At 47.4% G+C, this 115,343-nt stretch carries 107 protein-coding genes and 1 pseudogene (2 of these 108 cut by a window edge); 28 read left to right on the forward strand and 80 right to left on the reverse strand.

What is annotated here, in order from left to right; translation table 11 throughout:
* The 5 genes from V1499_RS21700 to prfA all read right to left on the reverse strand — a co-directional run.
* A protein-coding gene (locus V1499_RS21700) for a KGG domain-containing protein (RefSeq protein WP_409272503.1) crosses the window boundary here: on the reverse strand, positions 1-30 show its 5' portion. Its footprint begins 357 nt before the window's first position; 30 of the gene's 387 nt are visible here — the first part of the coding sequence; it begins with the start codon at positions 28-30; its stop codon lies beyond the left edge, outside the window.
* A gap of 218 nt (positions 31-248) precedes the next feature.
* Positions 249-1,112 (reverse strand): stage II sporulation protein R, encoded by an 864-nt coding sequence (spoIIR, locus tag V1499_RS21705; protein WP_409272504.1) that lies wholly within the window; start codon positions 1,110-1,112, stop codon positions 249-251.
* Between the two features lie 179 nt (positions 1,113-1,291).
* Positions 1,292-1,609, reverse strand: coding sequence for a hypothetical protein (locus V1499_RS21710; protein ID WP_409272506.1), 318 nt, complete (start codon positions 1,607-1,609; stop codon positions 1,292-1,294).
* A gap of 92 nt (positions 1,610-1,701) precedes the next feature.
* Positions 1,702-2,562: a peptide chain release factor N(5)-glutamine methyltransferase gene (gene prmC, locus V1499_RS21715; RefSeq protein ID WP_409272508.1), complete on the reverse strand. Its 861-nt coding sequence runs from the start codon at positions 2,560-2,562 to the stop codon at positions 1,702-1,704.
* A complete protein-coding gene (gene prfA / locus V1499_RS21720) occupies positions 2,555-3,628 on the reverse strand; it encodes a peptide chain release factor 1 (protein ID WP_409272510.1) in 1,074 nt (357 codons plus the stop codon). The genes prmC and prfA overlap by 8 nt, the downstream gene beginning before the upstream one ends.
* Positions 3,629-3,924: 296 nt before the next feature.
* Between prfA and V1499_RS21725 the strand changes: the two genes are divergently transcribed.
* Complete coding sequence (locus V1499_RS21725; protein ID WP_409272512.1) at positions 3,925-4,899, forward strand: cation diffusion facilitator family transporter; 975 nt, start codon at positions 3,925-3,927, stop codon at positions 4,897-4,899.
* Between the two features lie 83 nt (positions 4,900-4,982).
* Here V1499_RS21725 and V1499_RS21730 read toward each other — a convergent pair whose 3' ends face one another.
* The 8 genes from V1499_RS21730 to V1499_RS21765 all read right to left on the reverse strand — a co-directional run bounded on the left by V1499_RS21730 (position 4,983) and on the right by V1499_RS21765 (position 12,745).
* On the reverse strand, positions 4,983-5,603 hold the full coding sequence (locus tag V1499_RS21730) for a thymidine kinase (RefSeq protein ID WP_409272514.1): 621 nt from the start codon (positions 5,601-5,603) through the stop codon (positions 4,983-4,985).
* 224 nt (positions 5,604-5,827) lie between these two features.
* On the reverse strand, positions 5,828-6,037 hold the full coding sequence (gene rpmE / locus V1499_RS21735) for a 50S ribosomal protein L31 (RefSeq protein ID WP_316570593.1): 210 nt from the start codon (positions 6,035-6,037) through the stop codon (positions 5,828-5,830).
* A 176-nt stretch (positions 6,038-6,213) separates the two neighbouring features.
* Positions 6,214-7,491 carry a transcription termination factor Rho gene (rho, locus tag V1499_RS21740; RefSeq protein WP_316570594.1) on the reverse strand — a complete coding sequence of 426 codons (1,278 nt, stop codon included), beginning with the start codon at positions 7,489-7,491 and terminating at the stop codon, positions 6,214-6,216.
* A 404-nt stretch (positions 7,492-7,895) separates the two neighbouring features.
* Positions 7,896-8,858, reverse strand: coding sequence for a class II fructose-bisphosphatase (gene glpX, locus V1499_RS21745; RefSeq protein ID WP_316570595.1), 963 nt, complete (start codon positions 8,856-8,858; stop codon positions 7,896-7,898).
* Between the two features lie 114 nt (positions 8,859-8,972).
* A complete protein-coding gene (locus V1499_RS21750) occupies positions 8,973-10,259 on the reverse strand; it encodes a UDP-N-acetylglucosamine 1-carboxyvinyltransferase (RefSeq protein WP_409272517.1) in 1,287 nt (428 codons plus the stop codon).
* Between the two features lie 214 nt (positions 10,260-10,473).
* Complete coding sequence (gene fsa / locus V1499_RS21755; protein ID WP_409272518.1) at positions 10,474-11,115, reverse strand: fructose-6-phosphate aldolase; 642 nt, start codon at positions 11,113-11,115, stop codon at positions 10,474-10,476.
* A 142-nt stretch (positions 11,116-11,257) separates the two neighbouring features.
* Positions 11,258-12,115, reverse strand: coding sequence for a class II fructose-bisphosphate aldolase (locus tag V1499_RS21760; protein WP_409272519.1), 858 nt, complete (start codon positions 12,113-12,115; stop codon positions 11,258-11,260).
* Positions 12,116-12,370: 255 nt separating this feature from the next.
* Positions 12,371-12,745 carry a response regulator gene (locus V1499_RS21765; protein WP_409272521.1) on the reverse strand — a complete coding sequence of 125 codons (375 nt, stop codon included), beginning with the start codon at positions 12,743-12,745 and terminating at the stop codon, positions 12,371-12,373.
* A gap of 188 nt (positions 12,746-12,933) precedes the next feature.
* On the opposite strand from V1499_RS21765, the gene V1499_RS21770 reads away from it, so the two are divergent.
* Positions 12,934-13,467 carry a DUF2529 family protein gene (locus tag V1499_RS21770; RefSeq protein ID WP_409272522.1) on the forward strand — a complete coding sequence of 178 codons (534 nt, stop codon included), beginning with the start codon at positions 12,934-12,936 and terminating at the stop codon, positions 13,465-13,467.
* A gap of 52 nt (positions 13,468-13,519) precedes the next feature.
* Here the strand turns inward: V1499_RS21770 and V1499_RS21775 are convergent, their stop codons facing one another.
* The 10 genes from V1499_RS21775 to V1499_RS21820 all read right to left on the reverse strand — a co-directional run bounded on the left by V1499_RS21775 (position 13,520) and on the right by V1499_RS21820 (position 28,153).
* A complete protein-coding gene (locus V1499_RS21775; protein ID WP_409272524.1) occupies positions 13,520-15,115 on the reverse strand; it encodes a CTP synthase in 1,596 nt (531 codons plus the stop codon).
* A 500-nt stretch (positions 15,116-15,615) separates the two neighbouring features.
* The gene (rpoE, locus tag V1499_RS21780) at positions 15,616-16,248 is read right to left on the reverse strand and encodes a DNA-directed RNA polymerase subunit delta (RefSeq protein ID WP_409272526.1); all 633 of its coding nucleotides are present in this window, start codon (positions 16,246-16,248) and stop codon (positions 15,616-15,618) included.
* A 115-nt stretch (positions 16,249-16,363) separates the two neighbouring features.
* Positions 16,364-16,573 (reverse strand): hypothetical protein, encoded by a 210-nt coding sequence (locus V1499_RS21785; RefSeq protein ID WP_409272528.1) that lies wholly within the window; start codon positions 16,571-16,573, stop codon positions 16,364-16,366.
* Positions 16,574-16,946: 373 nt separating this feature from the next.
* Complete coding sequence (icmF, locus tag V1499_RS21790; RefSeq protein WP_409272530.1) at positions 16,947-20,207, reverse strand: fused isobutyryl-CoA mutase/GTPase IcmF; 3,261 nt, start codon at positions 20,205-20,207, stop codon at positions 16,947-16,949.
* Positions 20,204-20,878: a TetR/AcrR family transcriptional regulator gene (locus V1499_RS21795; RefSeq protein ID WP_409272531.1), complete on the reverse strand. Its 675-nt coding sequence runs from the start codon at positions 20,876-20,878 to the stop codon at positions 20,204-20,206. The genes icmF and V1499_RS21795 overlap by 4 nt, the downstream gene beginning before the upstream one ends.
* A 113-nt stretch (positions 20,879-20,991) precedes the next feature.
* The gene (locus V1499_RS21800) at positions 20,992-22,131 is read right to left on the reverse strand and encodes an acyl-CoA dehydrogenase (protein WP_409272533.1); all 1,140 of its coding nucleotides are present in this window, start codon (positions 22,129-22,131) and stop codon (positions 20,992-20,994) included.
* A gap of 282 nt (positions 22,132-22,413) precedes the next feature.
* A complete protein-coding gene (locus V1499_RS21805; RefSeq protein WP_409272534.1) occupies positions 22,414-23,532 on the reverse strand; it encodes an acyl-CoA dehydrogenase in 1,119 nt (372 codons plus the stop codon).
* A 136-nt stretch (positions 23,533-23,668) separates the two neighbouring features.
* Positions 23,669-24,526, reverse strand: a complete 858-nt coding sequence (locus V1499_RS21810; RefSeq protein WP_409272536.1) for a 3-hydroxybutyryl-CoA dehydrogenase — start codon at positions 24,524-24,526, stop codon at positions 23,669-23,671.
* 59 nt (positions 24,527-24,585) lie between these two features.
* Positions 24,586-25,773, reverse strand: coding sequence for an acetyl-CoA C-acetyltransferase (locus tag V1499_RS21815; protein WP_409272538.1), 1,188 nt, complete (start codon positions 25,771-25,773; stop codon positions 24,586-24,588).
* A gap of 268 nt (positions 25,774-26,041) precedes the next feature.
* Complete coding sequence (locus tag V1499_RS21820; protein ID WP_409272539.1) at positions 26,042-28,153, reverse strand: (Fe-S)-binding protein; 2,112 nt, start codon at positions 28,151-28,153, stop codon at positions 26,042-26,044.
* A 277-nt stretch (positions 28,154-28,430) separates the two neighbouring features.
* On the opposite strand from V1499_RS21820, the gene V1499_RS21825 reads away from it, so the two are divergent.
* Positions 28,431-29,630 (forward strand): phospholipase D-like domain-containing protein, encoded by a 1,200-nt coding sequence (locus V1499_RS21825; RefSeq protein ID WP_409272541.1) that lies wholly within the window; start codon positions 28,431-28,433, stop codon positions 29,628-29,630.
* Between the two features lie 58 nt (positions 29,631-29,688).
* Entirely contained in the window at positions 29,689-30,645 is a 957-nt protein-coding gene (gene uvsE / locus V1499_RS21830) for a UV DNA damage repair endonuclease UvsE (RefSeq protein ID WP_409272542.1), read from the forward strand.
* A gap of 77 nt (positions 30,646-30,722) precedes the next feature.
* Here the strand turns inward: uvsE and V1499_RS21835 are convergent, their stop codons facing one another.
* The 5 genes from V1499_RS21835 to speE form a co-directional block, all read right to left on the reverse strand.
* Positions 30,723-30,908, reverse strand: a complete 186-nt coding sequence (locus V1499_RS21835) for an H-type small acid-soluble spore protein (protein WP_409272544.1) — start codon at positions 30,906-30,908, stop codon at positions 30,723-30,725.
* A gap of 163 nt (positions 30,909-31,071) precedes the next feature.
* A complete protein-coding gene (argS, locus tag V1499_RS21840) occupies positions 31,072-32,742 on the reverse strand; it encodes an arginine--tRNA ligase (RefSeq protein WP_409272546.1) in 1,671 nt (556 codons plus the stop codon).
* A complete protein-coding gene (locus tag V1499_RS21845) occupies positions 32,739-33,167 on the reverse strand; it encodes a DUF1934 domain-containing protein (protein ID WP_409272548.1) in 429 nt (142 codons plus the stop codon). Before V1499_RS21845 ends, argS begins: the two co-directional genes overlap by 4 nt.
* A 633-nt stretch (positions 33,168-33,800) precedes the next feature.
* Positions 33,801-34,673 (reverse strand): agmatinase, encoded by an 873-nt coding sequence (gene speB, locus V1499_RS21850; RefSeq protein ID WP_409272549.1) that lies wholly within the window; start codon positions 34,671-34,673, stop codon positions 33,801-33,803.
* A 104-nt stretch (positions 34,674-34,777) separates the two neighbouring features.
* Positions 34,778-35,608 carry a spermidine synthase gene (speE, locus tag V1499_RS21855; protein ID WP_409272551.1) on the reverse strand — a complete coding sequence of 277 codons (831 nt, stop codon included), beginning with the start codon at positions 35,606-35,608 and terminating at the stop codon, positions 34,778-34,780.
* A gap of 261 nt (positions 35,609-35,869) precedes the next feature.
* Between speE and V1499_RS21860 the strand changes: the two genes are divergently transcribed.
* Positions 35,870-37,936, forward strand: a complete 2,067-nt coding sequence (locus V1499_RS21860; protein WP_409272553.1) for a transglycosylase domain-containing protein — start codon at positions 35,870-35,872, stop codon at positions 37,934-37,936.
* A 146-nt stretch (positions 37,937-38,082) separates the two neighbouring features.
* On the opposite strand, the gene V1499_RS21865 is transcribed toward V1499_RS21860, so the two are convergent.
* On the reverse strand, positions 38,083-38,592 hold the full coding sequence (locus tag V1499_RS21865; protein ID WP_316572210.1) for a YwhD family protein: 510 nt from the start codon (positions 38,590-38,592) through the stop codon (positions 38,083-38,085).
* A gap of 39 nt (positions 38,593-38,631) precedes the next feature.
* On the reverse strand, positions 38,632-39,288 hold the full coding sequence (locus V1499_RS21870; protein ID WP_409272555.1) for a site-2 protease family protein: 657 nt from the start codon (positions 39,286-39,288) through the stop codon (positions 38,632-38,634).
* A 208-nt stretch (positions 39,289-39,496) separates the two neighbouring features.
* Here V1499_RS21870 and V1499_RS21875 point away from each other — a divergent pair, with 208 nt between their 5' ends.
* Positions 39,497-39,682 (forward strand): 2-hydroxymuconate tautomerase, encoded by a 186-nt coding sequence (locus V1499_RS21875; protein ID WP_409272557.1) that lies wholly within the window; start codon positions 39,497-39,499, stop codon positions 39,680-39,682.
* Between the two features lie 89 nt (positions 39,683-39,771).
* Here V1499_RS21875 and V1499_RS21880 read toward each other — a convergent pair whose 3' ends face one another.
* The 3 genes from V1499_RS21880 to V1499_RS21890 form a co-directional block, all read right to left on the reverse strand.
* The gene (locus V1499_RS21880) at positions 39,772-40,281 is read right to left on the reverse strand and encodes a YwgA family protein (RefSeq protein ID WP_409272558.1); all 510 of its coding nucleotides are present in this window, start codon (positions 40,279-40,281) and stop codon (positions 39,772-39,774) included.
* Positions 40,282-40,484: 203 nt separating this feature from the next.
* Entirely contained in the window at positions 40,485-41,783 is a 1,299-nt protein-coding gene (locus V1499_RS21885; RefSeq protein ID WP_409272560.1) for an HD domain-containing protein, read from the reverse strand.
* A 223-nt stretch (positions 41,784-42,006) separates the two neighbouring features.
* Positions 42,007-42,228 carry a DUF1450 domain-containing protein gene (locus V1499_RS21890; protein ID WP_409272561.1) on the reverse strand — a complete coding sequence of 74 codons (222 nt, stop codon included), beginning with the start codon at positions 42,226-42,228 and terminating at the stop codon, positions 42,007-42,009.
* A gap of 291 nt (positions 42,229-42,519) precedes the next feature.
* Between V1499_RS21890 and V1499_RS21895 the strand changes: the two genes are divergently transcribed.
* The gene (locus V1499_RS21895) at positions 42,520-43,320 is read left to right on the forward strand and encodes an RsfA family transcriptional regulator (protein WP_409276361.1); all 801 of its coding nucleotides are present in this window, start codon (positions 42,520-42,522) and stop codon (positions 43,318-43,320) included.
* A gap of 98 nt (positions 43,321-43,418) precedes the next feature.
* Here V1499_RS21895 and V1499_RS21900 read toward each other — a convergent pair whose 3' ends face one another.
* Positions 43,419-44,258 carry a biotin/lipoate A/B protein ligase family protein gene (locus V1499_RS21900; RefSeq protein WP_409272563.1) on the reverse strand — a complete coding sequence of 280 codons (840 nt, stop codon included), beginning with the start codon at positions 44,256-44,258 and terminating at the stop codon, positions 43,419-43,421.
* A 260-nt stretch (positions 44,259-44,518) separates the two neighbouring features.
* Here V1499_RS21900 and zupT point away from each other — a divergent pair, with 260 nt between their 5' ends.
* Entirely contained in the window at positions 44,519-45,325 is an 807-nt protein-coding gene (gene zupT / locus V1499_RS21905; protein ID WP_409272564.1) for a zinc transporter ZupT, read from the forward strand.
* Positions 45,326-45,711: 386 nt separating this feature from the next.
* On the opposite strand, the gene pta is transcribed toward zupT, so the two are convergent.
* The gene (gene pta / locus V1499_RS21910) at positions 45,712-46,689 is read right to left on the reverse strand and encodes a phosphate acetyltransferase (RefSeq protein WP_409272566.1); all 978 of its coding nucleotides are present in this window, start codon (positions 46,687-46,689) and stop codon (positions 45,712-45,714) included.
* A 376-nt stretch (positions 46,690-47,065) separates the two neighbouring features.
* Between pta and hemQ the strand changes: the two genes are divergently transcribed.
* Positions 47,066-47,809, forward strand: coding sequence for a hydrogen peroxide-dependent heme synthase (hemQ, locus tag V1499_RS21915; protein WP_409272567.1), 744 nt, complete (start codon positions 47,066-47,068; stop codon positions 47,807-47,809).
* A 219-nt stretch (positions 47,810-48,028) separates the two neighbouring features.
* Positions 48,029-48,565 carry a spore coat protein GerQ gene (gerQ, locus tag V1499_RS21920; RefSeq protein ID WP_409272569.1) on the forward strand — a complete coding sequence of 179 codons (537 nt, stop codon included), beginning with the start codon at positions 48,029-48,031 and terminating at the stop codon, positions 48,563-48,565.
* Between the two features lie 64 nt (positions 48,566-48,629).
* Here gerQ and V1499_RS21925 read toward each other — a convergent pair whose 3' ends face one another.
* The 4 genes from V1499_RS21925 to V1499_RS21940 form a co-directional block, all read right to left on the reverse strand.
* Positions 48,630-49,001, reverse strand: coding sequence for a DUF423 domain-containing protein (locus V1499_RS21925; protein ID WP_409272571.1), 372 nt, complete (start codon positions 48,999-49,001; stop codon positions 48,630-48,632).
* 15 nt (positions 49,002-49,016) lie between these two features.
* Complete coding sequence (locus tag V1499_RS21930; RefSeq protein WP_409272573.1) at positions 49,017-49,289, reverse strand: YwdI family protein; 273 nt, start codon at positions 49,287-49,289, stop codon at positions 49,017-49,019.
* Between the two features lie 155 nt (positions 49,290-49,444).
* A complete protein-coding gene (locus V1499_RS21935; protein WP_409272574.1) occupies positions 49,445-49,822 on the reverse strand; it encodes a DUF1259 domain-containing protein in 378 nt (125 codons plus the stop codon).
* A gap of 94 nt (positions 49,823-49,916) precedes the next feature.
* Positions 49,917-50,594: a uracil-DNA glycosylase gene (locus V1499_RS21940; RefSeq protein WP_409276362.1), complete on the reverse strand. Its 678-nt coding sequence runs from the start codon at positions 50,592-50,594 to the stop codon at positions 49,917-49,919.
* A gap of 165 nt (positions 50,595-50,759) precedes the next feature.
* On the opposite strand from V1499_RS21940, the gene V1499_RS21945 reads away from it, so the two are divergent.
* Entirely contained in the window at positions 50,760-51,083 is a 324-nt protein-coding gene (locus V1499_RS21945) for a general stress protein (RefSeq protein WP_409272575.1), read from the forward strand.
* A gap of 215 nt (positions 51,084-51,298) precedes the next feature.
* On the opposite strand, the gene V1499_RS21950 is transcribed toward V1499_RS21945, so the two are convergent.
* From V1499_RS21950 to fdhD, 11 genes are all read right to left on the reverse strand, one after another.
* A complete protein-coding gene (locus V1499_RS21950) occupies positions 51,299-52,318 on the reverse strand; it encodes a thiazole biosynthesis adenylyltransferase ThiF (protein ID WP_409272577.1) in 1,020 nt (339 codons plus the stop codon).
* Between the two features lie 136 nt (positions 52,319-52,454).
* Positions 52,455-52,688, reverse strand: coding sequence for a molybdopterin converting factor subunit 1 (moaD, locus tag V1499_RS21955; RefSeq protein WP_409272579.1), 234 nt, complete (start codon positions 52,686-52,688; stop codon positions 52,455-52,457).
* Positions 52,681-53,142, reverse strand: coding sequence for a molybdenum cofactor biosynthesis protein MoaE (locus V1499_RS21960; RefSeq protein WP_409272580.1), 462 nt, complete (start codon positions 53,140-53,142; stop codon positions 52,681-52,683). Before V1499_RS21960 ends, moaD begins: the two co-directional genes overlap by 8 nt.
* 72 nt (positions 53,143-53,214) lie before the next feature.
* On the reverse strand, positions 53,215-55,134 hold the full coding sequence (locus tag V1499_RS21965) for a molybdopterin biosynthesis protein (protein WP_409272582.1): 1,920 nt from the start codon (positions 55,132-55,134) through the stop codon (positions 53,215-53,217).
* Between the two features lie 12 nt (positions 55,135-55,146).
* Entirely contained in the window at positions 55,147-56,379 is a 1,233-nt protein-coding gene (gene glp / locus V1499_RS21970) for a gephyrin-like molybdotransferase Glp (RefSeq protein WP_409272583.1), read from the reverse strand.
* 31 nt (positions 56,380-56,410) lie between these two features.
* On the reverse strand, positions 56,411-57,016 hold the full coding sequence (locus V1499_RS21975; protein ID WP_409272584.1) for a molybdenum cofactor guanylyltransferase: 606 nt from the start codon (positions 57,014-57,016) through the stop codon (positions 56,411-56,413).
* 38 nt (positions 57,017-57,054) lie between these two features.
* Positions 57,055-57,864: a formate dehydrogenase accessory protein FdhE gene (locus V1499_RS21980; protein ID WP_409272586.1), complete on the reverse strand. Its 810-nt coding sequence runs from the start codon at positions 57,862-57,864 to the stop codon at positions 57,055-57,057.
* A 191-nt stretch (positions 57,865-58,055) separates the two neighbouring features.
* Positions 58,056-58,778, reverse strand: a complete 723-nt coding sequence (locus V1499_RS21985; protein ID WP_409272587.1) for a formate dehydrogenase subunit gamma — start codon at positions 58,776-58,778, stop codon at positions 58,056-58,058.
* The gene (locus V1499_RS21990) at positions 58,771-59,598 is read right to left on the reverse strand and encodes a 4Fe-4S dicluster domain-containing protein (RefSeq protein WP_409272588.1); all 828 of its coding nucleotides are present in this window, start codon (positions 59,596-59,598) and stop codon (positions 58,771-58,773) included. The genes V1499_RS21985 and V1499_RS21990 overlap by 8 nt, the downstream gene beginning before the upstream one ends.
* A complete protein-coding gene (fdnG, locus tag V1499_RS21995; RefSeq protein WP_409276363.1) occupies positions 59,598-62,570 on the reverse strand; it encodes a formate dehydrogenase-N subunit alpha in 2,973 nt (990 codons plus the stop codon). The genes V1499_RS21990 and fdnG overlap by 1 nt, the downstream gene beginning before the upstream one ends.
* Before the next feature lie 102 nt (positions 62,571-62,672).
* Positions 62,673-63,434: a formate dehydrogenase accessory sulfurtransferase FdhD gene (gene fdhD, locus V1499_RS22000; RefSeq protein WP_316572185.1), complete on the reverse strand. Its 762-nt coding sequence runs from the start codon at positions 63,432-63,434 to the stop codon at positions 62,673-62,675.
* 566 nt (positions 63,435-64,000) lie between these two features.
* On the opposite strand from fdhD, the gene pdxK reads away from it, so the two are divergent.
* From pdxK to bshB2, 3 genes are all read left to right on the forward strand, one after another.
* The gene (gene pdxK / locus V1499_RS22005) at positions 64,001-64,816 is read left to right on the forward strand and encodes a pyridoxine/pyridoxal/pyridoxamine kinase (protein WP_409272590.1); all 816 of its coding nucleotides are present in this window, start codon (positions 64,001-64,003) and stop codon (positions 64,814-64,816) included.
* Positions 64,817-65,063: 247 nt separating this feature from the next.
* A complete protein-coding gene (locus tag V1499_RS22010; protein WP_409272592.1) occupies positions 65,064-65,411 on the forward strand; it encodes a YojF family protein in 348 nt (115 codons plus the stop codon).
* A 40-nt stretch (positions 65,412-65,451) separates the two neighbouring features.
* Positions 65,452-66,117, forward strand: coding sequence for a bacillithiol biosynthesis deacetylase BshB2 (bshB2, locus tag V1499_RS22015; protein WP_409272593.1), 666 nt, complete (start codon positions 65,452-65,454; stop codon positions 66,115-66,117).
* A 488-nt stretch (positions 66,118-66,605) separates the two neighbouring features.
* Here bshB2 and V1499_RS22020 read toward each other — a convergent pair whose 3' ends face one another.
* A complete protein-coding gene (locus V1499_RS22020) occupies positions 66,606-67,046 on the reverse strand; it encodes an SRPBCC family protein (protein WP_409272595.1) in 441 nt (146 codons plus the stop codon).
* A 210-nt stretch (positions 67,047-67,256) separates the two neighbouring features.
* Here V1499_RS22020 and V1499_RS22025 point away from each other — a divergent pair, with 210 nt between their 5' ends.
* Genes V1499_RS22025 through V1499_RS22035 form a run of 3 tightly spaced genes read left to right on the forward strand, consistent with a single transcriptional unit; the run spans position 67,257 to position 69,682 of the window.
* The gene (locus V1499_RS22025) at positions 67,257-67,982 is read left to right on the forward strand and encodes an ABC transporter ATP-binding protein (RefSeq protein WP_409272596.1); all 726 of its coding nucleotides are present in this window, start codon (positions 67,257-67,259) and stop codon (positions 67,980-67,982) included.
* Positions 67,982-69,010 (forward strand): ABC transporter permease, encoded by a 1,029-nt coding sequence (locus tag V1499_RS22030; protein ID WP_409272598.1) that lies wholly within the window; start codon positions 67,982-67,984, stop codon positions 69,008-69,010. The genes V1499_RS22025 and V1499_RS22030 overlap by 1 nt, the downstream gene beginning before the upstream one ends.
* Before the next feature lie 21 nt (positions 69,011-69,031).
* Positions 69,032-69,682 (forward strand): TetR/AcrR family transcriptional regulator, encoded by a 651-nt coding sequence (locus tag V1499_RS22035; protein ID WP_409272600.1) that lies wholly within the window; start codon positions 69,032-69,034, stop codon positions 69,680-69,682.
* Between the two features lie 92 nt (positions 69,683-69,774).
* On the opposite strand, the gene V1499_RS22040 is transcribed toward V1499_RS22035, so the two are convergent.
* The 3 genes from V1499_RS22040 to V1499_RS22050 form a co-directional block, all read right to left on the reverse strand.
* A complete protein-coding gene (locus V1499_RS22040) occupies positions 69,775-70,845 on the reverse strand; it encodes a PQQ-dependent sugar dehydrogenase (protein WP_409272601.1) in 1,071 nt (356 codons plus the stop codon).
* A gap of 108 nt (positions 70,846-70,953) precedes the next feature.
* On the reverse strand, positions 70,954-71,622 hold the full coding sequence (locus V1499_RS22045; RefSeq protein WP_409272603.1) for a DNA alkylation repair protein: 669 nt from the start codon (positions 71,620-71,622) through the stop codon (positions 70,954-70,956).
* Between the two features lie 32 nt (positions 71,623-71,654).
* Positions 71,655-72,149 (reverse strand): GNAT family N-acetyltransferase, encoded by a 495-nt coding sequence (locus tag V1499_RS22050; protein WP_409272605.1) that lies wholly within the window; start codon positions 72,147-72,149, stop codon positions 71,655-71,657.
* Positions 72,150-72,271: 122 nt separating this feature from the next.
* On the opposite strand from V1499_RS22050, the gene V1499_RS22055 reads away from it, so the two are divergent.
* A complete protein-coding gene (locus V1499_RS22055; protein WP_409272607.1) occupies positions 72,272-72,415 on the forward strand; it encodes a hypothetical protein in 144 nt (47 codons plus the stop codon).
* Positions 72,416-72,816: 401 nt separating this feature from the next.
* On the opposite strand, the gene V1499_RS22060 is transcribed toward V1499_RS22055, so the two are convergent.
* The 3 genes from V1499_RS22060 to V1499_RS22070 all read right to left on the reverse strand — a co-directional run bounded on the left by V1499_RS22060 (position 72,817) and on the right by V1499_RS22070 (position 74,906).
* Positions 72,817-73,023, reverse strand: a complete 207-nt coding sequence (locus tag V1499_RS22060) for a hypothetical protein (protein ID WP_409272608.1) — start codon at positions 73,021-73,023, stop codon at positions 72,817-72,819.
* Between the two features lie 163 nt (positions 73,024-73,186).
* Complete coding sequence (locus V1499_RS22065) at positions 73,187-73,726, reverse strand: hypothetical protein (protein WP_409272610.1); 540 nt, start codon at positions 73,724-73,726, stop codon at positions 73,187-73,189.
* A gap of 28 nt (positions 73,727-73,754) precedes the next feature.
* Positions 73,755-74,906, reverse strand: a complete 1,152-nt coding sequence (locus tag V1499_RS22070) for a PRK06851 family protein (RefSeq protein WP_409272612.1) — start codon at positions 74,904-74,906, stop codon at positions 73,755-73,757.
* 376 nt (positions 74,907-75,282) lie between these two features.
* On the opposite strand from V1499_RS22070, the gene V1499_RS22075 reads away from it, so the two are divergent.
* On the forward strand, positions 75,283-75,819 hold the full coding sequence (locus tag V1499_RS22075; protein WP_409272613.1) for an HD domain-containing protein: 537 nt from the start codon (positions 75,283-75,285) through the stop codon (positions 75,817-75,819).
* A 64-nt stretch (positions 75,820-75,883) separates the two neighbouring features.
* Here V1499_RS22075 and ybaK read toward each other — a convergent pair.
* The 6 genes and pseudogenes from ybaK to V1499_RS22105 form a co-directional block, all read right to left on the reverse strand.
* Positions 75,884-76,366, reverse strand: a pseudogene (gene ybaK, locus V1499_RS22080) (Cys-tRNA(Pro) deacylase).
* Positions 76,367-76,428: 62 nt separating this feature from the next.
* The gene (locus tag V1499_RS22085; RefSeq protein WP_409272614.1) at positions 76,429-76,884 is read right to left on the reverse strand and encodes a hypothetical protein; all 456 of its coding nucleotides are present in this window, start codon (positions 76,882-76,884) and stop codon (positions 76,429-76,431) included.
* A 285-nt stretch (positions 76,885-77,169) separates the two neighbouring features.
* The gene (locus V1499_RS22090) at positions 77,170-79,623 is read right to left on the reverse strand and encodes a S8 family serine peptidase (RefSeq protein ID WP_409272616.1); all 2,454 of its coding nucleotides are present in this window, start codon (positions 79,621-79,623) and stop codon (positions 77,170-77,172) included.
* Positions 79,624-79,946: 323 nt separating this feature from the next.
* Positions 79,947-82,430 (reverse strand): S8 family serine peptidase, encoded by a 2,484-nt coding sequence (locus V1499_RS22095; protein ID WP_409272618.1) that lies wholly within the window; start codon positions 82,428-82,430, stop codon positions 79,947-79,949.
* Between the two features lie 189 nt (positions 82,431-82,619).
* On the reverse strand, positions 82,620-83,267 hold the full coding sequence (locus tag V1499_RS22100; RefSeq protein WP_409272620.1) for a response regulator: 648 nt from the start codon (positions 83,265-83,267) through the stop codon (positions 82,620-82,622).
* A complete protein-coding gene (locus V1499_RS22105) occupies positions 83,242-85,104 on the reverse strand; it encodes a GAF domain-containing sensor histidine kinase (RefSeq protein ID WP_409272621.1) in 1,863 nt (620 codons plus the stop codon). Before V1499_RS22105 ends, V1499_RS22100 begins: the two co-directional genes overlap by 26 nt.
* Positions 85,105-85,649: 545 nt before the next feature.
* Here V1499_RS22105 and V1499_RS22110 point away from each other — a divergent pair.
* The 4 genes from V1499_RS22110 to V1499_RS22125 all read left to right on the forward strand — a co-directional run bounded on the left by V1499_RS22110 (position 85,650) and on the right by V1499_RS22125 (position 89,848).
* A complete protein-coding gene (locus V1499_RS22110; RefSeq protein ID WP_409272623.1) occupies positions 85,650-87,437 on the forward strand; it encodes a TIGR04190 family B12-binding domain/radical SAM domain protein in 1,788 nt (595 codons plus the stop codon).
* A 158-nt stretch (positions 87,438-87,595) separates the two neighbouring features.
* Entirely contained in the window at positions 87,596-88,366 is a 771-nt protein-coding gene (locus V1499_RS22115) for a transporter substrate-binding domain-containing protein (protein WP_409276364.1), read from the forward strand.
* 60 nt (positions 88,367-88,426) lie between these two features.
* Positions 88,427-89,092: an amino acid ABC transporter permease gene (locus V1499_RS22120; protein ID WP_409272625.1), complete on the forward strand. Its 666-nt coding sequence runs from the start codon at positions 88,427-88,429 to the stop codon at positions 89,090-89,092.
* 12 nt (positions 89,093-89,104) lie between these two features.
* Entirely contained in the window at positions 89,105-89,848 is a 744-nt protein-coding gene (locus tag V1499_RS22125) for an amino acid ABC transporter ATP-binding protein (RefSeq protein WP_409272626.1), read from the forward strand.
* 1,014 nt (positions 89,849-90,862) lie between these two features.
* Here the strand turns inward: V1499_RS22125 and V1499_RS22130 are convergent.
* From V1499_RS22130 to V1499_RS22160, 7 genes are all read right to left on the reverse strand, one after another.
* A complete protein-coding gene (locus V1499_RS22130; RefSeq protein WP_409272628.1) occupies positions 90,863-91,771 on the reverse strand; it encodes a nuclease-related domain-containing protein in 909 nt (302 codons plus the stop codon).
* A gap of 165 nt (positions 91,772-91,936) precedes the next feature.
* A complete protein-coding gene (locus tag V1499_RS22135) occupies positions 91,937-93,142 on the reverse strand; it encodes an MFS transporter (protein ID WP_409272630.1) in 1,206 nt (401 codons plus the stop codon).
* A 412-nt stretch (positions 93,143-93,554) separates the two neighbouring features.
* Positions 93,555-94,262: an ABC transporter ATP-binding protein gene (locus tag V1499_RS22140; protein ID WP_409272631.1), complete on the reverse strand. Its 708-nt coding sequence runs from the start codon at positions 94,260-94,262 to the stop codon at positions 93,555-93,557.
* Positions 94,262-95,041 (reverse strand): ABC transporter ATP-binding protein, encoded by a 780-nt coding sequence (locus V1499_RS22145; protein ID WP_409272632.1) that lies wholly within the window; start codon positions 95,039-95,041, stop codon positions 94,262-94,264. The genes V1499_RS22140 and V1499_RS22145 overlap by 1 nt, the downstream gene beginning before the upstream one ends.
* Positions 95,016-95,987 (reverse strand): branched-chain amino acid ABC transporter permease, encoded by a 972-nt coding sequence (locus tag V1499_RS22150; RefSeq protein WP_409272634.1) that lies wholly within the window; start codon positions 95,985-95,987, stop codon positions 95,016-95,018. Before V1499_RS22150 ends, V1499_RS22145 begins: the two co-directional genes overlap by 26 nt.
* A gap of 11 nt (positions 95,988-95,998) precedes the next feature.
* Positions 95,999-96,877 carry a branched-chain amino acid ABC transporter permease gene (locus tag V1499_RS22155; protein WP_409272636.1) on the reverse strand — a complete coding sequence of 293 codons (879 nt, stop codon included), beginning with the start codon at positions 96,875-96,877 and terminating at the stop codon, positions 95,999-96,001.
* A 146-nt stretch (positions 96,878-97,023) separates the two neighbouring features.
* Positions 97,024-98,208, reverse strand: a complete 1,185-nt coding sequence (locus V1499_RS22160; RefSeq protein WP_409272638.1) for an ABC transporter substrate-binding protein — start codon at positions 98,206-98,208, stop codon at positions 97,024-97,026.
* 282 nt (positions 98,209-98,490) lie between these two features.
* On the opposite strand from V1499_RS22160, the gene pepT reads away from it, so the two are divergent.
* Positions 98,491-99,723 (forward strand): peptidase T, encoded by a 1,233-nt coding sequence (gene pepT / locus V1499_RS22165; RefSeq protein WP_409272640.1) that lies wholly within the window; start codon positions 98,491-98,493, stop codon positions 99,721-99,723.
* Positions 99,724-99,793: 70 nt separating this feature from the next.
* On the opposite strand, the gene V1499_RS22170 is transcribed toward pepT, so the two are convergent.
* The 7 genes from V1499_RS22170 to V1499_RS22200 all read right to left on the reverse strand — a co-directional run bounded on the left by V1499_RS22170 (position 99,794) and on the right by V1499_RS22200 (position 107,005).
* Complete coding sequence (locus V1499_RS22170; RefSeq protein ID WP_409272641.1) at positions 99,794-101,002, reverse strand: ABC transporter permease; 1,209 nt, start codon at positions 101,000-101,002, stop codon at positions 99,794-99,796.
* The gene (locus tag V1499_RS22175) at positions 101,003-101,887 is read right to left on the reverse strand and encodes an ABC transporter ATP-binding protein (protein WP_409272643.1); all 885 of its coding nucleotides are present in this window, start codon (positions 101,885-101,887) and stop codon (positions 101,003-101,005) included.
* Between the two features lie 170 nt (positions 101,888-102,057).
* The gene (locus V1499_RS22180; RefSeq protein ID WP_409272645.1) at positions 102,058-103,077 is read right to left on the reverse strand and encodes a LacI family DNA-binding transcriptional regulator; all 1,020 of its coding nucleotides are present in this window, start codon (positions 103,075-103,077) and stop codon (positions 102,058-102,060) included.
* An 83-nt stretch (positions 103,078-103,160) separates the two neighbouring features.
* Positions 103,161-103,976 carry a carbohydrate ABC transporter permease gene (locus tag V1499_RS22185; RefSeq protein WP_409272647.1) on the reverse strand — a complete coding sequence of 272 codons (816 nt, stop codon included), beginning with the start codon at positions 103,974-103,976 and terminating at the stop codon, positions 103,161-103,163.
* A complete protein-coding gene (locus V1499_RS22190) occupies positions 103,976-104,836 on the reverse strand; it encodes a carbohydrate ABC transporter permease (protein ID WP_409276365.1) in 861 nt (286 codons plus the stop codon). Before V1499_RS22190 ends, V1499_RS22185 begins: the two co-directional genes overlap by 1 nt.
* 242 nt (positions 104,837-105,078) lie before the next feature.
* Positions 105,079-106,386, reverse strand: a complete 1,308-nt coding sequence (locus V1499_RS22195; protein WP_409272648.1) for an ABC transporter substrate-binding protein — start codon at positions 106,384-106,386, stop codon at positions 105,079-105,081.
* A 289-nt stretch (positions 106,387-106,675) separates the two neighbouring features.
* The gene (locus V1499_RS22200) at positions 106,676-107,005 is read right to left on the reverse strand and encodes an MGMT family protein (RefSeq protein ID WP_409272650.1); all 330 of its coding nucleotides are present in this window, start codon (positions 107,003-107,005) and stop codon (positions 106,676-106,678) included.
* 254 nt (positions 107,006-107,259) lie between these two features.
* On the opposite strand from V1499_RS22200, the gene V1499_RS22205 reads away from it, so the two are divergent.
* The 3 genes from V1499_RS22205 to V1499_RS22215 all read left to right on the forward strand — a co-directional run bounded on the left by V1499_RS22205 (position 107,260) and on the right by V1499_RS22215 (position 111,299).
* A complete protein-coding gene (locus V1499_RS22205; protein ID WP_409272652.1) occupies positions 107,260-108,519 on the forward strand; it encodes a GGDEF domain-containing protein in 1,260 nt (419 codons plus the stop codon).
* 245 nt (positions 108,520-108,764) lie between these two features.
* Positions 108,765-109,484 carry a YebC/PmpR family DNA-binding transcriptional regulator gene (locus tag V1499_RS22210; protein ID WP_409272653.1) on the forward strand — a complete coding sequence of 240 codons (720 nt, stop codon included), beginning with the start codon at positions 108,765-108,767 and terminating at the stop codon, positions 109,482-109,484.
* 135 nt (positions 109,485-109,619) lie between these two features.
* Entirely contained in the window at positions 109,620-111,299 is a 1,680-nt protein-coding gene (locus V1499_RS22215) for a hypothetical protein (protein WP_409272655.1), read from the forward strand.
* A gap of 264 nt (positions 111,300-111,563) precedes the next feature.
* On the opposite strand, the gene V1499_RS22220 is transcribed toward V1499_RS22215, so the two are convergent.
* From V1499_RS22220 to V1499_RS22230, 3 genes are all read right to left on the reverse strand, one after another.
* The gene (locus tag V1499_RS22220; RefSeq protein WP_409272657.1) at positions 111,564-112,067 is read right to left on the reverse strand and encodes a cupin domain-containing protein; all 504 of its coding nucleotides are present in this window, start codon (positions 112,065-112,067) and stop codon (positions 111,564-111,566) included.
* Positions 112,068-112,109: 42 nt separating this feature from the next.
* Positions 112,110-112,964: a neutral zinc metallopeptidase gene (locus tag V1499_RS22225; protein WP_409272659.1), complete on the reverse strand. Its 855-nt coding sequence runs from the start codon at positions 112,962-112,964 to the stop codon at positions 112,110-112,112.
* Positions 112,965-113,219: 255 nt separating this feature from the next.
* The gene (locus V1499_RS22230; RefSeq protein WP_409272660.1) at positions 113,220-114,338 is read right to left on the reverse strand and encodes an NAD(P)/FAD-dependent oxidoreductase; all 1,119 of its coding nucleotides are present in this window, start codon (positions 114,336-114,338) and stop codon (positions 113,220-113,222) included.
* A gap of 424 nt (positions 114,339-114,762) precedes the next feature.
* Here V1499_RS22230 and abc-f point away from each other — a divergent pair, with 424 nt between their 5' ends.
* Positions 114,763-115,343 carry the 5' end (the start) of a ribosomal protection-like ABC-F family protein gene (gene abc-f / locus V1499_RS22235; protein ID WP_409272662.1) on the forward strand. Its footprint extends 1,135 nt past the window's final position, so 581 of the gene's 1,716 nt are visible here — the first part of the coding sequence; its start codon is at positions 114,763-114,765; the stop codon falls past the right edge of the window.

The raw sequence follows: 115,343 nt of genomic DNA on the forward strand, positions 1-115,343 counted from the left end.
AGACATCTTTCCGTTGTTATTTCTAGCCATCGTTAAGATCACTCCTTCGAAGATTTTGTGTTGCACACTCCTTCTTTAACCGCTTCTCCACTTTAAAAACACTATACAACCGATTGTTATTTATTTGTAAATGAAAAGAGATAATGGAGGAAGAAAAATACTGAAGTGGAAATCAACTTTTAGCTTCTTTAGGTTTGACTTAGGAAATTACTATTTTTTTATAGTAAAAAAAGCCCGCATAGCAGGCTTTAATTCATGAGTTTCTCCCATAATTCCACAACAAAAAACTTTACCTTTACCGGTTGTTCATCTTCTGCAACAAAAACTTTTTTAGTATAATGATTTTCGGAGTTTTTCTCACTTATGAAATTAGTCCCCAGAAGCTCGTTCTTTTGGGTTAACTGCTCCTTTTGAATGTTGTTAATATTGTCCTTATTTTCTTCTGCTGAAACTTTTCCAGTCGAATATTCCCCAATATTTTCCGCGGGTTTTTCAGCTTCTTTTTGTCCAGCTTCCTCAACGGTTTCAGGGCTTTCCAACTCGTTAATTTCTCTTTTTTCTATATTCCTTGTTTCCTTCTGCGTATCCTCAAATCCAGGTGACCTGACAGCTGTCCCGCTTGAGAAATCAAGAAAGCAGAGAGGGGGGTACAATACACACCACCAATTGGCACCCTTTCCTTCACCAAGTGTAATGAGGATTGCCTCATACTTACCAGCTGGATAAAGGAACTGTCCGTAAAGCTTTGTCGGAAAGTTTACGATACCGAACTCAACCTTGGCACTTTGGGTAAACCTATTTTCATCAATTACTTCCCTGGCAATCGCTTCAATTTCCGGAAGATGCCCCTTGATGACATCCCTTGCCTCATCCAGGCTCGTCAATTCTCCAACCCACTCCGTTATTTTGTCGTTGACCTCATCACGTACTTTGCGCTTTAATTCCTGGTCCGCCTCTGTGTCGCTATTCGCCAGGATTCTTAACCGGATGGCTTCACCCGGAATGATAATTTCCTCTTTGCTGGCTGCCTGTATTTGCGGCGCATATAGATTTACGATTGTTCCAATTGATAAGGCCGCCAAGTACAGCCAAACGATTAGTTTATGATTCATTTCCCCCACCGTCCTTCACTATCAACAGTCTGGCCAAAATGGAAGAATCATAAACTAGGAGAAACTTTTATTTAAAAAACTTCGGCTCTTCCGGTTTCAATATTTAACTTATTGTTGAAGAAGATTCCCGCAAAATATAAAAACCCGGCCTCTGCCGGGTTAAACAATTATCACTACTATTATACCGGCAACATCGCATGGCTGCGGCACTTTTCCATTAAAAGGACATACTTTCCCTCGGTAAGGACAGTCGATTTCAACTGTGCCAGCATGGCAGGATCTGCCTCATCGTTAAGAACGTACTCCTGTATGATGTCCCAGAGCAATTCGCCATCCGTTACCTGGATAACCGGAATGTCCACTTCTCCCTCAATACTAGTATCCTCTTTTGCAACAAGCGTCATATCCTCTGACCTGCAGCCGCTGTTTCTAAGTTCTTTTATGGCGGACTCCAGCCTTTGGATACTATCAAAGATGCCGACAATGGCATTTTCCATTATGTCTCCCCCCGCGAGTAAAAGTGCCGACTGCTCTATTTACCCTCTTTACGAGACAGTTAAACACATTACCAAAATGTTTAGTCACACTCTTAAGTCCGCTCGATGAATACCATGCGGTCTTTTCCGTTTATATCATTGATGACTTCCACATTTGCGGTTGGGAAGGTTCTTTTACATAGAGAAGCAACCGCAGCTCCCTGGCCAGCACCTATTTCAAATCCGACAAGCGCCCTGCTATTCAGGACAACTGGCAACTCCTCCATGAATCTCCTGTAAAAATCAAGGCCGTCACTGCCCGCGAACAATGCCCTATGCGGCTCATGCCCTGTCACGACATCGGACATCCACGCCTTGTCACCATCTGGGATATACGGAGGATTTGACAAAACAATATCGAAACGGGTCCCCGCTTGAATAAACGGCTTCAAAAGGTCACCCTGGACAAATCCCACATCCGCTCCAAGGCGGCGGGCGTTTTCCTCAGCGACCAGAAGGGATCCAGCAGCGATATCCGTCGCTGTCACAGAAAGACGCGGTTTTTCAAGTTTCATTGTAATCGCAATGGCCCCGCTGCCTGTCCCGATATCGGCGAGCTTCAAATCTCCCGCATCGCCGAACATTGCCTTAATTCTTTTATGCGCGCCTTCAACAAGTTCTTCGGTCTCGGGCCGCGGTATCAGCACTTCTTCATTCACCAAAAATGGCCTGCCATAAAATTCTTCCTGGCCAATAATATACTGAACCGGCTTTCCGGCGGCATGCTTCCGGACGGCTTCCTCGAACTGTTTAAGATGGCCAGAAGAAATTTCATCCCTCATAACCGTAAACAGCCTCGTCCGGTCGATTCCAAGGACGTACCTCAACAATACCTCCCCAGCAAATTCTTCCCGGCCTGCCTCTTTTAAAAAAGAAGAAGCCCAGTTCAGGGCTTCATATACTTTCTTACTCATTTGAAGCACTTTCCAGCCTTTTGGATTGGTCTTCAAGGATGAGCGCGTCGATGACTTCATCAAGCTTCCCTTCAAGAATTTGGTCTAACTTTTGGATAGTCAGCCCAATCCTGTGGTCGGTTACGCGGTTTTGCGGGAAATTGTACGTACGGATACGCTCGGAGCGGTCACCAGTGCCAACTGCTGACTTGCGCACCTGGTCATATTCCGCCTGTGCTTCACGCTGGAACTTGTCATATACGCGGGCGCGGAGAATCTTCATCGCCTTGTCCCGGTTTTTGTGCTGGGATTTTTCATCCTGCATGGAAACAACAATTCCAGTCGGAATATGTGTCAGCCGGACAGCGGACATCGTCGTGTTAACGGATTGTCCGCCAGCGCCGCTTGAAGCGAAGGTGTCGAACCGGATGTCCTTGTCGTGTATTTCAACTTCAACTTCTTCGGCTTCCGGAAGGCACGCGACAGTAGCGGTCGAGGTATGGATTCTTCCACCTGATTCAGTCTCTGGTACACGCTGGACACGATGCGCTCCATTTTCGAATTTCAGCCTGGAATATGCGCCGGTACCGTTAATCATAAAAATAATTTCCTTGAAACCGCCAAGGCCGGTCGGGCTCGCATCCATGACTTCAGTCTTCCAGCCCTGGGCTTCTGCATAGCGGCTGTACATCCGGTAGAGGTCCCCAGCGAAGAGAGCTGCTTCATCCCCTCCGGCTGCCCCGCGGATTTCAAAGATAACGTTCTTGTCATCGTTCGGGTCTTTCGGAATAAGCAGGATCTTCAGCTTTTCTTCAAGCTCCTCGATTTGGGAGGAAAGCTCATTCACTTCCTCCTTCACCATATCGCGCATATCCGCATCAAGCTTTTCTTCAAGCATGGCCTTGGCATCTTCTAACTGCTCTTTCGTTTCCTTATACTCACGGTAAACCATGACAGTTTCCTGTATATCTGATTGCTCCTTGGAGTACTCGCGGAGCTTTTTTGAATCATTTATTATGGCTGGATCGCTTAAAAGCTCATTCAGCTTTTCATAACGGTCCTCAACAGCCTGAAGACGATCAAACACACTATTCACCTCAGTTATTAGTCCAAATCTTTTAATCTTCATTCCACACGGACAACCAACCATGATGGGCAGTTTTCACCCTGAATGATGAAAATCCTTTTACATGGAAGAATAGCATCCCTTCCATCATCACTTTATTATAATACAGCCGGAAATCTCCGTCAAAGCCGCTTTCAATGCAACACTTTCCTCAGTTTTTCAAACCATTGATGCATACGGCAATTTATTTTCTTTTTAGTGTATTCAGGGTTAAATCCCGGTAAGAAGGGTATTTTTTTACAAAGAAACTGGAAAGGATGAGTCTCGTGACGTTTGTAGCACTGTTGAAAAAAGGGAACAAATCCTCCGGAATCGCCGCGCTCGCAAATGCGATACTTGCTGTAATAAAAGGAATTGCCGCCTTTTTGAGCGGAAGCGGGACTATGTTTGCAACGACCCTGCACTCTGTGGCCGATTCGACGAACCAGGCCTTTGTATTTATCGGGAGCGCCCTGGCCGAGAAAGCACCGACAAGAAGGTTCCCGACAGGATTTGGGCGAGTCGTTAATCTGTTCGTCCTGATTGCGGTCGTTGTCATCTCGATTATGTCCTACGAAACGGTGCATAAAGGCTGGGAACTAATACAAAACCCGAAGAAACCAGAAAAAATTTTGCTGAATGTGCTAATTTTACTCGCAGCAGTCGGGCTAGACGGAGCTGTGCTCGTTAAGGCAATGAGGGAAATTGTCCATGAAACACGAAGCAATGCAAAAGGGTTGGCGATGATTCCAGCCGCTTTTAAAAATGTAAGGCTTGCCTCACCCCCGACAAGGCTCGTTTTTTATGAAGATATCATCGCGACCTTTGGAGCGGCACTTGCCCTGCTCGCTATTGTCATGGCAAATATGACAGGACTCTACTTCCTCGACGGGGTCGGAACGCTTTTGATTGGATTTATGCTATTTGGCATCGCCATAAAAATTGGCTATGAAAATACCGTGGGCCTGATTGGGGTTGCGGCGCCGAGAGTTATTGAGGACAGGATTGCCAAAACCATTTTCTCGGACCCCGACGTGGACGACATTAATAAATTGCGGATTGTTCAAGAAGGCCGCCAATACCATGTAGAAGGCTATATTGAGCTTAAAAGAGGCCTAAGCCTCGCGGTGGCAGATGATATTAAATTCAGGATTAGGGACAGGCTGCTCACCGACCCGGATATTAGCGATGTTACAATTGGAATATTGGAAACCGATGGGATTCCCGATTGGAAACCATCACTGGACGAATAAAAATCCTTTTGGTTTATAACATCGGTAATACGGTATTTCCTGTTAAAAAAAGAGGCTCGTCCAACACGGACAGCCTCTTTTTATTATAAAGCTTTTGTTTTATAGATGGCCATTTCAACATCGGCCGCCGAGTTTGGAACCTCATGGTGGTGCCTGCAGCGTGGCTCATATGCTTCAGAGGCGCCGACAAGAATAATCGGATCATCATAGGATGCCGGGCGGCCGTCAATAAGGCGCTGCGTCCTGCTCGCGGGCGAACCGCAAACGGCGCATACGGCCTGCAGTTTAGTAACAAGTTCGGCAACTGCCATAAGGTCGGGCATTTTACCAAAAGGCTCGCCACGAAAATCCTGGTCAAGCCCAGCGGCAATGACCCTGAAACCGCTGTTGGCTAGATGCTGGATAACATTGACAATATCATTGTCAAAAAATTGGACTTCATCGATTGCAATGACATCGACTTCAACGTCGATATGGTCAAAAATTTCAGTGGAATGTGAGATTGGCATGGCAAAAAAGGATGTTCCATTATGTGAAACAACGGATTCCTCACTGTAGCGGTTATCTATTTTTGGTTTGAAAACAGCAATTTTTTGCTTGGCGAATTGCGCCCGGCGGACTCTCCGGATCAATTCCTCCGATTTCCCTGAAAACATGCTGCCACAAATAACCTCGATCCAGCCGCTTTGTTTCATAACGTACATACTGCTGCCTCTCCTTCCGTGCATACCCTGTTAAAATTATTATGTATTTCACTCTTCATTTTCACGCGTTCACCGGCATAAGCGCCTTAACTACTGTTGTTTTTACCCAAACTGACGGCATAAAACCGTCATTCCGCCAAAATTCGATGAATTTCCCGTTAGAAAAAGTAAAAAAAACAGGCAAGCGATGTTGATTCTTGCCTGTTTTTGAACAGTTTTTTCGATTACTGCTGTTGCTTGATGCCGTATTTCTTGTTGAAACGGTCAACACGACCGCCAGCTTCAGCAAATTTTTGACGTCCTGTATAGAATGGATGGCACTCGGAGCAAGTTTCAACGCGAATTTCGTTTTTCACTGATCCGGTTTCAAACTGGTTGCCGCAAGCGCAAGTCACCATTACTGTTTTATAATTTGGATGAATTCCTGCCTTCATTCTTTTCATCTCCTTCCGCCCTGAATCATTCCGAAACAGAGTTATAGACCCGGGTGCATAGTAGCCCCGTAGTGGTAAAAAAACACTGTTATCATTATAGCAAGCCTGTTCAGCTTTTGCAAGATGGAATTTTCAAGAAAACGATAGGAATTTATGGTGGAAATGCACCGCCAAATTTACTGTTGTTTTCTTGCTGTGCTTGCTTTCATTTCTTCTCCCACCTGGGCAAAGAATTCTTCATTGGACTTTGTCTGCCTCAACTTTTTCAGGAAGCGTTCGGCAAAGTCGGGGCTGTCAGACATTGATTTCCTGATTGCCCACAGCTTATCAAGCTGGTCTTTTGGAAGGAGCAGTTCTTCCTTCCTTGTTCCCGACCGCCGGATATCGAGAGCCGGGAAAATCCTTCTTTCGGCAAGTGAACGGTCGAGATGAAGTTCCATGTTTCCTGTCCCTTTAAATTCCTCGTAAATGACATCGTCCATCCGCGAGCCAGTGTCAACCAGGGCAGTCGCAAGGATAGTCAGGCTCCCGCCTTCTTCGATATTCCGCGCCGCCCCAAAGAATCGTTTCGGACGGTGGAAAGCTGCCGGGTCAATCCCCCCTGACAGGGTTCGTCCGCTTGGCGGAATCACCAGGTTGTACGCTCTCGCAAGCCTTGTAATACTATCCATCAGGATAATGACATCCTTCTTATGTTCGACTAGGCGCATAGCGCGTTCGAGGACAAGCTCCGCAACCTTGATATGGTTTTCAGGCACTTCATCGAAAGTCGAGCTGACAACATCCCCCACAACGGAACGTTCAATGTCGGTAACCTCTTCAGGCCGCTCGTCGATTAACAGGACAATCAGTTCTGCTTCCGGGTGATTGGTCGTAATGCTGTTGGCAATTTCTTTTAACAGCATTGTTTTACCGGCTTTTGGCGGAGCGACAATCAGTCCGCGCTGGCCGAAGCCAACCGGGGCGATTAAATCCATAATTCGTGTGGAAAGATGCTTTGGAGTCGTCTCTAGCTTAATTTGCCTGTCAGGATACAAAGCGGTAAGAGCAGGGAAGTGGACGCGTTCCTTTGCCGACTCTGGATTTTCGCCATTGACAGCCTCAACATGAAGGAGGCCGTAGTAACGCTCACTCTCCTTTGGAGGCCGGACCTTGCCTGAAACTTTATCGCCATTCCTAAGGTCAAAGCGTCGGATTTGCGACGCCGAAATATAAATGTCCTCGGAGCTTGGAGAATAATTGATTGGACGCAGAAATCCAAAACCCTCCGACTGGATAATTTCCAGAACGCCTTCCATGAAGAAATAGCCCTGCTGCTCCGCACGCGCTTTTAGGATGGAGAAAATGAGTTCTTTCTTTGTCAATTTGCTGTAGTAGGAAACTTTATATTCCCTGGCCAGCTCATACAGTTCCTTAAGCTTCATATTTTCGAGGCTTGTAATTGTTAATTCCATTTGGACACCACGCTTTACTTATTTGGTTCTTCTCTTTGCTGCATCCCTTGGGATGCCCTCGTTTTTTTTGCAAATGAAAACGGTTGAAAAACAGGCATAACGTTCAATCAAATAAGGTTGAAATGCCATGTTTCATGCAGAGAGGAATTGATTGCTCTTGAAGGGTTCTGGAAGTTTAATTGGAAGATTAGCAGATGCTTACAAAACAATTTCTATTTTACCCGTTATTCAAAAAAATAACCATAGTTTTTGCAATTTGGGTTTTTTCGGCCGAGAGCGGGCCCAAGCCAACCCGGGGCCCGGATTCAATGGCCCCATTCTTAACTGGCTGGTTGGCCTTCCTTAAAATTCAAAGGCCGGCCAAGATATGTGAGGAGTTAATTACCCTTAGGAACAGTGAAAGGTTAACGTATCACAAGGTTTGGTTTTTTATGAAGGCTGTGCCGCCCTTCAATAAACCGGACAGTTCCTGATTTTGCCCGCATGACGACCGAGTGGGTAGATCCATAGGTGCCTTTAAATTGGACCCCCTTCAACAGCTCGCCATCTGTTACCCCTGTTGCGGCAAAAATGGCGTCATCACCCTTGACGAGGTCTTCCATACGGAGCACTTTATTGACATCAAGGCCCATTTTCCTGCAACGTTCAATTTCCGCATCATTTTGAGGATCGAGCTTCCCGATTAGTTCCCCGCCGAGGCATTTCAAAGCTACGGCAGCCAGAACACCTTCTGGGGCGCCTCCCGATCCGAATAAAATATCGACGCCGGTAAAATCGAACGCGGTGTTGATTGCGCCTGCCACATCACCATCATTGATAAGCTTGATCCTTGCGCCTGCTTCACGGAGCTGGGCGATAATGCCCGCGTGGCGCTCCCGGTTCAGGACAGTGGCGACGACATCCTCTATATCCTTGTTTTTGGCCCTGGCAACAGCCTTAAGATTATCAAGGACAGAGGCATTTAGATCAATTTGCCCGACTGCCTCGGGACCAACCGCGATCTTATCCATATACATATCTGGTGCATGGAGTAGGTTCCCATGGTCGGCTACCGCCAATACTGCCAGCGCGTTCCAGCCCCCGGATGCAACAATGTTCGTACCTTCAAGGGGGTCTACCGCGACGTCAACCCTGGGCCCATAGCCAGTGCCGAGCTTTTCACCGATATAGAGCATGGGCGCTTCATCCATTTCCCCTTCTCCAATAACAACCGTGCCCTTCATCGGTACTGTATCAAATACATCCCTCATGGCCGAAGTGGCCGCATCATCCGCTTCATCCTTTTTTCCGCGGCCCATCCACCGCGCGGAAGCCAGTGCAGCCCCCTCTGTTACGCGGACCAGTTCCATCGTTAAGCTTCTTTCCATCGGTTTTTCCCCCATCGTTCGTCTAGTTCTATTAAAACTTGTTAATCCCTAGTATAGCAGAAAGCAGCTTTAAAAGGCGCTGCCTGGTGTATGGCTGGCGCCTTCATGACGATGTTACGTATTTTTAAGCTGCTCGACTTCCTCTTCGGTCATCGCTTCCCGCCAGACCGTCGCTCCAAGTCCGTTCAGCTTTTCAACAAGGTTGCTGTAACCCCTGTCAATATGCTCAAGTCCAGTTACTTCGGTGATTCCTTCAGCCATTAACCCAGCAATGACGAGTGCCGCGCCCGCACGGAGGTCGCTTGCCTTGACCTTTGCCCCTTGAAGCTGGATGGGACCGGAAACGATGGCAGACCGCCCTTCAACCTTGATGTTCGCATTCATCCGCCTTAGTTCGTCGATATGCTTGAAACGGGCACCATAAATCGTATCCGTTACCATGCTTGAACCTTCTGCCCTTGTCAAAAGGGACGTAAACGGCTGCTGGAGGTCTGTTGGGAACCCAGGGTAAACTAGCGTCTTAATATCGACAGCCTTCAGCCTGGGCGAACTCCGCACAAATATCTGGTCATCGCCGGCTTCGACGTACACTCCCATTTCACTCAGTTTCGCAATCAGGGACTCAAGGTGCTGGGGAATAACATTATCGACAAGGACCCCATCCCCCATTGCGGCGCCAAGAATGATATACGTCCCTGCTTCAATCCGGTCCGGGATGATGGTGTGCCGGCAACCATGAAGGCTGTCCACGCCGTCAATTCGAATGACGTCAGTTCCCGCACCCTTTATACGGGCACCCATGTTGGTCAGCAACGTGGCAACATCGATGATTTCAGGTTCCTTGGCCGCGTTTTCGATTACGGTCCGGCCTTTTGCACGGACAGCAGCGAGCATAATATTGATGGTCGCTCCGACACTGACAACATCGAGGTAAATCCGCGCGCCTTTTAATTCTTCCGCCCTCAGGTAAATGGCTCCCTGTTCGTTCGTAACACTTGCCCCGAGCGCCTCAAAACCTTTAATGTGTTGGTCGATTGGCCTTGGTCCGAGATGGCATCCGCCCGGAAGCCCGATTACTGCTTTCTTAAACCGGCCAAGCATGGCTCCCATCAGGTAATAAGACGCCCGTAGCTTTTTCACTTTCCCATTTGGCAGCGGCATGGAAATCATGCCGGAAGGATTAACCGTCATTTCATTGTCAGACAGCTTTACCTGCCCACCGATTTCTTCCAGAAGCCCTTTGAGGATTTCAACATCCGATATATCGGGCAGCCCCTCGATAGTAACAGGAGAATCCGCAAGTATTGTGGCTGGGATTAATGCGACCGCGCTGTTTTTGGCCCCACTTACCCGGACAGTCCCTTTAAGGGGATAGCCACCGGCAATTTTAAGCTTTTCCATTTCCGACTCCCTTTCCAGCCATCGATCACAGCTGTTCGGCCGATAGCTTTGCTGCCGGCCGAGGCTTAAGGTATTATTTTCCATTATCTCTAGGCATAATCCGGCAGTTTGTCTTACCTTCTAGTTTACACGAAAATTCCCTTTTCATGTATCGATAACTAAAAAAGTTCAAAAATAGTAAGCGTTTTCCATTTATACAATCAGAATTCGCCGCTTAGCGGGAATTCCAGTCTTTCAGGAATGCCTCGATTCCTTTATCTGTCAACGGGTGATTGAAAAGCTGCATAAGGACTTTATACGGGATTGTAGCGATATCCGCCCCACGTAATGCTGCTTCGGTCACATGCATTGGATGCCTGATGGATGCAGCGATAATTTCCGTTTCAATGCCATGGACTGCGAAAATGTCAGCAATAGTCGAAATAAGATCCAACCCATTTTGGCCGATATCATCTAGCCTTCCTAGGAATGGCGATACATAGCTAGCGCCTGCGCGGGCAGCAAGCAACGCCTGATTCGCATTAAAAATGAGCGTCACATTCGTTTTAATGCCTTCCTTGGAAAAAGCATGGACAGCCTTCAGTCCCTCAGGGGTCATCGGCACTTTGATTGTGATATTCGGAGCGATTTTCGCCAGCTCCTTGCCCTCTTTAATCATGCCTTCCGCATCAAGTGCAATGACCTCGGCGCTAACAGAGCCGGATACAAGATCCGTTATTTCCTTTAAGCGATCTTCAAAGGATACTCCCTTTTCCTTGGCGACAAGGGAAGGGTTTGTTGTAACTCCCGCTAATAGGCCAAGGGCGTGCGCCTCTCGTATTTCTTCCATATTGGCTGTATCGATAAAGAACTTCATAGTCAACCTCCTGATGTTTAATTCTGTTTATTTTATCCGAACTAGAAATAAATGAACTGAAACCGCCCTCTGATCCAGGGGCGGTTCCTCAATCTTTACATGGCCTCAGCCGTATAAATCGGCGGATTCCGCCATGGGGGCATTAAGCTTTGCCTGATGAACCGAATTCACGCATTTTCCCAATAACGGTTTCTTTAATCGCATCACGGGCAGGACCCAAATATTTGCGAGGGTCGTACTCATTCGGCTTGGCAGCCAGAACTTCACGCACAACCTTTGCGGACGCCATTTGATTTTCGGTATTTACATTGATTTTTGCGGTTCCGAGCGAGATGGATTTTTGGATATCCTTCGTCGGGATGCCGGTTCCTCCATGCAGGACGAGCGGCAAGCCGGTAATGTTGCCGATTTCCTCCATTTCTTTGAAACCGAGGTTCGGTTCACCTTTATAAGGTCCGTGAACGGAACCAAGCGCAGGAGCCAGACAGTCAATTCCTGTGCGTTTTGCAAGTTCTTCACATTCCTTCGGGTCGGCATAAATTACGCCATCCGCGATAACATCATCTTCCTGTCCGCCAACTGTCCCAAGCTCGGCTTCAACAGAAACACCTTTTGAATGCGCATATTCAACCACTTTCGTTGTGATTTCAATGTTTTCTTCAAATGGGTTATGGGAGGCGTCAATCATGACGGAAGTAAAGCCAGCATCAATGGCTGCCTTGCACTTGTCAAAGCTTGAACCGTGGTCAAGATGGATTGCGACAGGCACTGTGATACTATAATCCTCCAAAAGGCCCTCAACCATTTTTACAACAGTTTTAAACCCGCCCATATAACGAGCGGCGCCTTCGGATACCCCAAGGATGACAGGAGACTTCTCCTCTTCGGCAGCCAAAAGGATTGCTTGAGTGAATTCGAGATTGTTCAGATTGAACTGGCCGACAGCATAGCCTTCCGATTTCGCCTTGTTCAGCATATCAGTCATGGAAACTAAGGGCATTGTATTTCCTCCTTATGTTGGCCGTAAATCAGCCAGGGTTCCCATAATAACGTCCCCCTCGCGCTGGCCGATTATGTAACGATTTTTGGCCGGCTGAAAGATTCTTTCGCCAGCCAATTCCATTAGTTATCATATCAGACCGGCCCCGAAAATTCCATTAATCACTTAGGTTTTAGCAATTTTCCGAGATGTAAGCGCCGCCATTTTCCTTTTATACCACATTGCTGGAAACTGAAACTTTTTAAAGGGTGATTTTTAAACCCCCTGGTTCCTGTCTGCGTAAACTTTTACGGCATTCCGGATATCATCAATATCGAACGGCTTTGCGAAATGGGTTATTGCCCCAAGATCTTTTGCCTCCTGGATCATATCCAGTTCCCCATAGGCTGTCATAATGATGACCCGAATCTCAGGATCAATGATTTTCATTCTTTTTAGTATTTCAATACCGTCCATCCCGGGGATTTTCATATCAAGCAAAACTAAGTCAGGTGAATGCTTCTTTACAATATCAAGTGCCTGGATGCCATTTGCAGCCTGGAATGTGGTATATCCTTCCTTTTGAAAAACCTCATTCAGTAGAATTCGGATACCAAATTGGTCATCAACTATCAATATTTTCCCTTTCATTCAACAATCGCCCCGATTCTCCCAACTAATTTTCTTTCCCAGGCATAATCCGCCCCGGTTATTCCTTTTGACTATTTCTCCTTTTCTTCGCAATATCCTGCAAAAATTCTGCGGTGAATTTACGACATTTTTTGCAAGATGGCGGAATTTGTCTATAATGAAAGAAAAATGGATGAGTGGAGGCCGCCATGTTAAAAATGTTTTCCACGCAGCTTGCAGGGCTGCTTGGCAGGATTCACGATAAACAGGAAGATAATCTGGAGGATGCCGCCCGGCTTTTGGCACAGGCCGCAGCAGGTGAAGGGCGTATTTTTATTTACGGGACTAGGGAAATGGAAGCCGTCGCGCTTGAGGCAACACTTGGCGAAGAACCTCTTCCTTCCGCCGTAAACTGGAACGGGGAGGAAACAGCAGAGTTCACAGCCGCGGACAGGGCTTTGATTGTTACACGTTTTTCAAGGGATCCTGACGCCATTAAGGCAGCAAAGCTTTTACAGAAAAAAGGGATTCCATTTGCCGGCATCTCTTCCGCCCGGGAGGAAGCTGACGGCGATACTCTTGAAAATCTTGCCGATGTCCATGTCGGGCTTTTGCTAAAAAAAGCCCTTTTGCCGGATGAGTCCGGCGGCCGCTTTGGATTTCCGGCTCCTATCGCAGGTTTATTTGCCTATTATGGAATCAAGTTCATCATTGATGAGATCCTAGCCGAATATGAAGAATAGAAGCAAAAGAGCCGACTCCCTTTACGAAAGGGCCGGCTCTTTTTCATAACCGTTATTGATTTAAAGATGCGTGGATGAACTCACGGAAAAGCGGCTGCGGACGGGTCGGCCTAGAAAGGAATTCCGGATGGAACTGGGATGCCACGAACCAAGGATGGTCCTTTACCTCGATCGTTTCAATCAAACGGCCATCCGGGCTAGTTCCTGAAAACACAAATCCAGCCTTTTCCATATTCTGGCGGTAGTGATTATTGAATTCATAACGATGGCGGTGGCGTTCGTAAACAACCTTTTCGCCATAAGCATCAAACACCTTCGTCCCCTCAACCAGTTTGCATGGATAAAGGCCAAGGCGAAGCGTTCCACCAAGATCTTCAACATCCTTCTGCTCCGGCAGAAGATCAATGATTGGATGGGTTGTGCCTGGATCGATTTCAGCGGAATGAGCATCCTTCAAGCCAAGGACATTCCGAGCGTATTCGATAGTTGCAAGCTGCATGCCAAGGCAGATTCCAAGGAATGGAACCTTGTTTTCACGCGCGAATTTAATGGCCGAAATTTTCCCTTCGATGCCCCTGTCCCCAAATCCACCAGGAACAAGTATGCCGTTTACATCCCCGAGTAGTTCGTTGACATTCTCTTCCGTCACATCTTCGGCATTGACCCACTTGATTTCAATGTCTGAATCATATGCGTAACCCGCGTGCTTGAGTGCTTCAACAACGGAAATGTACGCATCCTGAAGCTCAACATATTTTCCGACAAGCGCAATCCTTGTTTTCGCTGAAAGATGAGTCACCTTTTCGACAAGGGCTTTCCATTCAGCCATATCCGCTTCTGTGCATTGAAGCTTTAAATGGTCACAAACAATTTGATCCAAATGTTGATCCTGTAGTGCAAGAGGTACGGAATAGAGCGTTTCCGCGTCTCGGCACTCAATGACGGCTTCTTTGTTAATGTCGCAGAAAAGAGCGATTTTATCCTTCATATCCTGTGAAACAGGCATTTCTGTACGGACAACAATGACATTGGGCTGGATGCCGAGGCTGCGCAATTCCTTTACACTGTGCTGTGTTGGCTTTGTTTTCATCTCGCCAGCCGCCTTGATGTACGGAATCAGGGTACAATGAATGTACATAACATTCTCGTGGCCAATATCGCTCTTGATTTGGCGGATAGCTTCGAGGAACGGAAGGGATTCTATATCGCCGACCGTACCGCCGATTTCAGTAATGACCACATCCGCATTCGATTCATGGCCAGCTCGGAAAACGCGTTCCTTGATTTCATTGGTTATATGTGGAATTACCTGTACAGTCCCTCCAAGATAATCTCCGCGCCGTTCCTTTTTCAGTACGGTTGAATAAATTTTCCCTGTCGTTACGTTGCTATTCTTCGTCAAGTTTATGTCGATGAATCGCTCGTAATGGCCAAGGTCTAGGTCTGTTTCTGCTCCATCCCCGGTTACATATACTTCACCATGCTGGTACGGGCTCATGGTTCCCGGGTCAACGTTGATGTACGGGTCAAATTTTTGGATGAATACTTCCAAGCCCCTGTTTTTCAATAGGCGGCCAAGGGAGGCTGCAACAATCCCTTTGCCAAGTGAAGATACTACCCCACCCGTTACGAAAACATACTTTGTCATTATAAAGTCCCCCTCTAATACAGTTTGTGCAAACTTGGTTTGTTTACTGCTTTTTCGCAAAAAAAATAGTACGGCGGCAAGCGGCTAATTCATACTAAGGGGAATTTTAACAGAGCACTGCAATGAAACCCAAAGCCGAAATGCAAAGAACAAAATGCGCAAGCGCCTTCGCGACAAGCAAAAGGCCGCTTGTCCCTGCGATGATTATTCTAAGGAGCTTTCCTTAGTGGTCAGCCCCGACAAGCATAAGACGTGGCCCGCAGGACGGGCCTGCCCTCCGGAGGGAACCGGCTTATGACCTCAAGGGGCTAGGCGCTGTAGCTGGATTACAATAACTTATTTAGAGTTATCCACAAGGTTTCATTTTAAAATTTCCTAAAGAATAAAAAAGCGCCCAACCTGCCATATTGGCAAGGGAGCGCTTGATAGTAAATTCTGTCCGTCCTTATTTAAGGAGCCCAAAAATGATTCTACAGGCAGCGACACGGAATGTCAAGCCTCTACAGGTCTTCGTCATCCTCATCATCGCTCAGCTCTTCTTCCTCTAATGCCTCAAGGCTTTCCTCAAGGTCATCATCCAAATCCTCATCAAGCTCCTCGTCAAGTTCCTCATCCAAGTCATCTTCGAGGTCCTCGTCAAGGGCTTCATCTTCCGCAATGTCAAAATCTTCATCATCTTCCTCGAATTCCTCGGCTTCTTCAAGTTCGTCGAAGGCATCTTCTTCGTCATCAAGGACATCCTCTTCCTCGAATTCTTCAAGATCATCGTAATCGAGATCATCGTCAAGCTCTTCGTAATCTTCGAGTTCATCAATGATTTTCTTCGCCTTTTTCTTCTTCGGCTTAACAGCGGCCACCTGCTCTTCTTCAACCGTATCAACCGGATACCAGACACGAAGGCCCCATTTGTTTTCGCCAAGGCTGATAAAACGCCCATCTATGTTCAAATCGGTGTAAAATTGCGCCATCCTCGCCTTGATTTCATTTGCTGAAATATCCCCAGCGGCCGCAATTTCATCAAGCAGCTCATTAAATGATACTTGCTGTTTTTTACTTTTCAGCAACTCATAGGCCATTTCAATCAAAGACAATTCCTTTAACTGCTCTTTTGAGTATTGTTCTAAACCCAACATTGGCACTTCCTTTCTCATTTGAACCACCAGGTCCAGGAAGAGATTCTTCCAAATTGCATATTCTTCATTATAAACAAATTATTCCGGTTTTAGCCAGTTCTAATTTGGCCAGAGTTTAATTTACCGGACCGGTCCCATTTCCTCTCCCTTTTCTCCGCGATTTTCGTTCCTTTTCCTTCAAGATTTCCTTGATGGTAAGGAAAAGGAAGAGAATGGCCAGCAACAAAAAAGAAATAGCCCCTAACTGGCGCTGATACAGATAATTGAGTGGCCAGGCCAAGATGACAAGAAGCAAGACGACATATTTCAATTTCACTATTTTCACCAGCCATTCTCCGGGTTATATGCCAATATTATATATGAAAGTCAGGAAAATTTAATCGTTCCGGTACTTTTTTCGGAAAAAAATATTCCGGGCCGGCCAGAGCCGCTTTTTTTAAAATCAGCCAGGGATGGCTGGTTAGGCCATCCCCGAATTTTCTAAAAATGAATGTTTAAAGTTTGTCTAGCTCTAGCGTCGAGCGCTACGGACGCTTCCTCTTTTCTTTGTCCAGTTCCAGCGCCCAGCGCCTAGTGTACTTCGGTCCCCTCGCTACGATAAGTCAACATCGATTCGCCTTCGCTCATCGTGTTTCCTTTATCTCCATCGGGGCCCTCCAGTCCATACGGCGCTAAACGGACGCTTCCTCTTTTCTTATCTACATATTGCGCCTGTACTGGCCACCAACCTGATAAAGGGCGTTTGTGATTTGGCCGAGGCTGGCAACTTTTACAGTTTCCATCAGCTCGGCAAAAATATTCCCTCCGGAAACAGCCGTTGCCTTTAGCCTTTGAAGGGCTTCGGCCGTTTTGTCCGCGTGCTGTTCCTGGAACTTCCTTAAATTCGCGATCTGAAGTTCCTTTTCTTCCATCGATGCCCTTGCAAGCTCCATATTGTTCAAATCATCCTCGGAAGGAGGATTTGGATTCAAATACGTATTGACCCCGATAATCGGCAGCTCTCCGGAATGTTTCTTCATTTCATAGTACATCGATTCATCCTGTATTTTGCCGCGCTGGTATTGGGTTTCCATAGCACCCAAAACGCCCCCGCGGTCATTGATTCGCTCGAACTCCTGAAGGACTGCCTCTTCGACAAGGTCTGTCAACTCATCGATAATGAACGCTCCCTGAAGAGGGTTTTCATTTTTGGACAGGCCATGCTCCTTCGTAATAATCATCTGGATTGCCATCGCCCTCCGCACCGATTCTTCGGTAGGAGTCGTAATCGCTTCGTCATACGCATTCGTATGAAGCGAGTTGCAATTATCCTGGAGCGCCATCAATGCCTGTAAGGTAGTCCGGATATCATTGAAGTCAATTTCCTGGGCGTGCAGGGAACGGCCCGATGTCTGGATATGGTACTTCAGCTTTTGGCTCCGTTCGTTGGCTCCGTATTTATCACGCATAACCGTCGCCCAAATCCGGCGGGCTACCCGGCCGATGACTGTATATTCGGGATCAAGGCCGTTCGAGAAGAAAAAGCTCAAATTCGGCGCGAAATCATTGATATCCATGCCGCGGCTCAAATAATATTCGACATACGTAAAGCCGTTGGCGAGCGTGAAGGCCAGCTGCGAAATCGGGTTTGCTCCGGCTTCTGCAATATGGTAGCCCGAAATCGATACCGAATAATAGTTGCGTACTTGATTGTCGATAAAATATTGCTGGATATCCCCCATCATCCTTAGCGCGAATTCAGTCGAGAAAATACATGTGTTTTGTCCTTGGTCTTCCTTCAGAATATCCGCCTGCACGGTCCCGCGGACATTTTTAAGCGTATATGCCCGGACCTCTGCAAATTCTTCAGGTGTGAGCATCCTGCCTAATTCAGCCTCTTTTTTCTCGACTTGCTGGTGAATTGCCGTGTTCATAAACATCGCGAGAATGATCGGCGCCGGTCCGTTGATCGTCATCGAAACCGACGTTGACGGGTGGCACAAGTCAAATCCGGAATACAGTTTCTGCATGTCTTCGAGCGTGCAAATGCTGACTCCGCTCTCTCCGACCTTACCGTAAATATCCGGGCGGTAATCCGGGTCTTCCCCATACAGGGTAACAGAGTCGAACGCAGTGCTCAACCGCTTTGCCGTATCATCCTTCGACAAATAGTGGAAACGTCGATTTGTCCGCTCTGGCGTACCTTCCCCCGCGAACTGGCGCTTCGGGTCCTCCCCTTCGCGCTTGAACGGGAAAACCCCCGCTGTGTAAGGGAAAGCTCCCGGCACATTTTCACGGTAAACCCAGCGCAGGATCTCGCCGTAATCCTTGTATTTCGGCAACGAAACCTTCGGGATATCAAGTCCCGACAGGCTCTTTGATTTCAGCGCGGTCCTGATTTCTTTGTCGCGGATTCTGACCACATATTCGTCCGCCTGGTAATCTTCCTTCAGTTTTTCCCAGCCTTCGAGTATTTTTCTCGATTCAGGTGACAGCGCCGCTTTCGTATCTTCCTTTATCCGGTTCAATTCTGCAATCGTCTCTTCACTTCCGCCTTCACCGAGCGCTTCAAGGACACCTTCAATTTGGAACAGCTTTCGCGCAAGATTTGCCTGTTCTTCCGCTTTTTTATGATAGTTTCTGACCGTTTCGGAAATTTCCCTTAAATAATACCGGCGGTCGGTTGGAATGATAACATTCTGCTTTTCCACCTTCGCATTTTTTGTAAAAGTGGTCTTCCAATCTGTACCGGCCTTTTCATTAATTTTTTCAATCAGTGCGGCAAAGACTGCATTCGTGCCGGGGTCATTGAACTGGCTCGCGATTGTACCATAAACCGGCAGGTCTTCCGGATCTTTTTCAAACAGCATATGGCTTCGCTGATATTGCTTTTGAACCTGGCGCTTCGCGTCCTCAGAGCCCTTTCGCTCAAATTTGTTAATAACGATAAGGTCCGCAAAATCAATCATATCGATTTTTTCAAGCTGTGTTGGCGCGCCGAACTCACTCGTCATGACATACATCGATACATCGCAAATTTCGGTAATGGCGGCATCGCCCTGGCCAATTCCGCTTGTTTCGACAACAACGAGGTCAAAGCCGGCAGCCTTTACAACCGCTACCGCATCCTTGATCGCCAGGGAAAGTTCACTTCTGGACGCCCTTGTCGCAAGGCTCCGCATATAAACGCGAGGATTGAAGATGGAGTTCATGCGGATCCGGTCTCCTAGCAGCGCTCCGCCTGTCTTTTGCTTTGTCGGGTCAACCGAAAGGATGGCGACCTTTTTTTCAGGAATTTCATTGATGAACCGGCGGATCAGCTCGTCGGTTAGCGAGCTTTTCCCTGCTCCGCCTGTGCCGGTGATACCGACAACCGGGACCTGCGCGGCTACCGCTTTCACCTTTTCGATAATTTCCGAGGTAGCGGCCGGTTCTTTCCCAGCCCCAACCTGGTATTCAGCAAGCGTAATCATTTTAGCAATCGCTTTCGTATCACCCTTTTGAAGCGCTTCGATTTCAGCGGCCGGTTCCTTTGGCATGGTCGGAAAATCGCATTCCTCCACCATCTTATTGATCATGCCCTGAAGGCCATGCTTTCGGCCGTCTTCTGGCGAAAAGATACGGGCAATGCCGTAATCATGCAGTTCTTTTATTTCACGCGGTATAATGACCCCGCCTCCGCCTCCATAGATGCGGATATGGCCCGCGCCCTTTTCATTCAGTAAGTCGTACATGTATTTAAAATATTCGACATGGCCTCCCTGGTAGGAAGAGATTGCAATTCCTTGAACATCTTCCTGGATCGCCGCGTTCACTACTTCCTCCACGGAGCGATTGTGGCCAAGATGGATAACCTCAACTCCTGTCGATTGGAGGATTCTTCTCATAATATTGATCGAGGCATCATGTCCGTCGAACAGGCTTGAAGCAGTAACGAACCGGACATGGTGGACCGGCTTATAAATTTCCTGCTTGCTCATCGTTCTCCTCCTCTCAATGTAGCGTGTCCGCTCAATTGCCCGCTTGGTTTCCCTTTCGAAATTCCCGATAACAGTAGTTCTGTCTGGTGATGGATGTATTCCTCTAGCGTGAACCGTTTCTTTAGCGCCCAGCGGCGGAATCCCCACATCTGGCCAAGAACTATAATGTCATGGGCAATCAGCTCTATTTCTTTTTCCGATAATACGAGTTCCCCATTTTCCGCACAGCGGGAGAGCAGCTTGCCAAACATCGCCGCCATCTCATTTTCCTTCCGAAACACGTAAGGAAGCGCGTCTTTTGACAGCGATTTCGCCTCCTGATACATAACGAGGACCTCATCCTGCATCTCGTCCATGATCCTAAAATAGTCCGCGATGCCCTGCTTCAGGCTTTCGAGTGTCCCGCCTCTACCATTCAGGTCCTTTATGAGTTTGCCTGAAACCTGGTCATAAATGCTGTCGCACACAAGATATAGGACATCTTCCTTAGTCCGGATATATTCATAGAGGGTGCCAATGCTGAAGCCGGATGCCTTCGCGATCTCCCTCGTTGTGGTGCGGTGGAAACCCTTTTGTTTAAATAGAGCGACAGCTCCCCTTACCATCTGGCTGCGCCTTCTTTTGACAAGAAGTTCATCCTTTACAGATGCATGGACTTCCCGCTTTTTCACAAAACCACCGCCTTTTTAAATGCCGATTATTTGTTTCATTTTTTCACAGAGAATGTAAACTTCCTCGTTCCAAGCAAAAGTGCAAGGAAAAAATTTCGGGACCTTAAAGCCAATTACTTCGTCAGCATCCTTGAAATCACGAGGCGTTGGATTTCCTGCGTGCCCTCATAGATTTGCGTGATTTTCGCATCGCGCATAAACCGTTCGACCGGATAATCCTTCGTGTAGCCATAGCCTCCGAATACCTGCACCGCTTCCGTCGTGACCTTCATGGCGGTATCGCCGGCAAAAAGCTTCGCCATTGCGGATGCTTTACTGTATGGGAGGCCTTCCGATTCCAGCCAGGCAGCCTGGTAGGTTAATAGCCTTGAAGCTTCCACAGCCGTAGCCATGTCGGCAAGCTTAAAGGAAATCCCCTGGTTCGCGCCGATTGGCTTGCCGAACTGGTGGCGTTCTTTTGCGTATTCGACTGCGGCATCAAGCGCTCCCTGGGCAATTCCGACTGCCTGGGCGGCAATGCCGTTCCGTCCCCCATCCAATGTCATCATCGCAACCTTAAAGCCATCTCCCTCGTCACCAAGCCTGTTTTCAATCGGTACACGGCAGTCTTCAAAAATGATTTCAGTCGTTGGCGATGAGCGGATCCCTAATTTCTTTTCTTTTTTCCCAACCGAGAAGCCCGGAAAGTCCTTTTCTACGATAAACGCGGTTGTCCCTTTTTGCTTACTTGAAGGGTCAGTCAAGGCAAAAACGATGTAAATATCCGCAATGCCGCCGTTAGTGATAAAAATTTTCGAGCCATTCAGCACATAATGATCTCCATCGAGGCGGGCGGTCGTTTTCATGGCGCCCGCATCCGAACCGCTTCCCGGTTCAGTCAGGCCATATGCGCCGATTTTTGATCCTTCCGCCATCGGCCGGAGGTATTTTTGCTTTTGTTCCTCGGAGCCGAATTTGTAGATTGGCCAACCAGCCAGAGATGTGTGCGCAGACAAGGTAACACCCGTCGACGCGCAAACGCGGGAAAGCTCTTCAACTGCGATACAGTACGCAAGGTAATCGCTTCCGATACCGCCATACTCTTCAGGCCATGGAATCCCAGTCAGTCCAAGCTCGGCCATTTTGTCAAAGATCTCCCTGTCGAAACGCTCCTCTTCATCGCGCTCGGCGGCGGTCGGTGCGACTTCGTTTCGTGCAAAGTCCCGGACCATTTTTCGAATCATTTCATGTTCTTCAGTGAGTTTAAAATTCATTGTCGCTTCCCCCTGGCAGATTTGAAATTTAGAAATTATGTTCATCCTCGTATCGTTTGCTTTCGGGACTATGAAGCTGTCACATACGCCCGTAAGCCTTTGTGAAATTCACTAGTTATTTGTAAAATTCACTAGTAAGTGTCTGACACCTGCTACTTTTTCGAAAATTTAATGGCACTAAATCACTAGTCACCCTCTGTCACCACAACGGTCCAAGTCGGCTCCCTACGTTTTAACCAACTCTTTAGAAACCAACTGTAGCCTCTTAATTCAGAAAAAAATTTAGAGCTGCCTGGCGATGACATGCCGCTGGATTTCACTTGTGCCTTCATAGATTTCAGTGACTTTGGCATCTCGGAAATACCGTTCAACCGGGTAGTCCTCGGTATAACCATAACCGCCGAATACTTGAATGGCCTCAGTGGCGGTTTCGACAGCCGTTTTTGAGGCGAAAAGCTTTGCCATTGATGCTTCCTGGCCACATTTGAGCCCTTCTGAACGGAGGGAAGCCGCCCTGTAAACAAGAAGCCTCGCCGCTTCGACAGCCGTAGCCATATCCGCAAGCTTAAAGGCAATTCCCTGTTGCGCGGCGATTGGTTTGCCGAACTGATGGCGTTCCTTCGCATATTCAGTTGCCGCGTTCAAAGCCGCTTCGGCTATACCAAGTGCCTGAGCCCCGATGCCAATCCTGCCGGCGTCTAGGTTCGACATGGCAATCTTGAAGCCCTCTCCCTCAGCGCCAAGGAGGTTTTCGCGTGGAACCTTCATGTCTTCAAATGTCAGCTGGACGGTGCGGGAGCCATGGAGCCCCATCTTTTTTTCGTCCTTGCCGATAATCAGGCCTTTTGTGTCCTTTTCTACAATAAACGCGGAGATCGCATCCTCGGTGGTCCTTGCAAAAACAATATATATATCGGCCTCTCCGCCATTTGTAATAAATACTTTCGCTCCATTCAGGACGTAGGAATCACCGTCAAAGACCGCCTTTGACTTCAAGTTTCCCGCATCCGACCCAGCACCCGGCTCTGTCAGGCAAAAAGCACCAAGCCATTCGCCTGCGGCCATTTTCGGAACATACTTTCGTTTCTGTTCCTCCGTGCCGAAATAAAAGATCGGGTTGGTCCCGACGGAGGTATGGACGGACAAAATGACGCCGACTGCCGCGCTAACCCTCGAAATTTCGTTTATGGCAATTATGTAGGACATAAAATCCATCCCCGCACCGCCATATTCTTCAGGAACAGGAATGCCCATCAGGCCAAGCTCGCCCATTTTTTCCAGGACTCCCCTGGGAAACTCCCCCTGTTCCATTTTTTCGACAAAAGGAGCAATCTCTTTTTCCGCAAAATCGCGGACCATTTTCCTCATCATTTCCTGCTCATCTGTAAACCGGATATCCATCCGCCATCCCCCTCCTGAGCTGTTTTTCCTTTAGATTCACGCATTCAGCATCACACCGGCCAAATCCGGGAAGCCATTTATACAAATCATTTCCCGGCCATGGCAAAAATGCTTTCGCCTACTAGGTAAAGGCCACCTATTTCTGCTGGTAATTATAGAAGCCGCGGCCTGTCTTTTTGCCAAGCCAGCCGGCTTTCACGTATTTCCTCAAAAGTGGGCACGGACGGTATTTGCTGTCGCCAAAACCCTCATAAAGCGTTTCCATAATATAGAGGCATGTATCAAGCCCGATAAAATCAGCGAGTGTCAATGGCCCCATCGGGTGGTTCATGCCAAGTTTCATGACATCATCAATTGCTTCCTTTGTCGCTACGCCTTCATACAGTGCATAGATGGCTTCATTGATCATCGGCATGAGGATCCGGTTTGAGACAAAGCCCGGGAAGTCGTTCACTTCGACCGGCACTTTATTTAGTACCCTCGTCATTTCCTCGATTTCCTGGTAGACCTCGTCCGACGTTGCAAGTCCACGGATGATTTCAACCAGTTTCATGACCGGCACCGGATTCATGAAATGCATGCCAATGACTTTTTCCGGTCTGTCTGTCTCCGCTGCGATTTCTGTAATCGGCAGCGAGGAAGTGTTGGTCGCAAGAATAGCATGCCCGGGTGCGATTTTGTCAAGCTTGCGGAAAAGATCAGCCTTCACGCCCATGTTCTCCACAGCAGCCTCAATGATCAGGTCTACCCCGGCCGCATCTTCAAGCGACGTGGATGCCGAAATGCGGGATAGGGTTTCTTCCCTCACAGTCGCCTCGAGTTTCCCCTTCTCCACGGCGCGATCAAGATTCTTTTTGATTCCGTTCAAGCCTTTTTCGACTTGCCCATTGCTTAAATCGTTCAGGATGACAGTATATCCGGACTGGGCGCATACTTGGGCAATACCGGAACCCATCTGCCCGGCTCCGATTACCATTACGTTTTTAATCGCCATGTGTTTTTCCCTCCAAATAAGGCGGGGGAGCAGTTCCGCCCGCCTCTGAATCTTGTATTCTATTGTTTCGGCACTTCAACCATGATGGCATCGCCCTGTCCGCCTCCGCTGCAGATCGCGGCGATCCCGATTCCTCCGCCCCGCCTTTTCAGTTCGTGCATCAGCGTCACGATGATCCGTGCACCGCTCGCGCCAATTGGATGCCCGAGAGCGACGGCTCCGCCATTGACATTGACTTTTTCAGGATCAAGGCCGGCGATTTTATTACTTGCGAGCGCAACAGCCGAGAAAGCTTCGTTAATCTCAAACAAGTCGATTTCCTCAAGTGATCGCCCTGTTTTTTCCAAAAGGGCATTAATGACAAGGCCCGGCGTTTGCGGGAAGTCCTTCGCCTCTACGCCGACCGATGTATGCCCAAGTATTACAGCGCCAATGTTCCTGCCCTCGCGGTTCGCGCGTTCTTCGCTCATCAGCACGAGTGCGGCGGCGCCATCGTTAATGCCAGGCGCGTTCCCTGCGGTAATTGTTCCATCTTTATCAAAAGCAGGTTTCAGTGAACCTAGCTTTTCAATTGTCGTGTCTTTCCTTGGCGATTCGTCGTGCTCAACCACTATAGGCTCGCCCTTTCGCTGCGGAACGGATACAGGGACAATCTCTTCCGCCAGGATTCCTTTTTCAATCGCAACATTGGCAAGATGATGGCTCCTTAATGCCCAAAGGTCCTGCTCATCCCGGGTAATGCCCATTTCAGAAGCTGTGGAATTCCCGTATGTCCCCATATGGACGCCAGTATAGCTGCAGCTAAGTCCGTCCACCAGGAGAAGATCCTGCATTGGGGCATCACCCATCCGGAAACCCCAACGCGCTTTCGGCAAGATATACGGAGCGTTGCTCATCGACTCCATCCCGCCCGCGACAATGACTTCCTCGTCACCAGCCCGGATGATCTGGTCGGCGATGGTGACGCTCCTCATCCCGGAAGCGCATACCTTGTTGATTGTTTCCGTGCGGACTTCCCACGGAATTCCGGCATGGCGGGCAGCCTGCCTTGACGGAAGCTGGCCCTGTCCGCCCTGAAGGACGGAGCCAAGAATGACTTCACCAACATCTTCCGGGTTGATGCCCGCGCGCGCAAGGGCTTCCTTGACCGCAATTCCCCCTAGTTGTGATGCTGTAAAGCTGCTAAGAGCCCCTCCAAATTTCCCAAATGGTGTGCGTACTCCGCTTAAAATAACTGTCCTGGCCATTCCATCTACCCCTTTGCAGTTTTTTAGCAAACAATCTCCAAAGTCCTCTTAATGCTGTGACCAAAAACCTTGTTTCCTTTTCTTACCGGTGGGAGGCGGCGACTGAACGCTCGCTCAACCTACGGGTAAAATAATGAAAGCGCTTAATCCCTTAAGAATAATTTTACAGCAAAAAAAGCAGGAACTGAAATTTCAGACACAAGATTCATAATTTTTAAGGAATTTGCGCCAATCAGTCCTGCTTTCTTTTAAAAAGCCCAGTGCAATTCTATGATACGAGCGTGGCTGGTTCACCAACGACCGAGCGCTCAAGCAATTCTGCGACATCGTACGTTCCGACGCTTTCTTCCACTTCCTTTGCTTTCGTCCCGTCGGATAGCATAGTCAGGCAGTATGGGCAGCCCGAGGAGATGATGGACGGATTGACGGCCAGTGCCTGGTCTGTCCGGGCGACATTGATCCTGTGTCCGGTTTCTTCTTCCATCCACATCAAGCCCCCTCCCGCTCCGCAGCACATCCCATTCTCACGGTTGCGGTCCATCTCAACAAGCTTGACGCCGGGGATTGCCTTTAGGATTTCCCGAGGCGCATCGTATACTTCGTTGTAGCGGCCAAGGTAGCAGGAGTCGTGGAATGTGATTGTTTCACGCACTTCATGCCTAGGCACGAGCCTGCCTTCCCGAATGAGGTCGAATAATAGCTCTGTATGGTGGAGAACTTCAGCCTCGAGACCGAAATCCGGATACTCGTTTTTGAAAATATTGTAGGCGTGCGGATCGATCGTCACGATTTTCTTGACTTCGTTCTTCTCAAATTCCTCGATATTTTTCACCGCAAGCTCCTGGAAAAGAAATTCGTTCCCGAGGCGGCGCGGTGTATCACCGGAGTTTTTCTCCTTGTTCCCAAGAATAGCGAATTTGACGCCCGCCTCATTTAGGAGCTTCGCAAAGGAAAGGGCGATTTTCTGGCTTCGATTGTCATACGAGCCCATCGACCCGACCCAGAACAGATACTCGAACTCCTCGCCAGCCTTCTTTACCTCTTTAACCGTAGGCACATGGACATCCTCACGGGCTTCACGCCAATCTTCGCGCTCTTTTCGGTTTAATCCCCATGGGTTGCCTTGGCGCTCGATATTGGTCATTGCACGCTGAGCATCGGGATTCATTTTTCCTTCCGTCAACACGAGGTAGCGGCGCAGGTCGATAATTTTATCAACATGCTCGTTCATAACGGGACACTGGTCCTCACAGTTCCGGCATGTCGTACACGCCCAAAGCTCTTCCTCCGTAATGACATCGCCAATCAAGCTCGGATTATAGGCGGAAGCGGCTGCGGCTTCATCCATGGCAGCTCCCTTTGCGGCAAGCGCAAGCTGATTCCCTTTCGTATTGGCGAACGCGAATGCCGGAACCCATGGCTGCTTTTGCGTAACCGCCGCGCCGTAGTTGGTAAGGTGGTCACGCAGCTTCAGGATGATATCCATCGGCGAAAGCATTTTACCCGTCCCTGTCGCCGGGCACATATTCGTACAGCGGCCGCATTCGACACATGCGTAAAAATCAATCATCTGCAGCTGGTTGAAATCCTCGATTTTCCCTACACCAAAGCTTTCCTGTGTCTCATCTTCGAAATCAATTTTCTTCAGCTTTCCGACAGGGCCGGTTCGGCTGAAATATGTGTTTACCGGGCCAGCAATCAGGTGGGCATGTTTTGACTGAGGTACATACACAAGGAAGGCGAGCAACAGAAGCAAATGGATCCACCACGAAATGTAAAAAGCCCAAATAGCGGCGGTTTTACCCATCCAGCCGAAGCCCGCTGCAATCAGCGAGGCAACTGGCTCGGACCAGCTTCCCTCCGCACCATGCCAAATGATGCCCATCGCATTTCCGAACAGGACAGAAAGCATCAATCCACCAATAAAAATAAGGACAAGCCCCGCTTTGAAATTTCGCTTCAGGCGGACAAGTTTTTCAACATAGCGGCGGTAAAACGCCCATACGACCGCGACAAGAATCATCAGCGTCACAAGTTCCTGGAAGAAGGTAAACCCCCTGTACAGCGGACCAAGCGGGAGCTGCGAACCTGGCTTGATTCCCTTCCAAATAAAATCGATCGCCCCAAATTGGACGAGAATAAAACCATAGAAAAACATGACATGGATAATTCCGCTTTTTTTATCTTTTAAAAGTTTTTTCTGCCCAAACACATTGGACCAGATATTTTGCCAGCGTTCCTTGGCGGCGGCGTCGAATTCAGCCTTCTTGCCAAGCTTGATATAGGCAATCCGCGTTTTGACCACATAGGTAAATAAACTCACTGCGTAAGCGGTTACAATTAGGAACGCAATTAAATTGACCCATAATAGCTCATTCACTAAAAACTCCCCTTCCTTTTCATGTGTTTATACCCTTTAGCCCGTTAGAAGAAAATTTCAAACCTATTTAATTTTCAGAACTATGTATACTTTCATTATATGATGAATGAGCATTCAGTCAACAAATTTATCATCCACCTCAATTCATACAACCCCTGTTTCCGGTAAAAACTATTGGAATAAGAAAAGCGTAAGCGCCCGTTTTTAAAAGAAACGCCATTGCAATCATGGCTATTTTCCGTTTACCCATTTGAAAACAGGAACGGAGGCAGGCTGTATGATTTTCATCCTGGTTATTGCTGGTTTGGCCCTGCTCCTTGCCTGGCTTCCCGTTGACCTTCATTTCGGAAGGGCGAAGCGGTTGAGGGAAACCGGATATTCTCCCCTGCTGAGGCGCAAGGGGACAATCCGGTTTTTTACCAGGGGCAGCGAATTGTTCAAGGATTATTTTACGGAGTTGAGGCATGCTGACCGCTATATTCATGTTTTATTCTACATCGTCAAAGAAGATGCCCGGAGCCAGGAATTTTTCAACCTCCTCCGTGAAAAGGCCCGATCAGGCGTTGAAGTCCGGCTGCTCGTTGACTGGATTGGCAGCATGGCCATAAAAAAAGAAACAATTGCCTCCCTAAAGGAGGAAGGCATCCATTTCGCATTTTCACACAAACCAATGTTCCCCTATTTTTTTTACACCCTCCAGGCAAGGAACCACCGGAAAATAACGATTATTGATGGAAGAATCGGCTATCTTGGAGGATATAACGTGGGGAATGAGTACATTGGCGGCCATCCAAAGCTCTCACCATGGCGGGATTACCACCTGAAGCTTTCCGGCGGTTCTGTCCAGGATCTGCAGGATGTTTTCTTGATGGATTGGAAAGAAGCAGCCGGGGAAGATTTGCGGAACCACCCTATTTATGTTTGTGAAGAAGCTACGGGCCCGGCCGAGCATCTGCTTGTTCCAACCTCTGGTTACCTGCTCGAGGAGACATGCCTGGGACTTTTAAAAGCTGCAAAAGATAGAATCATCATTGGCAGCCCCTATTTCATTCCAAGCAAAAAGCTGTTCGCAGAGCTTCTGGCCTGCCTCGAACGAGGGGTTTCACTCGCCATCATCGTCCCGGGTATCGCCGACCATCCTTTTGTGCAGGAAGGCTCCTACAGGTACCTCCGGAGGCTTATTAAGAATGGCGCGAGGGTATACCAGTACTTTAACGGATTTTACCATGCAAAAACGCTGCTGATCGATGATACCGTCTGTGACATTGGGACAGCGAATTTTGATAAAAGAAGCCTGTTTCTAAACAGCGAAATCAATTGCTATATGTTCGGGCCCGCGCAAATAAACGAAGCCGAGTCCATTTTGGAGGCTGATATCAAGGCATCGAGGGAGCTTGAACTGTCCGTTCTAGAAAAGCCCGATTTTGGGCGCACGGTTATGGAGCTCATTGCCAGGGCGCTTTCGTTGTTTTTATAAGCGACGGTGATGGACGTCCGGATAAGGTTGGGTACACTTTGGCAAGGGGATGATTTTTTTGAAAATACGATTTGGCTATGTATCTACTGCTCTTTCCCTTTGGGAAGCTTCCCCGTCCCGGACGATGACTTTTGCCCGTTACAAGGTTCTTGGGAAAGTGGAGCGGCGGGAAAAACTCCTTGCCATTACCGCGGAAAACTTGTGGAATACAAAACGGATTCTTTATTACAATATCGCCCATGGGATAGATGTGTACCGCTTCTCAAGCTCTATTGTACCGCTTGCAACACACCCTGAGGCCCATTGGGACTATGCCTCCCCTTTTCGGGATGATTGGCTCGATATAGGAGAGCTTGTAAAAAAACACCAGCTCCGGATCAGCTTTCACCCGAACCAGTACACTCTCTTTACGTCGCCGCGCAATGAGGTAACGGCGAATGCTGTCGAGGATATGGAGTACCATTACGGTATGCTTGAATGCATGGGGCTTCAGGAATGGGGAACGATCAACATTCATATTGGGGGGGCTTACGGAGACAAAATCTCCGCTATCAGCCGCTTTCATGAAAATTTGCGTACGCTACCGTCTCCTATCAAGGCGGCGATGACGTTTGAAAATGATGACAAGACCTATACAACTGAAGAAACATTAGCCGTTTGCTTGAAGGAACGGATACCGCTCGCCTTTGATTATCATCATCATATGGCGAATCCGTCAGGCCGCCCTCTTGAGGAGCTTTTGCCGGAGGTTTTTTCGACATGGTCGCATATGGAGCATGTCCCAAAAATCCATGTTTCTTCGCCAAAGTCAGAGAACGCTTTCCGTTCGCATGCGGATCATGTCGATTTGGAATTCATCATGCCATTATTGAAGCTGCTGAGGGAAATTGGCCACGATGTCGATTTCATGATTGAGGCTAAAACAAAGGACCAGGCTTTGTTGAAGCTAGTTCCCGAGGTTGCCGCCATCCGCGGGGTGAAACGGATTGGCGGTGCCGCGATTGAGTGGAATTAAAAGATTTTTTTTTAAAAATCCAAGCCCTAAAAAAGAAGCCTCCATCCGGATAAGCTTCTTTTTTAATGGTTACCGTTCTAGTCTACTTCTTCAATCAAATTCAGAACAGGGACGGTGCGTTCCTGTTCCGGGCTGTCCCGCCAGTAAATCCGGGCCGTCTTTTGTTTTTCGTCAACGTTCTGGATAATGACCCGGCTTCCTTCGTATGTCACCGTAATATTATCCGCTGATTCCATGATTTCCTTTGCGCGGCCTACATTCATGCTACTCACTCCTCACACAAATTCTCTTATTTACTATTTACAGCACGGGCTTTTTCTATCCTATGGAACCAGTTATAGCCGATTAAGTAAAGTGTGGTTTTTTACACAAAAAGCCATGGAAAAAAGCCCCCCGAAAGAGACGGAGGGCCTATTGTGGTCGGCATTACATTTTTTCCGGAGCGGAAACGCCAATTAGGGACAATGCATTTCTCATGGCAATCTGAACAGCCTTTACGAGTGCAAGGCGCGTTTTTGTGCGTTCCTCCTGCTCCTTGTCGACGACCTTCTCGGCATTGTAGAAGCTATGGAAAGTGGACGCCAAATCAAAGACATAATTCGCGATCCGGTGCGGTGTCCGCTTCAGTGCCGCTTCACCGACCGCCTGCGGGAATTCGCCAAGCTTTTTCAGCAGATCGATTTCCTTTTCAGAGCCAATGAGGCTTAAATCGACATCCTTGCTGACTTCAAATCCCTGTTCCGATGCCTGGCGCAGGATGCTCGAAATCCGGGCATGCGCGTACTGGGCATAATAAACCGGGTTGTCGTTCGACTGGGAAACGGCCAAGTCAAGGTCAAAGTCCATATGTGTATCAGCGCTGCGCATCGCGAAGAAGTAGCGGGTTGCATCAAGGCCGACTTCCTCGACAAGGTCGCGCATGGTGACCGCCTTGCCGGTTCGTTTGCTCATCTTCATTTTCTCGCCATTTTTATACAAATGGACTAGCTGGATAATCTCCACTTCAAGAACATCTTTGTCATAGCCAAGCGCCTGGATGGCCGCCTTCATTCGCGGGATATAGCCGTGGTGGTCAGCGCCCCACACGTTGATGAGCTTTTCAAAACCGCGGTCGAGCTTGTCCTTATGATAGGCGAGATCCGGAGTCAGGTAGGTGTACGACCCGTCCTGCTTGATCAACACCCGGTCCTTGTCGTCGCCGAACGGAGTCGAGCGCAGCCAGGTAGCTCCTTCTTCCTCATAAATATGGCCATTGTCGCGGAGCGTTTTCAAAGCGGCGTCGATTTTCCCATTATGGTACAAAGAAGTCTCGGAATACCAAACGTCGAATTCTACGCGGAAATCCTTAAGGTCCTTCTTAAGCTTCGCCATTTCGTATTTCAGGCCATATTCGCGGAAAAAGTTGAAGCGTTCCTCTTCCGGCTCATGGACAAACCTCTCGCCAAACTCTTCCGCAAGTTTCTTTCCAATCCCCTTAATGTCCTCGCCATGGTAGCCGTCCTCCGGCATTTCCTTGTCAAGGCCGAGCGCCTGGAAATAACGCGCCTCAACGGATAGAGCCAAATTGTTGATCTGGTTTCCGGCATCATTAATATAGTATTCGCGCGAAACATCGTAGCCCGCCTTGGCAAGGATGTTGGAAAGCGAGTCCCCGACAGCCGCGCCCCTGGCATGGCCAAGGTGCAGGTCTCCCGTCGGGTTGGCGGAAACGAATTCAACCTGGATTTTTTGTCCGTTTCCGACATTCGTTTCTCCGTACTTGCCGCCGGCGTCCAAAATAGTTGGAATCAGCCCTGTCAGGTAGCTATTATCCATGTAAAAATTAATGAACCCCGGCCCTGCGAGTTCGATTTTTTCGATTGAAGCTTTTGAGCGGTCAAACTGTTCAACAATTGCTTCAGCAATAACACGGGGCGCTTTTTTCGCCACGCGCGCCAGCTGCATCGCCATGTTGGTCGAATAGTCGCCGTGCGCTTTTTCCTTAGGGACTTCCAGAATCACTTCTGGAAGCTGTTCTTCAGAAGCAAGGCCGGCTTTCAGGACGGCTGCTTTGATTTCCTGTTTCAGGTTGTGCTGGACCTGTTCAACTAAATTCATTCCATTTCCTCCTCAAACGTTATCGCCAAGCTATATGTACCCGCGGGCGAGCCCGCAATCTGCAAGTCGTATTTCAGCATGAACATGCCGCCGCGGCCGTTTTCCCTGATCGCCTGGGCAAGCCTGTCCGTTACAGCTGCAACGGGAAGCGTACCATATTGGGTATTGTAGCTGCCCCGTGTTTCCTCGCCGAGTCTAAATGGCATTCTCATTTTCACAGCGCCGCTTCTCAGGAGCAGTGCTTCCCCGCTGTCCATTTTTAAAATGGTGCGGATGCTTCCCTCTTCCAAAATTTCCTCGTATTGAAGATAGACGCCACTTCCCTTTTTGTAAAAAAAGCCGTTAGCGCCAGTTGTGTATTCATCCTTCACACCGGATTGGACAATCGAGGTGCTGACGGTCACTGTAACAGGAATCGGGTCCATCCGGTTCCACTCCTTTTTCATCCCTTATAAATAAAAAATTATATCATGAAAGTTTACACAGCTCTACCTGCTTGAAGCAGTATCACTTTATTATAGCTTTCAACGGCTGACAATTCAAAAAGCGCCTGCTTCATGGAAGAAACAGGCACTAGATGTTTGGTAGCACGACAGTGAATTACTCAAAATGCGGTGGGTGTGACCCAACTTGGGATGAGCGACAAAGATTAGCCAAAATCACGATAAGGTGTCGCTCAAATCCAGATGAGCGACAAAGATTCAGCTAGACCCTGAAAAGGTGTCACTTAAATCAAGATGAGTGACAAAGATTCGGCTAAATCCTGAAAAGGTGTCGCTCAAATCAAGATGAGCGACAAAGATTCAGCTAAATCCTGAAAAGGTGTCGCTCAAATCAAGATGAGCGACAAAGATTCAGCTAAATCCTGAAAAGGTGTCGCTCAAATCAAAATGAGCGACAAAGATTCTGCTAAATCCTGAAAAGGTGTCGCTCAAATCAAAATGAGCGACAAAGATTCAGCTAAATCCTGAAAAGGTGTCGCTCAAACCAAAATGAGTGACATTGTCCAGCCAAAACCCAGAATCGATGTCACTCAAATCCGAATTAGCAGGCCCAACCTACTTCACCCAGCCAAGCAGCATTTCGCGGATGAGCTTGCTTGCGGTGTTGGCGGTTTGTTCGGAGTTGTCGTAAATTGGTGCAACTTCGACGAGGTCCCCCCCCACAACCTTCACTTCGGATCGTGCGATTTCATGGATAGAAGCGAGCAGTTCACGGGACGTAATGCCGCCAGCATCTACTGTTCCAGTGCCTGGCGCATGTGCCGGGTCGAGGACGTCAATGTCAATCGTGACATAAACCGGGCGTCCGGCTAGCTTCGGCAAAATTTCCTTCAATGGCTCCAGGACCTCGAATTTCGAAATATGCATGCCGGCGTTCTTCGCCCAATCGAATTCTTCCTTCATACCGGACCGGATGCCAAAGGAATACACATTTGAGGGCCCGATCAGCTCCGCAATTTTTCGGATTGGGGTCGAGTGGGATAACGGCTCGCCTTCATACTCTTCGCGGAGGTCGGTATGCGCATCCATGTGAATGATGGCAAGATCCGGATATTTTTTGTAGACAGCCTTCATGACAGGCCAGGATACCAGATGCTCTCCGCCCATACCAAGCGGAAATTTTCCCTCTGTAAGAACCTTATCGACAAAGTCCTCAATGATATCTAAGCTTCGCTGTGGGTTCCCGAACGGAAGCGGAATGTCTCCGGCATCGAAATACTTTACATCATCAAGCTCGCGGTCAAGGTACGGGCTGTATTCTTCCAGGCCGATTGAAACCTCGCGAATCCTTGCTGGGCCGAAACGCGAACCGGGGCGGTAGCTGACCGTCCAGTCCATCGGCATCCCGTACAGGACAGCTTTGCTCTCTTGAAAGTTTGGATGGCTCTTAATAAATACGTTTCCTGAATAAGCTTCGTCAAATCGCATAGCACAACATCCTTTCCGGCACAACGAGAGGGAGACCACGCCTCCCTCCGCAGTGCTTCATTCTTTTTTACAAAGGCCTGTTTAAACATCGGCCAAAAAAACTTCTACTTAACCAAATCCCCAACAAATTTAGGCAAGACAAACGCCGCTTTGTGTAGTTCCTTTGTATAATACTTTGTTTCGATATCATGGAAACGGTCATCGGAAACCTCAAGCGGATCGTATTTCTTGGAGCCGATTGTGAAAGCCCACATTCCGCTTGGATAGGTTGGGATGTTGGCAATGTACAAGCGGGTGATCGGGAAAATTTCCTTTACATCACGCTGGACGTCACGAATAAGATCGGCTTTGAACCAAGGATTGTCGGACTGGGCGACAAATATGCCGTCCTCCTTCAACGCCTTTGAAATGCCCGCATAGAAGCCTTTTGTGAACAGATTCACCGCCGGGCCAACCGGTTCGGTAGAGTCAACCATGATGACATCGTAGGCATTTTCGCTCTCGGCGATATGCATGAAACCGTCGCCAACCTTTACGTCGACTCGCGGATCATCTAGCTTGCCTGCGATTTCCGGCAAGTATTTCTTCGAATACTCAATAACCTTGCCGTCAATGTCAACAAGGGTCGCTTTTTTTACCTGTGGATGCTTTAGCACTTCACGGATAACGCCTCCGTCGCCGCCTCCGACAACAAGGACATTTTCCGGATTTGGATGCGTGAACAACGGAACGTGCGCAACCATTTCGTGGTAGACGAACTCGTCCTTAATGGACGTCATTACCATTCCGTCAAGCAGGAGCATATTTCCCCATTCTTCCGTTTCAACCATTTCAAGCATTTGAAAATCTGTCTGTTCTGTATGTAATGTGCGTTTTACCTTCATCGTAATTCCAAAGTTTTCGGTCTGTTTTTCCGTAAACCAAAGTCCAGCCATTTCCATCTTCCTTTCAAAATAGAATTTGCATAGAATTGCAGCCACTGGCCGCCCAAAAAAAGCCGCCGTTTCTACTGCTATACTTCCCTAACTCATTAATTGCAAACATGAGAAAAAGTATAGAGGAATCCGGCAAAAAAGCAAGAAATATTTTGAAGCTTTCCAGCCCTTAATGTTTAAAAACCAACCATTTCTTTCATACTGTTGATACAGCCCGGGATGGGCGAATTTTTCCAAAGGAAATGCAAATGGGGTGAATGCATGGAAACCATTACTGGGCATGGGTTTAAACGAGTCGTGAAATATTTGCGGGCGGCCGCTTTTCTTGGTTTGTTCGGTTCCGCGCTTTTGGCGGTTGCGGCCCTGCTTTTGATTATGTACGTCAAGGTGCTTGGCGCTCCCCCACTGGCAGTCCCCCAGTCCACCCTCTATTTTGCCGAGGACGGAACGATTATCGGTGAAACCAATTATGGGCAGAAACGGTACTGGGTGCCGCTAAAAGAGATATCGCCCTATTTGGTTGACGCGACAATTTCAATTGAAGACAGGAAGTTTTACGAGCACAGCGGCTTCGACCTGAAACGGATTGCCGGCGCCGCCATAGCAGATATTAAGGCGTTCAGCAAAGTCCAGGGCGCAAGTACCGTCACGATGCAATATGCCAGGAACCTGTTCCTGGAGCATGATAAAACTTGGGCCAGGAAAATCCGGGAAGCCCTATACGCAATACGACTTGAAATGAACTATTCCAAGGAGCAAATCCTTGAGGGTTATTTAAATACAATCTATTACGGAAATCGGGCTTATGGCATCCAGGCAGCGAGCCAGTACTATTTTGGCAAAGACGCTTCTGAATTATCCCTCGCGGAAGCATCAATGCTTGCAGGCATACCAAAAGGGCCGGGCGCTTTTTCGCCTTTCGCCTCAATGGAACGCGCAAAGCAGCGGCAGGGCATTATTTTAAAAGCAATGGTGATAAATGGCTATATCAAAAGCGGGGATGCAGAAAAAGCTTACGCCGCGGAATTGGAGCTGACGGGAAGGGATCCTCATCGTGAATTAAAGGCAGCCCCGTATTTCCAGGACGCAGTCGCGAATGCATTGAGGAATGATCTCGGCCTGAATGAGCGGGCCATTGCGCTTGGGGGCTTAAGGGTTTATACGACCATTGACCCGAAACAGCAGGAAACGGCCGAAAAACAAATTCAGTCAGTTGTCTCCCCGGACTCCGACATTCAGGCGGCCCTTGTAGCGATTGATCCGAAGAATGGCCATGTGAAGGCGATGGCCGGAGGACGCGATTATGAAAAAAGCCCGTACAACCGGGCCGTCCAGGCAATCCGGGCACCTGGCTCGACAATCAAGCCGCTCCTCTATTATGCGGCGCTCGGGCAAGGCTACACGCCTTCAACGCTAATCCGGAGCGAGCCAACAACATTCAGGTTTGAAAATGGCAGCCCCGACTATACGCCGCGCAATTACAATAATAAGTATGCGGACGGAGAGATCACGCTTGCCCAGGCACTTGCGGTCTCCGACAATGTATATGCCGTCAAGACCCATCTGTTCCTTGGAGAGGATGCACTTGTTGAAACCGCGAAGGATTTCGGCATCACAACCAAGCTCGCAAAAGTCCCTTCACTCGCGCTTGGGACATCAGGGGTACGGGTCATTGAAATGGCCAACGCCTACAGCATGTTCGCCAATGGCGGCAAAAAGGTCGAACCGACGCTGATAACCCGGGTGGAAACGGCAGACGGGAAACTGCTCTACGAAAAAGATGAACAGGATGAACTGGTTTTAGACCCTGCGAGAGCCTATGTGATGACCCAGATGTTGACAGGTACATTTGACACCAAACTGAATGGCTATACGACAGTCACCGGGAGTACCATTGCTAAAGGAATGACCAGGCCATACGCCGGTAAATCCGGGTCAACTCCGACCGATAGCTGGATGATTGGTTTTACCCCTCAGCTCGTTTCCGCGGTATGGACCGGCTATGATGATGCCAGGGAAATTACCAATGTCCCAGAAAAATCATACGCGAAACAAATTTGGGTCCGATTCATGGAGGAAGCATTGCACGGAAAGCCAGTTAAGGGGTTCAAGCAGCCACGGGACGGCGTAACGGGCGTTTACATCGATCCAGCAAACGGAAAACTCGCGGTGAAGGAATGCCCGATCCGCCGCTTTACCTACTTTGTCACTGGGACAGAACCGGTTGAATACTGCACCGATCACCTCGAACATACACAGGAAATGGATGCGAAAACGGATAAAGGCGGTAAGTCGTGGTACAGGCGGCTTTGGGATTGGGGAGACTAGCAAGGATCATCCGTTCGTCCATTGGCAATACGCAAAAAGAGCCGTCCAGCATAACGCTGGCGGCTCTTTTCATAAACAACCCCGGTCACTCTGCTAACCACAGCGGGGCCGGGGTTGAACAAATCCCCACTACTGAAAGTTTCACTTTATCCTACGGCAAGGCCGTTTTTCAGTTCTTCCGACGAATTTTCCCAAAAAGCTTCGTTATGCGCCTTGAGGAAGCCGGCGAGAATCTTTTTCGACTTGTCGTCCATGTGGCCGACGATAATCTGGCGCTTCAGCGATTTGTCCATTCTGTTCACATGCTCCGGAAGCGACTTGTACCCCCGGCGGATTTCGCGGTTAACAGTCATTTCGCAGGCGGTAACCCCCGCGTAATAAGGGCCGTTTTCATTCCGGTCAATCGTCACCCAAATGAGCCAATACGGCTTCGCATTTGGAACATCTTCCTTATTCGGCAGAAATTTAATTCCCTTTTCAACAACACTGCGCGCATGCATGGCCCCAACATCGATGGCCGCCTCCCCTTCTTCAACATCGATGATGACAGGAGAGACATTGTCAAGGGAAAGTACGCCTTTCCCAAAGCCTTTATGATTATCAAGGGGATCGGTCTTGATAATGTTGAATGCAACCTTTTTCTTTTTTTCTTCCATTCTAAAACAACCTCCCTGCGACAGCGCTAAAAAATATCTCTAGATAAAGAACGATAAGAAAAATTGGTACATCCCTTCCGCAATAGCGGGAAGAATGACCCGAAACACCGGCCAGATTGTATAGTCGCCAAGCGGCGTTATAACCAGGATTAGAAAGATGAGCGTACCGTACTGCTCATACTGGGTCATTTTTGCCCGGATGCCGTTTGGTGCCAAATCCTCAACAATCCGGTAACCGTCAAGCGGCGGCAGCGGCATAAGGTTAAAAACGAACAGAACGAGATTAAGCCAAATGAACGTGTTCAAAAACGCAATCATCGTTTCAGCGTAAGCACCGTCAGCCGCGAAGCGCCCGATGCTGAAAAAAACGAGGAAGCCGATTGAAGCAAGAATCAAGTTGCTTATAGGCCCCATAACGGAAACAAGGATACCCGCCAGGCGGGGGTTTTTAAAAAAGAACCGATTGACCGGGACAGGGCGCGCCCAGCCGAACCCTACAACAAAAATCATGATGGCGCCAATCGGGTCGATATGTTTAATGGGGTTGAGCGTTAGCCTTCCCTGGTTTTTCGCGGTATTGTCACCGAATTTCCAGGCGGTGTAGGCATGGGCAAATTCATGCACCGAAAACGCGATCACCAGGGTCAGAGCTGCGAAAACGAATTTTTCAAGCGTATTATATGGAAACAGACTCAAATTTTTTCCCCCTGTACTGTAAGGTTCTGGATAGGCTGAATCAAGATTGATTTTTGGTAACGAAACATGCACCTATCTGAATTTATATGGCTTCTTCCCTCAAGTATACACGATAAAAGCCGGAAATTGAAAACCGCCTGCCACCTGCTTGCGGTTTTTCTCTGTTTATGGAAAACTGTTAGTACGTACTTAAGAGGAGGAATGACACATGCCAATCGTAACAGTCAAAATGCTTGAAGGTCGTACCGATGAACAGAAAAAGGCGCTTGTTGCAAAAGTAACCGAAGCCGTCGTTGAAACTGCCGGCGCTCCGAAGGAAAACGTCACCGTCATCATTGAAGAAATGGCGAAAAACCATTATGCCAAAGCAGGCGTCAGGGCAAGCGACCAATAGGCCTTGATCGGAGCGGCCAATCCGGAAATCCGGGTATATTCTCCGTTAATAACAGTGAAACCAAACATTAAAGCCAAAAAGCTAAGCCCTTATTGGAGCTTAGCTTTTTCTTTTAGTAGACGGATATAATCGTACGCCTCTTCAATTTCTTCTTCCGTGTAGCGCTGGCTACTTTTAAGGGTGAATACTTTTTCGGCAACCTCCGGGCGCTCCAAATTATCAAAGTAAAGGACAGTTGAAACGAGTTCAAGGAATCTTGCATTCTGGCTGTTCATGTCGGTTAAGCAATCGGACAGATTCGGCATTTCGATTTGGCTCATGCCGAGAAATTCCTTGCCCGCTTCGGTCAGGCAGTAGCGGTACTGGCTGTAGCCGCCCTTGTTTTCCTTGCATTCCTCCAGGAAACCCATGTTGCAGAGCTCTTCCACCCTGAGTGTCAATTCCTCCGAATAAGGCCCATAAAAATGGAACTGGAACCGCTCCTGGAAAGGGAAAGCCAATTTTTTGGCAATGAAAATCATTTTCTGTAGTTTCTTTCTCCCGATAATCTCGCCGGAAACCATTACTGCATGCATTAGCCTTGCATGATCATTTAACAAACCTCTTCAACTCCTGCTCCCCTTTAAAGGGCTGTCTTAAATCCAGCTGTTGATTGCCGCTGCACCCCCGCCGGAGTAGGTGCACCGCGCTTCAATCAACGCACTTAAAAATCAACACTAATCCTTTAACATCGCCCAAAAAAAATGGCATCTTTTTAAAAATCGCCTGCAACCCTGAGGCCACGGCCTTCCCAAAGGCATTTCTAATAGTCAAGAATGCTGCGAATCTGCTTTTTTATATTTTTTTTGGAGGATTCGTCCAGCAGGAAGTCCCCCGGAAAATATAGTTTGTGGTCGGTTCTTCTTTTACCTGAGATGGCCTCCACAATCGCCGACTCCCGGGAAAGCTCCCGAAGATCGCCGTTTTTCATTAACAAGTTGATTGGCAGCCTTTCCTCTTCCTCGCCCGGCCGGTAAAAGTCGTACGGCAAATCGGAGGATGAATCCACCACGAGATAATAATCCGGATCGATTCCAGCCTTTCGGAACAAACCGGTCAACTCTCCCAGCTTTTTGTATTCCCTGGCCGGGTCGAATTCTACGAACTTAAACAAATTCCGGTTCACAAAACGCCTGCACAGGTCGCTAAGGATGGAATCCTCTTCCTCCTGCCATATTTGAAAATAGTAGAGGATAATCGATTCATCGAGCTTAATATAGTCTTCAAGTGCGACGTTTCCTTCAAAAATCGAATAAAAATGAAGCGGCTCATTTTTGAAAGCGTAGCCCTGGCTGTGGAGGTCCTTCGCACGATGGAGAATTTTCGTCAAAATAACCTCCGCCCCCCTCGAAACGGGGTGAAAATAAACCTGCCAATACATCTGGTATCGGCTCATTATGTAATCCTCAATGGCATGCATGCCGCTATGTTTGAAAACGACCTGGTCTTCGCGGGGCCGCATGACGCGAAGTATCCGTTCCATATCGAAGAATCCGTAGCTGACACCCGTAAAATAGGCGTCACGCTGGAGATAATCCATCCTGTCGGCATCAATCTGGCTTGAAATGAGGCTAATAACCTGCTTTTTATCCGAGGTTTTCGCGATGACCTCCGCTACGTTCCTTGGAAAATCGCTGCCCGCTTTCGAGAGAATCTTATTTACTTCCGTATTGCCGAGGATGATGGCGCGGGTGAATTCTTCATGGTCAAGGTTGAAGACTTTCTCGAACGCATGCGAAAACGGCCCATGTCCGAGGTCGTGGAGAAGCGCGGCACAAAGCGTAAGCAGCCGATCGCTTTCGTCCCATTCAGGCCTTCCGTCAAATACATCGTCGACAATTCGCCTGACGATTTCATACACGCCGAGGGAATGGTTGAAGCGGCTGTGTTCGGCGCCATGGAATGTCAGGAAAGTCGTCCCAAGCTGTTTAATCCTCCTGAGCCGCTGAAATTCCTTCGTCCCGATTAAGTCCCAAATGATCTTATCACGGACATGGACGTAGCGATGGACGGGATCCTTGAATACTTTTTCTTCATTCAGTTTTTCCGATAATGCTCCCATCTCGCACCCCTGCCCCTCTTAACTTGTCTCTATTATATCCCCATTTCAGGTGGGAATCACCCCTCTTTCAGCAAAAACCTACAGCAATTTTCGACGTTTCCTTCTTGTATTTTTCTCTAAAATTTGCTTTTAGGATGAAGTAATCCCCATTCCACGTAGAAGGTATAGGAATTTCAAAAAAAAATCACCCTTGCCTGATTCTGCAAAGATGAGTACAGTTCAATTATTTTAGTTTCTTAACAACTTTTTCAATTAGTTCGTCTTCGTTCAAGGCAGCTAGCGGGCGGTTATTGACAAACGCAAACGTTTTTTTTCGTCCCGGTCCGCAATAGGACTGGCAGCCGATGTCTATTTTTGCATCAGGGTCCAGCTGCTTCAGGCGCGGAATGAGTGTTTTCAGATTGACTGCCTGGCAATCATCGCACACGCGGAATTCATTAGGCATTCCGTTCAAATCCTTTCAAGTAATCGATCTATGTAAATGAATCAACGGCCAAAAGAAGGTCCTAACGTATTTTACAGCTACTTTCCATTCAATGCAAGCAGGCCGGCGGAACTTTCCTTGTGCCTTCGTACTCTACTATCCTTTTATCCTCTGTATAAAACTTCAAAAAAGTGTCAATGATATTGATAGGAATATTAAACATTCAACTAGGTGCATCAATTAGAACTCTTTTGCACAGGGAGGCCAGAAAAAATGAATTTAGAAACAAATAGTGAGAAGGAGTGTTTTGACATGAAAGTTCGCCAGGATGCCTGGACGGCCGAGGATGATTTGCTGTTGGCTGAAACAGTCCTCCGCCATGTAAGGGAAGGAAGCACGCAGCTTAATGCATTCGAGGAAGTCGGGGACAAACTGAACCGCACTTCCGCGGCTTGCGGATTCCGGTGGAACGCTGTTGTCCGCCACACGTATGAAAAAGCTCTGCAGCTTGCAAAAAAACAACGCAAACAACGGCAGAGGATGCTTGGAAAAGACCTGGGAGGGAAGAAAAAGCTTCTTTATACTCCCCCAATTGAAGTCCAGCCTGAAGTGGCAGGCCTTAACAAGGGCTTGGAAATGGAAATTTCAAGTGAATTGGATCGCCCCGCAAACGAGCAGCCGGCATCTTTTGATCTTGAGAAAATGGTTGAAGAACTAAATGGAAAGCCCGCGGTGGCCCAATCCCAATCTTCAAGATTTTCCGCATCCGCATCGTCAGGTTTTGGCTTGCAGGCCACTCCGCAAGGCCTTACAATGCAGGCGGTCATTGCATTCTTGCAAAACTATGACAATTCAAGCGTCCATGTCGAGGCGCTGAAAAGCGAGAATGAAAGATTGAAACGGGAAGTTGCAAACCTTCGCAGGCAAAACGAGGATATGGAAGAGAAAATCCGTGACCTGGAGCAAAATACCGGAGTCATCCAGGAAGATTACGAAACACTTCTCAAAATCATGAACAAAGCACGCAATCTTGTCCTCTTTGAAGAAGAAGAACGTCCTGCGACGAAATTCAAAATGGACCGGAATGGAAATCTTGAGAAAATAGCTGAATGACTGCCTGAAGATAGCAAACCATTGACAGGAAGACAATAAAGATACTTTACTGGAGAGCGAGTGTGGCAATACATTCTTAAAGCCGTAGACCAAATGGTTTACGGCTTTGTTAATGGCGCATTCCGTTCGGCAATCCTCGAAAGGTAGCCAGGAAGCAGCTCATGTTCATATGGAGTCAGCTGTCCCGAATAAAGAAGGCCGCCGTTCCTCTTTAGGCTGAGCATTAGCCGAAGCATGATATCCTGCACAGCCAATGGGGTTTCAAACAGTTCTGACAGGCTTGCCATCACCCCCGGCTGAACTTCCGGGAAAACAAATTTCGATCGTTCCCCTTTTAGCGCGTGTGAATAAAAATCCCTGATTAGTTCCGCCCGCTTGCCGCCGCTGTTTTCCACGCTAAGATAAATTTGAACCGCGACGCCCCTTCTGAGCCTGCGCTGCGAAATCCCTGCAAACTTCTTTCCTCCGATGCTCAAGTCGTAGCTGCCGGGGCAATAGGAGCCAACAATCTCCCTCGCTTCAATATCCTTGCCAAAGTCGGCGAACATTTCCCTGATCAGCATCCACATCGCATCGTAGCCTCGATTTATATCAATGCCTCTTTCCTTTTCTGGAAAAACAAGCGAAATATTTAGAACGCCTTCATCCAGTACAACCGCTAGTCCGCCTGAATTCCGGACGATGGGAGTATACCCCCGGGCGCGCAAAAACTCCAGCCCTTCGACGAGATAGGGCAGTTTCGTATCCTGTATGCCGAGGACGACTGTATCACGGTGGACCCAGGTCCGTGCCGTAGCTGGGGAGAGGTGCGCTCCGACAGAGGCGCAAAGCGTGTCATCAATGGCAAAGGATTGTATGGCAGGCATGAGGATGCCTGTAGTCGATTGATCGATAAGCCGCCATTGATCCTGGCGGAGCAACGAGAGAGCCTCGTCCATCTAAGCATGCCTCCATTGCAAATAGTCTGCTGCCTATTATATCACAGTGCCTGCCTTGGAAAATATCCAGGCTGAACTTCCAGAATGAATAGCAATGTTTTAGGTTTGGGAAAAATAATAGTTGCAAGATAAGTTAACTATCAGATAGAATCTTCACCATAGGAAACATTTTAAATTATGTGCATATAGTGGTTTAACAAGGCACGCCCTTTTACCAGCGCCACAACCATATATACCTATTTTGAGAGGGGAAATTTGATATGTCACAGGAAGTACTCTTTGCATTAGGGTTAACATTATTCGCTGGCCTTGCAACCGGAATCGGAAGTTTATTGGCCTTCTTTACATCGAGAACGAATACCAAATTCCTTTCAGTCACACTTGGTTTCTCGGCCGGAGTGATGATTTATGTATCGATGATAGAAATTTTTGTAAAAGCAAAAACAGCCCTTGTCTCCGCCATAGGGGTTCAGGCGGGAAACTGGGCGACTGTAGGCGGTTTTTTCGGGGGAATTCTTTTGATTGCCTTAATCGACAGGTTCATTCCAAAGCAGGGGAATCCACACGAGTTAAAAACGGTTGAGGAAATGCAGCCGGGCAAAACCGTAAATGACGCCGCTTTATTAAAAATGGGAACCTTTACCGCCCTGGCGATTGGTATCCATAACTTTCCCGAAGGAATTGCCACTTTCACCTCAGCGCTTCAGGACCCGGCCCTTGGCGTTGCGATTGCGATTGCCATCGCCATCCATAACATTCCTGAAGGGATTGCTGTTTCCGTCCCCGTTTATTTTGCAACCGGGGATAAGAAAAAAGCGTTCAAGCTTTCCTTCCTTTCGGGATTGTCTGAGCCAATCGGGGCTTTGGCGGCCTACTTTTTCCTTATGCCATTCCTGAATGACATTATGTTCGGGGTCATTTTCGCGGCTGTTGCCGGCATCATGGTCTTTATTTCCCTAGATGAGTTACTCCCTGCCGCAAAGAAGTACGATGAAACCCATCTACCCATCTACGGCCTGGTTGCCGGGATGGCCGTCATGGCGGTTAGTTTGTTGTTGTTTATATAAGAACAAAATGCGGTAGCGCCTTGGGCAGCCCCGACCAGCATAAGACGGGGCCCGCAGGACACTGAATGGCATCCCTGAATTCGCCCACGCACGAGGGAAATGCGAGCATTTCCGAGGATGGGCCTGCCCTCCGGAGGGAACCGGCTTATGACCTCGAGGGGCTAGGCGTTGGAGCTGGATTACAATAACTTATTTCGAGGTAATCCCAAAGTTCAATCTTAAATTTTCCTAAACAAATACCAAATCCCGGCCACCAATAAGGAGCCGGGATTTTTTATACTCAAAATTTACTTCGCAAACACAAACACTGCCCTCTGTAAGGAAACCAGGCACGATCGAGTTCCCCTGAAGAAGTGAACGCAATCTCTATTGAACAGGCGGGCGTCCTATTTACTTAAGGCTTGGGCGGCTGTTAACAGTGCGAGGTTGTAGACGTCGTCCGTGCTGCAGCCGCGGGACAGGTCGTTGACAGGGCGGTTCAGCCCTTGCAGCAGCGGTCCGACCGCTTCAAAGCCACCTAGGCGCTGGGCGATTTTATAGCCGATATTCCCCGCTTCAAGGCTTGGGAATACAAAAACATTGGCATTGCCCTGCAGGACGGAATCCGGGGCTTTGGCAATCGCCACTTCAGGGACAAAAGCCGCGTCGAATTGGAACTCCCCGTCAATGATAAGAAGAGGGTCGCGGCGCTTTGCCTCTTCTACCGCAGCCATCACCTTCTCGGTTTCCGGCGATTGGGCCGAGCCTTTTGTCGAGAAGCTCAGCATGGCAACACGCGGTTCGATGTCAAACATCCTTGCTGTCCTGGCGCTTTCGATCGCAATCTCGGCGAGGTCCTGGCTATCCGGAGAAATATTGATTGCGCAATCGGCAAAGACATACTGTTCATCATCGCGAACCATGAGAAAAACACCAGATGTCTTGTTGACGCCTTCCTTTGTTTTGATAATTTGCAGGGCGGGCCTGACTGTTGCCGCTGTGGAATGTGCAGCACCGCTGACAAGCCCGTCCGCTTTGTTGAGATAGACTAGCATTGTACCGAAGTAATTCACATCAAGCAGAATTTTGCGGGCATCTTCCTCGGTGGCCTTCCCCTTTCTCCTCTCGACAAAAGCGGCGACAAGCTCGTCCATCATTAAATAATTGGCTGGATCATAAATCTCAGCCGCCTCAAGGGAAACGTCCAGTTCCTTTGCCCTTGCTTGCAGTTCTTCAATATTGCCGATCAGGACAGGAGTGAGGATTCCATCCGCAGCCAGGCGCGCGGCTGCCTTAAGAATTCTTTCGTCAAATCCTTCAGGGAATACAATCCTCAAATTATGGCCGGAGATTTTCTGCTTAATACCTTCAAATAAATCGCTCACGTTAGCCTTCCTCCTTCTATTCACTCATCTTTAGGATACTTTACCGTAGGCAAAATTCAAAGGAAACAGGCCGCCCGTCACAAAGTTGTTCGATTCACAGTTCTTTATTGCACAAAAAGAAAAACCTTGAAACAGAGAGGAACTATCCACCCCATATGGACTTTTTTCTTGAAAAATATAAAATGCGGACACAAGGCACAATACAGCTACTATTTACTGATTTGGCTATGTCTTGCTAAAATGACACACTTTTTAAATTATCCTATTTGGGGGGAGTTTAAACGGCAGGCAGGATAAGGGTTTGTTTTAAGGCAATTGGGTGAAACTGTGGTATAGTAGGTTGGTGTATGGATAGTATGAATGGGGAGTGATTTCGATGAATGAAGCAGCACAGACGCTTGATGGCTGGTACTGTTTGCATGATTTCAGGAGTATGGATTGGACTACATGGAAAATGACGCCTGCGGATGAACGACAGGCCGCTATAGATGAATTCCTCGGTCTGGTCGAAAAGTGGAACGCGACAATGAAAATGGAACAAGGCAGCCACGCGCTCTACACGATCGTTGGGCAGAAAGCCGACTTCATGATGATGATCCTGCGTCCGACGATGGAAGAACTGAACGAAATCGAAACAGAATTCAACAAATCGAAGCTGGCGGAATATACAGTGCCGGCTCATTCCTATGTTTCCGTCGTTGAACTGAGCAATTATTTGCACGAAAGCGAAGATCCTTATCAAAACCCGCATGTCCGCGCCCGGCTATACCCAATGCTGCCAAAGGCGAAGTATGTGTGCTTCTATCCGATGGACAAGCGCCGCCAGGGCAACGACAACTGGTATATGCTTCCGATGGAGGAGCGAAAAAAGCTTATGTACAGCCACGGCATGATTGGCCGCCAGTACGCAGGCAAGGTAAAACAAGTGATTACCGGATCGGTTGGCTTCGACGATTACGAATGGGGCGTCACCCTTTTCTCGGACGATGTCCTTCAGTTTAAAAAACTTGTTTATGAAATGCGCTTTGATGAAGTAAGCGCCCGCTATGGGGAATTCGGCTCCTTCTTTGTGGGCAACCTTCTTACAGAAGAAGGAGTAAACTCATTCCTGCAAGTATAAAATAAATAAGATTTACAAAGCCCCGGCCGCTCTTTGGCCGGGGCTTTTAACTGTTTCCGAGGCATATTCCGGTTCCAACCCTCATATGTTCAATTAGCGAGTCTTCACTTCCAAGCCATTACAAGCCCCGGCATGGATAGTGGATAGTCGGCAATTTGCAGGGGGATGAGCTTTTTCTTTCGGAAGAGTCCCCATGCTTATTTTAGAGGAGGGAATGAAATGAATCCTTACGGTACTTATGGAGCCGGACAGCAAGGTTTCCAGCCTTACACCGGAACAGGGGGCGCGCCTATGGGCCCTGGAACGGGACAACAACAGCAGCCTATGGGAGGCCAAATGGGAGGCCAAATGGGGGGTCAAATGGGAGGTCAAATGGGAGGCCAAATGGGAGGTTATCCATTCATGCCTGGCACTGGCGGCTTTAACATCCCGCAAAGCCCGGGGGCCCAGATGCCTGGAATGCTGCCAATTGAAGAGTCGTATATCGAGAATATCCTTCGCCTCAACAAAGGAAAGCTAGCGACAGTCTACATGACATTTGAAGGGACAAGGGATGGGCAGAGGAGGCAGCAGGTATTCAAGGGTATCATAGAAGCTGCCGGCCGCGACCACATTATCCTCAGCGATCCGCAAACAGGAACCCGCTACCTGCTATTAATGGTTTACCTTGATTACGTTACGTTTGACGAAGAGATTGAATATACTCCTCCCTTCCCAGGAGGCGGGCCAGCTTTGAGCTCCTTTCCCCCGCGCTAACAAAAGCCCTTATATGCTTAAGGAGGTCCGCTTTCCGTAACTGCGGTCCTCCTTATTTTTGGAACTATAAATGCTTGGACGCACCAACGATGATCAATACCCACGCAGCAAGGAATGCCACACCGCCAAGAGGCGTAATTGCCCCAAGCACGCTGATTTTCGTGAGGCTCAGTACATAAAGGCTCCCACTGAACAGGACAATGCCTGCAAGCATAAGCCAGCCGGCTGTTGTAAAAAGTGACCCTGCCGAGAACTTGCCCGCAAGGAGGCCGATAACGAGCAGTCCTACCGCATGGAACATTTGGTACTGCACACCGGTTTTCCATATCTCAAGGTATTTCGGAGCGACGCGCCCTTCCAATCCATGGGCTCCAAACGCCCCTAGCGCCACTGCCAGAAACGCATTAATGGCACCAATCATAATAAAGGTTTTCATTCCAATACCCTCTTTCTAAAAGTCGAAAATCGAATCCCCGTTTGCCTCATCATCCTCAAGCTTTTGCCCCTGTCCGGGGGGAGCCTGAAATCCCGCCGCCGGAATTGGCTGAGCCCTTAATGGCCGCCCTTCCCTTTGAGCAGGTTTGGACCCTTCGTTGAGTGCGACTTCGCAAAGGGTTTTAATCGAATATAGTTTCTCGCGCAGTTCCTCTTCTTTTCTGGAAGCCTTGGCCAGTGTGAGTTCTTCTTCTATTTTGGCCAACAGCGTTTCAATATGTATGTTCAAAAAATCCACTCCTTCGAACAGCGCCTTCCTCATCTCCTCCATTCTACATGATTCAGCATGAATTCGCACTTACCCGCTTCCCAAGGCCGCAACAAACTCAAGGAGGCCAAGTGCCATGATCGGCCTCAGCCTTCCCGCGTACGCCTGTACTTCTTTTAAAACAATCCCGCTTCAAGGGCCGCTTCAAAACTTAACTCGGCGAAATCAACCGCATCCCCGACCCATTCCCAGTGCATGTACATAATCCTCGGCTCATCAAACAGCCAATGGTTATGCACAGCTGTTACAATCAGCCCCCGCTTTCTCAATGCAGTAAGCATTGGATTGATTTCCCTTTGCAGGATGACTGTTTCTCCTAAATTCAGGCCATTCCTTTCAAAAGAAAGGGCAAACGGCAGCGCGAGCGGGGATCTTGTTCTCCTGCCAAGGATTGTGGCATTGATATTCCTATTGCGCTGTACCACGCATGCCCCTTGGGTTGTCACAACTACCCCGCCAATGATATTGGCCAGATCCTGGCAAGTTACTCTCATATCTAAACCCTCCCTTCCTGTTCCTTACTAGACTATGAAGGGAGGGGTTTTCTGCATAAACGCTTGTCTATTTTCAAAATAAATTTAGCGATAGTTAAAGCGGGGGAAGCCGCCAATCAATTCCTTCCTGGCCGATAGACCGCAATAATTCATTTGTTTTAGAGAAAGGCCTGCTTCCAAAAAACCCTTTCCTTGCCGAAAAAGGACTCGGGTGCGGCGATAGGATGATTGGGTGCTTTGCAGTATCAATCAGGCTTAGCTTTTCCTGGGCCGGCTTTCCCCATAGAATGAAAACGACTGGCTTATCCCGCTCGTTCAAAAGGGTGATCACCCTGTTCGTAAATTGTTCCCAGCCTTTACCCCGATGGGAATTCGCCTCTCCTTTACGCACTGTCAGTACTGTGTTCAAAAGAAGCACGCCTTGTTCGGCCCATTTTAGCAAGTAGCCATGATCAGGTGATTCAATGCCTAGGTCATCACATAATTCTTTGAATATGTTTTTAAGCGACGGTGGCGGATTTATGCCCGGTTTAACAGAAAAGCTTAGGCCATGCGCTTGACCCGGGCCATGGTACGGATCCTGTCCAAGGATGACCGCCTTCACATCATCATATCCAGTCAGCATCAGAGCGTTGAATATATCCTTGTATTCCGGGTAGACGGTTTTTATACGGTATTCCTCTATTAAAAACTCTCGCAACCTTTGAAAGTATTCTTTTTGAAATTCATCACCAAGCAAATCCGACCAGCTCGGCGGCAATGTATTTTCCAGCATAGTAACCCTCCTTTGCCCTCCTATTCCCTTTTTTTCTATGATTCTACCATCCCGCATATCCGAAAAGAAAATCCTACGATGATTTAGGCATTTTCATGTTTACTGGCGACGGTAAAGGTTATATAAAAACTGTGTGAATAAATGCGAAGGAGGACTGTTGAAATGTATAAAGTAGAAGTAGTAGAGAACGGTGTCCAAGCAAAGGAAAAGCTGGCTTTGCTTGCAACGGAGGGTTTTTCCAAAAATGAGGTATATTTGTTTGCCCATGACAAGGAGCGCGAGGAAGATCTTACGGATGCACTCGGCGCTGGCGATGTCGGCTTAAAGGAACAGGGATTGATTGATTCGGTGGCGAATGTTTTTAAAAAACGCGGCGATGAATTACGATCCCAATTCGAATCGTTGGGGTTGACCGCGGATGAGGCAGACCGCTATGAGAAGGTATTGGATGAGGGCCGCCTTGTCCTAGTAGCTTGCAAAAAGTAAATGAAATCCCCGGAAACCATATTTCCGGGGATTTTTCGTTGCATAGGAAATTCCGAAATCGAACATTGTAGATAACTCGAAATAAGTTATATTAATCCAGCTCCAGCGCCTAGCCCCTCGAGGTCATAAGCCGGTTCCCTCCGGAGGGCAGGCCCGTCCTGCGGGCCCCGTCTTATGCTTGTCGGGGCTGAACAAGGCGCTTGCGCATTTTGTTTTTAACCCATAATTCGTTGATATACCGATTTAGCGTGTGTGAGGTCCTTCGTTCCGTGTATGAGCGCCCGGCCATCCCTGAAAATGACCATCCTCTCCTCCCCAAGTTCAACCGATAGGAGGTAGGGATTGCCCTTTACCTCATAACCGAGAGAGCCAAGCTGGGAAGCGAGCTTTTCCAGCGACAGTTCCCCTTGGGCGGATGGGCGGATTTGAACCGTGTCCCGCCCGCACAGCACGGTCGTTTTGGTCATGTTTTCCTTGTCCAAGTACGGGTAGGTAGGATGTTCCCCACAAGAGAGGCATCCTGAAAATTTCGCCTTTGACATTTTCATGGCAATATACTCATTCCGCCACAAATCAAAGCTTACAAACGTGGACCGCACTGCATCCCAATCCTCGACAAGGATTTTCAGCGCTTCGGCAGACTGGTGGGAAATGGCCATTTGGACGGCTGGACCGATGATTCCTCCAGTATCGCACGTGAGGCCCTGAAGCGGGATTGTCCTCAAAAGGCAATTCAGGCATGGAGTCGTTCCCGGCAGGATTGTAAAGCTCATTCCGTGGCTGCCGACACATGCGCCGTAAATCCATGGAATTCTGTATTTCTGGGAGACATCGTTGATAGCCATCCTTGTTTCAAAATTATCGGTAGCGTCGATGATCAAATCGATTCCATTTGCCAGCTCTTCCAGCACTTCAGGAGTAGCATCGCCTATGATTGCTTCTATTTCAACATCGCGGTTAATGGCCCGAAGCCTTTTCTCAGCAGCGGCGGCCTTCGGAAGTTTTTGTAGTACATCTTCTTCGGTATACAGCTGCTGGCGCTGAAGATTGCTCTCTTCGACATAATCCCTGTCGATGATCGTCAGTTTCCCGATCCCAGCCCTGGTAAGTATTTCAGCATTTCCCGAACCAAGCGCGCCCGCCCCTACAAGCAAAACATGTTTGGAACGAATTTTTTCCTGGCCCTCTCTGCCAATCCCGGGAAAAAGAATCTGCCTTGAATACCGCTCTGCCATGCTCTTTCCCCTTTCTTGTCCCCCAACTGCGCTCTTCCTAACTGGAATTTCAGATGGAGACTTGCTCCTGTTAGCCTAAAGACAAAAGGACAGGGCTCCACAGCAGAAGCCCTTCCCAATGATTAAACCCGCCTAATCAGCCTCCGCTTACAGGAGGAATGAAGGCGATAACATCACCCTCATTAATCGTTTCTTCATTTGATGAAAATTCCTCGTTAATCGCTGCCATGACTGTATCCATTTTTGGCAGATTGTATTTTTTGGAAAGTTCCGCCTTCAATTCAGCAACTGTCTTGCCCGCTGCATCGACCGTAATTGAATCAGCACCGGCTGCATCGCGCAAATGGGCAAAAAACATGACTTTATTCATTCAAATCACCTTCCTCGGGCTTACCTGTCGGGTAGGGGACCGTTTCAAGCTGGTTGCCGACCCACTCTTCTCCGTCCTCCCAATGCTCCTTTTTCCAAATCGGGACTATTTCTTTGATACGCTCAATCGCATAACGATTCGCTTCATAGGCATCGGCGCGGTGTGGAGTTGAAACGGCAATGACGACTGCGATATCGGTAATATCCAGTTTGCCGACACGATGGCTGATGGCCACTTTGGCGCCTGGCCAACGTTCCTCGATTTCCCGGCCGATTTGCTCAAGCTTTTTCACGGCCATCGCTTCATAAGCTTCATAAATAAGGTAAAGCGTTTTTTTGCCATGGGTCAGCTCCCGGACCGTTCCAATGAATGTAGTAATTGCCCCAGCTTCCCGCTGGACAACCTTGTCAATCACAGTCTGGATATCAATTGGTACCTTTGAGATTTCAAACATGCTTCCGCCTCCATTGACATACGGAAGCGCTCCAAAGCGCCTCCCATGGTTATTAAAAAGCAGCCCTTTATATCAGCCTATTTTCGGGGCCGCGCCTGCGACAACTTCATAGCCGCCAATTTGATTAACACTTCGCCTGAATTCTTCTGATTGAATCACGGAAACAAGCAACCTGCCTTTTTCACTCTCGAAAAATTCCTTTGTCATAACCAAATCATATTCTTCATCCGCAACCGGAATAAATGAAAGCCCCATCGCCTTTGCCGCTGGGAAAATACCAAGCCCGACCGAATCGGGATTCCCTTTTACTTCCGCGGCGACACTGAGATGCGAGAACATTTCCCGGCTGTAGCCGGTGATGTTTTCGGGAGCAAGCCCCGCCTCTTTTAAAAGCAGATCAAAGAGAATTCGTGTACCGGCTCCCCTTTGTCGATTAACGAAATGGGCATTTTTTGCGGCTATATCTTCAACCGACTGAATGCTAAGCGGATTTCCTTCCTGGACGAACCAGCCCTGCTTTCTCCTCAAGAATGGAAAAAGGACAATGTCCATGCCATCGAGCAGCTTTTTCACATACGAAAGGTTGTATTCTCCCGTATCGGGGTCAAGCAAGTGGATTCCCGCGACATGGGCCTCTCCTTTCCGGATTGCCATTAACCCGGCCATACTGCCGACATGGGAGGAGATGATTTTCATGTCAGTGCGTTCCCGTTTGATTTGTGAAGATAAAAGGTCGATTGTCAAATCATGGCTGCCGTTGAATACAATGCTGTTTGTAACTTCCTCAAGCGGCATTAAAAGCTCAGCTTCAGCTGTTTCCCCTTGTTCGTACCCGAGCACATCCGCAGGTACGACGAGGAGGCCGTCGGCGCGGACATAAGACATCGTTACGCCCGCCGCCCTTGTAAGCGGATTGGCGACATATTGTCCGTTTACATTGCCGATGTTCACCCTGATGAAGTCTTCCTGGCCCATCGTCGAGACAATTCGCCTTCCAAGCTTCACTTTGATTGTTTGCCGCTTTGGCTCGGGGATTTGCAAATATCTGCAAATCAAGGGCCTCACGAACCATTCAAGTGCCAAATAGGCTGAAACCGGATAGCCAGGCACGCCGACAACGGGTTTTTCATTTATTTTTCCCAAAATGACCGGCTTACCCGGCCTCGCCGCCACACCGTGGGTAAAGACCGTGCCGATTTCCGCGATGATATGGACGGTAAAATCCTTCGACCCGGCAGAAGATCCGGCGTTGATGACGATAATATCGGATGTTTCAGCTGCCTCGAGAAGCGCTTCCTTTATTTTTTCTGGCTCATCTTTTACAATACCCGTCAAACGGGGTTCACCACCCCATTCTTTGACGAAATTGGCAAAGACAGTGCCATTAAACTCAATGATTTTACCCGAAACAGGCTCTTCGGTTACTTCGATGAGTTCATTGCCTGTCGGGATAATGGCGACAACTGGTTTCTTTACTACTTCAATTTCTGTGATTCTCGCAGCTAGCAGTGAACCTAAGTCGGCAGGGCGAAGCTTGTGGCCCTGCGGAAAAATCATTTCTTCCTGGACGATATCCTCGCCAATCGGCCGAATATGCTGCCAAGGTGTCGCCGGTTCAATTATTTCGAGCGTCTGGTCATCGACCACATTGACATTTTCGATCATAATGACCGCATTATACTGGGCGGGAATCGCATTGCCCGTATCAACATAAACAAATTGTTCACCATACGTAAGCCTTAGCGGATTTTGTTCATGCGCTCTATACGTATCGGCGGCATTTACGGCAATCCCATCCATCGCTGAAGCATGGTAATGGGGCATGGATGCGAGTGCGAAAACCGGTGCAGCTGTAATCCTGCCAAGGCCGTCCTCGACTTTGATCAATTCCTTTTGCGGCGGCAGGCCAAACGCGGCAAGCAGTTCCTCACGCGCCTGGGCTCTCGGCTTGTCTTCGAGATAAATTTTTCGCTTATACCGTTTCTGGTCCATATCCCATTCCCCCTACCTTGTTGCGATGACCGGGACGTATTCGCCTTGTGCGATGCCCTCTTTCTCGGAAACGATTTCTACAATCCCGCCGCTTTTCACAAGTGTCGTAATCAAGCCGGATTTTCCTATGATTGGATCTGCCCACCACTCCCCGTCCTGCTCAAATAGCCTTACCCGTATATAATCGGATCGGCCTGGCGCCGACGGAATGTTTTTTGTAATCCGTGCAAAAATCCGGTCTGGCCGGTGTTCGGCATTTTCTCCTTGAAGCTTTTTCAAAATACGCTCGCCGAAAAGCCGGAAAATAATCATCGCAGATGCAGGATGCCCCGGGAGCCCGATCACGGGCTTATCCCCCGCCATCGCGAGAATTGTAGGCTTGCCCGGCTTCACGGAAATGCCGTGTACAAATACCCCTGGCTCGCCAAGTGACTGAATGACTTCGGTTGTGTAGTCCTTCGCGCCAACGGAACTTCCGCCAGAAACGATCAGGCAGTCCACTTGATTGAATAATTCGGATGCCTTTAACCGGAATTCTTCATAATCATCGGGTACGATTCCCCCGTAGATGAGGTCAATTCCCCAATCCCTCGCAAGGCCTGCGATCGTTACATAATTTATATCACGAATTTGGCCAATTTTTAATTCAGGGGTTTCAAACGGGACAATTTCATCTCCTGACGATATATACCCAGCCTTTATGCCGCGGTAGACCACGACATCGGTTATCCCCAGTGATGCCAGGGCCCCGATTTCTTGTGGCCGTAACCTTGTCCCTTCAGTGAGCAGAAGTTCGCCTTTACGGATATCTTCCCCCGCCCGGATGACATTCTCCCCGGGCGCCACTTGCCTGTATGTATTGAGAAGGCCGGCAATCTCTTCACAATGTTCAATCATGATGACACTATTGCTCCCAAGGGGCATCATTCCCCCCGTAGGGACGTAGACAGCTTCTCCAAAGCCAACCGGGACGCTGGCGGCCTCACCCATCCTTACCTCTCCGGCAACAGTCAAAAAACCCGGCATCGAATCAGATGAACCAAACGTATCCTCGGCCCTGACCGCATAACCGTCAACTGTCGACCGGTCAAAGCCGGGTACATCTTCCCTGGCGGTTACATCTTCGGCAAGGATACAGCCCAGCGCGTCTTCTATCGACTTTTTTTCAATAGCGCCGACTTTCCTTACATGTTGATCGATCAGTGTAAAGGTTTCCTCAACTGTTTTGACTTTGAAAAATTGCATCTCCCTAACCCTCTCTTTCCACTCAAATCTCTTATCCGGATGTTTCTTTTTTGGCCTGTTGAACGGCCAGTTCATATTCCTCCGGGTTGTTCATATTAAAAAATATCCGTTCCAAGTAGCCATTTGAATACGTTTCCAAATCCTCCTCTGTTAAAAAAAGGACATCGAGGTGTTCAAACATTTGTTTCAGGCGAAGGCTACCCTTTTCAATGCACTCCTCAGCCACTTCGATGATGCACTTTTGATAAACCGCAAAAAGGGGATGCTGCCTGCCCCCGATAACAGGAACGACAGCGTCATAATGCCCAAGGTTCTTAACCATGTTCTCCGCAAGTTCAGCGGAAACAAACGGCATGTCGCAGGCAACGACGAGATTGGCATCAAAGCTGGAGGCCTTTAGACCGGCATGGATGCCGGCCAAAGGCCCTCTTCCCGGATATTCGTCTGTTACAGTTTTCAAATGAAGGAAACGATACTCCTCCGGTTCATTCGTTACAAGGATTACCTCATCAAATAGTTTAAGGAGTTCGTCTCGTATTCTCTCAATATTCGTTTTTTCGTTTATTTTCAAAAGGGCCTTATTGGTGCCCATCCTGCTTGACTTTCCACCGGATAATAGAATAGCCGCCGCTTTCATTGAATCCCTTCTTCCCGTCCGGTTTTTACCCGGGCCCCTTAGTTTTCCGTTTCCCCGCTTCCGCCGGTATCGTATCCTTGTTCCTGGGCGATAAAATCAAGATGAAGTGTTGTCAAATCAAGCATGGCTGCGGAAGGCTTGTTGATAAACTGCCTCGTATCAACAATTTTAATATAGCCGTGGCACTTTTCACAAACCTGGATTTGGGATGCGGCATCGCCTTCCACGGTAATAAGCTTTATCGTTTCATGATCTTCATTTCCGCAATGGGAACAGGAGACCCGTTTATCATTCCAGTGCGCCAGGCAACGCGGGCAATGCAGTTCCTTTTTTCCTTCCCCTTCAAGCTGCGCGAGCCTTGCTGGTTCACCGCATACAGGGCATCCGGCTCCATGGATTCCTGTTTGGATATCCGACTGGGCTTTTTCAGCCGCTAGCTGCAGGTAAGGACGGAGGGCAGTTTCTGCAAGGAAGTGTGGGAGCCATTCCTCTAAACCGTGCTCCTCCGCGAATCCCTGAAAATAAATATGATTAAACGCAAGCGCCTCATCGATCCAGCGCCGCGCAATATTTTCGTCCATTATATTGTTTAAAAAAACAAACTTCTCTTCCATCTTATCATTTTTCTTGATCAATAAACCTTTAACTTCCTCTATCCACTGTAAAAATAGTGGAATATCAAAATCAAAAATTGAGAGTACCGCTACCGGCACCCCAGAGTTCATTGCCGCTTTATCAATTTTTATTGTGGCTGCCTCATTGCCCAGGCTTTCTTTCCATTTTTCCTGCAGGCCAATAATTTCCTTGTGCAAATTCTGATAATCTTTCGAGACGACGGATGTTTTCACTCCGGTTGCACCTCTTTTCGTATAATGGTACTACAATGTCAACCCCGCGTCCTAAAATATGGTCCAACTGTCTTTTTCAGGGCAAGCGGGTTGTTTAGCAGGAATGGCTGTCCATATTAGACAGCCATCCCCTTTTTCATTTTAATCTGGTGTAGTTTCACGAGCCGGGGACTCCGGGCCTTCGGCGGTTTTTACGCGCCTTTGTCTTGTTTTGTCTTTTTGTGTTTAGTGAGTTTATCAAGATCAGGGAAGTTGCCGTTTTTAACTTCTTCTTCGTACCATTCCGTATAGTGGTCCTTTGCCCACCAGGCGGGAACTTCGCCGGTAATGACGCCTGTGTAGCCAGGGCGGGAGCTCTTGTGCACCACGCTCAAATAGACGTGGCCGACAACTACCGCGATGGCAAGCCCAAAACCGACATTGTGGAAGAAATACCCCCATTGGACGACCGCTTTTGGGAACAAATCCGGGAACCACATTAGAAAACCAGACCCGATAATAAGAATGGCCGTGACAATTTGGATAATCGAGTTGATTTTTTCACCGGCGTTAAAGAATGGTTGTCTTACATGCTTAGACTTAAAACCGAACAGCTCTTTAACGAATTCGGTAAAGAATTGAAGATCCCTCTTTTTCCAAGTGACAAGTTCCTTCAACCAGCGCGTAAAACCCTTTGGATCAAAAATGAGCCAGATGAAAGTCGGCATAATAAATGTTACCGCAAATATCCGGTGAAGCAGCCGCGCGTTTGCGGGTCCGCCCAAAATCGGATAAAGCCAGTCGAAAAACTCTGTATACATCGGAAGGGCTGTAATGTACAGGGCCAAGAAGGAAATGGCATTCACAGCATGAGCCCAAACGAATGCTTTTGAAAAACGCCTTACCTTAACGTCCGGCCTGATTGGCTTACTCATTGCTTCCACCTCCATCTTCGTCATGCTCTTTCCCTTCCTTGTTGAATAACTTGTTGGTAATAAATGCGCCAACGACAGCCATTGTTGTCGCACCAATCATCATTTTGCCGATTGGCTGGGCATAATCCTTCCACAATACAGCGGAAGTCGGAACTTTAGGGTTTTCCGGCAGACCGTAAACGGATGGCTTTTCAGCTAGCACATAAACGGTATGTGTGCCGCCTACCCCCTTTGGGTTGTAAACCATCGCATTCGGATAGCGTTCCTTGATTTCAGCCACCCGCTTTTCAGCTTTGCGGATCATTTCATCCTTGTTGCCAAACTCCATCGCACCTGTGTGGCAAGTTGTTACACAAGCTGGCTGGAGTCCTTCTTCAATTCTGTCGGTACACATTGTACATTTATGAGATTTCTTATATTCCTTGCCGTTTTTATCAATATACGTTTTTAACGAAATAACATCGAACGGGCAGTTCTGGACACAATATCCGCATCCTACACACTTCTCCTGGTCAATGACAACTGTCCCAAATTCAGTGTAGGAGATTGCATTCTCAGGGCAGACTTTTTCACAGGCCGCGTCTGTGCAATGGAAGCATGAAGAGTGGCGGAACAGGTAATCAAGATTGCCTTTTGAGTTTTCATGTTCAATGTATTGCAAAACATTCCATGTATCAGCTGTTACCTTTGGATGTGATTGTACGCTGCCCAGGAAGTCTGTTTCCTCTGCAGGAAGGTCATTCCAGTTCTTGCAGGCCACCATACAGGCACGGCATCCATCACATTTAGTGACATCAACATATTTTACAAATTCCGGCATTAGCCTTTCCTCCTTACGTCGCAAAGGAATGCTTTATACTCAGGAATGGTCGTATTGGCATCGCCGATATGCGGTGTCAAATGGTTTGCCGAATCCCCTGTTGCGTACCCTTTGTAACCAAAATGCCAAGGCATGCCGATCTGGTGGACCTTTTTGCCTTTGATCGTATATGGCTTGAAACGTTTCGTTACCATGGCGTAGGCTTCAACTTCTCCACGGGCCGAGGTAACGATTACTTTGTCCTTATTCTTGATGCCCTTTTCTTTTGCCAGCTCTTCACTGATTTCTATAAACATATGGCCCACTAGCTCGGACAGCCATTGCTGGTTCCGTGTCATCGATCCGGACTGCCAATGTTCGCTCACCCGATAGGTTGTAGCGACAATCGGGAAATCCTTGTTATCACCTTTAAGGTTAAAGTCACCTTCAAAGATTTGGACAGCAGGGTTTAAATTCTGTTTCGAGAACATATTGGCAATAGGACTCTCAAATGGCTCATAATGCTCAGGGAAAGGACCTTCATTCAAGCCTGCAAAAATCCCAGCGACTCCATCCTTCAGCATGATAAATGGGTTTTGTCCGCCCGGATCAGATGGCGCCTTGTCGACTACAAAGTCAGGTACATCGTTTCCGACCCATTTATTCTGGATGGCATCCCAATGGATGACCTCCTTGTCCTTGCTCCACGAATTGCCTTGCGGATCAGCCGAAGCACGGTTATAAATGATACGGCGATTCATCGGCCACGCATAGGACCAGTTCAGGAAGTTAGGGCCGCCTGTTTTCGCATCACGGTTTTTCGCGCGGTTCTTTCCTTCTTCAGGATAGAAGCCGGAATAAATCCAGTTTCCGCTTGAAGTTGTTCCATCGTCCATCAACTTGCCAAAGCCAGGCAGCAGCTGGCCGGTTGTAAGGTCATAACCGTTGATTTCCTTACAGACAAGGTCGATATCGGGATGGCTTCCTTCGCCAAAGTTCCAATAAAGAGCGTTGATTGGCTTGGCAGCCGGTGTATTTTCATTTTTGTAAAGCGCCTTGATCCTTGTTGCAAACTCATGGATGATTTCAAGGTCTGCCTTTGCTTCTCCCCTTGAATCGATTGCCTTCCAGCGATATTGCATCCAGCGCGAGCTGTTCGATACTGACCCTTCTTTTTCAAATGAAGAGGATGCTGGGAGCAGGAATACTTCTGTTGCAATTTTATTTGGATCCGCGCCAGCTTCCTTTTTCCAGAATGCAGACGATTCTGTTTCCCACAAATCAACTGCTACAAGCCATTTCAGGTTGGCAAGCGATTCTTTCTCTTTGCCGGCATTAGGTCCCCCTACAACAGGGTTGGTCCCGAATAGGAACAATCCATCGATTCCCTTGTTATACATGGCATGGAACAGGTTGATATGGGAATAGTTTTTATTTCCTTTTGGCAGATACTGATAGCAGAACTCATTTTCCTTAGTTGCATTCGGGCCGTACCAAGCCTTCAGCATGCTGACCAAGAATTTAGGCTTATTGCTCCAGTAGCCTGTTTTTGGCGTTTCTTTTTCGTTGTACCCTGCGAGAGTGGCATGTTCAGGGACAGTTGCTTTTGGTGCTCCGACGTAACCAGGCAGGTCTGCGTAAAGAAGGGCGAAGTCTGTCGATCCCTGTACGTTTGATTCACCGCGCATTGCTGCAAGGCCGCCTCCAGGAATGCCGACATTGCCGAGAAGAAGCTGCAGTATCGCCATCGCACGGACGTTTTGCGAGCCGACCGTATGCTGGGTGATGCCCATTGCATACATGATGACGCCTGATTTGCCTACCTTGCCAGTAGAACAGAACGCCTCGCAAACCTTTAGGAAGTCTTCCTTAGGAGTCCCAGTTGTTTCAACAATTTTATCAATTGTGTAACGGGAATAATGCTTTCTCATCATTTGGAAAACCGAACGTGGATGTTCAAGGGCCAGGTCTTTGACCGGCTTTCCTTCTTCATCTGTCTCGAACGCCCATTTTGTTTTGTCATAGCTGCGCTTTGCTTCATCATAGCCTGAGAAGAGGCCATCATTGAATTCATAGCTGTCTTTAAGGATGAATGAAGCATTTGTATATTTAGCAACATACTCTTTGTGGATCAAATTGTTATCGATTGCATAATTGATCATTCCTGCAAGAAAAGCGATGTCTGTACCGGAACGAAGCGGTGCGTAAACATCTGCCATTGCGGAAGACCTTGTGTAGCGCGGGTCAACCGAAACAATTTTCGCTCCTTTTTCCCTTGCCTTCGTCAGCCACCTGAATGAAATCGGATGGTTTTCAGCAGGGTTGGCTCCCATGATTAGAGCACAATCGGTATATTGCAGATCATTCCAATGGTTAGTCATTGCTCCACGACCAAATGTAGGTGCCAGACCGGCAACCGTAGAACTATGTCATATTCGCGCCTGGTGTTCGAGATAAACGACGCCAAGCCCTCTCATCATTTTCGCAAGCAAATAGCACTCTTCGTTGTCGAGCGCCGCTCCGCCCATACTCGCAATTCGCTCTGTTTTATTTACAAACATTCCGTTTTCTTTTTCCACGAAAGAAGCGTCACGTGTTTCCTTGACGCGCCTAGCGATTGTGTCATACATCCATTCCCATTCTTTTTCTTCCCACGTCTCGCTGCCCGGCGCGCGGTACAATGGCTTTGTAAGACGCTTTTCAGAAGTGTAAAGCTGCCTTAAAGTTGTTCCTTTTGAGCAAAGCTTTCCTTCGTTGATCGGGTTGTCGGGATCCCCCTCTGTATACACAACGGTGTTGTCTTTTGTATGGACAAGGATTCCGCATCCTACGCCGCAATAGCAGCAAATGGTTGGTGTTACTTTTGATTTGGCAATTTTGAATTCCTTCGATTTCGCATAGGCTGATTTTTCATCAAAGCCCAGCTCAACGATGGCCAATGTGGCCGCTGTGGCGCCTGACAATTTTAAAAATTGCCGGCGGTTCAGGTTGATTTCAACCATCTCTGTGTCTCCTTCCCTTAATTAACCTAGAGCATCCCTATTGCCCCTAATCCAGATTCAAACTGGTGAATCGTCCTTCACTGCTGCCTCCTTTCAATTAACTTCTGCAGCGGCAGTCTCCCTGAGGTCGCTGTGGACCCTTCCTGCCGAGGTATAAATGACGGCCATTTTCCCTCTTAAATAGCCTACAACCTCTATATTTAAATATTTGGCTAACTGGACAGCCTGTTTTGTTGCGGCGGTCCTCGATCCGATGACGGCGAAGCCAAATTTTGCTGCCTTTGATAACATTTCGTAGGAAACCCTTCCTGTTGTCAGGAGAATCAGCTTCTCCGGACTGAGCCGGTTCCTGATTGCATGACCGATTATCTTGTCCACAGCATTGTGGCGGCCAATGTCTTCCCGGACAACCATGGAGCCGTCTTCATTGATGATGCAGGCGCCATGCATGCCCCCTGTTTCCAAATAAAGCGTCGAGCATTGGGCGAATTCCGCCCGTTTCTTCAGAAGGTAGCTTAACGGATATTTCTGTTTGGAACGGACTTTTTCAAACTGTTTCACATCCGTCATCGAAAAGAACGTTACCCCCCGCCCGCATCCTGCGGTATAATGCTTTTTCTTCGAGAACATTTTCTCGCCGTCAAAAGAATTGGTTAGTGTTACTTGAAGGGTTGCATTGCCCTCGTGGAAAAGTACTTGCTCTATATCATCCGCGGATTCAATCATCCCTTCGGAAAAGAGATAACCGTAAGCCCAATCCTCCAAATCGGAGTTCGTCAACTGGAAAACGGCAATTTCATAGCCATTGACCGAAAGATTTATAGGGTACTCATCGGGACAGCTTTTTCTGTTCATTGCCTTTCCTCCCTTGTATGTTCTGGCAAAAGTCTTTACCAATTTTTATTGTAGGAATGAACAACCATCTTAACTGTGATGTAAATCACATTATGGGTTTTGGACGCCTTGTTAAGGCAATCCCTTGGTATCAAAGGAAAACGAAACGATTGCGAATAAAATTTTTGGATTTTTTTTGAAAAATGGTGGCGGAGGTTTGACAATTCATTTACATATATGTGGATTTTGTTTGAACAATTTATGAATCTTTAAGATATTCACCGTAGGTATGGGAAGAACGGGTTCCTTATTCCTTGTGGGAGTTTCAAACATTACCACTCTTCAAACATTCCTCTTTCTATCAGAGTAAGACTAAAATGGGGGAGTTGCAGTAATAATTATCACGCCGCCACTCAATGTCAAAAAAACGTAACATCTTTCGCTACCCGAAAAGAATCCTTCGCGATTTCTTTACAAAAGTGCATCATCCTGAGTAAAATGAGGAATGAATTATATTAATCGGAGGATTTTGGATCGGAACGATGAATGGAAATCCGTCCTACATCCAAGTACAAGGAGGCAACAGTATGTCGATCAAAAAAGTAATGACCATTGCCGGTTCAGATACAAGTGGCGGCGCAGGCATCCAGGCCGACCTGAAAACATTCCAGGAGCTTGGCGTCTACGGAATGACCGCGCTGACAACAATTGTCACGATGAAGCCGGAGGGCTGGCACCATCAAGTTCATCCGCTGCCTGTTGAAACACTGAAGACACAGCTGGAAACGATTCTTTCGACAGGAATCGACGCCATGAAAACAGGAATGCTCGGAACGGTAGAAATCATTGAACTCTCTGCAAAAGTAATGGATGAAAACAGGCTTGACAAAGTTGTGATTGACCCGGTGATGGTCTGTAAGGGTGAAGATGAAGTCCTCAACCCCGAAACAACCGATGTAATGCGCGAGCTGCTTGTCCCGCGCGCGACAGTTGTAACTCCGAACCTATTTGAAGCTGGACAGCTTGCAAAGACAGGCCCGATTCGCAATTTGGACCAAATGAAGCAGGCGGCAGCCATTATCCATGAGCAGGGCGCCAAATATGTCGTCATCAAGGGCGGAAGCAAATTCGAACATGAAGGCAAGGCAATGGATTTACTGTTCGACGGCAAAAACTATAAGCTTTACGAAACGGATAAAATCGAAACAACCTACACCCACGGGGCAGGATGCACATACTCCGCCGCGATTGCCGCGGGCCTTGCGAAAGGACAGGAAGTGGAGCACGCAATCGATACGGCTAAGGCTTTCATTACAGAAGCCATCAAACACGGTTTCAGGCTTAATGAGTATGTTGGGCCTACCTGGCAGGGCGAATTCAGAAACCTTCATAAAAACGCATAAGGACATAATTGCGTAAGAGTTGGGACAATATGCTTTACATTCGTCCGATTACAGCTGCTCCTGGCCTAATGGCTGGCTTTGGCGGCATTCAATCAACGGGCCGGGATTGCTTCCGGCCCGTTGTTGTTTTACGGGACATTTAACCAAGTGCAATGCTTTCGCATTCCAATCCAGTTTTTAGTATGATAAAAGGATTAAAGGACTCTAATAAAAAAGCAGAGCCGATCTGCGGGGAAGGGGGATTTAGTTGGAACCAGTCATAAAGGCAGATGTCCAGTCCGCGATTGACAAGTTTTGCGGGAAAGAAGTTTACATTCACCTAGAAACGACAAATGGCGCCTATGCTTCCCATTTTGACCAGTCATTCTTTTCATCGGGCGCATTTATCCGAAACGCCAAAGTCACGTATGAACTCGGCAAAATCACAGGCACCGGCCCGTATCGCGTCGGGCTGAAAATACCCCTTGGCTGGGTATATGCGGAAGGAATTACGCATTATGAGGTGGATGAAAAAGGGCGCCTTTTAATGGCGGGGCACGATTTCAACGGGAAACTCGCGGTTGCCCTTCAAGTAAGCCCAACACCTTTTGAATAAGGCCATAAGTATGAAGACTAACCCTAAAGGAGATTTGTATATGGAAAAGGAACGCCATGTGCTCGTAGTCTTTCCACATCCAGATGATGAGGCATTTGGTGTATCGGGGACAATCGCCACCCACACAAAGAATGGGACGCCGGTAACCTATGCATGCCTGACCCTTGGGGAAATGGGCAGGAATATGGGAAACCCTCCCTTTGCGACAAGGGAATCCCTGCCGCTAATTCGAAAGGGAGAGCTCCAGGAAGCGGCGAGGGTACTTGGCATCAAGGATTTGCGGATGCTTGGCTACAGGGACAAAACGATCGAATTTGAGGATGAAGCTAAGCTTGCCGCCGATATATCATCCATTATTAAAGAAGTTGACCCTTCGCTGGTCATCACATTTTACCCAGGCTACTCAGTCCATCCCGACCATGAAGCAACGGGAAGGGCTGTTATTAGGGCAGTCAGCGAAATCGCTCCGGCGAAGAGGCCAAAGCTCCATTGTGTCGCGTTCGCGAAAAACTGCGTCGAGGAACTTGGGGAAGCGGACATTGTCCACGATATCACTCCGGTAGCCGAAATAAAGCTTCAGGCAATAAAAGCACACCGTTCCCAGACCCAGCTGATGGTAAAGGATATGGAAGAGAAATTGAAGAACCAGGATCCACAAACGATGGTTTGGGTCAACGTTGAACGGTTTTGGACCTATAAATTTTAAACATTTATTAGCGCGGATACGGCTTTTTTCGACGAGTTAGTTTTAGATCTAACATTTCATCATAAAAAGCACCCGGCTGGCGGTTTGCCATCGGGTGCTTTGTTCATTTGGACACCGAAGCTGAGAAAACTCCATTTGCTGTCAGAATCCCTGACTCATTTAGACACCGAAGTTGAGAAAACTCCTTTTGCTGTCAGAATCACTGCTTCATTTGGACACTGAAGTCTAGAAAACTTCATTTCCTGTCAGAATCCCCGCCTCATTCTGACACCGAACCAGAGAAAACTTCATTACTTGTCAGAATCCCCGCCTCATTCTGACACCGAACCAGAGAAAACTTCATTACTTGTCAGAATCCCCGCCTCACTCTGACACCGAAGCGGAGAAAACTTCATTTCCTGTGAGAATCCTAAATTGGTCTTTAAAACAAGGTGCTTTCTCATAAAGCACGATAGCAATAGCCCCCGCTATCATGATCCGGAAACAACTTACTCATTTTCCTCCATTACATCCTTCAAATACTTCATCTGGTTGCCGTCTTCTCTTTTCAGCATATTGACAATGAAACGCTTTGTTAGAGCCATGACAATGCCGCTTGTTTTAATATCTGCTTTAAAATGCGCATTGGTTCCCTCTTCTATTTCATCAAAGATATACCGGTAAGTCGATTGAAGCCCGTTCAGATTGCTTCGGTACGAAAACAATTTATTTTCTTCATACTCAAGAATTTCAAGTTCGTTTTTTGTTTCTCTGCCTCGAATCATGCGTGTTTCGACTACTTTATCGCCAGGCTTCAAAGGGCCTTGGCCCGGCTTCTCAATTTTGACAATGTTTGGCATGATTTCTGGCATATAGTCCATGCTGCTGACAAACTGGAATACCTCGCTAACTGGTTTATGGATGATGACACTTGACTGAAAGTCTGCCACTAAATTGCACCTCGCTCATATACTTTTCTTTTTTCATTATATATTGTTTTTTTGCAAATTCGTAACCTGGCGGCAAAAAGCACCGAAACAATTGTCGAAATTTATTTTTCATAAATGAGTGATTACTCACTTCCATTCACGAACAATTTGGCATAAAATAGATTTAACAAATGAGTGATTACTCACTCCAATAAAGAAAGGTGGATTGCTATGGAAAACGGCTCCATCGTCTCCATTAAAAACGTTTCAAAGTCTTTTGGAAAACAGCAGGTCTTGAACACTATTAATCTGGATATTTACCCCGGTGAAATCTTCGGCCTGCTCGGTCCCTCCGGTGCGGGGAAGACAACTATTGTCCGGCAGCTAATCGGCCTTGAACTGCCGACTGAGGGTGAAAACTGGCTGTTCAACGAAAAGATGCCTTCCCTCAAGCTCGTTGAAAAAGCGGGGTACATGTCCCAGTCCGATGCCCTCTACCAGGAGCTATCCGCAAAAGACAATCTCGAGTTTTTCGGTGCGCTTTATGGATTGAGTGGGAAAAGGCTGAAACAGCGAATTGAAGAAGTCATGGAAATCGTCCAATTGGGCGGCGACCTGAACAAGCTTGTGTCGAATTATTCCGGGGGGATGAAACGGCGCCTTTCTCTAGCGGCAGCCTTGCTCCATGAACCCGAACTTCTAATCCTTGATGAGCCTACAGTGGGGATTGACCCCGTGCTGCGGAAAAATATTTGGGAGCGATTCTATGAGCTGAAGGAAAGGGGCACTGCCATCATTGTCACGACCCACGTCATGGATGAGGCCGAGAAATGCGACAGGCTCGGCATGATCCGCGATGGGAAGCTGATTGCCGTTGGAACGCCGGAGGAGCTCAAGAAAAATACAGATTCCGATACAATCGAGCAGGCATTCCTCGTTTATGGAGGTGCGGTATAATGCGAATCAAGGCACTCGTTATCCGGATTTTAAGGCAGTTTTTGCGCGACAAACGGACGATGGCACTGATGATTCTTGCCCCTATCCTTATCCTGACAATGCTGAACCTCGTTTTTAATGGCAGTGATTATATTCCCAAGGTTGGGCTCGTTGATTTTCCGGATCAGCTAAAGAAACAAATGGATCTGGATGATGCGAAAATAAAAAACTACAGTTCCAGAGAGTCAGCGGAAAAAGAATTGAAAGAAGGCGGCTTGGATGGATACCTGTCCATCAAAGGGAAAAGTCCCGAAATTGTGCTTGAAGGTAGCGATCCAACCGCGAACCGCGCATTCATGCTTTGGGTCCAAAAGGCATTCAAACCGGTCATTCCCAACGCCAATACACAGCAACTTGATGTCGATTATTTGCACGGCTCCGCAACGATGAGCCAATTTGATTACTTCGGCCCTGTCCTTCTTGCTTATTTCGCGTTTTTCTTTGTCTTTTTAATCGCAGGGGTATCCTTCCTGCGCGAACGGACGAGCGGGACGCTTGAGAGGCTCCTTGCAAGCCCGCTGCGGCGATGGGAAATTGTCGTGGGATATGTATTCGGTTTCGGGATTTTTACAACCATCCAGGCAACGATTATCGCCTGGTATGGAATCTACATTCTTGATATGCTGATGGAAGGGTCGTTCCTGCTCGTCCTTTTGACCATCCTCCTCCTTTCCTTCACAGCATTAACGCTTGGCATTCTATTGTCGGCTTTTGCGAATAATGAAATGCAGATCATCCAGTTCATTCCTCTCGTCATCGTGCCGCAGGTTTTCTTCTCAGGCTTGTTCAACCTGGAAACGATGTCCGAGTGGCTCAGCTGGATCGGTCCGCTGACACCTCTTTATTATGCCGCCGACGCGATGCGTGACCTGATGGTTAGGGGATACGGAATCAAAGAAATCTATCCCGACTTGCTTCTTTTGTTCGGGTTATCGATTATTTTCATGATTTTGAATATCGCTGCTTTAAAAAAGCACAGGAAGATGTAACTATGCGGAAAGGGGATTGCCATGTCTGACCAGGAAAAAATGACAGAAGAACTTTTTAACGACGAAGAATTGACCGATAAACAAAAGAAAATCCTGGTTGCCGCCATTGAATCCTTTTCTGAAAAAGGTTATGCGGCAACCTCTACCAATGAAATTGCCAAAAAGGCTGGCGTTGCCGAAGGGACGATTTTCCGCCATTACAAAACAAAAAAAGAGCTATTGCTCAATATTGTGGCACCTGTGATGGCAAAATTAGTGGCTCCATTTGTCATCCGGGATTTCGATAAGATCCTGAACAAGCGTTTTGATACATTTGAAGATTTCCTTCGGGCAATGTTTGAAAACAGGCGTGAGTTCATTGAGAAAAACAGCCAAATCATCCGCATCCTTGTCCAGGAAATCCCATTCCAGCCCGAGCTGCGTGAGCAATTTAAGGAGCATGTGGCCGCCAAACTGTTTGAACGATTTGAAAAACTCGCTAGGTACTATCAGGAAAAGGGGCAAATCATCGATATTCCCCCTATGAGCGCCCTTAGAATGGTTGGTTCCTCCATCATCGGCTATTTTATCGCCAAATACTTAATCATCCCGGAATCGGAATGGGATGACGAGGCTGAAACAGAGCGGACAATCCAGTTCATCCTGAACGGGCTTGGAACGGGTCAGAAATAACAGTAAAAGAGGCTGCCGATTGTGCAGCCTCTTTTGACTTTTAAGCTCTTTATCATTTCATCCGCGATTTCCTCTTTTTCCAGTAGGAATCCTTATTTTAATCGAACACGGTACAGCTTATCGTCCGTTTCATCTGGGGTTCCCCGGCCATCTGTATTGTTGCTGATGAAATACAAATAGTCATCTTCAATCAGCACATCACGGATACGGCCAAAGCCAGTGGCGAATTCGCGTGTTTTTTTTCCAGCCAGGTCGATTTCCCTGACAGCATTTCCCCTTAATGTTGCCACATACAGCTTATCGCCATATGCCGCCATACCTGAAGGGGCCCAAGTCACATCGCCTGATTGGAAGAGGGGCGTTTCCATTTCCTGCATCTTCTGGCTCCCCATAATAACAGGCCAGCCGTAATTTTTGCCCGGCCTTATCAGGTTAATTTCGTCATGGGCGGACTGTCCGTGCTCGCTTGCATACATGGTCCCATCTGCCGTCCAGGCAAGCCCCTGCGGATTGCGGTGTCCATAGCTGTAGATGTATGAGCCCGGAAATGGGTTGTCGTCCGGGATGCTTCCATCCAGGTTCATCCTTAGTATTTTGCCGCCAAGTGTTTTCTTGTCCTGCGCAAGCTCCGGGTTGGCTGCATCACCCGATGTGATGTACAGCTTTCCATCAGGCCCGATTTTCAGCCTGCCGCCATGGTGGACCGGCCCGCTTGGAAGCCCGTCTATCAGCGTCCTCTCCTCTGACCAAGTTCCATTTCGGTGGGACAGGACAATCACCCGGTTTTTCTGTCCCGCCGAATCATTATACGTATAATAGGCATAAGCCGTTTGGGTTGAGAGGAAATCAGGCGCGAGGACAAATCCAAGCAACCCGGCTTCCGATGCATCAGAAAGCCTTTCCTTCAGCATCACCCTTTGCCGCTCTGCTTTCCCGTTTTCAATTTTCACAATGGAACCCGGCCGTTCGGAAATGTAGAAGGTTTCTCCCGATTTTGCGATAGACCACGGAATTTGGAGGTTTTCGTCTATCACCTCTGCCTTGCCCTTCCAAATAACAGGCTTGTCTTCAGGCGCTTTTTTCCCCGGCTCCGCCTTCCTCTCGTTCACACAGCCAACCAGTAACAATGCCGCCAGAACTACGAGCGTAATTCTCTTCCCCATCGGTCTCAACTCCTTAAGTACATTTCGGCCACGTGCATCCCATATGAGCGCAATTTCGCCCATGTTTATAGGGCTTTTTTTTAAAAAAACCTGTCTTCGCCACCCAGTTTAGCCAAGGTACTTCGAGCCCTCGCGCCGGCTAAGCGCGGCAAGCTTCGTATTTTGGATGAATTCCCTAACAGAATCGGGATTCGTTTTCGAATATTCCCTTAATGCCCAGCCAATTGCCTTCTGGATAAAAAATTCCCTGCTATCAGCATTTTGCCCGATGTATGTATAAAGGCGGCTTTCATCCGTATCATCCTTGTATTTCAACTGGTGCAGGATTGCTGTCCTCCTAAGCCACATATTATCGGAAACGGCCCATTTATCCATCTCCAATGGTATGGAATCAGGAAATCTCGCAGCAAGTGCGCCGACAGGGTTTGACGCCAGGGCATCAACGGTATCCCACCATGATTTCTCGGTAATTAACTCCTTTGCCAATCCAAGGGCTTGCGGTTCCAGCTTACGGCTGAATTTCGCAAGGTATCCAAGGGCGGCATACTGGTATTCCCGTTCAGGCAACTCCCAGAGCAACCGGATAAACCTTTCATCAAACAGCTCTTTCGCCAGCCCGGTCTCCGTGTAAAACCTTTTTTCAAGCTCAGCCCTGAGCGGTTTTTTTATGCCGAGAAACGGGAAGTGGTTTTTCATGTACCTTTCCATTGCAAGCGCATTTTCCGGGCTGCGATGCTCTTCAAAAAGAGTTTTTAATTGTAAAATATACTTTTCCATGCATCTCTTCCTTTTCACATGAATTCAAAAGTTCAAGGGTTAGCAACAGTAAATTCCTGGAAGAGAATCGGTTCGCCGTCTTCCTCGTCCTCGTATTCATCATAACTGATTGCACACCTGTCATACACCTTCCGCCAAAATGCAATCGCTCGTTCATTCCGGGTAAGCTGTGCGACAAAATAACTTCCGCTTCTACCATCAAAAATAGCTTCGGCTGCCCGGATCGCAATCTCTTTTCCCCGGAACCGATTATAGACGAAGAAGTCATTAATGACAAAATCCACTTTTCTTGTAAAAGGCTTTTCCAATAGTAGGACGAATCCCGCCCGCTCCCCATCCGCCATAATGAAATAAGGGTTGACCCCTTCCTTTTTCCAAAAAAGAGAGAAAGAGTCGAATTCGTACATACCCTCTTCATTTTCCTTCAATGAATCCGAATAGGCAGTGAGGTCGTGAAGGTAGAGTGAATACATATTGGCCAATATTCCGGCGTCTTCCGGGCCAGTTTTTTGTAAAAATACGTCCATTGCTGTCAGCTCCATCAAATTTGTCTCATAGTACTATTCTCTGTCGGATTGGCGATATCCTTTTGTATGAAAGACTTCCCTTCAGCCAAACTACAAAGGAAACAGGAAAGGGGGGTCAGGCATTGACGAAAAAATACAACCAGGGCAGCCGGAACCAAAATTCTCCCGAGTCAGGGCACTACCAAATGGAAATCGCCGAGGAAAACAGCGGGGATAACAGCAAGGGGAACAAACGGAATAAAAACCAAAAGACAAAAACGAAATAATTATGTAAGTAAAAGCAAAGAAATGCCCGGCTGCCAAATGAATGCAGCCGGGCTGCAAGTTTCTCGTCACTTTCTTAACTCCTCCTTCACTTGCTCGTAGATTTCACTGGCCGTATCGGAAAAAGCAAAAACAACAAGCGTTAAAAAAATGATAATGGATTTTTTTAACCATAGTTGATCTAAACCAGCAGAAATAAAACCCATCACTAGGAATAGTAGGAAGACTATACGGAATAATGGCCTTCGCCGTAGTGCCACCCTAATCTCCTCCTCTTCAGTTTTTCCTCACTCAATATAATACGTAGGCATCCCTCCCTGACTCCGATAATTGTGAACAAATGAACAAATGTTAATAAAATTAATTTAGGGCCGCATCCATAGTGAGTCGGCCCTAAGAAGAGTTATTTCTTTTTTCTTTTTTCTAAAATATCAAACCCGTACTCGTACATTTGAAACGCCTTACCCATAGCAACCGCTCCAATGAGCGCCAAAGCAATCCACAATACCTTTTTCACCCACACTACATCTATCATTACCGCTAGGAGACCAAGTGCCAGACCAATGCCGAACAGGAAGAACCATTGCTTGAATACCATTAAATTCTTCATTTGACCCGCTCCTTCGTAATCAGGTATTTACCTTACTTATCTGTACGGATTAAACTGGAAAAGGATTCATTGATTTTCTTAATTTTCCCATAATTTTTAATAAAAAACAAAGGAAAGGCAGAAAAAGACGCCTGGTTGCCCCGGCGCCTGTAAATTGCCTAAGTTAAAAACATCGGAACGACCGAATTCTCCGCAGATCAGTCCCATAAAACACCCAGCGGTTTCTCCTATAGCGCCAGCCCGCAATTGAGGTCCGTCCGATAAAGACCGGGTAAAACCAGAAGCTGCTTCCATTGTTCAGCCAAATATAGGTGAAACGGTGCGAGCAGAAACGGATTGCACCCGGATCGACGGCCAAAGGAGTTGCTCCAAACGCTTCCTGCGGGGTTGCAAAAGGCGGCGGCCCAGTCGGCGGCCCATCGTGCCCTCCCCCAGGGAAACCTCCGCCCGGTCCTCCTCCAGGGAATTGTCCTCCCGTTTGCCCACCTCCCGGAAACTGGCCGCCTAGGCCTCCACCAGGAAATTGTCCCCCAGTTTGCCCACCGCCTGGAAATTGGCCGATTGGTCCCCCTCCTGGGAATTGACCCCCCGTCTGTCCTCCCGGAAACTGGCCGCCTCCTGGAAATTGCGGAAATTGCCTGTCATCCTCTACTTCCTGATAGGGCACTGTCCAATACAAAAACTCGTTCTTGTTGTCTTCCATTCATACTCCTCCTCCGAGTTATTTAACTTCATACCTTCTCTCTTGCAACTTCCCTTATTTGGCTGGCAAGCCTGTCACGGATGGCTTCCACCTTTTTAAAATTCATCGCGGCTATATAAATTTTCTCAAGGTCGTCATGCAGTTCTTTTGCCCTTGCGAGATGCGAGGTGGCTTCCCTCATCTTTGCTTTGTATCTTCCGGCTATTTCAGCGATTCGGTCTTCAAAAATTTCATCCGTCCCCTTCGGAAACAGCAATTCGTACATATCGATGATTTCATCGCCGCCCCGGTTAGGAAAGTATTCATGTGGCGCGGTACTGTCGAAAATGGCGATTCCCAATTCTCGGAAAATGACCATATCTAGGCTGTGCGGATCAAAACCGCAATGATAAATCTCCACATCAAGCCCCCGCTCCTCACCGCTTTTCGCCAGCTTTTTCAACATTGTCGATTTGCCGCTCCCCGGCCTTCCCTTAATGAAATAACGCTTCTGGACATCCTCCGTCAGATTGGGGACAAAGTCGAAAGCTCCTTTTGGCGTCGCAGCCCCAAGGAAACGATGGCGGACCTCGCCCGTCTTGTTGAGCTTCATTTTTCCAAAAAACTGCTCAATCAGCTTTCCTGTTAGTTCATCCGCTTTTTCAAAATCCATGCTTTGAATGTAAATCATTTCCCATTCATCATGGACAGCCAGAGCTTCCTTGAACGTGTCATAAGCCATGCTAAACGCCTCAGCTATGCGCTTGTTCAGCTTAATAATCGTTTCCTTTTCCCGGTGCAGGGCAGCGGAATCCCACGCTTCGCCGAGATTGACGTATTCCTCAATCGCTCCTGGTGCGGTCGGTTCAATGACATGGGGGCGGGTCCCGTCGACAATGCCTGTTCTCAAGGCAGGGATGATGACTCCGTCAATCGATTTATTGTCCGAGGAACAATGCAAGTATTCTATGTCATAACCCCGTTCATGCCATTCCCTGCCAATGGTTTTCATTAATGATGATTTACCGGTACCGGGCCCTCCCTTCAGGATAAACAGCCTGTCAAGCCCCTGCAGATTCGATTCGTATAAACTGTAAAATCCCCTAGCGGTATTGCCCCCGGCAAAGTAGTTCCTGATCCTGCCCGCCACATGAACACACCCCTTTTTTTCAGACAAATGGATTGTTTCAACCACTATCATATGCACCTCCCTCAGTTAGGTGAATGCCCAGTATAAAAATAGGCTTGGCCTTGTTCCAACAAATTTCGCAACGCGTTTAAACCGGTACATCGCGGGAATAGTAATACCAAGCGTGTTACTCCTCCGCCAAAAAGGCGGTTGATATAGATGGCAAGAAAAGCCGAAGCGCCTTGATTAGCCCCTTCAAGCTTAAAATGGGCCCGTAGATTGGCCTGCCCTCCGGAGGGAACCGGCTTAGGGGCTAGGCGCTGAAGCTGGAAAATTCTCAACGTGAAAGAATGCTATCTTATCTTTCTGAGGAAAGACTCCGAATTGGGAGTCTTTTTCTTCATATATGGGGAAAAAATGATAGTATTGCTAAAAGCGGAGGTGGACTATGAGGGATGTAACACTTGAGAACATTTTCAAACACCGGATTGCCCAAAAATTCCTGAACCGCTCGGGCATGGCGCATGCCATCGCCGTCGCCTACCATTCCTTCAATCTTGCGCGGAATCAGGGCCAGGACGTCGATATAGCCGCTAAGGCAGGGTTTTTACATGATATGGGCCACTATACGTGGTACAGGAACGGAAAATGGGATTACGAGCTGTACCGAAAAAATGACATCCATGCGATCAAAGGGGCAGAACGCGCCCACAAGCTGCTGATCCGGCTCGGCGAAAACCCTGTCAAAGCAAAAACGATCGCTCTCGCTATCCTCTTTCATACTGATTCCTTCCTCCCCACCAACGACATCGTACGGACGCCGATGCAGGAAATCGTCAAACTCGCTGACGAAAAAGATGAGGAAGAAGGCGGCATGCACCACTACCGTAAAATCGAATACGACCGCGCGCTAAAGAGCATCATCCGCCTCGATGAGATGATTGATGAAATGTTGGAAAAAGAAAACCCTGGCCAGAACCCGTAATGGGTTGGGACAGGGTTTTATTTATTGTTCTCAAAAAAAAAGACGCATTTTGTCATGCGCCTTTTTACCCCTGCCCAGATAGGTCTGCTATCTCGGCATGTATGATTTCTTTTAGAGTATCAGGCGAGAGTTCAATTTGAACCCCGATCTTCCCCCCGCTCACAATCATCCGATCAAGCTGATCCGCACTGCTGTCTATGTAGGTGGTGTAAAGTTTTTTCATCCCGAATGGCGAGCAGCCCCCGCGGATATATCCGGTCAGTTTTTGAATATCCTTTACAGGCACCATTTCGACCTTCTTTTCCCCAACGGCTTTGGCTGCTTTTTTCAAATCCAATTCTGCCTCAACGGGAATGACAAAAACATAAATATTCTTGGATGCGCCGTGGGTCACAAGTGTTTTAAAGACCATTTCCTTCGGCTAGCCGATCTTCTCCGCAACCGAAACGCCATCCACTCTGCCATCGCTTACTTCATAAGACAACATGGCGTACTCGGCCTTTTTCGAATCGAGCAGCCGCATTGCATTTGTTTTTGAAACAGCCATGCCTATCCTTCCTTTCACCGTACAACCAGATAGGAATAGCCTATGCGTTCCGCCTGAAAAATTCAAGCCCCGTGCTGCAGCTCAATTTGTTCATAATAATGGCGCAGCGATTGGAAGATGATTTTTTTCCTAAACTTCCGGTCGGTACCCTGAAGGAGCACCTCAGCGTATTTCCAGGCCCTTTTTTCGATTAAAAAAGACAATCGTGCCCGCTCGGTCTCAGTTGTGGCCATTTCTAGTCGGTCTGCCAAAATACTTAGTGCCCTGTCTTCCGCATGCCCAAGCTCATGGGCGAATACAACTGCGATATAAAGATCCAGGTTCACGAGCGATCCAAATATCTGGATGCACTGCTCCTTGATTTCTTCAATATAAAGGGTGATCGTATGAGTGGATAATGAGTATTTTCCGCCTGCAAGCCTCGATTCGGGATGATGCCCTTCCAGCTTGATTTGTGCCTTGCTCCCGGACTTGAGTAGAAGCGGGGTAAGTATCTTTGTATATATCTCTAGCAACATTTCCGCCCCTTTTCACATAATGGAAATCAGTATACTCCTATAGACACGGAGAAGAAAATCCTTCTTTCTGCCTATTTTTCCAAAAACCGTTTGGTTTAGCCCTTAAGTGCCTGCTGTCTCACTTTCTCTTAAGTGAGGCAATGGGAACGAACCCTGGGCCATTTTTCAAATGAAGCAATAGAGGCGGCCCATGCTTTTTGAAAATCCCCCCTCTTGGCACCCCTTTTTTATGATAATGGCAGCAAAAAGAGGAGCGAGGTGCTCCTCTTTTTGTTTAGATGTGCCTTATTGGAACCATGCCTGGAACCAGCGGGATGATGCGACTGCGTAGTCGGCGCGGGTTACCTTTTTGCCAGGTTCGAAAACTGCTTCCACAGTCGGGAACAGGTCATAAGGCCCCTGTTTTACGCTGAATGCGGCGTTTAGGATATTCAAATCCAGAGCCACCTGTACATATCCTTTTAGATCTGCCGGAATGGAAGCATTGTCTTTAAGCTTGATTCGATTGCTATTGTATAGAACGGTAACATCACCAGTATGGTCGAGCGCCATTTGCTGGAGTCCGAGCGCCTGAACAAGTGTGTAGGCGAGTTCAGCCTTTGTCACGGTTCCGTTTGGATTGAAGTTCCCAGCTGCATCGAGGCGCATGACGCCGTTTTGCGTTAGTTTGCCATCCTTGATTGCGGCACCTTTCGCCAGCACAGCAAGCGCGTATGGAAGATCCGCGGCTGCTGTATCTTTCGCTGAACCGGCCAGGCTTTGGCGAATTCCTGCTCCCATTACTAGATAACGGGCCAATTCTTTTCTCAGCAAATATTGGTCAGGCTTGAAGGTGCCATCGGAATAGCCATCCATGAGCCTTTCATTGACAGCCATTTGGATTGCTGAAGATGCCGCGTGCCCATTGATGTCGGTTAGCCCCGTAAAGCCGCTTACTTTTGTAAAAGCGAGACTGCCTGTAATTGTTTCCGGAAGGGCGATGCCAATCGGATTAAGCTCATTTCCACGCAGGCCCCGTACCTCGGCTTTCCATTGCCCCGCCTTTGGCGATGTAACTGAAGCCGTCCTGTCAGGGTAAAGCGCGAAAAGCAGATTGACTCCAGAGCTATACTCCGTTCCATCCGGCGCAATCAGCACCAGGTTAACCGGATTTCCGGTCTGGCCCAATAGGCCGTATGCATCGATCCGTGCTGTAAGCTGGGAAATCCCCTCCGGCACAGTGAATTCGTACTGGCTTGGAAGCAGTGGGTTATAGGATACCTCAAATGGAACACGTTCTGTTTCCGCCTGTATATTGGCATTGAACTTCTGGTATTCATTAACCGTCTTGCCATACTGCTTTCCGAACATAACCGCTTCAAGCGCAGCATAGGCATTGACATAGCCGGAACCTACTTCCCAAGTTTCATATCCCGGCATATTTGTAGCCGTATCCTGAAGAACCTTTTTAATCTCGTCCGGTGACAAGGATGGATTCGCTTCAAGGAGTAGCGCTACAATCCCTGCCACATGCGGCGTTGCCATCGAGGTTCCGCTCATGGTTGTATAGAATGGAAGATAGGCAGGCTCAATCGTGGTCGCGTCTGTATCAGCAGCAAGCGAGGATACCGGACCGATAACCCGGGTCGAGATGATATCCACCCCAGGTGCTGTCAATGTCGGTCTGTCTTCCCACGTGTACGTTTCTCCGTCCATTTCAAACGTTCCGCCAACCCCTTTTGTTCCTCTGGAAGAGAAGTCAGCCAGGGAGCCATCCTTTTCACCAGCTGCTACAGAAATGACCCATGGCGCTTTGGCATATGGATTATGCGTATTTTCACCAGGACCTTCATTTCCTGCTGCAAAAAGAACGGTAATTCCACGGTCATGCGCGGCCTTGCTTGCGATATTGATTGGATTTAATGGATCGAAATCTCCTGATGAACCCCAGGAATTTGTAATAACGCGGATATTGTACCTTGTCTGGTTTGTGATGGCATAGTCAAAGCCGCCAAGGCCATCGAGAACGAATAATGCAGCACCTGAGCCGTAGCCAATCATATTCGCTCCCGGAGCCACTCCTTCATATTTTCCGCTTGAGCTTGCACCCGTACCACCAACCGTACCGGCTACATGGGTGCCATGCCCGGAGTTTGTGTCAGTATTCGGGACGTTTTCAAGGTAAGTAACCGGTAGCAATCCCGGTTCCAGGGCTGCCAGGTTAATACTGCCGAGGACGTTCTGGACGAGGTTTTTGCCGAGTTCGTGGTCGCGGTGTGTGCCGTCAACCCCACTGTCATTCACGACAACTCCGACTCCTTTGCCTGTCACAGGGAGTCCGCCATTTGCCTTTTGCATCGCGGCATCCGTGCGTGCTTTATCAACGCCTGTTAACGCAGTTGAGTCAAAGTTGTAATAAGTGAGCTTACTGTTTAGGTAAAGCGACTTTACTCCTTCTTTCGCCGCAAGCTGCTTGATCTGGTCCTTCGTTGCGAGGACCCCGGCGATTGGCAGCGACTTCATCGTTACGCCAGTCGTAATGCCGAGCTGTTTCAATACGTTAAGCTGCGAGTCGGAAGGCGCTCCTTCCCCGTCGAATGTAACAATGACCTGAAGGCTGCCCGTTGCCGTTTCCAGCGCTTTGGCCAGCTTACCGTCGATTACCGCCGTAAGCCCTGCCGCTTTTGGATTCGCCATGCCTGGCGCCAGCAAAGATAGCAACAATAGCAGGCTAACAAGACCCGAAAACCACTTTTTCATTTTGCAATCCCCTTCCAATGGTTAATTCTCTTGCTACTATCATTATCGTAAAATTCAAGCCATCCAACTATTCAGCAAATGGCTTAATTGCGCTTGGAAAAGGTACTATTTTTCAATCATACAAAAGTTATAGAAAAGGAGAGTCGCATATGACAAGGTAGTAGGTTTCTACGGAAATTGGGAATAGTAAGAGAGTCGATCAGGACCGTTTCGAACTTAAAAGTTCATCCAAATGGTCTTGAAACATCTCTTTCCCCATAAAAATCCCCGACCATTCCTAAAATATGACAAAGCCCCCGCCCGACAAGAGCGGAGGCTTTCTTTTATAGCGCAGCCGGGTGGTAGCTTGCGAAGTAGCGGGTGATGGCTACCGCGTAGTCGGCGCGCGTTACTGTTTTGCCTGGATCAAATTTTGCTGTAATCGTTGGCACTAGGTCGAATCGGCCCTGTGTGACGGAGAAGTACGCATTCAGTATATTCAGGTCAAGGGCAAGCTGGACATGGCCGCGAAGTTCAGCAGGAACGTTCGCCGCATCCTGGATCGCCACCCTCGTTCCATTGTATTGAACGGTAAGTTCCTTCCCTTTCAGCTCATTTGCCTGCTCCTCGAGCCCGAGTGCCTGGACAAGCGAGTAGGCCAGCTGCGCGCGGCTTACTTTTTCATCCGGTGAGAATTTCCCTGATCCTACAGGCAGCATGACTCCCCGGTTGTTCTGGTTTCCGTCTTTAAGCGCGGCGCCTTTAGCGAGTACCGCTTCAATGTATGGAAGGTCCGCCGCTTTAACATCGGAAACACTTGGCGAGCCTGTCAGCGGAAGGAACTGCCTGACTCCCGCACCCATAACAAGGTATTTCGCAAGCTCGGAACGCTTCAATGCGGCATCCGGTTCGAACTTCTTCGTGCTCTTTCCGTCAACGAGCCGTTTGCTCACTGCAAGCTTGATTGCCGACTTGGCCGGGTGCCCGCCAATGTCATCCAAACCGCTAAAGCCTCCAGCCGTTTTTGTAACTAGTTCAACATTCAATGTTTCCGGAAGGGCAAGTGACCCTTGGAGCCCTTCCACACTGACTTTCCATGTGCCTGGCTGCGGGTTGACAACCTGGACCGTGCGGTCAACATAAAGCGCGAAGAGTACCGAAATTCCCGAAGTATGCCTCGTGCCATCCGGCGCGGTCAGGACAAGGTTGATTGTGTTCCCTGTCTGCCCAAGCAGTCCATAGGCGTTTAAGCGGGCGACAAGTTCTGTTTGGCCCTCCGATACTACAAACGATGCTTCATTTTTCAGGTTAAGCGGGCTGTAATCAATCGTTATATTTTGCGACGACGTAGTCATTTGCGCATTGGAATTGAAATTGTTGTTCACATTCAGGATTGAGCCATATACCCGCTGGTTAAGCGCGGCGTCCACTGCCGCGTAGGCATTGACATACCCGGACCCGACTTCCCACGATTCATAGCCAGGCATATTCGTAGCCGTTTGCTCAATGATTCTCTTCACTTCAAGCGGCGAGAGCGCAGGGTTTGCATCAAGAATCAAAGCGACGATTCCCGCCACATGCGGCGCGGCCATCGAAGTCCCGCTCATCGTTGTATAGTATGGCAGATAAGCCGGAGGAATGAGCTCGACATCATCCGTGGCTCCAAGGGCTGCCACTGGCGCAAGAACCCTGGTCGAGATGATTGATTGCCCCGGCGAAGTAACGGTCGGGCGGTCTTCCCACGTCCACGTCTCAGACCCTACTGCGACGGTACCGCCTTTCCCTTTCACGCCTCGGGAAGAGAATTCAGCAAGCTGCCCTTGCTTCGTACCTGCGGCAACGGTGATCACCCATGGCGCTTTTTTATAGTTTCCAGAGATAGTCGAATCCCCAGGCCCAGAGTTACCTGCCGAGAATACAGTGACAATGCCGCGGTCGTAAAGCGCCTTTGTCGCTACGTTGATTGGGTCGAACGGATCAAAATCCGTTCCCGCATCGCTTGTACTTCCCCATGAATTAGTGATAACACGAATATTGTATTCAGCCTGATGCGTAAGTGCGTAATCGAAACCTCCAAGCGTATCAAGCATGGCGACCGCCGCTCCGGAGCCATACCCGATCAGCTTCGCGCCAGGTGCCACTCCTTCATACTCACCTTTTGACATCGCTCCATTGCCGCCAACAATCCCGGCGACATGTGTGCCATGTCCGGAACTCGAGTCCGTATTCGGGATATTTTCCACCCAGGTAACAGGAAGCAATTCGCTCAGGGCGTTCAAGTTCGTTGCCCCGAGGACGTTCTGGACAAGATGGCCACCAAACTCAATGTCTTTGTGCGTGCCATCCACGCCGCTATCATTAATGACAACACCAATTCCGTTCCCGTTTACAGGAAGGCCGCCATTCGCTTTTGTAAAAGCCGCCTCGGTCCGCAGGCGGTCAACTCCAGTGAGTTCTGTCGCTTCCTTGTTTTCATATTGTAGTTTTTTATTCGGATAAATCGAAAGCACATTATCGTTCTGAGCTAACCTATCAACCTGTTCCTTTGTAGCGAGGACGCCCGCTATTGGAAGCTCGTTAAAAACGACGCCCTTTGTCAGGCCGAGGTTTTCTAAAAGAGCCAAAATGCCGTTCTGTCCGCCTGCTCCATCCTTGAATGTAACGATGACCTGCTGCGGTTCAACCGAAGATGCGAGCTTCTTCAGTAAGCCTGGCTCGATGACAGCTGTGCCGGCCGCGCTTACTTTTTCGGAACCTCCGAAATGGATTGAGTTTAAAAACAGTCCCAGTATCATAAAAATGGACAGGAATAAAGAAGCCTTTTTCATTTCATACCCTCCCTGTTTTGAATATTCCAACTTAATTCTATTATTACATTGTTTATGTTGGGGTCCTATTCTCCACAGGCTGTATTTAACGGACACAAAGGTACTAATTTTTGATACGCCAAAAGTAGTACCATGACAGCTTTTCCAAAAAAATAAGCCGGCGCTTCAGTTCGAAGCCCGGCTGTTGATTTATGGCAGTGGTACGAGCTGGTTTTGGACCGCATAAATGACCACCTGCGACCGGCTTTTCACATCCAGCTTTTTAAAAATTTTTGAAACATGGATTTTGACTGTTTTATCGCTGATGAACAGTGCCTGGGCGATCTCCTTGTTGTTCATCCCCTGGACAAGGCAAAGAAGGACTTCCTTCTCTCGCTCGGTGAGCATATCGTCCTTCTTTTCCTTCGGCTGTTCCGGCGGCTGCTGGTTAAAGCTCAGAAACTTCTTCGTCATCGAAGGCGCGATGACGGATTGCCCCCGGGCGACGGACCGGATGGCCTCAACAACATGCTGGGAAGGCGCATCCTTCAGCAGGTAGCCATCAGCCCCTTCTCGGATGGCCGACATAAAATATTCGTCGTGGTCAAACATCGTCAGGATCAGGATTTTAATTGAAGGATAATCCTTCTTAATCAACCCTGTTACTTCAATCCCATTTTTATCGGGTATATTAATATCCATTAAAATGACATCCGGCATGATTTCAGGCACTTTCAAAAGCGCATCCTTGCCGGAAACAGCCTCGCCGACTACCTTGATGTCGTGCTCGAGGTCTAGGATATTCTTCAAGCCGTCGCGCAACACCGCATGGTCATCGACGAGCATAAGCTTGATCATTCATTACTCCCCCTTCTATTCCCATCCGCGGCACCGTAAGCGTGATTTCCGTTCCGGCCCCTTCCTTGCTGTCCACCTGGAGGGAGGCCTGGATTTTTTCCGACGCCTCATTCATATGCAAAATGCCGAAATGGGGTTCGTTCCTCGCTTTAATCATCGCTTGGAACAATGAGAATCCGATACCATTGTCTTTTATTTTCAAAAAAACATTCTCGCGCTGATAGCTCAGCATCACTTCGATTTTCGTCGCCCGCGCATGCTTCAGGGCATTTTGTACGCTTTCCTGGAAAATATCGAATATGACCTTTTCCGTCATAGAACTTAATTCGAACTCGGTCCCTCTTTTTTCAAGGACAATTTCAACCGGATGTTCCTTCTTTACAGCCTGGATCCTTGACTGGATTGCTGTCATCAGGCCGACCCTTTCAGTCGGGTAAGGGCGGAGCGCGTAAATCGACTCCCTGACTTCCTTTAGGCTCTTCCTTAATTTATCGGTACTTTCCTGAATCAATTTTAAAGAGTCTTCTGGCGCCTTCGAGAATTTCCGCTCGGCGGTTTCCAGATTCAGAACCGCTCCAGCAAGCGTCTGAGCCACGCCGTCATGGATATCCCGGGCAATCCGGTTTCGCTCCTCGAGGATGAGACGCTTTTCCTCCTCGGCGAAAAGCCATTTTGTTTTAATTAGCACCGCCAATTGGTTGGTGAGGGTGACAGCTGATTGAATGTCATCTTCGGTAAAACTTTTTGTCCTGCTCCTCCCAAAAACGAACAAGCCGACAAGCTCTTCATCGAGCATCAGCGGAGCGTACATTTTGGAACGGATTTCTTCATGGAAAAAAGCAGCGGCCGGGCCAGACTGGCGCCGGGAATTGTGGTAAATGACAAGTTGCCTGACTGTATACAATCCATCAAGCAGGTTATCGTCGAAATCGGCCTCGTCATTTATGAGCCCCGATTGAAATTTTCGAACCCATTGCCCATCTTCCTTTGTCCACAAAATGCAGGCATCCACATCAATAAACGCAGGAAGGTTGTCACCAAGGAAACCCAGCCAATCGTTTGATGCAATCTTCTTGTTCAATTCCGATGAAATGCCGAAAAGGGCTTTCAGTTTCGATTTCTCCTTCCTCAGCCTCACGATGTTGGAGCTAAGCAACGCAAACCCGACAAGCGGTGAGAAAAAGAAGAAAAAGGAAATAACATCGATTTCTCCCCTGTTCTGATTGCCCAAGACAATGAAAAGGACGAGGTAAATATAAGAGACAGCAAGGCTGTTCAGTTCCTGTAGCGTTTTTTGCTTCCACATTTTCAGCGAGTAGGGCTGTGGGCGGACAACGAGGATGAAATCGACCAATAAATTATTGATCAGGTAAAAGGGGATGATGAAAAAGGTAATATAGAGCAGGCCAGCAAGAACAGCCGGCTTTGCGTCCAGCCCCGCTGCTGCTCTCACCCATTCAGCCAGCAAGTATGCCCCGTACAGGCTGATGACCAGTTGTGCCGGGTTAAAACAAACGATTCTAAGCGGCCTTCTTTTCCAAAGATTGGTCACAAAGACGGCGAATGCATAAGCCAAAAGCGCATAGTCGATTCCTTGCATGACATAAATGGCATATACAATCGGGAATGCGATCGTCGTAAATCCCCGCCAAACCGGCATCGGGTATAACTCGATGATAACCAGGAAGATAACAAGAAGGCAGAAAATCAACGGTTCATTCGGTTCTTTTATTCCGAACAAAGCGTTAAGGAGAACAAGTCCTCCAACTGCGGATATGCCCATCATGGAATAACGGGAAATCTTTTCTTTTCTTTTCAGATACTCCTTTGCTCCCATCCGCCCTGTTCCCCTTCCTGCCCATTCTAAATTTTCTGTTAATATTACTTTATGTGATTTGCATTCGATGTACAATAAAAAAGCCTCTTTCATGATGAAAAAGGCGGGAAAACCCAAACCGGCCAAATGGCATGCCACTGGCCGATGCTGGGACAAACCTATTCCGGGTTTGTTTACTGCCATTATCGCAAATTCTTCATCACCCTCCTATTCAGCAAAAGCAATATTTTATGTACTACTTTAGTAGTAAATGTGAAAATGGCTGTCAACTGCCATAAATTTGAACGATTTACAACCTGGTTTGTCACTCTTTTGTCAATCTATGGCAAACTCTGCATGTGTTTTTTATACTACACTGAAAGTGAATGGTTACTGACATTTTTGAAATAATTATTTGTGAAAAAGTTCACATTTTGTCGATTTTTATCCGGTCTTCAAGGTTCAACCTACATAAATATAATTCTCTCACTTCCCTTGCTTGTTGGGCACGCCTTTCCAACATAGAGCTAATTGTGGGAGCAAACTACTTTACAGAGGGTGACGAAATGAAATACGATTTGGTTCTTTTGCATGCCCCAAGTGTTTACGACTTCCGGAAAAATTCACTTCTAGCCGGCCCAATTAGCGATGTTGTTCCGTCCTCACCGGTATTTGAAATGTATCCGATCGGCCTGACCAGCATTGCCGATTATCTAGAAAGGTACGGCCTAAAGGTAAGGATTATCAATATTGCAAACAGGATGCTGATGGATCCTGATTTCGATGTCGAGAAAAAATTAGCGAACATCCAGGCCCGGGCCTTTGGAATCGACCTTCATTGGCTGCCCCATGCCCATGGCAGCATTGAACTGGCCAAAATCGTCAAAAGGCTCCATCCCGACACGCCAATCATTTTCGGCGGCCTGTCTTCCACCTATTATCATAAAGAATTAATTGAGTATCCTTGTATCGACTTTGTCGTACGCGGCGACTCGACCGAAAAATTAATGCTTATGCTTATGAACAAGCTCGAGTTCGGGAATGTCCATTTTGAGGATATTCCGAACCTGACGTGGAAAAAAGGCACGGAAATCGGTTTTAACCCCCTCTCCTACGTACCTAAGGACCTGGATGAATTTGACGTCCCCGGCTACCGCTACACTATCCGGTCTGTTTTCAAGTATAAAAATTTCATGGACCCCCTTCCCTATAACGGCTGGCTCCAATATCCGAACACAGCCATCCTGACAGCAAGGGGCTGCACTCAGAATTGCCTCATTTGCGGCGGATCGAAGGAAGGCTATGAGCAGAACTGCAACCGGAAGTCACTGGCCTTAAGGTCGCCGGCAAAATTAATTGAGGATATCCAATTCATCCAGCGCTTCAGCAGAGCCCCGATTTTCATCCTTCACGATATCCGCCAGGGCGGCAAAAAATATGTCGAAGAGTTTTTCAGCCTCCTGAAGGGCATAAATTTGAAAAATGAACTCGTATTTGAATTGTTCCAATATGGAGATGAAAGCTTTTTTAAAAAAATCAATGAAGCTGTTCCCCAATACAGCATTGAACTGACACTTGAAACCCATGACGAAAAGCTGCGGCTCCTGAATGGAAAATTCAATTGTACAAATGAAAAGGTGATAAGCACGCTTCAATCCGCCCTAAAGCACGGCTGTAAAAAGATTGACCTGTTCTTTATGGTTGGGATTCCCGGCCAGACCACTCAGAGCGCTCTTGAAAACATTGATTTTGCCGAAACGATCCATCTGGCGTGCGGCAAGGATCCCCGACTGTTCTATTTCGTCGCCCCGCTCGCACCGTTCCTCGACCCAGCGAGCGCCGCCTTTGAAAATCCAGAACGTTACGGCTACAAAAAGCTTTGCCATACATTGGAGGACCACCGAAAGGCAATCACACAGCCTTCGTGGAAGCATATGCTAAGCTATGAAACAACGGATATGACCCGGGATGATATTGTGAATGCTACTTATGAATCCGCAAGGCTCCTGAATGAATTCAAGTTGAAATACAGTTTGATCGACCTTGAAAGCTATCATGTTATCGAAAATAAAATAGAGAAATCCGTCCACTACATCGAAAGAATCGACCATTTGCTCACCCTTCCGGAAAAAGAATATGAAGTAGAACTGGCGAATATTAAAAAGGAAATCGAGGATTTGAACAAGCACAGCATTTGCGGAAGCAATGAGCTGAAGTGGGAGGTCCAAAAGAACTATGCGAACTTCTTCTCCCTCGCCATGGTCGGCCTTGAACAACTTTATGAAGAGTATGCGATTAAGCTTCGGAAGCAATTTCATCCAAAAATACGCCACCAGGTGAAACTCGACGTATAGCGCAATGAGCCCTTGATTGGGCTCTTTTTTTTATTGTCTGGTTTTCTTTTGCCATTAAAGGAAAAATTATTTTTTTGAAAAACAGGATTATTATACTGGCATAGGGGTAAATATTCCTATCACTCTTCGGAGAAAGGAGTTTTACCGAAAGCATGAATATGGGGAAATTATTTGCTTTTTGCTTGCTTACTATCTTGCTTTTATCAGGCTGTGCCGAGAAGCACAAGCTCGACGATGGAAGCGAACTTATCCGCAAAGGGGAGTTTGCTTTTGCTGCCTCCGGTGAATTCAAGCCTTTCAGTTATATGACCGATGACCTTAAAATGACCGGGTTCGATGTAGAAGTTGGAAAAGCCGTCGCAAAGGAAATGGGGCTTAAGCCTGTTCCAAAAAGGATGAAGTTCAAAGGAATTGTTGAAGGGGTTAAAACCGGCCGGGCAGACGCCGCTGTTGCCTCACACACCATCAATCCCCAAAGGAGCAAACATGTCTCCTTTTCTACTCCCTATTATTATTCGGGGCCACAAATCTTTGTCCGTCCCGATAGCGGAATTAAAACGGTCGACGATTTAAAAGGGAAGGAAGTTGCCGTCGCAAAAGGCTCTACATACGCCGATACCGCCAGCAAATATACCTCGAATCTTAAAATGTACGATAGCGACATTACCGCCCTGAAAGCCTTGAGTATAGGAAGGCACGATGCGGTCATCACCGATTTTGTCACCGGGAAAAGCGCGAAAAAGGAAGGATTCGATATAGAGGGCCGCCAGCTTATCGAGCGGAGTGAGCAGGCAATCGTCCTTCCACAAGATAATCCCGCCCTTTTGAAAAGGGTCAATGATGCTCTTGAAGCTCTCAGGAAAGACGGGACTCTCCGCGAAATCTCGATCAAGTTTTTCGGTGAAGATATTACACAAAAACCTGAATAGCCAAGGCCTCGCCTTTTTTATGGCATAGAATAGAAATCAGTGAGAAAGGAAGATTCCAATTTGCCTAGTTTTTCACACTTCTTCAATACGTTGATTAATAGCAGCGGCCTGTTCATGGACGCCATGCTTTTAACATTAAAGCTTACCGTTGTATCGGTGCTCGTCGGAATTGTCATCGGATTGTTTTTTGCCCTTTTAAAAATTTCAAGGGTTAAAGCGCTCGGATATATTTCGGACGTTTATGTATACCTTGTGCGTGGGACCCCGCTCATTGTCCAGATTTTCATTTTGTATTTCGGGATAAGCGGCATCTTTCTTTTGCCAGACTTCTGGGCTGCCTCTTTGGCGTTAGCATTTCACAATGGCGCTTACATTGCGGAAATATTCCGCGGCTCTATCCAGGCGGTCGATAATGGCCAAATGGAAGCGGGCCGTTCACTCGGGATGAGCAAAGGGCTTACGATGCGAAGGATTATTTTGCCTCAGGCATTCCGCCGTGCCCTCCCTCCGCTTGGCAACCAATTCATTATCGGTCTAAAAGACTCGTCACTCGCCGCCTTTATTTCAATGAACGAGTTGTTCAACGTGGCGACTACACTCGGATCAAACAACTTCGACGAAATGACGTATTTGCTGATTGTTGCGGTCTACTACCTGATCCTGGTAGCCCTGCTCACATTCATCGTCAACCGTTTTGAAAAGAGACTGGCCGTCAGCGACCGATAGGAGGAAATGTGAATGGAAACACGTGAAATGATAAAAGTCGAAAACTTAAATAAGTCATTTGGAGATTTGCATGTTTTAAAAGATATTAATCTATCCGTCTATGAAAGTGATGTTGTTTGCCTTGTCGGCGCCAGCGGCTCTGGTAAAAGCACCCTGCTCCGCTGCCTCAACTTCCTTGAAAAAAAGGACCGGGGCAAGATCATTCTCAATGGCCGTGAAGTTCTGCCTGAAACCCATGATATCAATGAAGTCCGCCAGCAGGTCGGCATGGTGTTCCAGCACTTCAATCTTTTTCCGCATATGACTGTGCTTGAAAATATAATCGAAGCCCCAGTCCATGTGAAAAAAGTTTCCAAGGAGGAAGCATCAAAGGAAGCGATGGAACTCCTCCGGAAAGTCGGCCTTGAGGATAAGGCGGATGTGTATCCAAGCAAGCTTTCAGGCGGGCAAAAGCAGCGTGTCGCCATCGCCCGCGCGCTTGCCATGAAGCCGGATATCATGCTTTTTGATGAACCGACATCGGCGCTTGACCCGGAACTTGTCGGCGAGGTGCTCCAGACGATGAAGGAGCTTGCAGAGGATGGGATGACGATGGTTGTCGTTACCCACGAGATGGGCTTTGCTCGGGAAGTCGCCGATTGGATGGTGTATATGGATGATGGATATATTATTGAAAAAGGCCACCCCGAAGAATTTTTCACCAACCCGAAAGAGGAAAGGACCCGAGAGTTCCTCAGTACGACTGGGTTGAAATAACAAATTGCCTGGGCACGCAAATTTGTATTAATCCGAGAAAAACAAAACCCCATTGGATCGGCTTGCGAAAAACCAATGGGGTTTTTTAATGGAGGTGGTATCACAGGGGTTGCGTGACAACTAAAACTGGTTTTGGCGTTTGGTCGGCACGAATCAGGGCGGTGCGTGACAACTAAACTGGGGTTTGACCTTTGGTTGTCACGTATCGAGAACTTACGTGACAACTAAATCGGATTTTCGTCCTCGGTTGTCACGAATCAAGGACTTGTGTGACAACTAAACCCAATTTTTGCTCTTGGTTGACACGAATCAGGGCGGTGCGTGACAACTAAACTGGGGTTTGACCTTTGGTTGTCACGAATCGAGAACTTACGTGACAACTAAATCGGATTTTCGTCCTCGGTTGTCACGAATTGAGAACTTGCGTGACAACTAAATCGGATTTTCGTCCTCGGTTGTCACGAATCAAGGACTTGTGTGACAACTAAATCGGGTTTTAGCCTTGGGTTGTCACGAATATAGGTTTTGCGTGACAACTAAACTGGGGTTTGACCTTTGGTTGTCACGCATCAGGGACTTGCTTGACAACTAAACCTGATTTTGGCTCTTGGTTGTCACGAATCAGGGCGGTGCGTGACAACTAAATCGGGTTTTGGCCTTAGGTTGTCACGAATCGAGAACTTACGTGACAACTAAATCGGATTTTCGTCCTCGGTTGTCACGAATCAGGGACTTGCTTGACAACTAAATCGGATTTTCGTCCTCGGTTGTCACGAATCAGGGACTTGCTTGACAACTAAATCGGATTTTCGTCCTCGGTTGTCACGAATCAGGGACTTGCGTGACAACTAAACCCGATTTTGGCTTTTGGTTGTCATGAATCAAGAACTTGCGTGACAACTAAACTGGGGTTTGACCTTTGGTTGTCACGAATCCGAAATCGAGATTTTGTGCTCCAATTGAATATACGTTTTTAGACCATCAGATTAAAAAATGGACTTCCCTACCTTCCTATTATTCATAGTAAGTATTTTTTGCTTTACCCAAAACTTTAAAATGTTTCTGCAAAGCCCTTAAATATGTACGGCTGCTAAGATTAACCTGGCACCATTCCTTTAGGCTTTGTGCTGTCAATTTTATTTCCGGAAAGAGAATTTTAAATTCTTTGGCGCTCCTCAATATCGCCTCCTCAATCTTTTCCTGGCAGCCGCAATTTCCGCAGATCAATAACAGGTTATTCTTAGTAGTCATCCTACACAAGCACTTCCCACAAAATATCCCCTTCTTTACCCCCTCATACGTATACGCTGGCAACTTGGAATAGTTGCCGCCATCTTTATTAGATGTTAATAGAATATTAGCCAGCTTCTTATGGCTATCATTTAGTTTGGAGGGCCGGCTGTCCATTTCAGCCATGAACCGGTTTACCTGGGTCGGGTGAATAATAGATACGTCTTCGGGAGCATTGTATAAGGTGAATTCAGGATGGATGAAGACCAGAGTGGAGCGAACGAGGAAATTCAGCTTGTTCTCGCGGAGGAATTGATTCAAAAGATAATTGCTTCTGTTAAGCCGCTCAAAAGGATTCTTGCATTTATGGCCTGTCTGCTTCGTGTAAAGCTCGCCATCCTTCCACACATAATCGCCCTTGTAATACTTCACATCAACCGCGTCAATGATCCCCTCGGAAATGATAGTCGAATCAATTTGAAAATCAGAGCGGTTTGCCTCAAGCAACAGATCATTCAAAATATACCGTTCTTCCTTAAGCTGAGCGGAAAGCTTGTCGAAGGCCACCTCCCCCTCGAACCCCGCTTCCAGAATAGACAAATAAAACTTTTCGCTCTCAGACAGCTCCATACGCGCATTCAATGACCGCATACACTGCAATTCCACGGACTCCGTTCTTTCCTTTAGTATCATAAACTCAGCTTCCTTTCATATGGTTCTACCCTTAGTTCTACAGAATCCTAATATCGCCCTACCAAACGAATGTGAATATTCCGTTAACTTTTCCCCATGTTCTGCAGGCTTTACTAACAAAAAAAGGCACCCAGAAACCCAGGCACCTTTCCAAATACAGCAAATTTAATTCAGCTCGAGGTTTTTCGTTTCGCGCCCGAGGAAGAATACGGCTGCCGCGCCTACGAGAATGGACACGCAGAAAATCGAAAATATAACCTGAATTGAGTACCCTTGCGCAGAAAGATACGGAACCAAAAGCGGCCCCAGAATACCCCCGACCCTTCCAAACGAAGCGGCCATACCCGTACCCGTTCCCCTGACGGAAGTTGGATATTGTTCAGGTGAATACGCATAGAGCGCTCCCCATGCCCCAAGATTGAAGAACGACAGGAATGCGCCAGCTGTAAGCAAGACCCAGAGTGTGTCCGTTGTACCAAAGAAATACGCGCTTGCCGCTGTTCCCGCCAAATAGACAATAAGGACGAATTTCCTGCCAATTTTTTCGATAAAATAAGCGGCCGTAAAATAGCCCGGCAGCTGGGCCAAGGTCATAATCAATACATATTGAAAGCTTTTAATCATGCTGAAGCCCTTCATAATCATGACAGATGGAAGCCATAAAAACATTCCATAATATGAAAAAACGACACAGAACCAAAGGATCCAGAGCATGACAGTCGGGCGGAGATACTCTCCCGACCACAGCGTCTTTACCCCTTCAAGCACCGATGGTTTCTTCTTTCCCTGAAGGGTTACGTAACGCGGCGAATCCGGGAGATTAATCCTTAGGTAAATGGCATAAAGCGCCGGGATGGCTCCGAGGATAAGTGCTGCCTGCCACCCGAATTTTGGAATGACAAAATAGGAAATGAGCGCCGCTATCAGCCAGCCAAATGCCCAAAAGCTCTCAAGCAGTACTACAACCCGTCCTCGCTTCTCCGCCGGGACGCTCTCGGCAACAAGAGTTGATGCGACCGGTAGTTCCCCTCCAAGGCCCATCCCAATCAAAAAACGGAGAATAAGGAAAATGGCCAATGAGGTCGTCAGTGCTGATAGCCCACTGCCGATTGAAAATAATAATAAAGTAATAATAAAGACATTTTTGCGGCCAACTTTGTCAGCCATAAGCCCGAATAAAAGCGCCCCCACAGCCATACCAATTGAGTTGATGCTGCCAATCCAGCCCATCTCTTTTGGCGTCAGGCCCCAATCAATTTTAAGTGCGGCGATGATGAACGAAAGCATCCCTACATCCATCGCGTCAAACATCCAGCCGAGCCCGGCGATTCCTAACAGCTTTTTCTCTGAGATTGTTTTTATATTCTTCATCTTTTCCCCCTGCATTTTACTCTCAATATTTTATACTACCCATCTTCCATACTTTTCAGTTGGCTGTTTTTTATTTTAACAGGTGTCAAGACACTTATCACCATCTTTTTTTAAAAATTATTTCCCAGGAAACAAAATTCGCCGAAAAACGTCAAAAAACCACCCGCCCAGATATGGACGGATGGTTTTGGAACGCAATTTAATACCCTGAAAATTCGGCAGCCCGCAATCTTAAATTTCACCTAAAAAAATTGGAGAACTGAATGTCACCCAAAATACATTGGACAGAAATCTCAAATGTCCCCCAAAAATCTTAATGTCACCAAAGATACATTGGCCCCAACGGGAAATGTCGCCCACAATACATTTGGCCGTAAACTTATTGGGCTGCCTAAATACATTAAACCCGATTTTAATGCCCGCCAAGATACGCCATTTTTACTTGTTCGCTTTCATTTAGCTCCGCGGCTGTTCCCGAAAGGACGACCCGGCCAGTTTCAATGACATAAGCCCGATTGGCGATTGACAACGCCATATGGGCATTTTGCTCGACAAGGAGAATGGTTGTACCAGTTTCATTAATCTCGGAAATAATTCTAAAAATCGTTTTTACAAGAAGCGGCGCAAGGCCCATGGACGGCTCATCAAGAAGCAGAAGCCGCGGCCTGGCCATTAGGGCGCGCCCCATGGCGAGCATCTGCTGTTCCCCGCCCGATAGTGTGCCTGCTTGCTGCTTTTTACGTTCCAAAAGCCGTGGGAAAAGATCGTATACTTTTTCGAAATCAGCCTTAATGCCCGCTTTATCTTTTCGAAGATATGCCCCAAGCTCCAGGTTTTCCTCCACAGTCAAATTGGCAAAAACTCGGCGCCCCTCGGGAACATGGGAAATTCCATGTTTAACAATTGTCTGGGCAGCTTTACCCGCTATATTCTCTCCTTTAAAATTGATTTGGCCCCGTTTTGGCTTCAAAAGCCCTGATATGGTTTTAAGCAAGGTGCTTTTCCCGGCACCGTTCGCGCCAATGAGCGTAACAATCTCACCTTCATTTATTTCAAGGGAAACATCCTTCAATGCATGGATATTTCCGTAGTACACATTAATTCCATCCACTTTAAGCATTACGATACCTCCTCGCCCAAATATGCCTCAATTACCTTTGGATTGTTCCTGATTTCTTCAGGTGTACCTTGGGCAATCAGCTGTCCGTGGTCAAGGACGTATATCCGTTCACATACCCCCATGACAAGTCCCATGTCATGCTCTATTAGCAGCACTGTCAAATGGAAGCGCTCCCTAATGAACGAAATCAGGCTCATAAGCTCCCTTGTTTCCTGCGGGTTCATCCCCGCAGCAGGCTCATCGAGAAGCAGCAGTTTTGGGTTGGCAGCGAGTGCGCGGGCAATTTCAAGCCTCCGCTGCTGGCCATACGGAAGGTTTTTCGCTTTTTCATCCCTGAAGCGGTCCAGCCCAAAAATTTTCAGGAATTCAATTGCCTTGTCATCCATTTCCCGTTCTCCTTCAAAATGCTTAGGAAGGCGGAAAACCGAGCTTGGTATCCCATGCTTCGCCAACGAATGGTATGCGACTTTTACATTGTCAATAACGGAAAGCTCGCCAAAAAGGCGGATATTCTGGAATGTCCGGCTGACACCCTTTCTTGTAATTTTAAAAGGGGGAAGCTTTTTCAGGCTCTCTCCATCAAGCTTGATCTCGCCCTCAGTCGGAACGTAAACGCCAGTCAGCAAGTTGAAGAAAGTTGTCTTCCCTGCGCCGTTCGGGCCAATCAGGCCAACCAGTTCTCCTTGGAACAATTCCAGATTCACATTCCATACCGCTTTCAGGCCGCCAAATCGTATTCCGGCATTTTCCACTTTAAGCAACGGAGTGCCCTGTGCCATCATGGTCACCTCCCGCCTTTTTCGATTTTTTAAAGAATGATGTGATTTCCCTCGTACCCAATAGTCCCTGCGGACGGTAAAGCATGGTTAATATAAGGATAATGCTGTATAAAATCATCCTCGTTTCAGGATAAGCCTGCAGGAATGTAGAAACAATCGTAAGGAGGATGGCGGCGATAACCGATCCCGATAGGCTGCCAAGGCCGCCAAGAACAACAATGATCAAAATATCGAACGATTTCAGGAAACCGAAATTGGACGGCTGGATGATGTAGAAGTTATGAGCAAAAATCGCGCCCGCGACCCCCGCGAAGAATGCGCCAATCGCGAAGGCAACAACCTTATAGTATGTTGTGTTAATCCCCATTGCATCGGCTGCGGTTTCATCTTCCCGAATTGAAATACATGCCCTGCCGTGGGTGGAATTCGTGAAGTTGACAATGACAACTAGCGTGATCATAACACAGGCGAATGTCCAGGCCCACGTACTCATCTGCATAACCTGCATGCCGCTCGCCCCTCCAACGTAGTCGAAGTTTAAGAGAGCGATCCTGACAATTTCACCAAATCCAAGTGTTGCGATCGCAAGATAGTCCCCTTTCAGGCGAAGGCTCGGGATGCCGATGATCAGCCCCGCGACAGCGGCCGCAAGTCCACCTACAACAATGGCAACTGCGAACGGCAGCTCGAACATCATGGTCATGATTGCCGATGAATAGGCCCCGACTGCGAGAAAACCCGCATGGCCGATGGAGAATTGGCCGGTGATTCCAATGATCAAATGAAGGCTTGCCGCGAGCATAATATTGATGCCCATTGTAACCAGGGCATTAACATGGAAAATATTCAATACTTCTCCTGTTATCATCGCCTGGATTATAAAAAAGAGAACGAACGACAGTACAATTGAGAGCCAGAATCCTTTTCCGCGTTTTACGTATTTCATCTTGCTCCCCCCTATACTTTCTCTCTCACATTTTTGCCGAATAGTCCTGACGGAAGGAAAATAAGAATCAGGATGAGGACAATGAACGCAACACCGTCACGCCAGAGCGAGTAGCCAGCAGCGCTGACTAGTGCCTCGATCACCCCAAGCAGAAGCCCTCCCACCATCGCTCCCGGGATAATGCCGATTCCTCCCAAAACCGCGGCGACGAACGCCTTAAGTCCTGGAATGATGCCCATCAGGGGCTCGATTTTTGTATAATAAATCCCGAAAATGACGCCAGCCGCCCCGGCAAGCGCAGACCCGATCGCGAACGTGGCTGAGATGGTATTGTTTACATTTATGCCCATCAGCCTAGCCGCATCGGCGTCATGAGATACGGCCCTCATCGCCTTGCCGATTTTCGTCTTATGGACAATGAACTGAAGGATAATCATTAGGCCAACCGAAATACCAAGGATAAAGAGAGATTGGCTGCTGACGTTCACCCCAAAAAGATCAATCGTTTCTTTAGGGAGGACATTTTCAGGGTACGCCTCAGGCTGGGCTCCCCGAACATAAATGACGCTGTATTCTATGAGAAGGGATACGCCAATCGCTGTAATCAATGCGGCAATCCGCGTGGCGTTCCGAAGCGGCTTATAGGCAATCCTCTCGATCAGTACACCGAAAAGGGAACAGACGGCCATTGTTAAAATAAGTGCTGGGAAAAAAGAAAGTTCAAGAATCGTAATGGAATAAAAGCCAACAAATGCACCGACCATAAATACGTCGCCATGGGCAAAGTTAATTAGTTTAACAATTCCATATACCATCGTATAGCCAAGGGCAATGAGAGCATAAATGCTTCCTAGTGAAATTCCGTTTATCAACTGCTGTACAATTTCCATAATTTTTACTCCCCTTGAAAGATACTGTTATTGGTGTTCCTTATTGGGTTTCCTCCTTTTTCATTCTCCAACAGTCATTTTCTGTTAAAAGCTACTTAACCCAAAATAGGGGGACAATGCCCCCTATTCAGCTTTTTTCAGGATTCTTATGGATTAACCTTTGTTTCGAAGGCCTGCTGTCCATTCTCGTATTTCAGGATAGCGGCAGATTTAATAGGATTATGGTTTTCATCCAGGGTAAGTGTACCCGAGACAAGCTGAAGGTCCTTTGTTTCCTCAAGAGCCTTTTGAATCTTTTCCGGGTCGGCGCTGCCGGCGCGCTTAATTGCATCTGCCAGATAATAAGCTGTGTCATAGCCAAGGGCCGCGAAGGCATCCGGTGATTTTCCTTTGTTAGCGCTCTTGAATGCTTCTACAAATTCCTGGATTTTTGGATCCGGATCTGCTGCAGAATAATGGTTTGTAATGAATGTGTTATTTAGGGCGTTCGCACCTGCCAGCTCAACCAGCTTAGGCGAATCCCAGCCGTCACCGCCCATAATTGGGACATCCAGGCCAATTTCACGAGCCTGCTTAACGATTAGGCCGACTTCTTCATAGTAGCCAGGAAGGAAAATAAAATCAGGATTTTGGGATTTAATACGTGTCAATGTTGCCCTGAAATCTGTGTCCTTGCCCAAATAGGCAGCGTCATCAAGCAATTCCCCGCCTTTTGCCTTAAAGGCTTCCTTAAATGCCGCCGCAAGCCCTTTCGAATAGTCACTCGCTGTATCAATGTAGACAACTGCCTTCTTCGCATTCAGCTCATCAGACGCGAAGTTAGCCGCGACTGTTCCTTGGAACGGGTCGATGAAGCATGTCCTGAATGCATAGGTATTCAGCTTTCCGCCTTTGCTCGTTATATCCGGATTCGTACCGGTAGGTGTGATGACTGGAACTTTATGCTTCTCTGCAAGCTGGATTTGCGCCAGTGTATTTCCACTAGTCGCAGCGCCGATTATCGCGGAAACTTTATCCTGGCTGATCAATTTAACCGCCCCGGCTGTCGCTTCCGAAGCATCGGACTTATTATCGAATTTTACAAGCTTAATTTTCTTACCATTTATGCCTTCCTTATTGATTTCGCTTACAGCCAGATCAAGCCCTTCGGAAATCGATTGGCCATAGGAGGCCACTCCTCCAGAAAGCTCAACGTTTACCCCAATCTTAATCGTTTCGCCGTCTTTCTCCTTTCCGCTCGATCCGCTGCTTTCCTTTGAACCGCAGCCCGCTATTATGCCCGCGATCAAGGAAAATGATAGAAAAATGCCTGCCAACTTTCTCTTCTTCATTACTAGGTCCCCCTTCTCTTTTTTAACTTTAATTCCTTTTCAATACTGAAAATAAACTTAATTCTTAATAAAAGCAATATTCTGAAAACATTGTACATGATTCCCCCGCTTCCGTCTAGTCTTTTAAAAGTTTCTTGCCATAGCTTTTTTGCTTTTACTTTCTTCTTTTTTCGACAACCGCCTATTAATTTTATCCTCTTATATCTTTCATTTCCTTGATTTGTATTATAATGGCTTTACAGTGGAAATGTTTTTCATTACATAAGTAGGAGTTGGTCTATTTTGAAAAATGAAATTATTGAACGATTTATTTCCTATGCCCGAGTGAACACCCAATCGGATGAATCGAGCACATCCTGCCCGTCCACTACTGGCCAGCTTGACCTTGCCCGGATGCTTGTTGATGAACTGAAAGAGATTGGAATGGAAGAAGTTTCGATGGATGAAAACGGTTATGTCATGGCAACCCTGCCGGCCAATACGGACAAGGATGTACCAACGATCGGCTTTCTCGCCCACCTTGATACTGCCACAGATTTCACCGGCAAGGGGGTAAACCCGCAAATCGTCGAGAATTATGATGGCAAAGACATTGTCCTGAACAAAGGCTTGAATGTTATCATGAAAACAAGTGATTTCCCACAACTCTCTGATTACTTCGGACATACGCTGATTACAACCGACGGGAAGACTCTCCTTGGAGCCGATAATAAAGCGGGCATCGCAGAAATCATGACAGCGATGGCTTATCTGATTAAAAACCCTGAAATCAAACACGGGAAAATCAGGGTCGCTTTTACTCCGGACGAGGAAATCGGAAGAGGCCCTCATAAATTCGACGTCGGCGCATTCCAGGCAAAATACGCCTATACAGTTGACGGCGGGCCAATCGGCGAACTTGAATATGAAAGTTTCAATGCTGCTTCAGCAAAATTGACATTCAAGGGGACGAATATCCATCCTGGAACTGCAAAGGGAAAGATGATCAATTCGGCTAAGATCGCGATGGAATTCCACCGGATGCTGCCTGCGGAGGAAGCGCCCGAGTTTACAGAAGGCTATGAAGGTTTTTACCATTTAATTTCCTTTAACGGGGATGTCGAAGAAACGAAAGTTTACTATATCATCAGGGATTTTGACCGTGCCAGTTTCGAGGCAAGGAAGGAAAAGATCATTAAAATCGCAGATGAGCTGAGGAAAGTCCATGGCGAAGACGCCATCCAGCTTGACCTGAATGACCAGTACTACAATATGCGTGAAAAAATCGAACCTGTGAAGGAAATTGTGGATATTGCCTATGAGGCGATGACAAACCTCGGGATTACCCCTATCATCAAACCAATCAGGGGCGGTACGGACGGCTCCCAGCTTTCCTACATGGGCCTCCCTACCCCGAATATTTTTACCGGCGGGGAAAATTTCCACGGGAAATACGAATTTATTTCTGTTGACAATATGCTAAAGGCAGTCGATGTCATCATTGGGATTGCCAAGCTGTTCGAGGAAAAGGCGTAATAAGTGCAACGAGGCAGGGGACGAATCCCCTGCCTCACGTGTTATAAAAGAGTTAACTCAAGCTTTTTCCTTACATCTCAGCGTTTTTTACCATTTTAACAATGTCTGCAAGATTTGTTTTTCCGCTGTATCTCATGACGCCTTTCGCATATATACGATTAGCTACATAGCTTAATAGAGCTATAGTAGCGAGCAAGACGGCAATTGAAAGGAAAATCTCCACCAGCCCTGCCTCTCCAAGGACAATCCGGGAGAAAACAACCATCGGCGAAAAGAACGGAATGTAGGAACTAACCAGGACAATTGTCGCATTTGGGTCGAGCATAGTCTTCATTCCAAGCAGGAAGGCTCCCATCAGCAAAATAGACACCGGGAAGATGATGGAACCGATGTCCTCCATCCTGCTGATAACCGATGTTATCGAGGCAAACAACAGGGCATAAACGAAATAGCCAAGAACAAAGAACAGGCTTAGGAATAAAAATATTTTCGGATTCAGTACAGACAAATCAAGCGGCATTCCGAAAATCTCAAGTTCGCCTGATGTCCATCCAAGCATCTTCGCAACCCCGTAGGCAAGGGCAACCATGCCGATTTGAATCAACCCCGACACCATCGCCGCAATGATTTTCGCATACATCATTGTTACCGGCTTTACTTTCGTTATCATGATTTCCATGACTCTTGATGTCTTCTCACCGGCAATGCTCAGCGAAACCGTATTGCCGAACATGATGATAAACATGTACATGAGAAAAAGGAAAAAATAGACGAGGCCGAGTGACTCTGTTTTCTTGAGCGCGATTTCATCAATTTTCACGGGCGTCAGCAAGGAACCGGCAACAGCGGGATCGAGCTTATTCTCCGAAATGACTGTGTTAAGGTACTGGGGCTGCATAACGGAATTAATCAGGCCAAGGACCTGGAAATCAACCATACGGCGGAAATAATAGTCCACTTTAGGGGCGTCACCGCTGCCCGACACTATGATTAAAGCATCGGCATTGCCATCCTTCACCTGCTTCTTAATCCCTTCAACCTTATCAACCGTAATTTCTTTGACATCGGCAAAATCCGCTTTTGCCCTACTGGTGCCAAAGGAATAACCTGTGGACTGGTTGCTGACGTACACAGTCATTTTTTCATCGTTGCCAAAGTAATGTGTGAATCCGAAATAGCCAAAAATGGCGGCGAATAATACAGCCGCAGTGATGATAAAGCCTTTCCCGGACAAGCCTTCCTTTAAATGAAACCGCAATACTGTAAGGAATTTTTCCATTTAGCCCACCCTCTCGACAAAAATTTGATGGAGCGTCGGCTCAAGAAGGGAAAAGTTCTGGAGTGGAACGCCTCCAGCCTCCGCGGCTTTCAGTATATCCATCCCTTCCTTTTCGTTATGTACCTTCGCGATAAAAACCAGGCCATTTTTCTCAAACGGCATATTTAATTGCTTAAAAATTGGTTCTAGTGGACCGGATGAAGTGATCCGCAGATTCTTGTATCCATACTCATCCTTTACCGTTTGAAGCTTACCGGATACGACTATATTTCCTTTTTTCATCATGCAGACATTCTCGCAGAACATCTCGATTGACTCCATCCTATGGCTTGAAAGGATGATCGTTTTTTCCTGTTCGACAAGCTCTTCCATGACATTGCCAAGCATAGTGGCATTGACCGGATCAAGGCCACTGAATGGCTCGTCAAGTATAATAATCTCGGGGTCATGCAGCAAAGTGGCAATGATCTGGATTTTTTGTTGGTTCCCTTTTGACAGCTCGCTAGCCAGTTTGTTCTTATACTCGGTAATTTCAAACTTCTTCAGCCAATAATCAATCCGTTCATTTGCAAGCTTCCTGCTCATCCCTTCAAGCTGCCCAAAGTACCGAAGTTGTTCGGAAATTTTTGTCTTTGGATACAGCCCTCTTTCTTCAGGAAGATAGCCTATCGACAGCTCCTCCCTGCGGAACGGCCGCCCCTCCCAAAGTATCTCTCCACTGTCAGGGCGAACCAGCCCCAGCATCATTTTAATCGTTGTTGTTTTTCCAGCGCCATTCCTGCCAAGCAGGCCAAGTACTTGGCCTTTAGGCAGCTGAACGGAAACATTGTTTACAGCCACATTATCGCCGTACCGCTTTGTCAGATTCCGAATTTCCAGCCCCATTTTTTCCCTCCTCCAAATTTTTGAAGTGAATTTTATAAGTGATATCTAGCACTCCTACTATAATAATCCATTTTCCACCTTTTCAGGGGCTTTTTTTATTAAAAGTACCATTTCTCCATTAGAAAAAACCCGCGGCTTCTTACGGGTTTCCTTCGTAGCTGTTTTGTTTTTCAAGTTATCGAAGCACAGGATTTTCGTTCAATCAGTTTCGCCGGAAGAATTACTCCTTTCGGCTCCACTTCAGGATTTTCAACCTTTTCAATTAAATATTGTGTAGCCAGATAGCCAAGCCGAATTGTGCCAATATCTATGGAAGTCAAAGGCGGATTCGAATGTTCCGAAAGGGAAAGGTTGTTGAAGCCGGCGATTGAAATTTCAGCCGGTACCCTTATGTTGTAGGATTCAAGACAGCCAATCATTTCGTGCGCAAGCAAGTCATCGAGAGTGATGACAGCGGTTGGGCGGCTTTCTATTTTCAAAAGGGCCTTCACCGCATCCTTCCCGTTACCCGCTACCATTTCATTTGTAAATGTATACTGCTCTACATAAGGAATTCCAGCCTCCGCTAAGGCCTCCCGGTATCCCTTAAGCCGGTCAATTGCAACCACGAAGTCGGGGTTCCCACCAACAAAAGCAATCTTCGTATGGCCGAGGCCGATTAAATACTCGGTTAACTGCTTCGTTATCCCAACATTGTCGTTGTCGACGTACGTAATCGAATTTTTATTTTTATTTGGCCTTCCCACCAAGGTAAAAGGAAACCCACTTTCCTTTAGGTATTCCATCGTCCGGTCCTTCATTCTTGAATACAGCAGAATAAGCCCATCTACCCGCCGGCCCATTACCATGGACACAACCTCTTCATGGATTTCAGCCTCGGTGGAGCCTGTTGAAAGGTAGATTCCATACTTTGTTGCATGGGCATGCTTGCTGATCCCTCTTAACACCTCCGGGAAGAAGGGGTTTTGAAAGGCTTTTTCCGCTGAGGCTGGCATAATCACCCCGATGGTTCTCGTACTTTTCGCAGCAAGGCTCCTTGCCTGGAGATTCGGGTAATAGCCAAGCCGTTCCATTACTTCTTTAACACGCCGCTTCGTCTTTTCACTGATCCGGGGACTGTCGGCAATGACCCTTGACACGGTGGAAGGCGCCACATTTGCTTCTTTTGCAACCTCTTTTATCGTAACCATCCTGCTTCCTCCCGGTACTCAAATGCATCTAGCTTTTATTTCTGTATTTTATAGCATGATAATAGGCTTGCTGCCAATGCCACCTATTTGACTGCCCCTTCCGATATCCCTTTTATAATCTGCTTCTGCGCAAAGAAATACGCAATGATGACCGGAATTATCCCAATCGTCAGGCCAGCGAGGGCAAGATGCCATTGCTTCGTGTATTCGCCGAAAAAGAAGAACATTTTCAACGGGATCGTTTCCATGCCTTCCTGGTTGATGACAAGCGACGGAAGGAGATAGTCATTCCATATCCAGATTGTATTCAAAATTCCCACCGTTATCGTAATGGGCTTCAGCATAGGGAAAATAATGTACCAAAAAATCTGGAATTTATTTGCTCCGTCAATAGTGGCTGCTTCATCGAGCGATTTCGGGATTGAATTCAACGTTCCATGATAAAGGAAAATCGACAGGCTCGCTCCGAAACCGAGATACATAAAGACAAGGCCGCTCCGGTTCAGCATATCCATCTTCCCGAAAATTGTGACGAGCGGAATCATAACAGACTGGAACGGAATGAGCATTGCCGCCACAAACATGAAAAAGATAATTGTACTAGTTTTACTTTTGTTCCGTGAAAGGGCGTATGCCGCCATTGACGAAAACACAATAATGATTGTAACACTCGCAACGGTAATAATGAGCGAGTTCATAAATGTCTTCAGGAAATCGAGCTGTGTAAAGGCGACGATATAGTTTTCAAAACTGAATATTTCCGGCAGCTTCAATGTATCGGAAAAGATTTCCCGCTTTGTTTTAAATGAATTGACAATCATCAGGTAAAAGGGTGAAAGCCAAAGAAGCCCAAGTAAAAGCCCGAGGATTTCGATTGGCAATTTGGCTTTGCGTTTCATTAAAGCTCAACCTCCCTTTTTTTGTTAATGTAAACCTGTGTCAGCGAGATAACTGCAACGATAATAAAAAAGATAACAGCCTTGGCTTGCGCATAAGACATATTCAATTCAACAAATGCAGTTTTAAAAATTTCCATCGCGACCATCTGCGTCGAATTGTACGGCCCTCCCGCTGTGAGGGACAGGTTTTGGTCATACAGCTTAAACGTGTTGGACAAAGTCAGGAACATGCTTACCGTAAAGGCTGGCGCGACAAGCGGGAGAACGATATACCGTAGGCGCTGGAACGGGCTTGCGCCATCAATCTCGGCAGCTTCGAGCAGTTCGTGCGGCACGCCCTCCAAATAGGCAATGTAGATGACCATAATATATCCGGACATTTGCCAGCTCATTAAGATAACAAGCCCCCAAAAACCGGTTTCAGTGGTCGACAGCCAGCCCTGCAGGCTCTCTACTCCCATAAGGCTGCCAATCCCGTCAAACACTTTCATAAAAATAAACTGCCATATGAAACCAAGGATCAGTCCGCCAATCAAATTTGGCATAAAAAAGATTGTCCTAAGAAAATTGCTGGACTTAATCCTTGAGGTAACAATAAGGGCAAGAGAAAGGCCGATTAGATTGATCAGGATAATCGACACGACCGAAAATTTGACTGTAAACCACAGGGCGGCCATGAACTTCTTGTCACTGAAAATATTGATATAGTTTTCAAAACCGATGAAGCCGCCTGTTTCAATGCCGTTCCAATTTGTAAAGGAATAATAGATTCCAAGGCCGAGCGGCAAAATAACGACCATCGACAACGCCAAAAGGACTGGGGCAAGAAAAAGCCAGTAAGATAAATCCCTCGTTCGCAGCATGTATAATCCTCCACATCTTTCGTTTCGTTCTCCTATATAATTTTCAGGAAAAAGGCAACTGAAGCTTCGCTTTATCTAAAACGGCGCCAAATGGCCAAGCCGCATTGTTTTCGAATTCATAAATAATGGAAACGAATAGCCACTATCAACAAAGGGGCTGACCCATAAGGTATTCGCCTTATTGAATCAGACCCTTTGTCTCATGAATGTGGTACGTGTATATGTTTCATTTGCCTAATCTATTTATTCCTTGCTTTTTCCCATGCTTCTTTGGATACATTAACAACATCATCCCATTTGGCCTGGCCGCTGACATATTTCTGGATTTCAATGCCCAGTGTATCCTGTCCCCATCCTGTTGGATAGCCCATGAATGTCCAGCCAATCGTCTTGCCTTCCTCGGCATACTTGTAGATATCCTTGGCAAGAGGATCTGATATTTTGGAAGAATCATAGCCGCTATATGCAGGAATAAATTTAAAATCGTTCAGGACTGTTTCTTTTCCTTCATCGGAAGTGTAGAGCCAGTCAAGGAATTTCTTCGCTTCTTTAGTTGTGGCTTCATCCTTGTTGCTGTTTATGCCCCAGTACATAGGGATGCCGACAGGAATAGAATCTTCCTTATAGCCTTTAACCGGGATCGGCAGAAGGCCGATGCCGTTATCGGCAAATTCCTGGTCGATTCCAGCAATTGATCCGTATACCCAGTTACCCTGCTGAATCATCGCAACCTTTTGTAGCGAGAACAATTCTTCAACCTGTTTGGAATAGTCAAGGCTTACGACAGGCTGGACTGAATACTCATTTTGTAGGTCAAGGACCTTTTTAAAACTGTCGCCGTACGTAAAATCAACATTTTTTGCTTCAAAAGCCTTTAATACGTTACCGTCAAACTCTCCTGCAAGGAAAGCATTGGACAAATGAAGGCCTGTAACCCACGTTTCCTTTGCAGGAAGGGCAAATACTGCCTGAAGGCCAAGCTCTTTCTTCTTACTGTCGAGGGTTTTCACAGCTTCTTCAAGGGCGGCAAAGCTCTTGATATCTTCTGGATTGATACCCGCTTTTTCAAAAACAGCTTTGTTGTAGATCAAGCCATAGCCTTCCTGGTTGTATGGAAGACCCATTACTTTGCCGTCTACGGTAACGCCATCAAGAGTTCCCTCAAGTGCGGCCTCCGCGGCTTTTGTGTCTGATAGGTCGGCAAGCTTGTTTTTCCAGTCTTCAACATCCTGCGGGCCGCCTACATTGTAAATGGCAGGCTCCTTGCCTGATGCGAATTTGGACCTTAGCGCGGCGCCATAATCTTCTCCGCCGCCTACTGTGGTGATATTAATTTTTACGCCTTTGTTTGCTTTTTCATATTCTTTCGCAACCGCTTCAAACTGATCTTTAAACTCTACTTTAAACTGGAAAATATCCAGTGTAACGTCTTTCTTTTTTGAGTCTGTATCCTTGGAACCGCCCGATGAAGATGAACAACCGGCCAGTACAAGGCTAAACAACAGGACAACTGCGAACAGGCTTGATAAAAGCTTTTTCTGTTTCATGACAAACCCCCGTTAATTAATGTTGAGTACACAAAATGAAAGCGCTTGCGAATCCCTCTAGAAAAATTCCGCCAAACTATTTGAGCGGTAGGCACAAGTACATCTTTTTGTGAAATCGTTTGCACTAAAGCATTTAAAAAAAGCACTCTTAATCAATATATCAATGATTTAACTGGACAACCCCCCTTCTAAATTAGGAAAACGTTTGCACATCTTGCCCATTCATCGTATCACGTTTTCATTAAACCTGACAATCTTTTAATTTTCAAAATTTAACAATTACTATCCGTCACGGTTCCCAAAAGTCGTCGATCGGCTCGGGCTGATGGCCGAAAAATTCCAGATTGACCCGGTTTCCCGTTACTGCAACCCCTTCTGATTCAAGCAGCAAAGTTTGCTGAAAACGTGCTTCTTCATCCTGGATGGCGATTTCGCCACGACCATTTACAACCCGATGCCATGGCAGATTATGCTTTTTGCTCATGGAGTGGAGTACCCGGACTACCTGCCTGGCCCCCCTCGGACTCCCCGCAAGCGTTGCGATTTGTCCATAGGTCATCACCTTTCCTACTGGAATGGCACGGATAATCTCGATTGTTCTTTTTGTGAATGGTGTCATTTTTTGTCTCGCTTTCTAGAGGACTGTTATTATTTTGTATGTGTAGTGTACTGGTCTAAGGGTAAGGGAAGGCCCTTTTTCTTTAAAAGATAGTTTACCATACAATAATCTACTCATTGACATAACCAATAATATTATTGAAAATATTACCATATAAAACAAATGTTTCTGATTACTCTAAAAATAAATATGCAAACGATATCAACTTTAAAGTATTATTAAAGGTATAGGATTGGGAAGGGGCAACAAATGCAATGTGGCGAGCAAGATTGTTTGATTTTCTATTGTTTTTTTCCGCGCTGGCAATAGCCGTGCATACGCGGAGCCTGGATGTCGAAGTAAACCTGTATATTAAAGCATTGTTTTTGTTTTGGGCTTTTTCAACCCTTTACCATCGTTTGCGTGTCGTCAAAAAAACTGGCAATACGACAGTCGACTATGGGATTAGCTACAGCCTGTCGTTTGGAATTTTTGCCGGTCCGCTTGGGCTGCTCATCTTCGAAACGATTTACCGGTTTACGGTTTACATTAACAGGAAGCGGACGAAAACAGCTGACCCGGAAGAGTTTTGGGATACGTTTTATAACATTGGATCATTTTCGCTTGCTTATTCGGCTGCCTACTATTTGTACAATCTCTTGATTCCATTCTTTGAAACCCTGCCATTTGGGTTTTGGATTTTGCTATTTTTGCTCGTATTTGTTACTTCATTTCTAATAGACACCTTTTTGATTACCGTATTTTATATGCTTGGTGATGTGAAAACCTTCGGGGATGCTTACGATTTTTACAAAAGCAGGAGCCTGACGGATATGGGGAAGACTGCGTTAACGAATGGCCTGCTGCTTCTTTTCATCCATCAAGCTGAATGGGGGACGCTTTTTGCCCTTTTCTTATTGAATTACCTTGTCAGCCTGTCATTCTACTCAAAATCCCAAAGTATACAAGATAAATATGAGAGGGACAAGTTTGAACAGATGGCTTATACAGACTACCTAACAGGCATCAATAATAGGGCCTTTATGGACAAGAAGATGACGGAGCTAAGCCAGACCGAGGAGTATATCGGTGTTGTTGTCGCTGATATCGACAAATTCAAGAGCATCAACGATAACTACAACCACTCCGTCGGCGATCAGGTCATCCGGCATTTTGCCAATCAACTGAAAAGCTACCTAAATGTAAACGACAACCTCTTCCGGAGCGGTGGCGAAGAATTTACACTGTTCCTTAGAAACAGGAATTACGTTCAATGCGTTGATTTGGTTGAAAGGATTTTGCGAGGGGTAGAAAACAGCACCGTCGAAGTTGAATTCGGTTCCGAAACAGTTCCCATCTCCTATACATCATCTTTCGGGCTCTATTTCTATAAAATATCAGAGCAAGTTCCCCTTGAGAAAGGGTATATAGTTGCAGACCAGCTGCTGCTTGAATCAAAGCAGGATGGCCGCAACCGGCTTACCGCTGTAAACGGTTGCAACAATGCTGGCAAGCCTGTCCTTGTAAAAAATTAAAGGATGTTTAATTAAAACGCTGATTTAAAACCGAATCAGCGTTTTCAATTTCCGTTAGACAGGAAACTTTTTTTGCCTTGTTAACTATTTTGCAATTTAATTTCAGCCTAAAATTGTTGTATAATAATTCGTGGTGATTTTTTCGGCTTTTGTTTTCCGGTTCAAAATATAGCAGGTTAGGTATTTATTTTGGCATTAACATCCTTCATCCCATGGATATTTATAGGAAAGAGAGTGTGTTCAGAATGGGCCGCAAATGGAATAACATCAAGGAGAAAAAGGCATCCAAGGATGCGAATACAAGCCGGATTTATGCAAAGTTTGGCCGCGAGATTTATGTGGCTGCCAAGCAAGGCGAGCCGGATCCCGAATCGAACCAGGCACTTAAGGTCGTCCTCGAGCGGGCAAAAACATACAATGTGCCCAAAGCCATCGTTGACCGTGCGATTGAAAAGGCAAAGGGCGGTTCCGATGAAAACTATAGCGAACTGCGCTATGAAGGCTTCGGGCCAAACGGTTCAATGGTCATTGTCGATGCCCTTACAAACAATGTGAACCGGACCGCTTCCGAAGTTCGCGCGGCGTTTGGGAAAAACGGTGGAAATATGGGAGTCAGTGGATCTGTTGCCTATATGTTCGATGCGACAGCAGTTTTCGGGGTCGATGGAAAAACGGCCGATGAGGTTCTCGAACTGTTGATGGAAGCAGACCTTGACGTACGGGATATTCTTGAAGAAGATGATTCGGTCATCGTCTATGCGGAACCGGATCAATTCCATGTCGTTCAGGAAGCGTTCAAAAACGCGGGAATTACCGAGTTTACCGTAGCGGAATTAACCATGCTGGCGCAAAACGATGTGACACTCCCGGCTGATGCGCAAGCGAAATTTGAAAAAATGATTGATGCGCTTGAAGACCTGGAGGACGTCCGGCAAGTGTATCATAATGTTGATTTGGAAGAATAGGCAAATCCATCCCTTTACACAGGCTTTCCAGTCAGGAAGGCCTGTTTTTTGTTGGAACGGTGAATCTTTTTGCGGCTGCCAACGTATTACTTTAGTGCGGGCGCCTTAGTTTAGCGGCCGGGAAGGAGAAGTTTTATGGGAAATATCTATTTATTTTCATTGATTGCCGGGTTGCTGATGGCTATTTTAGTCATTCCATTTTACGGGCTTCCAGGCGGGAAAACGGGAGGAAAAAAATCAAGCCTGGCAGCACATATTAGTCTGGCTATCCTCCTCACGGTACTAGTTTTTATTTTTTATTATCTATTTAATATTGACAGGAACCTTTCTTCCCTATGGCTTTTTATTCTTGTTTCTTCCGCTGTCGGAGCCCTGTTTTCCACCGGAAAGGAAAAGCTCATAAAGGGAGTGCTGTTTTTAGGCAGCCTTGTATTCTGCCTCTACTTGTTGTCGGCGTTCCTTTTTAACGCAAATGAAAAGTATGAAACAGCAACAATGGACCAGAAGACGGAAATCGAAACGTTTGATGAAACGAAAACGCCGGCGAGTGTGCCGCCCCAGTTTGCGCGCAATAAGATGAGAAAGGCATTCGGGCAAGTTCCAAACACAAGCTATTACGAGTTAGGCAGCTTGCAAATCCAAAAGGTGAATGGCGAATATGTGTATATCGCGCCCGTTGAATTTTCCGGAGTCTTCAAATGGTGGAACGGCAAGACGACTCCCGGCTATTTTACGCTGAGCGCCACCGACTCGACAGCAAATCCTAAGTTTGTAAAAACGGAAATGGCCTATACCCCTTCCTCTTATTTCGGAAAAAACATTGAGCGCCATATCCGGATGCAGTACCCGAAATCGATTTTTTACGGCGACGTCCAGTTGGAAGTGGATGAAAGCGGCAAGCCATTCTATATCCGTTCTTACGGGAACTTCATTTCGGCTAGGAACGGCTTCGATGTGAAAGGGATTGTGATGGTTGACCCTCAGAACGGAAAGACGGTAGACTACGGACTGAATGAAATCCCTGATTTTATAGACGGAGCGGTTTCTCCAGAGGTCGTTAGCCTGCAGAACAGTTATTTCGGGAACTATGTCCATGGCTTCTGGAACAGCGTGTTCGGGAAAAGGGATGTAAAGCTGCCTTCGGATGAAGGAACAGAAGCGAACGTGACGCCCATTTTCGATGAAAATGGCACGATGTATTATTTTACCGACTTCACAAGCCCAAAGGAAGGCGTCGATTCGATGCTCGGATACTCCTTGACGGACTCAAGAACCGGTAAAGCAACCTATTACACCGGCAATCTCAAAGAATCGTATATGGATTCAGAAGGCGCATTGCAAATCATCGAGAAGAAATTCATTGAAAAGAAATGGAAAGGCAAAATGCCGGTCCTTTACAATTTCTATGGGGAAGCAAGCTGGCTGACTCCAGTCCTTGATTCGAATGGCTTTTTGCAAAATTACTTTATCGTCTCGGCAGCCAACCCTGAAATATCGGTATACGGAACAACCCCGAATGATGCGCTCAGGCTATATAAGCTAGAACTGCAGCGTGGAGGCGGCCGCCTTGACGGCAGGTCGGAAGCCGAGGAGAAACAGGTCAGCGGAACCGTCCTCCGGGTATATAAGGAAAAGTCCGGCGACTATACAGCCGTTTCCTTCCTGCTCGACAATAAGCAAAGCTACATTATTTCTTCGGAACGCGAACCCCTGGCGATTTACCTGAAAGAAGGCGATAAAGTACAGCTAACCTACCAGGATACAGGGGAAAATTTCCTTCCAGCAGTGCAGGTTAAAATAGAAGGCCTAAACTGAAATGAAAACCCATTGGATCTGCTTGGCCAGGCATGCCAGCTAATCCGATGGGTTTTTCTTTTTGTGACAACCGAACCGGGATTCAGTACTTGGTTGTCACGATTCTTTGCTTTTTGTGACAACCGAACCGCTATTCAGCACCTGGTTGTCACCGCCCTTTTTGCAATCGTGGCAGAGCCGCTAGATAATTTTAACTAAAAACACGATGAGCGAATCATGGCTCATCGTGTTTTTGTATGTCCTGTTTTTTTTACTGCGTCTCCTTCATTTTACCCATTTCCGGAGAAGCGGCCCTGTATCGCCATAAACCGGATCTGTCTCAGGAACCGGCACATTCCGGATTTCCCGAAGTGCCTGAGCGCGGCCGGCCGGATCCTTCTCCTTCATATTCGGGCTGGTCCCTTCAGGATAGGCTCCTACCACCTCAAAGTCCTCGCTGCCTTCAACCAGCTTATGGCCGGTTCCGGCTGGCAGCAGGATAACATCCCCAGCCTTCAAGTCAACCCGTTCACCCGCATCGCCGCCAAGGAGGACGGTTGCCTGGCCGGATTTAACTCCAAGCACTTCATGCACGTTGCTATGGTAATGATGGTAGTCGAAGATTCCGCCGGACCAGCTGCCGGTCCAATTATGGCGGTTGAATGTTTCCTCTATTCCATTCGGATTGTCGTTAAAAACACCCTCATAAACAATTACAGGCAAGTCAGGATTATTCGGGACCTGACCGTCATCCCTCAGGAAAAAAGATCGTTCATTAGCAGTTGCCATAATGACATTCCCCTTCCTCTTAAAATGATTCGCAAAGAACCACTACAGATTCTTTGCGTTGAAGGTGTCCCCTCCTTCAATCGTACCCGTCTTGAAGCCTTTGTAAAACCAGCGTTTCCTCTGTTCGGAAGTACCATGGGTAAAGCTTTCAGGAACAACATATCCTTGTGACCGCTTCTGGATTGTGTCATCACCTACTGCGGAAGCAGCATTCAGTGCTTCTTCCAGGTCCCCTTCCTCAAGAAGGTTTAAGTTCTCGGCGCGGTTTGCCCAAACGCCTGCAAAATAATCGGCCTGTAATTCCATCCGCACCTGATATTTATTGTATTCCTTCTCACTAAGCCGCTGTCGGAGAGATGCCATTTTTTCCGATGTCCCCAACAATGTCTGGACATGGTGCCCAACCTCGTGGGCAATCACATAGGCCATCGCAAAATCGCCGGGCGCCTGGAACTTGTCCTGAAGCTCCCGGTAAAAACTCAGGTCAATATACAGTTTTTCATCACCCGGACAATAGAATGGACCGACTGCCGATCCCGCCACGCCACAGGCAGACTGGACAGTTCCTGAGTACAAAACAAGAGTCGGCTCCCTGTATTCCATGCCTTCCTCCTTGAAAATTTCCGTCCAGGCCTGCTCCGTATCGGCCAGGACAACCGAAACAAATTGCGCCAATTCCTTCTCCTCGGCCGTTTCCTGGTATGGCGGCGGTGATTCAAGCCCAGTCCCGCCACCGCCAAGGTTATTAAACACGTCTCCTATATTGCCGCCGCCAAGAAGCGTCATTATCAAAACAAGGACAATCCCGCCGATTCCACCGCCCATGAGCATCCCACCGCCACCCTTGCCTCGTCTATCTTCAACGTTCGAACTTCCCTGTCTGCCTTTCCATTGCATAGGTTGTTCCTCCTTGAAGTAAAAAAGTAAACAACAGTTATTTCTCTCCCTTTACCCCGATATGATTATTTTAAAAATCAATTCGTATTGGGATTATTTTCTGAAAATGATCCTATCATGTTCGCCATAGAAAACAACTAAGTTTTTACCCAATAAAATATTTATAAGTTTTTATTATATTAAATTTAATAATGTTTATTTAAGACTTATCACAATAACCTAAAAAAACATGAGCCCATCAGGCCCATGCTTCCTTTAATCAACAATTATTCCGCCGACATCATAAAGATTCAAATCAATATCAACTTCCAGTCCGAGTGCCATCTTCGCCAGCTGCTTACCCAGAAACGGTCCGACAGTCAGTCCGGATGCTCCGAGCCCGTTTGCGAAAAGAAGATTCCCATACCCAGGCACCTTTCCGATTACCGGAAGGAAGCCTGGTGTATATGGCCTGTATCCGACCCGGGCTTCCACAAATTCCGCATCCAATAGCCCAGGTGCGGTAGTCAAAGCCTTATTGAGCACTTCATACAGCCCGCCAGCGGTAACCCTCATATCAAAATCCTTGTCTTCTTCGTGTGTTGTCCCGATGACAATTTTACCACCGTCAAATGCGAGGATGTACTGATCGCTTGGAGGCATAACGACTGGCCAGACACCGGTATCCTGTCCGTCAATACGGAGGTGGACAATCTGCCCTTTCTGCGCCGAAAGCTTTAAATTGATACCCAAGGGCTTCAATAATTCTTCCGCCCAGGCACCGGCCGCAACAATAACTGTATCAACCTCGTAGTGTTTGCCGCCTGCCTTCACCCCCGTTATCGAACCACCTGCAAACTCAAGTTTTGCCGAACCATCGATAACCTTCGCGCCATGCTTTTCGGCGGCGTTCATCAGCGAATTCCTTATCGCACGCCCGTCAACGCGGGCCGCACCGCCAACATGGACCGAAGCAAACTCTTCCGAAATAGGTGGAAACAGCCGCGCGGCCTGACCCATATCAAGCTGGCGGATTTCACCTATCTCAGGCGCATCCTCCCGCCTTGCCAGGGCCCGCTCTTCCATTTTCGCAAGTTTGTCCATATCTGTATGCAAACTTAAGGCCCCTACCCGTGCATAGCCTGTTTCCTTCTCGCCATCTTCCTCTAGCTGCTGGATAATCGACGAATAATAGGCCGCACCTTCCTTCGCAAGCGCATACCATGCTTTGTTCCGACGCTGGGACAGCCATGGGCAAATAATTCCGGCGGCCGCATCGGTTGCTTGGCCGGGGTCATGCCTGTCAATAACGGTTACATTTGCACCAGCTTTTGCTAAATGGTAGGCTGTGGATGCCCCAAGTATTCCGGCTCCAATTACAATGTACTTCTTCATCAAAATGCACCTTTTTCTCTCTGTATTCATAGTTCCATTCTACCGGAGTTGAGTTTCCTCCTCAAAGCCCTCAGTTCTTCCATGGATATTGACAGACATTCAACCTCCTGCCTATACTTATGATGAAATACAATTACATTAAAAGGATGGTACAGGGGCAATGAAGTTATAATCTTATTTTTTAGGAGTGGACTCATGCAAATAAAATGAGGAAACCTGAAGAATAGGATTCGTATGCCCTTTTTTGCTTTTCAAGCCGATGCTTTTTTGCGCGCTTTTTAGGTGTGTTTTTAGCAGGCTTGAGAAGGACTAATTTGCCATACAATCAGCCTCTTCGGGTTCCCGGGGAGGTTTTTCTTATGATTTTTTCAAACTCGGCTCAGTCTTCAATGTGATTTTACAAAAACATACTGAGGTGATTTGTATGGAACTAATCAAGGCAATAAATATAAAAAAGAGTTTTGGCGAACGCGAACTGCTAGGCGGCGTTTCTTTCGTTATAAGAGATGGGGAAAAGATCGGGCTGGTTGGCTGGAATGGATCCGGGAAAACAACGCTCGTTAAGCTGCTTACAGGTGAGCTGGAACCTGATGGAGGAGCCATTACGAAAAGGTTTTCCAGCCTGCGAATTGGCTACCTGCCCCAATCAACTGAATATGATTTATCCGTCCTGGAGAACGAAAAGGGAAAAACACTTCTTGAAGCCGCCAGTCAGCTGGGCCTTCAAAAAATGCAGGAATGGGAGGATTCACGGCTTGGCAACCTTAGCGGCGGAGAACGGCTGAAGCTCGCTCTCGCCGGGGTCTGGGCTGAAACCCCCGGGCTCCTTATCCTAGATGAACCAACAAACCATTTGGACTTAAAAGGATTGAACTGGCTAATCCAATCAATTAAAAATTCTACTCAGGCGACGCTAATCATATCACATGACCGGCATTTCCTTGACGAGACCGTTTCAAAGATTTTCGAGCTTGAAGACGGAAAGCTCTCAGTTTATGACGGCAA

This window comes from Neobacillus oceani (assembly GCF_046237595.1).
Taxonomy (GTDB): Bacteria; Bacillota; Bacilli; order Bacillales; family Cytobacillaceae; genus Bacillus_D; species Bacillus_D oceani.

Excerpts from the sequence above, each read along its gene's own strand:
- rho (WP_316570594.1), bottom strand. The coding sequence starts at position 7,491 with ATGGAATTAACAATTACAAGCCTCGAAAATATGAAGCTTAAGGAACTG.
- V1499_RS22090 (WP_409272616.1), bottom strand. The coding sequence starts at position 79,623 with ATGAAAAAGTGGTTTTCGGGTCTTGTTAGCCTGCTATTGTTGCTATCT.
- V1499_RS21835 (WP_409272544.1), bottom strand. The coding sequence starts at position 30,908 with ATGAATGTAGGCCGCGCAAAGGAAATCATGGAATCAGCGGATAATATT.
- V1499_RS21895 (WP_409276361.1), top strand. The coding sequence starts at position 42,520 with ATGAAAGTTCGCCAGGATGCCTGGACGGCCGAGGATGATTTGCTGTTG.
- V1499_RS22110 (WP_409272623.1), top strand. The coding sequence starts at position 85,650 with ATGAAATACGATTTGGTTCTTTTGCATGCCCCAAGTGTTTACGACTTC.
- V1499_RS21890 (WP_409272561.1), bottom strand. The coding sequence starts at position 42,228 with ATGCCTAATGAATTCCGCGTGTGCGATGATTGCCAGGCAGTCAATCTG.
- V1499_RS22060 (WP_409272608.1), bottom strand. The coding sequence starts at position 73,023 with ATGAAGAATTTAATGGTATTCAAGCAATGGTTCTTCCTGTTCGGCATT.
- argS (WP_409272546.1), bottom strand. The coding sequence starts at position 32,742 with ATGAATTTAGTTGAACAGGTCCAGCACAACCTGAAACAGGAAATCAAA.
- V1499_RS22160 (WP_409272638.1), bottom strand. The coding sequence starts at position 98,208 with ATGAAGAAGAGAAAGTTGGCAGGCATTTTTCTATCATTTTCCTTGATC.
- V1499_RS22100 (WP_409272620.1), bottom strand. The coding sequence starts at position 83,267 with ATGATCAAGCTTATGCTCGTCGATGACCATGCGGTGTTGCGCGACGGC.
- V1499_RS22095 (WP_409272618.1), bottom strand. The coding sequence starts at position 82,430 with ATGAAAAAGGCTTCTTTATTCCTGTCCATTTTTATGATACTGGGACTG.
- V1499_RS21750 (WP_409272517.1), bottom strand. The coding sequence starts at position 10,259 with ATGGAAAAGCTTAAAATTGCCGGTGGCTATCCCCTTAAAGGGACTGTC.
- V1499_RS22035 (WP_409272600.1), top strand. The coding sequence starts at position 69,032 with ATGTCTGACCAGGAAAAAATGACAGAAGAACTTTTTAACGACGAAGAA.
- bshB2 (WP_409272593.1), top strand. The coding sequence starts at position 65,452 with ATGGAAAAGGAACGCCATGTGCTCGTAGTCTTTCCACATCCAGATGAT.
- V1499_RS21975 (WP_409272584.1), bottom strand. The coding sequence starts at position 57,016 with ATGAAAGCGGCGGCTATTCTATTATCCGGTGGAAAGTCAAGCAGGATG.
- V1499_RS22135 (WP_409272630.1), bottom strand. The coding sequence starts at position 93,142 with ATGAAGAATATAAAAACAATCTCAGAGAAAAAGCTGTTAGGAATCGCC.
- V1499_RS21960 (WP_409272580.1), bottom strand. The coding sequence starts at position 53,142 with ATGTTTGAAATCTCAAAGGTACCAATTGATATCCAGACTGTGATTGAC.
- V1499_RS22170 (WP_409272641.1), bottom strand. The coding sequence starts at position 101,002 with ATGGAAAAATTCCTTACAGTATTGCGGTTTCATTTAAAGGAAGGCTTG.
- V1499_RS21935 (WP_409272574.1), bottom strand. The coding sequence starts at position 49,822 with ATGAGAGTAACTTGCCAGGATCTGGCCAATATCATTGGCGGGGTAGTT.
- V1499_RS21860 (WP_409272553.1), top strand. The coding sequence starts at position 35,870 with ATGGAAACCATTACTGGGCATGGGTTTAAACGAGTCGTGAAATATTTG.
- V1499_RS22195 (WP_409272648.1), bottom strand. The coding sequence starts at position 106,386 with ATGAAACAGAAAAAGCTTTTATCAAGCCTGTTCGCAGTTGTCCTGTTG.
- V1499_RS21875 (WP_409272557.1), top strand. The coding sequence starts at position 39,497 with ATGCCAATCGTAACAGTCAAAATGCTTGAAGGTCGTACCGATGAACAG.
- V1499_RS22225 (WP_409272659.1), bottom strand. The coding sequence starts at position 112,964 with ATGCAATGGAAAGGCAGACAGGGAAGTTCGAACGTTGAAGATAGACGA.
- V1499_RS21945 (WP_409272575.1), top strand. The coding sequence starts at position 50,760 with ATGTATAAAGTAGAAGTAGTAGAGAACGGTGTCCAAGCAAAGGAAAAG.
- V1499_RS21985 (WP_409272587.1), bottom strand. The coding sequence starts at position 58,778 with ATGAGTAAGCCAATCAGGCCGGACGTTAAGGTAAGGCGTTTTTCAAAA.
- glpX (WP_316570595.1), bottom strand. The coding sequence starts at position 8,858 with ATGGAAAGAAGCTTAACGATGGAACTGGTCCGCGTAACAGAGGGGGCT.
- speB (WP_409272549.1), bottom strand. The coding sequence starts at position 34,673 with ATGCGATTTGACGAAGCTTATTCAGGAAACGTATTTATTAAGAGCCAT.
- V1499_RS21730 (WP_409272514.1), bottom strand. The coding sequence starts at position 5,603 with ATGTACGTTATGAAACAAAGCGGCTGGATCGAGGTTATTTGTGGCAGC.
- V1499_RS22130 (WP_409272628.1), bottom strand. The coding sequence starts at position 91,771 with ATGATACTAAAGGAAAGAACGGAGTCCGTGGAATTGCAGTGTATGCGG.
- V1499_RS22140 (WP_409272631.1), bottom strand. The coding sequence starts at position 94,262 with ATGCTTAAAGTGGATGGAATTAATGTGTACTACGGAAATATCCATGCA.
- V1499_RS22070 (WP_409272612.1), bottom strand. The coding sequence starts at position 74,906 with ATGATAGTGGTTGAAACAATCCATTTGTCTGAAAAAAAGGGGTGTGTT.
- prmC (WP_409272508.1), bottom strand. The coding sequence starts at position 2,562 with ATGAGTAAGAAAGTATATGAAGCCCTGAACTGGGCTTCTTCTTTTTTA.
- spoIIR (WP_409272504.1), bottom strand. The coding sequence starts at position 1,112 with ATGAATCATAAACTAATCGTTTGGCTGTACTTGGCGGCCTTATCAATT.
- V1499_RS22200 (WP_409272650.1), bottom strand. The coding sequence starts at position 107,005 with ATGACACCATTCACAAAAAGAACAATCGAGATTATCCGTGCCATTCCA.
- speE (WP_409272551.1), bottom strand. The coding sequence starts at position 35,608 with ATGGCTGGACTTTGGTTTACGGAAAAACAGACCGAAAACTTTGGAATT.
- V1499_RS22025 (WP_409272596.1), top strand. The coding sequence starts at position 67,257 with ATGGAAAACGGCTCCATCGTCTCCATTAAAAACGTTTCAAAGTCTTTT.
- V1499_RS21885 (WP_409272560.1), bottom strand. The coding sequence starts at position 41,783 with ATGGGAGCATTATCGGAAAAACTGAATGAAGAAAAAGTATTCAAGGAT.
- V1499_RS22230 (WP_409272660.1), bottom strand. The coding sequence starts at position 114,338 with ATGAAGAAGTACATTGTAATTGGAGCCGGAATACTTGGGGCATCCACA.
- V1499_RS21710 (WP_409272506.1), bottom strand. The coding sequence starts at position 1,609 with ATGGAAAATGCCATTGTCGGCATCTTTGATAGTATCCAAAGGCTGGAG.
- V1499_RS21950 (WP_409272577.1), bottom strand. The coding sequence starts at position 52,318 with ATGGCAGAGCGGTATTCAAGGCAGATTCTTTTTCCCGGGATTGGCAGA.
- icmF (WP_409272530.1), bottom strand. The coding sequence starts at position 20,207 with ATGAGCAAGCAGGAAATTTATAAGCCGGTCCACCATGTCCGGTTCGTT.
- glp (WP_409272583.1), bottom strand. The coding sequence starts at position 56,379 with ATGCAATTTTTCAAAGTCAAAACAGTTGAGGAAACCTTTACACTGATC.
- V1499_RS22210 (WP_409272653.1), top strand. The coding sequence starts at position 108,765 with ATGGGCCGCAAATGGAATAACATCAAGGAGAAAAAGGCATCCAAGGAT.
- V1499_RS21965 (WP_409272582.1), bottom strand. The coding sequence starts at position 55,134 with ATGGACCAGAAACGGTATAAGCGAAAAATTTATCTCGAAGACAAGCCG.
- V1499_RS22185 (WP_409272647.1), bottom strand. The coding sequence starts at position 103,976 with ATGAAACGCAAAGCCAAATTGCCAATCGAAATCCTCGGGCTTTTACTT.
- V1499_RS22050 (WP_409272605.1), bottom strand. The coding sequence starts at position 72,149 with ATGGACGTATTTTTACAAAAAACTGGCCCGGAAGACGCCGGAATATTG.
- zupT (WP_409272564.1), top strand. The coding sequence starts at position 44,519 with ATGTCACAGGAAGTACTCTTTGCATTAGGGTTAACATTATTCGCTGGC.
- V1499_RS21845 (WP_409272548.1), bottom strand. The coding sequence starts at position 33,167 with ATGGACCCGATTCCTGTTACAGTGACCGTCAGCACCTCGATTGTCCAA.
- V1499_RS22105 (WP_409272621.1), bottom strand. The coding sequence starts at position 85,104 with ATGGGAGCAAAGGAGTATCTGAAAAGAAAAGAAAAGATTTCCCGTTAT.
- V1499_RS21990 (WP_409272588.1), bottom strand. The coding sequence starts at position 59,598 with ATGCCGGAATTTGTAAAATATGTTGATGTCACTAAATGTGATGGATGC.
- hemQ (WP_409272567.1), top strand. The coding sequence starts at position 47,066 with ATGAATGAAGCAGCACAGACGCTTGATGGCTGGTACTGTTTGCATGAT.
- V1499_RS22150 (WP_409272634.1), bottom strand. The coding sequence starts at position 95,987 with ATGAAATACGTAAAACGCGGAAAAGGATTCTGGCTCTCAATTGTACTG.
- V1499_RS22205 (WP_409272652.1), top strand. The coding sequence starts at position 107,260 with ATGTGGCGAGCAAGATTGTTTGATTTTCTATTGTTTTTTTCCGCGCTG.
- V1499_RS21925 (WP_409272571.1), bottom strand. The coding sequence starts at position 49,001 with ATGAAAACCTTTATTATGATTGGTGCCATTAATGCGTTTCTGGCAGTG.
- V1499_RS22040 (WP_409272601.1), bottom strand. The coding sequence starts at position 70,845 with ATGGGGAAGAGAATTACGCTCGTAGTTCTGGCGGCATTGTTACTGGTT.
- V1499_RS21765 (WP_409272521.1), bottom strand. The coding sequence starts at position 12,745 with ATGAAAGGGAAAATATTGATAGTTGATGACCAATTTGGTATCCGAATT.
- pdxK (WP_409272590.1), top strand. The coding sequence starts at position 64,001 with ATGTCGATCAAAAAAGTAATGACCATTGCCGGTTCAGATACAAGTGGC.
- V1499_RS22220 (WP_409272657.1), bottom strand. The coding sequence starts at position 112,067 with ATGGCAACTGCTAATGAACGATCTTTTTTCCTGAGGGATGACGGTCAG.
- gerQ (WP_409272569.1), top strand. The coding sequence starts at position 48,029 with ATGAATCCTTACGGTACTTATGGAGCCGGACAGCAAGGTTTCCAGCCT.
- V1499_RS21805 (WP_409272534.1), bottom strand. The coding sequence starts at position 23,532 with ATGGATATCCGGTTTACAGATGAGCAGGAAATGATGAGGAAAATGGTC.
- V1499_RS21770 (WP_409272522.1), top strand. The coding sequence starts at position 12,934 with ATGTTAAAAATGTTTTCCACGCAGCTTGCAGGGCTGCTTGGCAGGATT.
- V1499_RS22175 (WP_409272643.1), bottom strand. The coding sequence starts at position 101,887 with ATGGGGCTGGAAATTCGGAATCTGACAAAGCGGTACGGCGATAATGTG.
- V1499_RS22125 (WP_409272626.1), top strand. The coding sequence starts at position 89,105 with ATGGAAACACGTGAAATGATAAAAGTCGAAAACTTAAATAAGTCATTT.
- V1499_RS21825 (WP_409272541.1), top strand. The coding sequence starts at position 28,431 with ATGATTTTCATCCTGGTTATTGCTGGTTTGGCCCTGCTCCTTGCCTGG.
- V1499_RS21760 (WP_409272519.1), bottom strand. The coding sequence starts at position 12,115 with ATGCCCTTAGTTTCCATGACTGATATGCTGAACAAGGCGAAATCGGAA.
- V1499_RS21865 (WP_316572210.1), bottom strand. The coding sequence starts at position 38,592 with ATGGAAGAAAAAAAGAAAAAGGTTGCATTCAACATTATCAAGACCGAT.
- V1499_RS22085 (WP_409272614.1), bottom strand. The coding sequence starts at position 76,884 with ATGTTGCTAGAGATATATACAAAGATACTTACCCCGCTTCTACTCAAG.
- V1499_RS21815 (WP_409272538.1), bottom strand. The coding sequence starts at position 25,773 with ATGGCCAGGACAGTTATTTTAAGCGGAGTACGCACACCATTTGGGAAA.
- V1499_RS21725 (WP_409272512.1), top strand. The coding sequence starts at position 3,925 with ATGAGTCTCGTGACGTTTGTAGCACTGTTGAAAAAAGGGAACAAATCC.
- rpoE (WP_409272526.1), bottom strand. The coding sequence starts at position 16,248 with ATGTTGGGTTTAGAACAATACTCAAAAGAGCAGTTAAAGGAATTGTCT.
- V1499_RS22075 (WP_409272613.1), top strand. The coding sequence starts at position 75,283 with ATGAGGGATGTAACACTTGAGAACATTTTCAAACACCGGATTGCCCAA.
- V1499_RS22115 (WP_409276364.1), top strand. The coding sequence starts at position 87,596 with ATGGGGAAATTATTTGCTTTTTGCTTGCTTACTATCTTGCTTTTATCA.
- V1499_RS21775 (WP_409272524.1), bottom strand. The coding sequence starts at position 15,115 with ATGACAAAGTATGTTTTCGTAACGGGTGGGGTAGTATCTTCACTTGGC.
- V1499_RS22030 (WP_409272598.1), top strand. The coding sequence starts at position 67,982 with ATGCGAATCAAGGCACTCGTTATCCGGATTTTAAGGCAGTTTTTGCGC.
- V1499_RS22215 (WP_409272655.1), top strand. The coding sequence starts at position 109,620 with ATGGGAAATATCTATTTATTTTCATTGATTGCCGGGTTGCTGATGGCT.
- V1499_RS21900 (WP_409272563.1), bottom strand. The coding sequence starts at position 44,258 with ATGGACGAGGCTCTCTCGTTGCTCCGCCAGGATCAATGGCGGCTTATC.
- rpmE (WP_316570593.1), bottom strand. The coding sequence starts at position 6,037 with ATGAAGGCAGGAATTCATCCAAATTATAAAACAGTAATGGTGACTTGC.
- fsa (WP_409272518.1), bottom strand. The coding sequence starts at position 11,115 with ATGAAGTTCTTTATCGATACAGCCAATATGGAAGAAATACGAGAGGCG.
- V1499_RS22145 (WP_409272632.1), bottom strand. The coding sequence starts at position 95,041 with ATGGCACAGGGCACTCCGTTGCTTAAAGTGGAAAATGCCGGAATACGA.
- V1499_RS21810 (WP_409272536.1), bottom strand. The coding sequence starts at position 24,526 with ATGGCGATTAAAAACGTAATGGTAATCGGAGCCGGGCAGATGGGTTCC.
- V1499_RS21800 (WP_409272533.1), bottom strand. The coding sequence starts at position 22,131 with ATGAATTTTAAACTCACTGAAGAACATGAAATGATTCGAAAAATGGTC.
- V1499_RS22155 (WP_409272636.1), bottom strand. The coding sequence starts at position 96,877 with ATGGAAATTGTACAGCAGTTGATAAACGGAATTTCACTAGGAAGCATT.
- V1499_RS22180 (WP_409272645.1), bottom strand. The coding sequence starts at position 103,077 with ATGGTTACGATAAAAGAGGTTGCAAAAGAAGCAAATGTGGCGCCTTCC.
- fdhD (WP_316572185.1), bottom strand. The coding sequence starts at position 63,434 with ATGAACAGAAAAAGCTGTCCCGATGAGTACCCTATAAATCTTTCGGTC.
- V1499_RS22045 (WP_409272603.1), bottom strand. The coding sequence starts at position 71,622 with ATGGAAAAGTATATTTTACAATTAAAAACTCTTTTTGAAGAGCATCGC.
- moaD (WP_409272579.1), bottom strand. The coding sequence starts at position 52,688 with ATGAATAAAGTCATGTTTTTTGCCCATTTGCGCGATGCAGCCGGTGCT.
- V1499_RS22065 (WP_409272610.1), bottom strand. The coding sequence starts at position 73,726 with ATGGAAGACAACAAGAACGAGTTTTTGTATTGGACAGTGCCCTATCAG.